We start from the raw sequence: 106,799 nt of genomic DNA, 5'->3' as shown, positions 1-106,799 counted from the left end.
CGCCCCGGCGGCGCGCGTCCCGGCGCCGGGCGTCCGACGCCCAATGCGCCGCCCGCCACGCCTGAGGTTCAGCGCGCCACCCGTCAGGCCCCGCGGCCCGGCGGCGGCGACACCATCGCCCGTCGTGACGATGAAGAGGATACGCGCCGCAAGGCCAATGCGGCCCCGACCAAGGCCATCTCCCGCGTCAAGGGCGCCCAGCAGCGCCGTGAAGGCCGCCTCACCATCCAGGCCGTGGCCGGGGATGACGAGAGCGCCGTCGAACGCATGCGGTCCCTGGCCTCGGTTCGCCGGGCCCGCGAGCGTGAACGCGAGAAGCGCAAGGGCGGCGGCCAGGAAGCGGCCCGCGCCGCGCGCGAAGTCATCATTCCCGATGTCATCACCGTGGCGGAACTCGCCAACCGGATGGCGACCCGCGGCGTGGAGATCATCAAGTTCCTGATGCGTCAGGGCGTGATGCTCAAGATCAACGACGTCATCGACAATGACACCGCCGAGCTGGTGGCCACCGAATTCGGCCACACCGTGCGGCGCGTGTCGGAAGCCGACGTCGAAGAAGGCTTCATCGGCGACGAGGATCTCGACGATCACCTGGTGTCCCGGCCCCCGGTCGTGGCGGTCATGGGTCACGTCGACCACGGCAAGACCTCCCTGCTCGACGCCCTGCGCTCGGCCGACGTGGCCAAGGGCGAGCACGGCGGCATCACGCAGCACATCGGCGCCTATCAGGTGCGTCTGGAAAGCGGCCAGGCCGTCACCTTCCTCGACACCCCCGGCCACGCCGCCTTCTCGGCGATGCGGGCCCGCGGCGCCGACGTCACCGACATCGTCATCCTGGTGGTGGCCGCCGACGACGGCGTCATGCCCCAGACCATTGAGGCCATCCATCACGCCCGGGCTTCCGGCGCGCCGATCATCGTGGCCATCAACAAGATCGATAAGCCCGGCGCCGATCCGCAACGGGTGATCAACGAGCTGCTGCAGCACGAGATCGTCGTGGAAAGCCTTGGTGGCGACACCCAGGCCATCCAGGTCTCGGCGACCCAGAAGCTCGGCCTCGACGACCTGATCGAGGGCATTCTGCTGCAGGCCGAGGTCATGGACCTGCGGGCCAATCCCGACCGCACCGCCGACGGCACGGTCATCGAGGCCAAGCTCGATCGGGGCCGCGGCGCGGTCTCCACCGTGCTGGTCAAGCGCGGCACCCTGAAGCGCGGCGACATTGTCGTGGCCGGTTCCAGCTTCGGCCGGGTCCGGGCGCTGTTCAACGAACGTGACGAGCAGCTCGACGCGGCGGGTCCTTCGGTGCCGGTGGAAATCCTCGGCCTCGATGGCACGCCCTCGCCGGGCGAGCCCTTCGCGGTGGTGGAGAGCGAGGCCCGCGCCCGCGAGCTGACCGCCTACCGCACCCGCGTGAAGCGTGAAAAGGCCGGTTCGCCGGTCGCCGGCGGCGTGACCATGGCCGACTTCATGGCCAAGCTGCAGGACAAGAAGATTTCCGAGCTGCCGGTCATCATCAAGGCTGACGTGCAGGGCTCGGCGGAGGCCATCGTGTCCTCGCTGGACAAGCTCGGCACCGACGAAGTCCGCGCGCGGATCATCCTGTCGGGCGCCGGCGCCATCAGCGAGAGCGACGTGATGCTGGCTAAGGGGGCGAACTCGCCGATCCTCGGCTTCAACGTCCGCGCCTCCAGCCAGGCCCGCCAGCTCGCCGAGCGTGAAGGCGTGGAAATCCGGTACTATTCGGTGATCTACGACCTGATCGACGACATCAAGGGCGTGCTCTCTGGCATGCTGGCGCCGGAACAGCGCGAAACCTTCCTCGGCAACGCCGAAGTCCTCCAGGTCTTCGACATCACCAAGGTTGGACGGGTCGCCGGTTGCCGCGTCACCGAAGGCACGGTCCGCAAGGGCGCCCGCGTCCGGATCATCCGGGCCGACATCGTGGTCCTCGAACTCGGCACCCTGCAGACGCTCAAGCGCTTCAAGGACGAGGTCAACGAGGTCAATGCCGGCCAGGAGTGCGGGATGTTCTTCCAGGGCTTCCAGGACATCAAGGAAGGCGACACCATCGAGTGCTTCAGCCTCGAAGAGGTCAAGCGCAGCCTCTAGCGGCGCCTTGGCCCTGGCCTGAGATTCATGAAGGCCTCCCTGGAAACGGGGAGGCCTTTTTGATGTCCGGTGGCGCGTTCGCGGCGTGGAAGTTGGCTCGGCCCGGCGAATAGCCCCTCGCCAAGGTCATCAAGACACCGCATTTTCCGGACACTCGGCCCTGGGCCAAAGTGGAGACGACGATGCGCATCTTTCTGGTGATCGCCTTGGCGATGGGACTTTCGGCCTGCGCCACGGCCCAGCGGCTGGACGCGGCCGGCGACGTCCACGCCCTGCTGGTCTCGATCCGCGACGAGGACCAGGCCGCCTTCGACGCCCATGTCGACCGCGCCGCCCTGAAGCAGGAAATCGCCGCCCGCCTCACCGCCGAAGCCCGCAAGCCGCAGGTGGAAAAGGGCTGGGGCGCCCTGGGCGCCATGCTCGCCCCGGCCCTGGCCGACATCGCCGGCGACGCGCTGGTTCAGCCCAAGGTCTTCCACAAGGTGGCGGAGTCCTATGGCTACGCGCCCGGCCAGCCGCTCCCCAACCGGGTGGCTATCGCCGGCTCCCTGAAGGCGATGGACGACGGCCGGGTCTGCGCCACCAAGTCAAAGGATGGGCCCTGCGTCCTGGTCTTCAGCCAGGAGAACGGCGTCTGGAAGCTCTCGGGCTTCGAGGGCGACATTTCCACCCTGCGCATCAAGCTCTAGCAGGCTAGGCTCCTCCCAAAGGTGGGGGGCACGCCATGGGCTACGAGGCCGCGCTGAGCGACTACGAGAAGTTCGAGTTCGACGACGGCCATCGCAAGCGCGACGTCTACAAGCGCGGCTCCGGCCCCGCCGTCATCATCATCCACGAGATGCCGGGCCTGCATCCCCTGGTGATCGCCTTCGCCGACCGGGTGGCCGCGGCAGGCATGACCGTCTACTGCCCCCACCTGTTCGGCCAGCCGGGCCGCCCGGCCAACCATCCGCTGGGCGTCCTGACCATGCTGGGTGGGATCTGCATCCGGCGCGAGTTCAATGTCTGGGCCACCGACAAGTCGAGTCCCATCGTCGACTGGCTGCGCGCGCTCGCCCGCCAGGCCCACGCCGACTGCGGCGGCAAGGGGGTGGGCGCCGTGGGCATGTGCTTCACCGGCAATTTCGCCCTGGCCATGATGACCGAGCCCGCCGTGGTGGCGCCGGTGCTGTCGCAGCCCTCCCTGCCGCTGGCCGGCAAGAACGCCAGGCGCGGCGCTGGGATCGGGGTGTCGGCCAAGGAGATCGCCTGCGCCAGGCGGCGGTTCGAGGATGAGGACCTGTCGATGATCGGCCTGCGCTTCACCAGCGACGCCTTCGTCCCCGACGCCCGGTTCGACACCTTCCGCCGCGAGTTCGGCGTCCGCTTCGAGGCCATCGAGCTGTCGGACGCTGACGCCGCCCCGGCCCAGATGGCCCCGCACTCGGTGCTGACCCTGCACCTGAAAGAGGACGGCCCCACCAAGGCCGCCGAGCAGCGGGTGATCGCCTTCTTCAAGGAACGGACCGGGGCATAGCGCTGGACTCGCCGGCCGGGGTTCACTAGAAGCCCCCGCTTCCCTGAGCCTCACGTCCGATCCGTGGGCCAGGCCTGCGAAGGTTAGAGCCATGAAACACCGTACCGCCGGAAAGCCCTCCGGCCCCAGCCAGCGCCAACTGCGCGCCGGCGAACTCACCCGCCACGCCCTTGTCGAGGTGATGCGCGACCACGAGATCCTCGATCCCGACCTGGCCGGGGTGCCCATCACGGTCACCCAGGTGCGGCTGAGCCCGGACCTGCGCCACGCCATCTGCTTCGTCGAGCCCCTGGGCGGCGAGAAGTTCTCGGTGGTGGTGGACGCGCTGAACCGTCACGCCAAGTTCCTGCGCGGGCGGCTGGGCCGCGCCATCGAAATGAAGTTCACGCCCGACCTGAAGTTCGTCCACGACGAGACCTTCAACGAGGCCAGCCGCATCAATGCGCTGTTCGACGACCCCAAGGTCGCCCAGGACCTCGCCGCCGACTCCTCCGACCAGGACTGATTTCCCCCCATGGCGCGACGCAAAAAGGGGGATCCGGTCTCGGGCTGGATCTGCCTCGACAAGCCCTATGACCTGACCTCCACCAGCGCGGTCGGCCGCGTGCGCAGGCTGTTCAACGCCCAGAAGGCGGGCCATGCCGGCACGCTGGATCCCCTGGCCACCGGCATCCTGCCGATCGCCCTGGGCGAGGCCACCAAGACCGTCCCCTTCCTGATGGACGCCGACAAGACCTATCGGTTCATCATCGAGTGGGGCCGCACCACCGCCAGCTTCGACCGCGAGGGCGCGACGACGGCCACCTCCGACGTGCGGCCGACGGTGGCGGAGGTTGAGGCCAAGCTTCCGGCCTTCGTCGGCCAGATCTCCCAGGTCCCGCCGATCTTCTCGGCTATCAAGGTGGACGGCGAGCGGGCCTATGACCTGGCCCGCGCCGGCCACGAGGTGGAGCTTGCGGCCCGCATCGTCACCATCCACTCCGCCCGGGTGGTGGACGCGCCCGATCCTGACCATGTCGAGATCGAGGTCAGCTGCGGCAAGGGCACCTATGTGCGCGCCATCGTCCGAGATCTGGCCGATATGCTGGGGGCCTGCGCCCACGTCAGCGCCCTGCGCCGCACCCGGGTCGGGGCCTTCTCCGAAGACCGGGCGATAACACTGGAATTGCTTGAGGATTTGGGGCATAAGCCCGGCCATCTGGAGGCATTGCTTCCGGTCGAGACCGCCCTGGACGACATCCCGGAGCTGGCCGTGACCGCCGAAGACGCCTTCAGACTTAAGCAGGGACGGCCCATCGTTCTCGTTCCCCGACAGGTTGAAGCCCTGAAAGCCCGGCTCACACTGGGTTCTCGAACCGTTTCAGTCCTCTCGGAGGGAATGATGGTGGCGCTCTGCGAGATGCGCGCAGGCAAGCTCGAGCCGTCGCGAGTCTTTCATCTGTCAAAGAGCGGAGACTAACCGATGTCGATTACGATTGAACGTAAAGCCGAGCTCATCAAGACCCACGGCCGCTCCGAGGCGGACACCGGTGGCGCCGAGGTGCAGGTCTCGATCCTCACCGAGCGGATCGCGAACCTGACCGAGCACTTCAAGATGCACAAGAAAGACAACCATTCGCGCCGGGGCCTTCTGAAGATGGTTTCCCAGCGCCGCCGCCTTCTCGACCACCTGAAGACCACCGATACCGGTCGTTATCAGGCCATCATCGAGAAGCTGGGTCTGCGCCGCTAGGACATCAAGTCCAGCCCCCGCGAGAGCGGGGGCTTTGCGTATCAGGCTCTATGAATTGCCCGCTTCCTCCGCGACAGGCCGGAGGATCAAGAGCGGTCCGGGCCGCCCCTTTCGGTGGGCGCCCAAACACGCCGAGGGTTCCAAAGTGATCCTCACCCCCGCCTGTTTGACTGGAGAGGATTTCGGGAACCCCCCGCCCTGTCCGCCCCCGCCGGGAATACGCCCGCGGGATGAGAAAGAAACAAAATGTTCGATATCAAACGCAAGACCATCGAGTGGGGCGGCAAGACGCTGACCCTGGAAACCGGCCGCATCGCGCGCCAAGCCGACGGCGCCGTGCTGGCCACCTACGGTGAGACCATGGTGCTCGCCACCGCCGTCTTCGCCAAGAGCGCCAAGCCCGGTCAGGACTTCTTCCCCCTGACCGTGAACTACCAGGAGAAGTTCTACGCCGCGGGCAAGATCCCGGGCTCCTTCCCCCGCCGCGAAGGCGCGCCGAGCCAAAAGGAAACCCTGACCAGCCGCCTGATCGACCGTCCGATCCGCCCGCTGTTCGTCAAGGGCTTCAAGCATGAAGTCCAGGTGGTCTGCACCGTCCTGGCCCACGATCTGGAAAACGATCCCGACATCGTCGCCCTGGTGGCCGCCTCGGCCGCCCTGGTGATCTCCGGCGCCCCCTTCATGGGCCCGATCGGCGCGGCCCGCGTCGGCTATATCAACGGCGAATACGTCCTCAACCCGACCCTCGACGAGATGAAGGAGTCGACCATGGATCTGGTCGTCGCCTCCACCAACGAGGCCGTCATGATGGTTGAGTCCGAGATCCAGGAGCTCAGCGAAGACGAGGTCCTGAAGGGCGTCATGTTCGCCCACGCCGGCATCCAGCCGGTGATCGACGCGATCATCGAACTGGCCGAGCACTCCGCCAAGGAACCCTTCGACTTCACCCCCGACGACACCGACGCCATCAAGGCCGAAGTGAAGAAGCTGATCGGCAAGGACCTGGCCGCCGCCTACAAGATCGTGGCCAAGGGCGAACGCCAGGACGCGGTCGGCAAGGCCAAGGCCAAGGCGACGGAAAAGTTCGGCAAGTCCGACACCAACCCCGCCGGCATCGGCCCCGACAAGCTCGGCGGCGTGTTCAAGGAACTGGAAGCCGACGTCGTGCGTCGCAACATCCTGGACACCGGCATCCGCATCGATGGCCGCACCGTCGACAAGGTCCGCCAGATCGTCTCGGAAGTGGGCGTCCTGCCCCGCGCCCACGGTTCGGCCCTGTTCACCCGCGGTGAAACCCAGGCCCTGGTCGTCGCCACCCTCGGGACCGGCGATGACGAGCAGCTGATCGACGCTCTCGAAGGCAAGTACTACGAGAAGTTCATGCTGCACTATAACTTCCCCCCCTTCTCGGTCGGGGAAACCGGCCGCATGGGGGCCCCTGGCCGTCGTGAAGTCGGCCACGGCAAGCTCGCCTGGCGCGCCATCCGTCCGATGCTGCCCAAGCAGGAAGACTTCCCCTACACCATCCGCCTGGTCTCCGAGATCACCGAGTCCAACGGCTCGTCCTCGATGGCCTCGGTCTGCGGCTCCTCGCTGGCCCTGATGGATGCGGGCGTGCCCCTGAAGAAGCCGGTCTCCGGCATCGCCATGGGCCTGATCCTGGAATCGGACGGCTTTGCGGTCCTGTCGGACATCCTGGGTGACGAAGACCACCTCGGCGACATGGACTTCAAGGTCGCCGGCACCGAGGACGGCATCACCTCCCTGCAGATGGACATCAAGATCGCCGGCATCACCGAGGCGATCATGAAGCAGGCGCTGGAACAGGCGAAGGGTGGCCGCAAGCACATCCTCGCCGAGATGGCCAAGGCCATGGAAGCCCCGCGTCAGGAACTCGGCGAGTTCGCCCCGAAGATCGAGACCATGAAGGTCCCGGTCGACAAGATCCGTGAAGTGATCGGGACGGGCGGCAAGGTCATCCGCGAGATCGTGGAAAAGACCGGCGCCAAGGTGGACATCGAGGACGACGGCACCATCAAGGTCTCGGCCTCCGACCAGACCAAGATCGACGCCGCCAAGGAGTGGATCAAGTCGATCGTCTCCGAGCCCGAGCTGAACGCCATCTACACCGGCAAGGTCGTGAAGATCGTCGACTTCGGCGCCTTCGTGAACTTCTTCGGCGCCAAGGACGGCCTGGTTCACGTCAGCCAGATCTCCAGCGACCGCGTGGCCAAGGTCTCCGACGTCCTCGTCGAAGGCCAGACCGTGAAGGTGAAGCTCCTCGGCTTCGATGATCGCGGCAAGACCCGCCTGTCCATGAAGGTCGTCGACCAGGAAACCGGCGAAGACCTCTCGGCCAAGCAGGGCGAAGACGCGTAAGCGCCTAAGTCACTGAGACATCGAAGGGGCGGCCGCAGCAATGCGGCCGCCCTTTTTGTTTGCGTCGTGTCGCTGCCCTTTCCTCCCCTGTGAAGCGGAGCGGAACGGGGGAGGGGGACCGCGCCGCAGGCGTGGTGGAGGGGCGAGCCGCAAGCTCAAAGCCCAGTCGCGCGCCCCTCCACCGCTTCGCGGTCCCCCTCCCCCATGAATGGGGGAGGAAAGGGCGCCCACCAAAAAGCGAAAGGCCCGCCGGGGGGTGGCGGGCCTTCGTTTCAACGCTCGGAGAGAGAGGCTGAAGCCTAGCTGCGCAGTTTGCGCAGCAGGGTGTCGAGATCGCGGGCCAGGACCGGATCGTCGGCCTTCAGGGCCTCGATGCGGCGCACGGCGTGCAGGACGGTGGTGTGGTCGCGGCCGCCGAAGCGTCGGCCGATGTCGGGCAGGGAGCGGGTGGTGATCTGCTTGGCGATCCACATGGCCGCCTGGCGGGGCCGGGCCACGGCGCGGGCCCGGCGTTCGGAGATCATGTCGGCCTGCTTCAGGCCATAGTGCTCGGCCACGGCCTTCTGGATCTGGTCCACCGTCACCCGCTTCTCGGTGCAGGAGAGGTTGGGGCGCAGGATCGCCTGGGCTTCGTCCAGGGACAGGCGGGCGACTTCACCCCCCACGCGGGCCACCAGGGTGTTCAGGGCCCCCTCCAGCTCGCGCACGCTGTCGGTGAAGCGGTCGGCGAGGAATTCCAGCACCTCGGCCTTGGCTGAGGGGACGAAGCGGCCCTGGCCGGCCAGGGTGGCCAGCTTCCGCTCCAGTATGCCCAGCCGCAGGGTGCGGTCGGCGGGCTCGATGCCGCAGACCAGGCCGGCCTGCAGGTGGCTGCGCAGCCTGGGCTCCATCTCCGACAGCTCGGCCGGCGAACGGTCGGCGGTCATCACCACGCGGCGGCCGTCTTCGATCAGGGCCATCAGGGTATGGAACAGCTCCTCCTGGGTGGAGGTCTTGCCGGCCACGAACTGCACGTCGTCGATCAGCAGCAGGTCGGCGTTGCGCAGCTCTTCCTTGAAGGCCGCGGTCTGGCGGTCCTGAACGGCCTTCACGAAGGTGGAGGTGAAGCGCTCGGCGGTCAGATAGACCACCCGCTTGCCCGGCGCCGTCCGCATGGCCTCCCAGGCCATGGCGTTCAGCAGGTGGGTCTTCCCGAAGCCGTATGGGCCGTGGAAGAGTACGGGGTTGAAGTGGCCGTCGGCCCAGGACGCCACCCGGCGGGCGACCGCGAAGGCGAACTCATTGGCCGGGCCGGCGACGAAGGTCTCGAAGGAGAAACGCTCCTGCAGGCCCTGCTGACGGGCGGCGCGGGGCGCCGTCACATCGACCTCGATTTCGATGACACCGGTTTCCACGCCCGCGACGGCGACAGCCGCCACAGGGGCCGGGGCCGAGACCATGGGCGCCGCCGGGGCGGCCTGGTCGAATTCCATGCGCGACTTCAGGTCCAGGGCGCGGCCCATCGGGTCATTCTGCGCCCACAGTTCGCCGATACGGCGCCAGGCATGGCGGCGTATCCAGTCGCGCGCCACGCCGGTGGCGGCCACCAGACACACGTCCTCACCCCGCTCGCGCAGAGCCGCCTGGCCCAGCCAAGATCCAAACGTCGCTTCGCCCAGCTCGCGCTTCAGCGCCACGCAGGTCTTCGTCCAGACCGCGCCGGCCGTCGTCTGCGCCAAGTTGCCCGCAATGCCCCCGGTCGTCATCGTCATCACCAACCATCACCTGCCCGCCCGGTCTGAGGCCCCGCGCCTTACCGGATCTTTGTTCAACAAACACAGTCTCTTAGCCGGCGAGAAGGTAGACTCCTCCCGCCGCTGTTTTTCATCCGAGATGGGATGGAAGAACGCGCTTAAGAGCTGAACACTAGTCAGGGCGACGGGGGGGTCAACGCAGATTCTTCGCAGCTCAAGTCGAAATTTCCGTTGACTCAAATCGACCCCTCGCGCGGCAAGGGAATCCGGATTTCGACCTTCCGTCAGCTGAGAAGATTCGTCGCAGGGGGGCGGCGGAAATGCTGCAACGCACGAAAACACCCGCCGGTCTTTCGACCAGCGGGTGTGTCAGAATATCGATGTAATTCAGATATTTAAAGCCAGGCTAGACGCCTGGCGCCGCAGTCTTAGGCAGCGGCCATCTTCTTGAGCTGAGCGGCCAGGCGGGACACTTTCCGCGAGCCGGTGTTCTTGTGAACGACGCCCTTGGTGACGGCCCGCATCAATTCCGACTGGGCCTCCACGAAGGCGGTCTTGGCGGCGGCGGCGTCGCCCGAGGTCAGGGCCTCTTCGAACTTGCGCAGATAGGTCCGGACGCGCGAGCGACGGGCCTTGTTGACTTCGGTGCGGCGTTCGATCTTGCGAACGGCCTTTTTGGCGCCAGGCGTGTTGGCCATGCTTCAGCTCTCAAAACGGATCGCGCCCGAACCTGCGCTCGGGCGGGTAAATTGGAGGCGCGGATATACGGGAAGGCGTCCTGCGGGTCAATCCGGCTCGGACGCTATTCCGCAAGCGCGGTGAAACGCCGCCAGGCCGGGTGGGCGGCGACCAGGTCGGCCATCTGCTGATAGCCCCCCGCGCCGGGGTGCGCCCCGTCCCAGGCGGTCGCCTCGGCCTGCCACAGGCCGCCGGCCTCCAGCGGCCGGAAGACATCAATGAAGGGGACCTGCAGCCGGGCGCAGAGCGCCAGGAGGGCGGCGTTCAGGGCCTCGGTGCGGGCGCAGACCCCGGGATCGGCCACCGGCGGCGGTCCGACCATCAGCACCGGCGCCAAGCCTTGCGCGCCGGTCAGCATGGCGCGCGCGTGCTTCAGGGTCTGCGCGACCGCCACCCGGGGCGCCCCGTCCACGAGGTGGCTGTCGTTGCATCCGAAGGAGAAGACCAGGCGCATGGGCTCATAGTCCACCAGACGCAGTCGGGCCTCGCCCTCCCAGCGCGCTGCCAGCATATCGGAGGTCTCGCGCCGGATGCCCAGGTTATAGAGGCTGATCTCGCGTCGCCCGGCGATGGCCCGCCCTACCCAGCCCAGGTGGTCCGGATCCCCGGCCCCGACAACAAAGCTTTCTCCGAACGCGATCAGTCGCATCTCAAACACCGCTCATCCCGGCGACCGAGCTTCGGCGGCGCGAAGCAGCCAAGGCCGGACCAGATCCATCTCAGGCCCAACAGGCAAAGCCCGTTCGTGTGGTTCGTGTGGTTCGTGGTTCCAAATCGTTGGACGGTGCGGCTGCGCGGACCCATCAAGAGGTCCACGAACCACACGAACAAGATTGGCCTATGACCCCTTGAAGTTGGGCTTCCGCTTCTCGACGAAGGCGGCCATGCCCTCCTTCTGGTCGTCGAAGGCGAACAGCGAGTGGAACAGGCGCCGTTCCAGGGCCACGCCGGTGGACAGCGTGGTCTCATAGGCGGCCTCCACCAGTTCCTTGTTCATCATCACCGCCAGGGGCGATTGGCCGGCGATCTTGGTCGCGGCGGCCATGGCCTCCTCGATCAGCTTGTCGGCGGCCACCACGCGGGAGACCAGGCCCGAGCGCTCGGCCTCGGCGGCGTCCATCATCCGGGCGGTGAGGATCATGTCCATCGCCTTGGACTTGCCGACGAAGCGGGTCAGGCGCTGGGTGCCGCCGATGCCGGGCGCGACGCCGAGATTGATCTCCGGCTGGCCGAACTTGGCGCTCTCGGCGGCGATGATGAAGTCGCACAGCATGGCCAGTTCGCAGCCGCCGCCGAGCGCGTAGCCGGAGACCGCGGCGATGATGGGCTTGCGGAACTGCTCCATCCGCCGGGCGAAGGCGCCGAAGAAGTCTTGGCTGAACATCTGGGCGTAGGTCTTGTCCGACATCTCCTTGATGTCGGCGCCGGCGGCGAAGGCGCGGTCTGAGCCGGTTAGCACCAGGCAGCGGACGCCGTCATCGGCCTCGGCTTGGTCCAACGCGGTGGTCAGCTCGGACAGGAGCTGGCTGTTCAGGGCGTTCAACGCCTCGGGCCGGTTCAGGCGGATCAGGGTGACCGCGTCCGTGGTCTCGACGATCAGGGTCTCATAGGCCATGGCCGGCTCCTTCAGAGAGAGTAGAGAGCCGGATTACGGCCCCTCGACGGAATAGCCAAGGGCGCGCAGCCGGGCGGGCGTCCCGTCGGCGGTCAGCAGGTGGCCGACCCCCACCACCACCACCGTGCGGCCCTTGCCCTTCAGGCGCTGGTCCAGGACCTGGGTCCAGGCCGCGTTCCGGTCGCTCACCAGCCGGGTATAGAGCTCGGGAGAGGCGGTCTTCAGCGGGGTCAGGGCGTCCTTCTCCAGGGCGGCGGTGTCGCCGGCCATCCAGGCGGCGATCAGCCGGTCATAGGCGTCGGGATCTGACTCCATCTGCGCCAGGCTGTCCTCCAGGGACGCCACCTGGGCGGCCACCGGCGCCTCGTCGAAGAGGGCGATCTGCTGGGCGGGGGTCTCGAAGGACCTTCGTTGGGCGGTGGCCGGCGCGGTGGCGTTGATGGACTTCTCGACGCCGGAGTCCGTATTGGCCCCCTGGGCGCGGAATTCCGCCCCGGCCAGGGCCACCTCGGCGAACCAGGGCTCCAGCCGGTCCAGGAAGCCCGGCGTTAGGCCATATTTCTGATTGGCCTTGGCCAGCGCCTCGCCGGCGGCCGGCGAGAGCAGGGCGCTGAGGGTCTGACTTGGGGACAGGACCCCCTTCGACGCCGCGAGGCCCGCGATCTCGGTCTCCGTGGCCTGGCCCATCGGCAGTTCGAACCACAGGTCCTCGGCCTCGCTCAAGGCCTGATCCAGCTTGGCGGGCCGCCAGTCCAGGCCGGGGGGCAGCACGTGAACCGACCCAAAGATCACCAGCTCGGAATCGGCGTCCCGCACGATCCAGACTGGCGGCTTGGCCAGGGCGGGCGAGGCCAACAGGAGCGCCGCGAGGGTGAGGAGACCAAGCTTGAACATCGGCGGAATCTAGGGGGCGCTGCGGCGAGGCGCCACCCACCACGTCAGCCCGGCCGTAGCGAAGCGGAGAGCCGGGATCCAGGGGTGGCGCGCATGGCCCCTGGATCCGGGATCGGCCTGTCGGCCGTCTGGGATGACGAAAGGTGCGCTATTTCTGGCAAACGGGGCAGAAGAAGGTCGAGCGCCCGGCCTGGACCTCGCGGGCGATGACGCCCCTGCAGCCGTCATTGAGGCAGGGCTGGCCCTCGCGGCCATAGGCGACGAACCGATGCTGGAAATAGCCCAACGCCCCGTCGGCGCTGGCATAGTCCCGCAGCGTCGAGCCCCCGGCCTCGATCGCCTCGGCCAGGACCTCCCGGATGATGGTGACGAGACCCGGCAGTTTCTTGGCCGGAATGGAGCCCGCGGGCTTGAAGGGCGAGATGCGCGCCCGGTTGAGCGCCTCGCACACATAGATGTTGCCCAGCCCCGCCACGACCCGCTGGTCCAGCAGCAGGGTCTTGGGACCCTGCCTGCGGCCGGCGAAGGCGTCCTTCAGGCGCTCGGCGTGGAAATCGGGCCCCAGGGGTTCGGGACCGAGCCCGGCAAACCAGGGGTGGTCTCCGAGCTTGGCGGTCTCGATCAGGGCCATGTAGCCGAAGCGGCGCGGGTCATAATAGGTGACCCGGCCCCCGGCCTCGGTGTCGAAGACCACATGGGCGTGCTTGGGATCGGGGTCGCTGGCATAGACGAACTCGCCGGGGCGGATCGTCCCCTCGGGCCGGGCGATCTCGAAGCGGCCGCTCATGCCGAGGTGCATCACCAGGGTCTCGCCCCGGTCCAGCACCCCCATCAGGTACTTGGCCCGGCGCTCCAGGCGCTGAATCGTCGCCCCGGTCAGGCGCTGGACGAAGCCCTCGGGAAACGGAAAGCGCAGGTCCGCGCGGCGGGCCTCCACGCGGGAGAGCCTCTGGCCCTCCAGCACCGGCGCCAGGCCACGGCGGACGGTCTCGACCTCGGGAAGTTCAGGCATGGGCCTGGAGTGGCACGGGTCGATGTGAGGCTCAAGCCGGAGGCTGGCGCGGGCGGGCCTTGCGGTCTAAGACCCAGAGCCATGACAGGACCTGCCGCCACCTTCGGTTTCCGCGACGTGGACCCCGCCGAGAAGCCGCGCCTGGTGCGCGGGGTCTTCGACAAGGTCGCCGGCCGCTACGACCTGATGAACGACCTGATGAGCGCCGGTGTCCACCGGCTCTGGAAGGACGCCACCGCCGCGCGCCTCAATCCGCAGCCGGGCGAGGTGATCGTCGACTGCGCCGGGGGCACCGGCGACATGGCCCGGCGCTTCGCCAAGATGGCGCGCGCGGCCCAGCTGCGCCGCGGCGGCGACGATGCGGCCATCCATATCATCGACTACAATGCCGAGATGATCGCGGCGGGCCGCGAGCGCGGCGGGGAGCCGGAGATCACCTGGACCGTCGGCGACGCCCAGCGCCTGCCCCTGCCCGACGCCAGCGCCGACGCCTATGTGATCTCCTTCGGCATCCGCAACGTCACCGACATCTCGCTGGCCCTGGCCGAGGCGCGCCGGGTGCTGAAGCCCGGCGGCCGGTTCCTGTGCCTGGAGTTCTCGCAGCCGGCCACCGAGGCCCTGCGAAAGGCGTACGACGCCTATTCCTTCAAGGTGATCCCGGCCATCGGCGAGATGGTGGCGGGGGACCGCGCCTCCTACCAGTACCTGGTGGAGAGCATCCGCCGCTTCCCCGACCAGAAGAGCTTTGTCGACCTGATCACCAAGGCGGGCTTCAGCCGGGCCGGCTACACCAACTTCACCGGCGGCGTCGCGGCCCTCCACCACGGCTGGGCTGTCTGATCGGTGGGGACCCTGACGGCCACTTGTCGGTTAATGTCGGCCGGCATGCTGCTCGCGCGCAACGACGCCCTGCTGCCCCGTGAGCTGGACGCCCTCTATCCGCCGGGCTTGAAATTCCTCGCCAATCTGTCGCGGATCGTCGCCGGCCCGGCCTCTCGTGTCGGCCGGCCGGGCGAACGGTTGGCCCGTTCGCTGGAGAAGCTCGGCCCCGTCGCCATAAAACTGGGTCAACTTCTCTCCACGCGGGCCGACATCTTCGGCGAGACCTTCGCCCTGGATCTCGCCCGGCTGAAGGACAAGCTTGATCCCTTCCCCACCGACCAGGCGCGGCGCGAGGTGGAGCTGACGCTCGGGCGGAGCATCGCCAGCCTCTATGCCGACTTCGGCCCCCCGGTCGCCGCCGCCTCCCTGGCCCAGGCCCACCCGGCGACCCTGCTGGATGGCCGCCGGGTGGCGGTGAAGGTCCTGCGGCCGGGCATCAGTCTGCGGGTCGCCCAGGACGCCGAGGTCATGGCCCTGGCTGGCGCCCTGGTGGAGCGCTGGAGCCTGCTGGCCCGAAGGTTGGAGCCGCGGGCCCTGGCCGCCACCGTGATCCGCGCCACCGAACTGGAGCTGGACCTGCGTCTTGAAGCCGCCGGCGCCGACGAGCTGGCCGGGGTCATGGCCCGCGACGGCTACATGTCGACCCCGAAGATCGTCTGGGAGGGGGTCGGCAAGCGGGTGCTGACCCAGGAATGGGCGCCGGGGACCCCCCTGTCCGACGACGCGGCCCTGACCCTGCCCGGCCTCGACCGCCAGGCCCTGGCCGACAACCTGATCCGCGCCTTCCTGGCCCAGGCCCTGGACCACGGCGTCTTCCACGCCGACCTACACGAGGGGAACCTGTTCGTCGCCGCGCCGGACAAGGTGGTCGCCGTCGATTTCGGGATCATCGGCCGCCTGGGGGCGCCGGAGCGGCGCTATCTGGCGGAGATCCTCTGGGGTTTCCTGGAAAAGGACTACGACCGGGTCGCCCAAGTCCACTTCGAGGCCGGCTATGTCCCAGTCGGCCACAGCCCGGCGGCCTTCGCCCAGGCCCTGCGGGCGGTGGGCGAGCAGGTGTTCGGCCGACCGGCCAATGAGATTTCCATGAGCCGGGTGCTGATCCAGCTCTTCGAGATCACCGCCCTGTTCGACATGAAGCTGCGGCCCGAACTGGTGCTGCTGCAGAAGACCATGATGACGGTGGAAGGCGTCGCCCGCCGCATCTGCCCCGAGCACGACATCTGGGCCGCCGCCGATCCGGTGGTGCGCCGCTGGATGCTGCGCGAGCTGTCCCCCGCCGCCAAGGCCAAGCGGTTCGCCGAGGAGGGGCTCAGCGTCCTGCGCAACCTCGCCCGCCTGCTGGAAAACCCGCCCCAGCCCGCCGTGGCGGTGGTGGAGGTCGAGGCGGCCCACCCCGCCCGCTGGTTCGCCTTTGGGGCGGCCGCGGCGGCGACGGTCTTTCTGCTGGTGGCCTGGCTCTTCTAGCTAGCCGTCGTCGCTGCTGCGACGGTCGGTCCCGGCGGTTTCGCGCCGAGCCTCGCGGGCCTTCTGCTCGTCCCAGTAGGCGGCGCCCTCGTCGGGCTTGAACATGGTGCGCGGGGCGCCGTCCCGGTTGGCGACGGCGAAGACATTGCCCTTGGGATCATAGAACAGGGTGTCGCCGTTTGATCGTTTGATCGTCTGGGTTCCCGACGGGGGATGATCGACGAAGGCGTGAGCCTTCTTCACGAAGGCGTCCAGGTCCTTGGCGCCGAAGTCCTCGCCGTTGCGCTCGAAGCTCTTGGCGGCGTTCTCCTGGGCTGTGCCCTTGCGGCTGGAGGACCACATGGGCTTGCCGTCCACCTGCGGCACGGCCTCGTCGCGGCGGTCGGCGCTGACGGTCGCCGACGCATCTCGCCCGCTGTCGGAGGCTGAAGGCGGCGAAGAACCGCTGGACTCCGATGGCCTGCTGGCCACCGCCGAGGGCCGCTCGCAGGCGGCCAGCAAAAGCAGCGCGGCGCCCGCGCTGAACCAAACCTTGAACCCAGCCATCGTGTTCTCTCCCTGCACGGCCAAGTGGAGTTGGAACAAATTAAGAACAGATCGGCGGGTTTGTCCAGCCGGTCTGTTTGGCCTATGACCGGGGACCTTCACAAAGGGGGCGCGAAGCCTTGTCGGAAAAGCGGATTCTCCTGATCGTGGGCGGCGGAATCGCCGCCTATAAGAGCCTCGAACTGGTGCGGCTGCTGCGCAAGGCGGGCGTCGCGGTGCGGCCGATCCTCACCGCAGCCGGCGCTCAGTTCGTCACCCCGCTGAGCCTCTCGGCCCTGTGCGAGGACCGCGTCTATTCCGAGCTCTTCTCGCTGGATGACGAGTCGGAGATGGGCCACATCCAGCTTTCGCGCTCCGCCGACCTGGTGGTGGTCGCCCCGGCCACCGCCGACCTGATGGCCAAGGCTGCCAACGGCCTGGCGGGCGACCTGGCCTCCACCACCCTGCTGGCCACCGACAAGCCGGTGCTGATGGCCCCGGCGATGAACGTGCGCATGTGGAACCATCCGGCCACCCAGCGGAACCTCAAGACCCTGGCCGGAGACGGGGTGGCCTTCGTGGGGCCTGACGAGGGGGCCATGGCCTGCGGCGAGTTCGGGCCCGGCCGCCTGTCCGAGCCGCCGGAGATCTTCGCCGCCATCATGAAGGCCCTGCAGGGGCCTGCGGCGAAGCCGCTCGCGGGACGCCGCGCCATCGTCACCGCCGGCCCCACCGCCGAGCCCATCGACCCGGTCCGCGTGCTCACCAACCGATCCAGCGGCAAGCAGGGCTTCGCCATCGCCGCCGCCCTGGCCGAATTGGGCTGCGAGGTCACCCTGGTGGCCGGGCCTGTCGCCGTGCCCACCCCGCTGGGGGTCAAGCGCGTGGATGTGGAGACGGCCCGCGAGATGCTGGCCGCCTGCGAGGCTGCCCTGCCGGCCGATATTGCGGTCTGCGTGGCGGCGGTGTCGGACTGGCGTCCCGAGGTCGAGGCCGGCTCGAAGATGAAGAAGGGCGCCGAGGGCCCGCCGGCCCTGAAGCTGGTGGAAAATCCGGACATCCTGGCGACGCTGGCCAACGGCTTCCCCCGGCCCAAGCTGGTGGTGGGCTTCGCCGCCGAAACCGACCATGTCGAGGCCTATGCCCAGGCCAAGCTGGCGAAGAAGGGCTGCGACTGGATCGTCGCCAATGACGTCAGCATCGCCGGCACCATGGGGGGCGACGACAACGCGGTTTCCATCGTCACGCCCCAGGGAATCGAGCGATGGGAGCGCACTGCGAAATCCGACGTCGCCCGCAAGCTGGCGGCGCGCATGGCCAAGGAGCTGTCGTGAACCTGCCCATCAAGCGCCTGGCGCATAATTCGGACCTGCCTCTGCCGGCCTATGAGACCGCCGACTCCGCCGGCATGGACCTGCGCGCCGCCGTGCCTGCGGACGAGCCGCTAATCATCCGCCCCGGCGATCGCCACGCCGTCCCGACCGGTCTCGCCATGGCGATCCCCCGCGGCTTCGAGGGCCAGGTGCGGCCGCGCTCGGGCCTGGCGCTGAAGTCGGGGATCACCTGCCTGAACACGCCGGGCACCGTGGACTCTGACTATCGCGGCGAGGTGAAGGTCATCCTGATCAACCTGGGCGCAGAAGATTTCACTGTTCGTAGGGGCGACCGCATCGCCCAGATGGTCATCGCCCCGGTGATCCAGGCGGCGGTGGCCGAGGTCGCCGACCTCGACGAGACCGCGCGCGGGGCGGGTGGGTTCGGCTCGACAGGCGCGGCGTAAGAGGTCAGCAACCGATGGTTCCTTCTCCCGCAAGGGGAGAAGGACCAGTAGAAGCCTGCGTTAGAAATCCATCGCCGGCGCGACAAACCCGCCGATGTTCTCGTCGATCGCCTGGGCCACGGCCAGGGTCCTGGCGTCGCCGCCCTGGGGGCCGATGATCTGGATGCCGACGGGGAGGCCCGAGGCGGTTTGGCCGGCCGGGACTGTGGTCACCGGCAGGTGGCAGGCGGTGGCCAGGGCGATCCAGTTCAGCATCGCGCCATAGGGGATGGTCTTGCCGTCCGTCATCGTCAGCTTGCGGCCGTTGAAGGGCTTGTGGTTGTGAGGGAAGGCCACGGTGGGGCTGACCGGGGCCAGGATCACATCGTACTTTGAGAACACGGTCTTGAGGCTGTCGCGCAGGCGGCAGCGCTCCTCGTTGGCCTCCAGCCATTCGGCATGGGTGGCGGTGTAGGCGCGCACCTGGGCCAGGGCCGAGCGCTCGTCGGCGCCCAGGCTGACGGCCAGCTTGGAGACGCCGCGCATGGCGGCCATCTGCTTGCGCTGCGCCTCGGGCATGTCGGCGCCGATGATGGAGCCCAGCAGCACCTGGTAGGCGGCCATCAACTGGTCGGTGGGGACCGGGCTGGAGATGATCTCGATCTCGGCGCCAGACTGCGCCAACTGGGTGACGAAGGCCTCCAGAACGGTACGAATTTCACCGTCCAGGGGGAAGCCGTCCTCCTCGATCCACACGCCGATCCTGGTCTTTGTGAGGTCGGCGGCGGGCGCGCGGGCCGCCACCGGGCCGTCGGCGATCAACGACAGCAGCAGGCGCAGGTCCCGGGCCGAACGGGCCATGGGGCCGATGACATTGAGGTCGCGCTCGGCGTGGGCGCCGGGCTGGGGCGGGACGTGGCCGATCTGGGAGACCAGGCCCCAGGTGGGCTTGTGGGAGAAGACCCCGCAGAAACTGGCCGGGACCCGCAGGGAGCCGCCGATATCCGAGCCGATCTCCAGGGGCGTGATGCCGACGGCCAGCGCCGCCGCCGCCCCGCCCGATGAGCCGCCGCTGGTGCGTTCGAGGTCCCACGGATTGCTGGTGGTCCCATAGAGGTCGTTATAGCTCTGCCAGTCGCCGGCCAGGACCGGGACATTGGTCTTGCCCCAGATCACCGCCCCGGCGCGCCGCGCGCCGTTCACCGCGTTGGCGTCCTCGCAGACCCGGTGGCGGAAGCTGTCGAGCCCCGCCGAGGCCGGCATGCCATGGACGTCCAGGGTGTCCTTGATGGTCATGGGCAGGCCGGCCAGCGGGCCCAGGGGGCCGTCCTTGACCCGGGTGTCGTCAATGGAGCGGGCGCGCTCCAGGGCATGGGTGAGGTCGGCCTTGATCACCGCGTTGAGGCGCTTATGCAGGCGCTCCTGGCGGCCCAGGGCCAGCTTCAGCAACTCCTCGGCGGAGATGCGTTTGCTCTGCAACGCGGCGAGCTGGCTCGTGGCGTCCTGGATGAGGATGTCTTCGGCCATGCGTCTCGCCTTCAAACAGTAAGAAATTTATCGCTTCAGCCCCGAAGGACGTCCTGCATGTCATAGGCGCCCTTGGGCTGGCTTCCCACCCAGAGCGCCGCCTGGACGGCGCCGCGAGCGAACAGGCCGCGGTCGCGGGCAGAGTGGCTGAGGGTGAGGATCTCATCCTCGGCCGCGAAGATCACCGAATGCTCACCGATGATGTCGCCGCCGCGCAGGACGGAGAAGCCGATATCGCCGGTCTTGCGGGGGCCGGTGATCCCGTCGCGACCGCGGTCGGCCACGTCGTTCAGGTTGACGCCCCGGCCCTCGGCGGCGGCTTCCCCCAGCATCAGGGCGGTGCCCGAGGGGCTGTCGACCTTGCGGCGGTGGTGGGCCTCGAACACCTCGATGTCGTAGTCGCTGGCGGCCAGGGCCCGGGCGGCCTGGGACACCAGGCTCATCAGCATGTTGACGCCCAGGGAGAAGTTGCGGGCCCGGACGATAGGGATCTGCGCCGCGCAGGCGTCGATGAGGGCGCCGTCCTCCTCGGAAATGCCGGTGGCCCCAATCACCAGGGCCGGACCGCCGCGCGCCGCGCAGTGCTGGGCCAGGGCCACGGAGGCGGCCGGCGTGGTGAAGTCGATCACCACGTCACAGGCGGCCAGGGCCTCGTCGCGGCTCACCAGTCCCGCAGCCGTGACATCGGGACGGTCGAAGCGGGCGACCAGGACCACGTCGTCGCGGGCCTCCACCACGGCGGCGATGGCCTGCCCCATGCGGCCCAGGGCCCCGGCGATGGCGATGCGGATGGGAGCGGTCAGCGGGGTCTCTCCGGGGTGTGCGTTGGGCGCACATGCTTGTCCCGCGAGCGTGAGGGGTGGGTCAAGAACCCTTGCCGTCATCCCGGACGGCCGTCAGGCCGATCCGGGACCCAGGGGCGGAGCGCGCGGCCCCTGGGTCCCGGCTCTACGCTTCGCTGCGGCCGGGATGACGTGGGTTGGGCGTGAAAGCTTTACGCCGCCTTGAACAGCCCCATCTCCTCCAGCAGGGCGCGGGCCACATGGGGTCTCGCGGTGACGCGGGTGTAGTAGGCGGCGACGTTGGGCCAGGTCTTCAGGTCGATCCCCACAAAGGGCGCCCAGTTCAGCACCGCGGTGAGATAGGCGTCGGCCACGCTGAAGCGGTCCAGCAGGTAGTCGCGCCCCGCCAGATGGTCGTCGAGATAGGCCAGCCGCTGGGGCGCGGCCTCGCGGGCATGGGCCTTGGCGCCGTCATTGGCCTTGGGGCTCAACAGCGGGGTGAACACGCTCTTGTGCAGCTCCGAGCCGATGAAGCTGAGCCACTGGGCCAGGCGCGAGCGCTCGATCCCCGAGGCCGGAGCCAGGTTCGCCGCCGGGAACTGGTCGGCGATGAAGGGCAGGATGGCGGCGTTCTCCGTGAGCACATCGCCGTCGGCGGTGCGCAGAGCGGGGACCATGCCCTTGGGATTGATGGCGCGGTAGTCGGCCCCGTCGGCGGTCTTCTGGGTCTTGGTGTCCACGCGCTGGAGGGTGACATCGGCCTCGGCGCCCGCCTCATAGACGGTGATGCGCGAGGCCAGCGAGCAGGCGAGGGGCGAGAAATACAGGTCCATGACGTCCTCCGGTCCGTTGAATTACATACCGTCGGATACAAAATAAAAGGCGTCAATCATTTCGTGCGAGATAGTACACAAACAACCTCGCGCGGCAGGTGATTTCCTCAACCCTTGGCGGACTCAAATACCTGCTGGCGCCAGGCATTAAAGTCCTTAACGGTAGTAAATTAATCGCCTCAAGGATTTGATTCGAAGTGGTACAGAACGTGACCCGTCCGCGCGGTCGTCCCCGCAGCTATGATCCCGCCGTCGCGCTGGATCAGGCGCGCACGGCCTTCTGGAACGGCGGCTATGCGGCCACTTCCCTGGATGACCTCTCGGCGGCGACGGGCCTGAACCGGCCCAGCCTCTACGGGGCGTTCGGCGACAAGAAGGCCATGTATATCCGGGCCTTGGAGAAATCCCGGGCCGAGATCAATTCAAGCCTCGCCCAGGCCTTCGCCCCCGAAGACCATCTGCGGACGGCTCTGACCCGGGTCTATGAGGCCACGGCCAGCCTCTATATGCGCGGCGACGCCGGACCGCGCGGCTGCTTCCTGATCGGCACGGCGGTGACCGAAGCGGTGGACGACGCCGACATCCGCGGCCTGCTGGCGGCCACCCTTTCCGAGATCGACGCGGCCTTCGAGGCACGGATTTTACGGGCGATGGAGGTGGGCAATCTGCCTGGCTCCAGCGACGCGCCCGGCATGGCGCGGGTGGCGACCGGGGTGCTGAACGGCATGGCTGTGCGGGCGAGGGCCGGCGGCGACCTGGCGACCCTGAGGGCCATGGGCGCCTCGGTGGTGGACCTGATCTGCGGCCGGGCGGGGCGGTAGCGAAGGCCGGTTCTTCCTGATGACGCTGAGCCCTAGCGCCCCTATGACTGCGCCCGACAGCGCGCCCGCTTCGAAGAGGCGCGCCCGACAGGAAACACCATGAAGCTCTATTCCGCCGAACTCTCGCCCTTCGCCGCGCGCCCACGGGTCGCGATCTACGCCAAGAACCTGCCGGTGGAGATCCTGGCGCACCCGACGGACCTGAAGAGCCCGGAGTACCTGGCGATCAATCCCATGGGCAAGCTGCCGGCCCTGGTGCTGGACGACGGCACGGTGATCCCGGAGAGCGACACCATCGTCGAATATCTGGCCGACGCCTTCCCGGCCACGAACCTGCGGCCCGCCAACCCCGCCGATATCGCCCGCGGCCGGCTGATCGCCCGGGTGGCCGAGCTCTATGTGATGGCCTCGGGCAGCGCCCTGTTTGGCCAGATGAACCCCGCCACCCGCGACGCCGCGGTGGTGGACGACGCCTTCGTCAAGCTGGAGAGCGGCCTGGAACACCTGAACGTCTTCATGACCGACGACACCTATGCGGTGGGCGACAGCATCACCACCGCCGACTGCGCGCTCGTCCCCATGCTGATGTTCGTGGGCGTGTTCGGCATGGTGTTTGTCAAGGGTGACCTGCTGGCCCGGCACACCAAGGTCGCCGCCTATTGGGGCCGCGTGCAGCAGGAGCCGGGTGCCGCCAAGGTGCTGGCCGAGATGCAGGCCGCCCTGGCGGCCCGCCGCGCGGGCTGATCGCCTGTCTGGCCAAGCTTTGGCCAGACAGGTTGTTTCAGGGCGCCGGCCTCTGTAGGTTGGCGCCCTTCGTTCCCAAGACCTCAGCGCCCAAGGACACGCCGCCCCTATGAGCGACGCCGAAAAACGCACCTTCACCGATGAGGAAGCCCTGAGCTTCCACCGGGACCCGACGCCCGGCAAGATCGCCATTGTGCCCACCAAGCCGATGGCGACCCAGCGCGACCTCAGCCTGGCCTATTCGCCGGGGGTGGCGGTGCCGGTCCTGGCCATCGCCGAGAACCCGGAGCTGGCCTACGACTACACGTCGAAGGGCAACCTGGTGGCGGTGATCTCCAACGGCACGGCGATCCTGGGCCTCGGCAATCTGGGGGCGCTGGCCGCAAAGCCGGTGATGGAGGGCAAGAGCGTGCTCTTCAAGCGCTTCGCCGATGTCGACTCCATCGACATCGAGGTCTCGGCCACCGATCCGGACGAGATCATAACGGTGGTCAAGAACATCGGCGTGACCTTCGGCGGCATCAATCTGGAGGACATCAAGAGTCCCGAGTGCTTCCGCATCGAGACCGAGCTGCAGGAACTGCTGGACATCCCGGTGTTCCACGACGACCAGCACGGCACGGCGATCATCTCGTGCGCGGGCCTGATCAACGCCTGCCACATCACCGGACGCGAGCTGAAGGACGTCAAGGTGGTGCTCTGCGGGGCCGGGGCGGCGGGGATCGCCAGCCTGGACCTGATGAAGGCCATGGGGGTGCGCCACGAAAACTGCATCGCCGTGGACAACACCGGGGTGATCTATCGTGGCCGCACCGCGGGCATGAACCAGTGGAAGTCGGCCCATGCGGTGGACACCGACGCCCGGACGCTCGCCGAGGCCCTGGTGGGCGCCGACGTCTTCCTGGGCCTGTCGGCCAAGGGCGTCCTGACCCAGGACATGATCATGAAGATGGCGCCCAACCCGCTGATCTTCGCCATGGCCAATCCCGATCCGGAGATCCTGCCCGAGGAGGTCCACGCCGTGCGGCCCGACGCCATCGTCGGCACCGGGCGCAGCGACTATCCCAACCAGGTCAACAACGTGCTGGGCTTCCCCTACATCTTCCGCGGCGCGCTGGACGTGCGCGCCCGCCGGGTGAACCTGGAGATGAAGATCGCCTGCGCCAACGCCCTGGCCCAGCTGGCCCGCGAGGATGTGCCCGACGAGGTGGCCGCGGCCTATCACGGCCAGCAACTGAAGTTCGGCCCGCAATACATCATCCCCTCGCCCTTCGACCCGCGGCTGATCTGGTACATCCCGCCCTTCGTCGCCCAGGCGGCGATGGACTCCGGCGTGGCCCGCAAGCCCATCGAGGACATGGACGCCTACCGGGCCTCGCTGGCCCAGCGCCTCGACCCCACCGCCGCCTTCCTGCAGAAGCTGCAGGGCACGGTGCAGGCGGCGCCGAAGAAGAAGATCGTCTTCGCCGAGGGCGAGGAGCCCAGCGTGATCCGCGCCGCCTACGCCTTCCAGAGCGCGGGCCTGGGCCAGGCGGTGCTGGTGGGTCGTGAGGACCTGGTGCTGGAGAACATGGTCGCCGCCGGCCTGGACCCCAAGGACAGCGGCCTGGAGATCATCAACGCCCGGCTGTCGCACCGGAATCCGGAATATGTCGACTATCTCTATGGCCGGCTGGCGCGCCAGGGCTTCCTGAAGCGCGACGTCCAGCGGCTGATCAACCAGGACCGCAACTCCTTCGCCGCCTCCATGGTGGCGCTGGGCCATGCCGACGGCATGGTCACCGGGGTGACCCGCTCCTACGACCAGGTGCTGGAGGAGGTGCTGCAGGTCATCGACCCGGCCCCCGACGGCCGGGTGATGGGCATGAGCGTGGTGCTGGCCAAGGGCCACACCCTGTTCATCGCCGACACCAATGTCACCGAGATGCCGGAGGCCGACGAACTGGTGGAGATCGCCCTGCAGGCGGCCCGCACCGTGAGCGTGCTGGGCTACACTCCGCGGGTGGCCTTCATGTCCTACTCAACCTTCGGCAACCCCATGGGCCAGCGCAGCGAAAAGGTGCGCGACGCCGTGGCCATGCTCGACGAGATGGACGTGGACTTCGAGTATGAGGGCGAGATGCCGCCGGAGCTGGCGCTCGATCCCGAGAAGCGGGTCAACTACCCGTTCATGCGCCTCACGGGTCCCGCCAATGTGCTGATCATGCCGGCCATCCACTCAGCCGCCATCTCCACCCAGCTGGTGCAGGCTGTCGGCGGGGCGACCGTCATCGGGCCCCTGCTGCTGGGCCTGTCGAAGTCCGTGCAGATCTGCCCGCTCTCGGCCTCGGTCAGCCGCATCCTGCAGATGGCCACCGTGGCCGCCTACGAGCAGGACCTCGTGGAGGCTCTGACCTGATGCTTCGGGCCGGCCTCACGAACTAAGCGGGTCGCGCACCGTTGCGGTGGGGCGGCGATCCGTCGTCCCCACCTTCCCAGAAACGGAGCGCGCCATGGCCGGTACGATCGGCATCGATTTCGGGACCACCAATACGGTGGTGGCCCTGGCCGGCGGGCAGGGGCCGGCGACCCTGGTGACCTTCCCCGCGCCGGAGGGCGAGCTGTTCGCCTTCCGCTCGGCGATCAGCTTCCATGCGCCGGCCGAGCGGCCCAACGACCGCACGGTGGAGGCCGGGCCCTGGGCCATCGACGCCTATGTCGAGGACCCGCTGGAGACCCGTTTCATCCAGTCCTTCAAGAGCTTCGCGGCCTCGGAGAGCTTCACCGAGACCCAGATCCTGGGGCGGCGCTACCAGTTCGAGGACCTGCTCTCGGCCTTCCTGCTGAAGCTGCGCGACCATGCCGGCGCCGACCTGGCGGCCCTGCCCGACCGGGTGATCGTCGGGCGGCCGGTGACCTTCGCCGGCGGCGCGCCCAATCCGGAGCTGGCCCTGCGCCGCTATGAGACGGCCTTCGCCCGGCTGGGCTTCAAGGAAATCCTCTATGCCTACGAGCCGGTGGGGGCGGCGTTCTTCTTCGCCCGCGAGTTGAAGGCGGACGCCACGGTGCTGGTGGGGGACTTCGGCGGCGGCACCAGCGACTTCTCGATCATCCGGTTTTCAAGGCAGGACGGCGAGATCGCCTCGACGCCGCTGGGGCGGTCGGGGGTGGGGGTGGCCGGGGACGCCTTCGACTACCGGATCATCGACCATCTGGTGTCCCCGGAACTGGGCAAGGGGACCAGCTACACCTCCTTCGGCAAGACCCTGCCGATCCCCAACCGCTACTATTCCACCTTCGCCCGCTGGGACCAGCTGGCCCTGATGCGGGCCAGCCGCGACATGCGCGAGATCCGCAAACTGGTGCGCGAGGCCGTGGAGCCCGACAAGATCGCCCGGCTGGTGGAGACCCTGGACGAGAACTACGGCTACCTGCTGTACCGCTCGGTGAGCCGGCTGAAGGAGGCGCTGTCGCGGGACACGAGCGCCCAGTTCCGCTTCGCGGCGGGCAGTATCGAGATCGTGCGCGACGTGGCGCGGACGGAGTTCGAGAGCTGGATCTCGCCGGAACTGGGCCTGATCGAGACCGCCGTCGACGAGGCCCTGGCCGACGCGGGCCTCAAGCCCGACCAGATCGACCGCATCTTCCTGACCGGCGGCTCGTCCCTGGTGCCGGCGGTTCGCGCCATCTTCCACCGCAGGTTCGCGTCCGACCGCATCGAGAGCGGCAGCGAACTGGAGTCCATCGCCTCGGGCCTGGCCCTGATGGGCCGGGAGCGCGACCTCGCCCGCTGGTGCCAGAGGGCGGAGCTGTCCGCCTAGCGCTTCTTCTCCATCGTCGCGCTGGCGGCCAGTTCGCGTAGGGCGGCGTTGGCGATGGTGAGCTTGGCGAAGGTCCAGCGTCCGCCGGCCGCCTCGATCTCCTCGATGGACTTGGCCGCGGCCTCGGCGGCGTCGTGGCGCAGGGCGGTCCAGGAGGCCACAGCCTTCTGAGCGGAGGCTTGGGCCTCTCCGGCCTGGGCGCTGGCGGCGAAGGCCATGATCGAGCGGGTGAGCGTCGCCTGTTCGGCCAGCAGATCCTCCAGCAGGCGACGGACCGCGGTCCGCTCGAAGGCGTCCCCGGCCGTGAAGCCCCCGGCGGCCGCGCGCAGCCGGTCGAAGGCGAAGACCGCGCCGGTCTGGTGATAGAGCCGGGCCACATTGGGCAGGGCCCAGGAGGAGGCCTCGGCCAGGTCCACCAGGTCCACCGCGGTGGTCAGGGGCTGAAGATTGGCCACCTGGGCGGCCAGCGCCTCGGGGGCGCCAGCCTCGATCAGCTTGTCGATCTGGGCCGTGGTGCGGGTCTGTTCGACCTCCGACAGCACCCCGGGGCCGAGCTTGCGCAGGATCGCGGTGCCCGGGCCGTAGCGCTTGATCAGCTCGGCCACCCCGGCGCCGGAGCGGCCCGCCCGGCGGGCGAGCCAGAAGGTCTCGCCGCGCAGGGTGTAGGCCAGGCGGCGGAACAGGGCCATCTGGCCGGAGGCCGGAGCCTGGCCGGGAATGGCGGGGTCGAGGCCGGCGACCGCGTTCCACAGCTCGGGCAGGCCCAGCACCGCCTTGGCCGCCTCATAACCGGTGACGAAGGCGTGGGTGTCGCAGGAGGCCGCGGCCATCAGGCGCGAGGGGAAGCTTGGCCCGCAGCGGTTGACCACGTCGTTGGCCACCACGGTGGCGATGATCTCGCGGCGCAGCCGGTGTTTGCGCAGGGCGTCGTCGTACCTGCGCAGGCCCTTGGGGAAATAGCCCTCCAGCACCGCCTCGAAATGCGGATCGTCGGGGGCGCGGGAGGCGACGATGTCGTGGGACAGCTCCAGCTTGCCATAGGCCAGCAGGACAGCTTCCTCGGGCCGGGTCATGCCCAGGCCCCCGTCGGCGCGGGCGGCGATGACAGCGGCGTCCGGCAGGCCTTCCACCGCGCGGTCCAGCCGCCCAGCCTGCTCCAGCCGGGTCATGAACTGGGCGTGGGGCTCGAGCTCGCCGCCGGAGTCCAGGTCCATCAGGGACAGGGCCAGGGTCTGGCCGTAGTTGTGGGCCAGGACGTGGGCGGCCACGTCGTCGGTCATGGACTTCAGCAGCTTGTCGCGTTTCGGCCGCGTCAGAATTCCGGTTCGTTCAAGAATCCCCGTGGCGATCTTGATGTTGACCTCGTGGTCGGAGCTATCGACCCCGGCGGAGTTGTCGATGGCGTCGGTGTTGATCTTGCCGCCCGAGAGCGCGAACTCGATGCGGCCGGCCTGGGTGAGGCCGAGATTGGCGCCCTCGCCCACCACCTTGACACGCAGGTCCGAGCCGTTGACGCGCAGGGAGTCGTTGGTCTTGTCGCCGACCTCCAGGTGGCCCTCGGTGCGGGCCTTCACATAGGTGCCGATGCCGCCGAGATAGAGCAGCTCGACCGGCGCCTTGAGGATGGCCGAGAGCAGTTCGGCCGGCGTCGCGGTCTCGGCGGTGATCTCCAGCATCGCGCGCACTTCGCGCGAGAGCGGAATGGACTTCAGGGTGCGCGGGAAGACCCCGCCGCCCTTGGAGATCAGCTTGCGGTCATAGTCGTCCCACGACGAGCGCGGCAGCTCGAACATGCGGGCCCGCTCGGCATAGCTGCTGGCGGTGTCCGGATCGGGGTCGAGGAAGATGTGGCGATGGTCGAAGGCCGCCTGCAGCCGGATCACCGGCGACAGCAGCATGCCGTTGCCGAACACGTCGCCGGACATGTCGCCGACGCCGACCACGGTGAAGGGCTCGCTCTGGATGTCCTTGCCCAGTTCGCGGAAGTGGCGCTTCACCGCCTCCCAGGCGCCGCGCGCCGTGATGCCCATGACCTTGTGGTCGTAGCCCGCCGATCCGCCCGAGGCGAAGGCGTCCCCCAGCCAGAAGCCGTAGGACTCGGCGATGCCGTTGGCGATGTCGGAGAAGGTGGCGGTGCCCTTGTCGGCGGCGACCACCAGATAGGGATCGTCGGCGTCGTGAACCACGACGTTCTCAGGATGGATGACCTTGCCGTCCGGGGTCAGGTTGTCGGTGATGTCCAGCAGGCCCTGCAGGAAGGTGGTGTAGGCGCGGATGCCCTCGGCGCGGACGGCTTCCGCCGCGCCGCCCTTCGGCAGCTGCTTGGGATAAAAGCCGCCCTTGGAGCCGACGGGGACGATGACCGCGTTCTTGGTGTTCTGCGCCTTGGCTAGCGCCAGGACCTCGGTGCGGAAGTCGTCGCGCCGGTCGCTCCAGCGCAGGCCGCCGCGCGCCACGGGCCCGAAGCGCAGGTGAACGCCCTCGACATGGGTCGCCCAGACGAAGATCTCGCGGAACGGCTTGGGCAGGGGCAGGTCGGCCAGCTCGCCTGAGGCCACCTTGAAGCTGATATAGGGCTTGGACGAGCCGTCGGGATTGGGCTGGTAATAGTTGGTGCGCTTGATCGCGCCCACCAGCAGGGCCAGCCGGCGCAGCACCCGGTCGTCGTCCAGGCTCTCCACCAGCTGCAGGGCCTCGACAATCTCGTCCATCACGGCGGCGGCCTGGGTGTGGCGGGCCGCCAGGCTGGCGTTGATGGCCGGATGGAACTTGGTCCGGAAGAGATCCAGGATCAGGCGGGCGACGCCGGGATGGTTGGACAGCGCCTCTTCCTGCACCCGCTGGCTGGGGTCGAGGCCCGACTGCTGGCGGTGCCGGGCCAGGGCCCGGATCAGGGCCGCGTCGCGCCAGGTGATGGACAGCTCCAGCACCAGGCGGTTGAAGCCGTCGTTCTCGGTCCTGCCGCTCCAGACGGCGACGAAGGCGTATTCGAACGCGGCCTTCACCTCGTCGAAGACCAGGTGCTCGCCGCGCTCGTCGTCCAGCTCGAAGTCGTGGACCCAGACCGGCGCCGCGCCGGCCCGGGTGATCGGGAAGCCGGTCTCCACCATGGCCTTCAGGCCCATGTTCTCCAGGATCGGCAGGACATCGGCCAGCGGGGCCGGCGCGCCGGGGCGATAGAGCTTGAAGCGGAACTGGGTCTTGCCGTCGCCGGCCCGGCGATAGGCGCGGACCCGAACCGACTCGCCAACCTCCAGGCTGTCGATCACCGCCAGATCGGCCAGGGCCTCGGCGGCGTCGTAGCGGTCACGGTAACCGGCGGGATAGGCCTGGGCGTAGCGGGCCAGGATGTCGGAAACCTCGGCGGTCGGGCGGCCGCTGGCCCGGGTGGCGGCGTCGAAGCGGTCCTCCCAGGTGCGGCTGGCCAAGGCGATCTGAGCTTCCACCGCCTTCAGGTCGGGGTCGAGGTGGTCGCCGGGGGTGAAGCCGATGATGAAGTGGACCCGGGCCAGGGGGGCGTCGGAGAAGTGGGGATAGTAGGCCGAGACCCGGCCGCCATAGGCCTTGGCCAGCAGCGCGCCGGCGGTGGTGCGCAGGTCGGAGTCGTAGCGTTCGCGCGGCACGTAGAGCAGGACCGAGGCGAAGCGGTCATAGGGGTCGCGGCGCTCGAACACCCGCACCCGAGGCCGGTCATAGAGGTGCAGGACGGCCAGCGAGGTGGCCAGAAGCTCAGCTTCGCTGGCCTGGAAAAGCTCGTCGCGCGGGTGGTTCTCGACGATGTTGCGCAGGCGCTTTTCGTTGTGGCTTCCCGGCGTCGCCCCCGCCTTGGCCAGCAGATTGGCCACCTTGGCGCGCAGCAGCGGCACGTCGTGGGCCGGCTCGTCATAGGCCTCGGAGGTGAAGAGGCCTACAAAGCGGACCTCGCCGCAGGGCTTGCCGTCGGCGCCGTACCGCTTGACCCCCACATAATCCATGTAGCCACGCCGATGGACGCGGGAGCGGACATTGGACTTGGCCACCGTCACCGGCGGATCGGCCAGGCGCGAGCGGATCTGGGCGGTCAGGACGGCGGGCTCCGACGAGCGGCGCAGCACGGTGCGCTCGGGGTCCCGCAGCACGCCGAGGCCGTCCTGCGGCTGGTAGAGCGGTTCCTCCGGCGCATAGGCGCCGTCCGCGAGGCGCGGGTACTCGTAGACCCGGGCGCCCAGATAGACGAAGTGCTCATTGTGGAGCCAGGAGAGGAAGGCGATGTCCTCGTCGCGGACCTCGCTCTTGGGCGCGGCCTCCAACTCGGAAATGGCGCGAGCCATCAGGTCCAGCATGGCGGGGAAGTCGTCCACGGCGGCGCGCACATCGGCCAGCGTGGTCTTCAGCCCGGTCAGCAGGGCGGCTTCGCGGTCTTTGCCCACGGTCTCCAGAACCACCTGGATCATGGACTCCCGACGCGGGCTTCCGGTCTCGGCGCGCGCGCCCTTCCGGTCGCGGGTGACCGTCACGATGGGGTGGAACATGGCCCGGACCGACAGGCCCTGGTCGGCGATCTCCCCCATGATGCTGTCCACCAGGAAGGGGGCGTCGTCCTGCACGACCTCCAGGCGGTCGAGTCCGGCCTGCCCGTGGACGAGGCGGATCACCGGAGCCTTGCCCCTGCGGATCGCCGCCGAGGTCCAGAAGTCGGCCAGGGACGCGGCCAGGCCCTCGGGCGGCAGTTCGGGAAGCTCGTCAGGGGCGGCGTCGGCGGCGGCCTGGTCGATGAAGGCGCGACTGGCGTCGGTCTCCGGGACCAGGGCCCGGAAGGCCTTGATCAGGGCGTTGGCGGCTTGCGGGCGGCGGGTCATCGACGGGCTCGCGACACGAGAACGCCGCCGGAGGAGAGTGTCCGGCGGCGCCTGGTTCCGCCAAGGGGGTGTGGCGGAACACTCGGTCCTCGCGTCGCCCGGGGGCTGAGAAAGCGGGCGTCGAGGTGTCGGGTCTTGCCCGAGCCACCCTCAGATAGGCATTGAACGGCCAAGTTTAAGACCCCGGTCTTGCGGCCCGCCTCACGCTTGCGTGACGCCGCGGCGGCGTTTCGGTTTCGGCTTCTCGTGCGGGGCGATCCCGGCCTTGCGGTCTCGCAGTTTTTCGGGCGCCCCGTCGGCGGACAACAGCACCGCGACCCAGCGGGTTCCGTCGAACTGGGCGAGGATCACCATGGCCATCACCGTCAGCGGGGTGGAGAGGAACATGCCGGCCACGCCCCAGATGGCGCCCCAGAAGGCCAGGCTGAGCAGGACCACCACAGGGTCGATGTTCAGGCTGTCGCCCTGCATGCGCGGCAGGACCACGTTTCCCACCACGAACTGGATCAGTTGCAGCACGCCCAAGAGGACGATGGCGGGCCAGAAGGGCTCGAACTGGATCAGGGCGAAGATCGGCGGCGCCAGGATGCCCACCGCGCCGCCGATGATCGGGATGTAGGAGGCGATGAAGATCAGGAAGGCCCAGAACACCGCATTGTCGAGGCCGATCACCGCCATGACGATCCAGGAGGCCACGGCGATCATCAGGCCGGTGACGGTCTGGACCCAGAGATACTGTTCCACCCCGTCGCGGATGCGTTGGAAGGCCTCGATGGCCTCGTGGCGGGCGGCCCGGTTGTCCGACAGCCCCACCAGCTTGCGCTCGAAGGCGTGCCGCGAGGCGATGATGAAGCCCAGATAGATCAGGATGAAGAGGGCGTTGGAGGCGAAGCTCTGAAAGCCGCGCGCCACGTCGCCGATATATTTGCTGGGGTCGAGTCGCATGAAAAGCTGGTCGATGGTGGGGGCCACATCCACGCCGGCCGCCCCGGTCAGCTGGGCGATCAGCTGGTTGAGCTTGGGGATATAGGTGACGAGCTGTGTGGCGAAGCTGGCGCCGTTGTCGGCGATGACGAACAGGGCCGTACCAAACAGCAGGATGGAGACCAGGAGCGCCACCGGCATGGCGGCGCGGCCGGGGAGCCAGGGAAACTTCCGCTTCAGCACCCGGGCGAAGCCGTCAATGACAATGGCCAGGAACATGGCCATGGCCGGCGGGGTCAGGATGTCGGCCAGCCAGTAGATGGTGGCGCCTGACGCGATCACCGCCAGGATGACCAGGCAGATGCGGGAGACGTTGGTGGTCTGTTCGGCGGCGGGCATGGAGCCGACTGTCCTCGGGGTCGCGGGTGGCGTCAATTGGGCTGTCTACCCTGATTTTCGGGAGATGATGCTGCGTTGTTCGGCGGTTCTGGCTTGGCGCCGGCAAGGCTGAGCCAGAACGCGCGAGTTTGGCGAAATGATCTCCCCCGCGACAATTGTTTACGCTTGGCCGTGGCGACGCAGGCCGGCTGGCGATAGCGTGGCGCCCGCAGTTCCAAGGAGCATTCCATGGCCGACGACGGCGTCCTGATCGGGTTTTCCGACCACCTCGAGAGCCTGCGGCTCGACCGAGCCAACCGCCACGGCCTGGTGGCCGGCGCCACGGGGACCGGCAAGACCGTGACCCTGCAGGCCCTGGCCCAGGGGTTGTCGGACGCCGGCGTGCCGGTCTTCGCCGCCGACGTGAAGGGCGACCTCTGCGGGATCGCCGCAGCGGGGGCGCCCAATGAGAAGATGCTGGCCCGGGCCAAGATCATGAACCTGGAGCTTCGCCCGGCGGCCGCCCCGGTGGTCTTCTGGGACCTGTTCGGCGAGCAGGGCCATCCGATCCGCGCCACGGTCTCGGAGATGGGCCCGTTGCTGATCTCCCGCATGCTGGAGCTCAACGACGTGCAGGAAGGCGTGCTCAGCGTCGTCTTCCGCGCCGCCGACGAGGAGGGCCTGCTACTGCTGGACCTGAAGGACCTGCAGGCGGCGCTCACCTATACCTCGGAGAACGCCAAGGCGCTGGGGGCGAAGTACGGCAATGTCTCGACCGCCACGGTGGCCACCATCCAGCGCAAGCTGCTGACGCTGGAGGACCAGGGCGGCGCCAACCTGTTCGGCGAGCCGGCCCTGCGGCTCTCGGACCTGATGCGCACCGACGGTTCGGGGCGCGGCTATGTGAACATCCTGGCGGCCGACAAGCTGATCGCCAGCCCCAGGCTTTACGCCACATTCCTGCTGTGGCTGATGAGCGAGTTGTTCGAGGAGCTGCCGGAGATCGGCGATCCCGACAAACCCCGCCTGGCCTTCTTCTTCGACGAGGCCCACCTGCTGTTCCGCGACGCCCCCAAGCCGCTGCTGGAAAAGGTGGAGCAGGTGGTGCGGCTGATCCGCTCCAAGGGGGTCGGGGTCTATTTCGTCACCCAGAACCCGGCCGACATCCCCGAGACGGTGCTGGGCCAGCTCGGCAATCGGGTGCAGCATGCCCTGCGGGCCTACAGCCCCCTGGACCAGCGAGGCCTGAAGGCCGCGGCCGACAGTTTCCGCACCAATCCGGCCTTCGACACCGCCGACGCCATTCAGGCCCTGGGGGTCGGGGAGGCCCTGGTCTCCGTGTTGGACGAGAAGGGGGCGCCCACCATGGTGCAGAAGACCCTGATCCGGCCGCCTGCCTCGCGGCTCGGACCCCTGACCCCTGCTGAACGGGCCGCGGTGATGGCGGCCAGCCCGGTGCGCGGCCTCTATGACGAGGCCCAGGACCGGGAGTCGGCCTTCGAGAAGCTGGCGGCGCGGGCGACCGCCGCCGCCGAGGCCGCCGAGGCGCCGCCCGTGCAGCAGCGCCGAGCCGAACCCACGCAGCCCTGGGGGGATGAGCCGGCGCCCACTCGCCGCCCGGCTGCGCGGGCCTCGACCCGCCAGTCCATGGGCGAGACCTTCGCCAAGCAGCTGCTGCGCACCGTCGCCAGCACCGCGGGCCGCGAGATCATGCGCGGCCTGATGGGCGGCCTGAAGCGTAGCCGCCGATGAGCAGCGAACGCAGCCTGGAGGCCATCACCGCCGAACTCGGCGCCCTGGCCGACCGCCCCTCCACCGTGCTCTCCCTGGCCCTGATCGGCCAGCCGGGCTCGCGCTGGCAGATCCCGACGCCGGCCGGGGTCATTGACCTCGACGCCTTCGACCGCAACGTGGCGCGGATGGCGGCCCGGGCCAAGGCCGCGGGCCTGGCCCTGCGGCCCCACGCCAAGTCCCACAAGTGCGCCGCCCTGGCCCGGCGGCAGATCGCTGCGGGCGCCGTGGGCGTCTGCTGCGCCAAGCTTGGCGAGGCCGAGGCCCTGTCGGCCGCGGGCATCCGCGGCATCCTGATCACCTCGTCGCTGGCGGGTCAGCCTTCAGCGGCGCGGGCGGCCAGGCTGGCCGGGATCGACCCGGACTTCGCTATCACCGTCGACCATGCGGACGGGGCCACGGAGATCGGCCAGGCGGCGCAGGCGGCCGGCGTCATGGTGCGGGTGGTGATCGACGTGGACCTGGGCATGGGACGGACCGGGGTCTCCAGCGTCGAGCAGGCCGTGGCGGTGGGGACGGCGATCGCCGCCCAGCCGTCCCTGAGGCTGATCGGGGTGCAGGGCTACGGCGGCCATTGGCAGCACATGAGCGGCGCCAATGAGCGCACCGCCGCCGTGGCCGATGGGATCGGCAAGCTGTCGGACGCGGTCTCGGCGCTGCGAGCGCAGGGCCACGATATCAAGCTGGTCACCGGCGGCGGCACGGGCACTTTCTCGGCCGATGCGGCCCAGGGCGTCCTCAACGAGATCCAGGCCGGGTCCTACGCCTTCATGGACCGCGAGTATCGGGAAGCCCTCGGCTCCGATGACGACGGGGCCTTCGAGACCAGCCTGACGGTCCAGGGCCGGGTGATCAGCGCCAACGCCGAGCGCTGGGTGACGGTGGACGCCGGCCTGAAGGCCTTCGCCACCGACGGCCCCGAGCCCGAGCCCCTGGGTGAGGCCTGGGCCGGCTCCAGGTACCGCTTTTTCGGCGACGAGCACGGCATGGTGACGCGACCCCGGCACAGGGCCGTGGCGCGGGGCGAGCGGGTGGAGTTCACCGCCCCGCACTGCGATCCCACCATCGACCGCTATGATCTGCTGCATCTGGTGCGAGGCGACGTGCTGGTGGACCTTGTCCGGGTCGAGGGACGCGGCGCCTCGCAGTAGGGCTTTATTTCGGCTTGTCGGCCGGGGCGTCCTTGAAGGCTTCCTTCACCTCGTCCTCGGTGATGCGGGCCTTGGGGTTACCGGGCTGGCCGAGGTTCTGTTCCTCGGTGCCGTCGCCCAGCACGCCGGGCTGGGAGCCGTCGTTCTTCTGTTCCTGAGTCATGTGCGCAGCCTTTTGGTTGGAGGGTGTCGCAGGCGCAACGCCACTCCCCCGCCGTTGTTCCGGCCCTAGAGCGGGATGCGAAAAAGTGGGAACCGGTTTTTCGCGTCAATCCCGCTCTAAACATAAGGAAGCGATCACATCGTGATCTAGGGCGTGACGCCGGTCAGGGCGTCGCGCACCGCCGCGCTGAGCTGTTCGGCGCGGAAGGGCTTGCGGACCACGGGCCAGGTGATCTCCGCCGAGCCGCCGGCGAACTGGTCGCCCGCATAGCCGGTGGTCAGCACGATAGGCAGGCTGGGACGCTGGGTGTGGGTCCAGCGGGCCAGCTCTACCCCGTTCATGCCGCCGGGCATGACGATATCGGAGATCAGCAGGTCGAAGGCCTGGCCGGTCTTCAGGCGGGCCATGGCCGAGGGGCCGTCGACGTCGGTGGTGACCTCGCAGCCCATCTCCTGCAGCAGGCTCTCGGTAACGGCGCGGACGGCGGCGTCGTCCTCCACCAGCAGGATCGCGGCGCCCGCCGCCCAGCTGTCGTCGGTGGGCTCGCGGACGGCCTCCACCGTGGGAACTGCGTCGATGGCGGGGACATAGAGCGTCACGGTGGCGCCCTCGCCCGGGGCCGAGTCGATGGTGACGGTCCCGCCGCACTGGCTCATGAAGCCGTAGACCTGGGCGAGGCCCAGGCCCGTGCCCTTGCCCACCTCCTTGGTGGTGAAGAAGGGCTCGAAGGCGCGCTGCATCACCTCAGCCGCCATGCCCGGGCCGGTGTCGGCGACGCTGACGGCCACATAGTCGCCGGCCGCCACGCCAGAGACCTCGCCGTCCGCCAGGACCACGCGGCGGGTGAGGATGTGGATCGCGCCGCCGCCCTCCACCGCGTCGGTGGCGTTGACCACCAGGTTCAGCAGGGCCGCCTCGAACTGGGCCGGGTCGAGGCGGGACGCGCCGATCCCGGGCTGGCAGTCGACGGTGAGGTCGATGGCCTCGCCCACCGCCCGGCGGACCAGGGGCTCGACCTGCTCGATCAGGGCCCCGACATCCATCACCTCCAGCTTCAGCTCCTGACGGCGCGAGAAGGCCAGCAGCTGACGGGTGAGGCGTTCGCCGCGGCGGCCGGCGGCCAGGGCGGCCTCCGACAGGCGTTTGACCCGGGCGGTGTCGGCCGGGTTCTTCAGGATCATGTCCAGGCCGCCGATGACGACGGTCAGCAGGTTGTTGAAGTCGTGGGCGACTCCGCCCGTGAGGCGCCCCACGGTCTCCAGGCGATGGGCCTGGGCCAGCGCCGCCTCGGCGCGGGCGCGTTCCTCCAGGCTGGCCTCCAGTTCGCGGGTGCGCTCGGCGACGCGCTCCTCCAGGTCGCGGCGGGCCTCGACGATCTCGGTGACGTCGGAGGAGGAGCCGAACCAACGGCGGATCGCGCCGTCCTCTTCGCGGATGGCCGAGGCGCGGGCGTTGAACCAGCGCCACACCCCGTCATGACGGCGCAGCCGGTGTTCCAGGTCGAAGGGCAGGCCGCCCTGGAGGGCCTGCGACCAAGCCGCCTGCAGGTCGTCGCGGTCATCGGGATGGACAGCCTTCAGCCAGCCGTCGCCCAAATGCTCAGCGGCGGGAACGCCCGTAAAGTCGATCCACTGCGGGCTGAAATAGTCGAAGTCGCCGTCCGGCCGGGCCGACCACAGAAGCTGGGGCAGGGAGTCCACCAGGGCGCGGACCCGGGCCTCGCCGCCCCGCAGCTGGGCCTCGGCGGTCTTGCGGTCGGTGATGTCGGAGCAGGAGCCGATGTAGCCCAGGAACTTGCCGTCGCCGTCGAAGCGCGGCGCGGCGGCCTCGTCGATCCAGCGATAGGCCCCGTCGTGGCGCAGGATGCGATATTCCAGCCGCGCCCGGCTGCGGGCCGTGAAATGTGCGTCATAGGTCGCCAGCACTCGCTCGCGGTCCTCCGGGTGCACTTCCTCGAGCCAGCCGCGGGCCAGTTCCTCCTGCATCGGCCGGCCGGTGAAGGCCAGCCAGGAGGCGTTGAACCAGACGGCGCCCAGGCTGGGTCCGCTCATCCAGATCATCACCGGGGCGGCGTTGGCGATGTGCTCGAATTCGTCGCGGCTGCGGCGGGCCTCTTCCTCTGCCGTGCGCACCGCCTGGTCGGCGAGTCGTTGGTCGGTGATGTCGTGGAAACTGACCGCCAGGCCATCCCCCAGCTTCAGGGCGCTGGACCTCATCCAGTGCTCCTCGCCCTCAATAACCCGGCGGACTTCCCGCTCGTCAGGGCCGCCGGAGTCGAGAGCCAGGCGCAGGCGCTCGATTGCCTCGGCGGCGTTGTCGCGGGGGAAGACCTCGGTGACCCGTCGCCCCACGAGCCCCTGAAGATGTGGGGCCATTCGGTCGGCGGCGGGATTGGCGTAGGCCCATGTGAAGTCTGCGACCTGGCCGTTCTCCCACACCGGCTCCAGGATCACGAAGCCGTCCAGGGCCTGTTCCTGGAAGATTCGGAACCGCTCTTCGACGGCCGCGCCGCGCTGGATGGCCAGGCGCAGGCTCTTGGCGATGACCACGGTCAGGGCGCCGGTGGCGAGGAAGAGGATGAGCTGAAGCTCCCCCTCGCGCCAGGACTCCGCCGATGAGCCCTTGGGCAGCCAGAGGGCCCAGACGATGGCCCCGCTCAGCAGGGTCGCGCCGAGCCCGCCGCGCAGGCCCGCCACCAGGGCGCCGAACAGAATCGCCGGGAAGAAGGCCATGAAGTTTGGCGGGTCGACCAGGACCAGGCCGGCTAGGCCGCGGACCGCGGCGGCGATTCCGACCGCACCGAGCGCCGCCAGATAGCCGACAAGGGGACGCTCGATCGCGACTGCGAAACGCTGCGCCCACCGACCAATCATCACACGACAATGCCCCACACAGGGCCCCACCGAACCCCTAATCGGAGGGAACGTAAAGCGTGGCCTTACGGTTCCCTCCGTCGCTTGGGCTCAAATCAGCGCGGCGCCATCCGGATCGCGCCGTCCAGACGGACGTCTTCACCGTTGAAATAGCCGTTGGTGATCATGGTCAGCGCCAGCTGGGCGTAGTCGTCGGCCTGGCCGAGGCGCTTGGGGAAGGGCACCGAATTGGCCAGGGCCTGCTTCACCGCTTCCGGCGCGCCGCGCATCAGCGGGGTGTCGAAGATGCCGGGCAGGATGGTGTTGACGCGAATGCCTTCGCTGGCCAGGTCGCGGGCGATGGGCAGGGTCATGCCCACGACGCCGCCCTTGGAGGCCGAATAGGCCGCCTGGCCCATCTGGCCGTCCTCGGCCGCCACCGAGGCGGTGTTGACGATGGCGCCGCGCTCGCCGTCTTCCAGGGGCTCCAGGTCCAGCATGCCCTTGGCCGACTTGGCGATGCAGCGGAAGGTGCCCACCAGGTTGATCTGGATGATCAGGTTGAAGGCGTCGAGGGGGAAGTGCTTGGTCTCGCCGGTGGCCTTGTCGCGGCCGGCGGTCTTGATGGCGTTGCCGGTGCCGGCGCAGTTGACCAGGATGCGTTCCTGGCCGTGAGCGGCGCGGGCCTTGGCGAAGGCCGCGTCGACTTCCTCTTCCGAGGTGACGTTGCACTTGCAGAAGACGCCGCCGACTTCTTTTGCGACTTCTTCGCCCTTGGCTTCGTTCATGTCGAAGATGGCGCACTTCACGCCCTGGGCCGCAAGCTGGCGGACCGTGGCTTCGCCGAGGCCAGAGGCGCCGCCGGTGACAACCGCGGCGATAGAGGAATTGAGTTTCATGGACGCGTCGCTCCCGGTTCTGATTAGACTAGGTCTGGTTTCCCCCGAGGCTTTAGACCGATGAGCGGCAAGTCAAAAGCGTCACGCCACGTCAATGGCGATGGTTTCGACGCCCGCGCGGCGATCGACCCCAAGCACGCCCTGGTTCCGGCCGTGCAGAAGGTCAACGAACGGCGGGTGGCGGAGGGCTTCTGGCCCAAGTTCCGCAAGGTGGCGGCCAGGATTCCCTTCGCCGACGACCTGCTGTCGGTCTGGTACTGCGCCCGCGACCCGGCGACGCCGAAGGCCGCCAAGGGGCTGATGATGGCGGCCCTGGCCTATTTCGTCCTGCCCACCGACGCGCTCCCCGACATTCTGGGCGTGATCGGATTCACGGATGACGCTGCGGTGTTCGCCGCCATGATGGCGGTGGTGGGCAAGAACCTGAAACCCCGCCATCGCGAGGCGGCCCAGGGGTTCCTGAAGCGGATGACGGGCGACTAGAGCGGGATGCGAAAAAGTGGGAACCGGTTTTTCGCGTGTCAATCCCGCTCTAAACATTAGGAATCGATCACGTTGATGATTTTGGATCGTTTCGATCCAAGATCATCATGATCTAGGCGCCGTGTGGCGCGGCCACGTGTGATCCGGTAGCCTTTCATGATGAGCAAATCGGTCGCCGCCCGCGCGAAAATCCAGCCGAAACCGGCGAACGTCGGAGACCTGCTGCGCCTGGACCTGCAGCTCTGCTTCGCCCTCTATTCGTCGGGCAACCTGATGAGCCGGCTCTACCGGCCGCTGCTGGCGCCGCTGGGCCTGACCTATCCGCAGTACCTGGCGATGATGGCGCTTTGGGAAACCTCGCCCCAGACGGTGGGGGCCCTGGGCCGGCGGCTGAGCCTGGATTCCGGCACCCTCACCCCGCTGTTCAAGCGGCTGGAGAGCGCGGGCCTGGTGGCGCGGGCGCGCGATCCGCAGGACCAGCGCCGGGTGCTGGTCACCCTCACCGAGGCCGGCGCCGCCCTGAAGGCCCGAGCCGCCGACATCCCCTGGACGGTGTTGTGCCAGCTTCCGCTGCCGCCCGAGGAGGCCGTGGCGTTGAAGGCGACCCTGACGCGGCTGGCGGCGGGGCTTGGCGAGCTGGTGGCCGACGAGGACTAGATCCCGGCGTACCACTGGTAGCCGCGGTCTTCCCAATAGCCGCCCCGCCCGCGGCCCAGGGTCTCGAAACTGTCGATGGCCTCGATGCGCATGACGTACTTGGCCATCTTGTAGCCCAGCTGCCGCTCCAGCCGCAGCCGGATCGGCGCGCCGTGGGCCACGGGCAGGGGCGCGTCGTTCATCTCGTAGGCCAGGATGGTCTGGGGGTGGAAGGCGTCGGCGATGGCGATGGTCTCGTAATAGTCGCCACTGCCGTCCAGGGTCAGTTCCAGGGTGTCGGCGCAGAAGAAGGCGATGTAGCGCGCCTGCGGCTTCAGGCCGGCCCGCGTCAGCAGGGGGCCGAGCCGCGCGCCGCGCCATTGGGCGATGCTGCTCCAGCCCTCGACGCAGTCGTGGCGGGTGATCTGGCTGCGGGCGGGCGCGGCCTGCAGGTCGGCCAGCGACAGGCTGAGGGGCCGCTCCACCAGCCCCCCGATCTGTAGCCGCCAATCTGCGAAGCCGCCCGCCGCCAGGGCCTGGTATTCCTCGCTGTCGGGATTGGTGGTCCCGTTGGCCCGGAAGTCCGGCGAGATGGCGCTCCGGTCATACTCACGCGCCAGGGCCGAGCGGCCGACGAACAGGCCGTGCAGGCGCCGGTTCAGGCTCTCGGCGCCGTCCAGGGTGGCGTTCACCTGGGGCGATTGGGTGAGCTTGTCGCAGGAGGCGACGGCCAGACCTGCGGCGGTGGTCAGGCCGCCGCGCAGCCAGGCTCTGCGGGTCGTCGGCGCGGTCATGGCGTGTCCTCCTCGGCGGGCTTGATGACGAACCAGCCGGTGATCATCGAGCGCAGCTCGTTCACGGGTCCGGCCAGGACCACCATCCCGACATGGACCACCACGAAGGCGACAAGGCCGCTGGCGCAGAGGAAATGCAGGGTCCGCGCCGTCTGCCGGCCCCCCAGGACCATCGCCAGATGGAGGCGGGCGTCGACCGCCGGGGACATGGCCAGGCCGGTCAGCACCATCAGCGGCAGCAGGCCGAACACCACCGGCAGGTAGGTCAGCTTCTGCAGCACGTTGTAGCGCCGCGCCTCCTCGCCGCGGGCGAACCGTAGCCGCAGGTGATCGCGGAGCGCGTGGCCGATGTGGCTCAGCTGATCCCGCGTCGGAACCAGCTCCCGCTGCAGCCGGCGGCTGAGCAGGCCGGTGGCCAGGTAGAGCGCGCCGTTCAGAACAAATAGCCAGGCGAAGAAGAAGTGCCAGCGCCGCCCGGCGCCCAGGTCGAGTTCGCCCGGCAGGGTGAGCCAATGAGGGATAGCGCGCGAGGTCATCAGGCCGTCGGCGTTCTTCGACGCGCCCAGCAGGCCGGTGGTGTCGATATTGAGGCCCGGCGCGATCAGCCGGCTCCGCGGTTCGCCGTCGTTGCCCATCTCGCTGACGATGGCGGCGAAGGGCTCGGCGAACCGCGCCGTCTCGCCCCAGTAGAAGGCCGGGTGGCTGCACAGGATCTGCAGCCCGCTAAGCAGCAGCACCACCAGGCTGGCCAGGTTCACCCAATGGGTGATCCGCACCACGGCGGGGTGGCGGAAGACCAGCAGGCGTCCGCCTTCCAGCGGTTTGTCGAGGGGCATGAGCGTGAGGATCCTTTGCCCTACATCGGCGGCGCCTTGCCGTTCTCGCCGACCGCGACGCTGTTGGTGATCAGGCCGCCGGGGGTCTGGATCGCGGCCATGAAGACCTTGGCGCCGGGGGTGATCAGGGTCCGGGCGCCCGGCACGATCTGCACGATCGGGGTCTTGGCCGGCACGACGATGCGGCGCACGCCGGTGGAGTAGCTGACGTCGAAGGCGCTGCCGGACTTGTTGGCCACCACCTTGCCCACGGTGCCGTTGGTCATCATCGAGCCCTTCTTCAGGTCCCAGCCGTAGTGGCCCTCCCCCAGTTTCACGCCGGGCGGGAAGACGTGGACCTCGAGCGAGCGGCCGGTGCCGTCCTTCTGGGGCATCTCGGCGGTGCCGATGAAGCTGCCGGGCACGATCTGGGCGACGGTCACCGGCTTGGTGATCTGCACGGTCCAGTCCTTGGTCAGGCCGAGGGTGAGCTTCTTGCCCTCCCGCGAGGTGACGTTCAGCGAGGTCGGGGTGACGGCGGTCACCGTGCCGCGCACGAACTGAGGCGCCGGCGGCGCGGCGGGCGCCGACAGGGCGGGGGCGGCGACGAGCAGGGCGGCGCCGATGGAAAGAGCTAGGACGTGCTTCATGACAGCCTCTGGCGGGAACTCGGCCATCTCGACCGATGGCCCTTTCATCCGCCGCCAAACGTGTCAGGTCAAATTGAATTTTACGCAATTGAATTGGCCGGTGCGGCCTGCCGGGCGCGTGTCGCGCCGAAGATCCAAGGCCCGCCGTCGCGACCTCGGGCCCGCTCGCGCATTAGTGCATCTCCCGCCCAACCCTCCGGATCGCGATGCCCGACCCCTATATCCTCATCCTGTTCGTGATCGGAGCCCTGGTGGCCCTGGTCGCCTGGCTGCCCCTCGCCATCCGACGGGCTCCGCTGTCCTTGCCGATCGTCTGCATCGTCCTCGGGGCCGGTCTTTTCAGCCTGCCGCAGGTCGGGCTCAACCCCATGCCCCAGGCCTATCCGGAGGTGACGGAGAGGCTGACGGAGTTTGTGGTGATCATCGCCCTGATGGGGGCGGGATTGAAGATCGACCGCATCTTCAATCTGAAGCGATGGCAGGTCACCTGGCGCCTGCTGGGCGTGACCATGTTGCTGTCGATCGCCGCGATCGCCTGGCTGGGGGTCACTCTCCTGGGTCTTGGGCTGGCCGGCGCGATCCTGCTGGCGGGCAGCCTCGCGCCCACCGACCCCGTGCTGGCGGCCGACGTCCAGGTCGGCGCGCCGCAGGAGGGGCGAGAGGACGAGGTCCGCTTCGGGCTGACGTCGGAGGCCGGCTTGAACGACGGTCTGGCGTTTCCCTTCGTGAACCTGGCCATAGCCCTGGCCCTCGCGGCGTCGGGCCCGACAACCGGCTGGCTCACCCAATGGCTCACCGTCAGTGTTCTGTGGAAGGTCCTGGCGGGGCTCGGAGCCGGCTGGGTGCTCGGCTGGGTGTTTGGCCGGCTGACCTTTGCGCTGCCGGTCAGTTCGCGCCTGGCCGGGACCCGCGACGGGTTCATCGTTCTGGCGGCGACCTTCCTCTCCTACGCGGTCGCCGAGATGCTGCACAGCTACGGCTTTCTGGCGGTGTTCATCGCCGCGCTGGCCTTCCGTCACGCCGATCCCGACCACAGCTTCCACGTCGAGATGCACGACTTCATCGAGCAGATCGAACGCATGGGGATGATGGTGGTGCTGGTGTTGTTCGGGGGCGCCTTGGTCTCGGGGCTTCTCGCGCCGCTGCGACCCATCGATGTCGCCGCCGCGCTCCTCATCGTCTTGGTGGTTCGTCCCCTGACGGGGATGTTGGGCCTGGTCGGATGGCGCAGGCCTCTGCGCGAGAAGCTGATCCTGGCCTTCTTCGGGATCCGCGGGGTCGGCTCGTTCTACTACCTGGCCTTTGGCCTCAACGCCGCGCCCTTCGAGGGGGGCGACCGCCTTTGGGCCATCGTGGGCCTCATCTGCCTGCTGTCCATTCTGCTGCACGGCGTCACGGTCACGCCGGTGATGCGATGGTTCGATCGCAGCCAGGGTCGCGATCCCGACGCCGAGCAAGACGGCGAGGCCGCAAATCGCGGGTCGGCGCCGTCGCGCCCGGGCGGCTAGACCGGTTCGACGAGCGCCGCGGCGGCCACCTTCGCCCGGCTGGCCAGGTGTTCGCGCCAGGTGATGAATAGGGTGGAGACCACCACCACGCCGGCGCCCACCACGGTCCAGATCCCCGGGACTTCTTGGAAGAGGGCGAAGCCGACGATCACCGTGAAGACCAGGCGGATATAGTCGATGGGGGCCATGGCGCCGGCGTCGCCGATGGACATGCCCTTGATGTAGCAGCCCTGGGTGATGGTGCCGAGCACGCCCATGGCGGCCAGCAGCAGCAGGTCGAAGGGCTCGGGCCAGCGCCAGGCCAGGAAGGCGCCGGGCAGGGCCAGCACCAGGCCAAGGCTTGCTGACCAGACCAGCAGCACCATGGGGGCGTGGTCCCGTGTCATCACCTTCATGCCGGTGATGGTGAGCGCGAACAGGAAGGAGGAGGCCAGCATGGCCATGGCGGGCAGGCCGATGGCGAAGTCGTGCCCCGCGCCAGGCCGCAGCATGATCAGCACGCCCAGGAAGCCCACCACGGCGGCGCCGATGCGCAAGGGGCCGACTGGCTCGCGGACCACGAAGAAGGCCAGGGGCACCAGCCACAGGGTGCGGGTGAAGGAGAGCGCATTGGCGTCGGCCAACGGCATCTTCTGGAAGGCGTAGAAGGAGAGGATCATCCCCACCGTGCCTGCCGCCGAGCGGAAGATCAGGATGCCGGGCCTTGTGGTGGCGAAGGCCGCGCCGCGATGGCGCAGGATGACCGGCAGCATGATCAGGAAGCCAAAGAACTGCCGGTAGAAGGTCTGCAGCGAGGCGGCGTAGTCGTCTCCCAGATACTTGATCAGGGTGGTCATGGCCGTGAAGCCGACCGCCGAGGCCACCATCCACAGGGCGCCGTGCAGGTTGGGCGACAGGCCGGGCTTGCCCGCGGCGTCAGCGCTCACGGATCCACCCGGTGATGGAGAACCGCTGCGCGCCCGCGAAGCTCGCCACCTGGGTGACGGCGTGCTGCTGCGGCACGCGGAAGATGTTCAGCGCGTTGAAGGTGGGGGTATAGGCCTCGCTGACATGGCCGTCGGCGTCGTGGAAGGCCAGCAGGCCGCCCCAGTCCGGCCGCCAGGCCGGGGTGAAGTTCAGCACATAGGCGTAGAGGCGGTGCTTGCCGGCCACGTCGTCGTCATGGGCGGTGAGGAAGTCGCCCGGGCCATAGCGGGTGGCCTGGGCGTCGGCGTGGGCCGGTCGCGAGTCGCCGGTGAGGGTGCGGACGAAGCCGAGAAACGCCTCGCTGTTGATCAGGTCGTAGACGCCCTCCAGGGGCGCCAGCGCCCCGCCCGTCCTCTGGCCGGCCTCCATCAGGTCCGACAGCCGCCAGGCGTCGAACTGATACTGGAAGCCGGTCCTGCCGCCCTCCAGGATCGCCGCCTCCAGCTCCGCCCGGCGTTCGGGCGGCATGGCGGCCAGGGTGTCCAGGGCGATGTCGTAGCTCTTGCCCGAGGCCGTCAGCGAGCGGTGGTAGGGGGCGGCCACCAGGCCGGCGTGGATCGCCTGGGCGTCCTTGGCCGCGAAGATCCCGGGCAGGTGCAGGCGGCCAAAGCGCTCGAAGGCCGGGCGCAGCTTGGCGGGGTCCAGGCCCCGCGCCAGGTCGAGCGCCCGGATCATCGTCCCTAGGCCGTCGCGCCGGGCAGGGCGTCGCCGAACAGGGCCGCGAAGGGCGAGCCCGCGGTGGCGTCCCAGGCGTGCCGGCCGCCGACCGTGATGCCGCCGTCCACCACGATATGGGTCCCCGACACGAAGGCCGAGTCCTCCGAGGCCAAATAGAGGGCGGCCTTGGCGATGTCGTCGGGCATGCCGGCCTTGGGCACCGGCTGCACCTTGGCGGCGTTGTCGGCCACCCGGGCGGCCATCTGGTCGGCCACCTCGCGGGGCAGGCCGAGCGAGGCGCCGAAGATCGAGGTGGCGATCAGGCCCGGGCAGATGGCGTTGACCCGGATCTTCTGCGGCGAGAGCTGGGCCGCGGCGGCCCGGCTCATATGGATGACGCTGGCCTTGGCGCTGGAATAGGCGATGGGGCCCCAGCCGGCCTGCAGGCCGGCGATGGAGGCGGTGTTGATGATCGAGCCGCCGCCCCGCTCCAGCATCAGGGGCACGGCGTGCTTCATGCCCAGAGCCGGGCCGCGCACCAGGACATCGAAGATCCAGCTCCAGCCGTCGGCGGTGATCTCGGCGATGGAGGTCATCCGGTCGGAGATGCCGGCGTTGTTGAACAGGATGTCGAGGCCGCCGAACTCGGTCTTGGCCCGCTGCATGGCGGCTTCGATCTCGGCTTCCTGGGTGACGTCGCAGTGGGCGTAGACGACCTTGCCGGGGAACCGCTTCTCCAGCATGGCGCCCTTTTCGTCCTGGATGTCGGCGGCGATGACGCAGGCCCCCTCGGCGACGAATAGCTCCACCGTGCCCAGGCCGATGCCCGACGCGGCCCCGGTGATCACCGCGACCTTATCCTGCAGACGTCCCGCCATTTCGCTTCCCCGTTTCTTGTAACTGATCGGCGATCACTAAAGCCGGATGGGCTCGCCAACAAGTGTCATCCCGGAAAGCCACGCCAGCGGCTTGTCCGGGACCCAGATGCGCGGGGCATGCCGGAGAGATCGTTGCTTCTGGCTCCCGCACTTCCGCGCTTCGCGCTCCATGCGGGATGACACCTCAGGTTAGTCGACCGTCACCACGACCTTGCCCATGGCCTTGCGGCTGCCCAGGTGGGCGATGGCGTCGGCGCCCTTGGAGAGCGGGAAGCGCTCGGAGACGTGCGGCTTGACCTTGCCCTGGGCGTAGAGCTCCAGCAGCTCGTCGATGGACTGGGCGAACAGCTCGGGGTTCTTGGTGGTCCAGGTGCCCCAGAACACGCCAACGATGTCGCAGCCCTTCAGCAGGGCGAGGTTCAGCGGGATCTTCGGGATGTCGCCGGCCGCAAAGCCGATCACCAGATAGCGGCCTTCCCAGGCGATGGAGCGCAGGGCCGGCTCGGCATAGCCGCCGCCGACCGCGTCATAGATCACGTTGAAGCCCTCGGCCCCGCCGGCGTCCTTGAAGAGTTGGCCCAGGGCCTTCTGGCCGTCGCGGTCGAAGGGGCCGCGGCCATAGACGATGCCCTCGTCGGCGCCGTGGGCGATGGCCAGGTCGCACTTTTCCTGGCTGGAGCAGGCGGCCACCACGCGGGCCCCCATGGCCTTGCCCAGTTCGACCGCCGAGAGGCCGACGCCGCCGGCCGCGCCCAGGACCAGCATGGTGTCGCCGGCCTTCAGATGACCGCGGTCCTTCAGAGCGTGATAGCTGGTGCCGTAGGTGAGGATGAAGGCCGCCGCCACATCGTGGGGCATGCTGTCGGGGATGTGCCACAGGCGGTTGGCCGGCAGCAGGACCTCTTCCGCCAGGCCGCCCCAGCCGGTGTTGGCCAGGATGCGGTCGCCGACCTTCACATTGGTGACACCCTCGCCGATCGCCTTGACCACGCCCGACAGCTCGCCGCCCGGGGAGAAGGGGCGCGGCGGCTTCATCTGGTACTTGTCCTCGATCATCAGCACGTCGGGGAAGTTGATGCCCACGGCCTTGGTGCTGATCACGGCGAAGCCGGGACGGACCTCGGGAGAGGCCACGTCTTCATAAACCAGGGTCTCAGGACCCCCGGTGGTCTTGCTCAGCAGCGCCTTCATCGTCGTCTCCCGGACATCGTTTTTCGAAAGTTGGCGGACGCTAACCCACGCCTTCCCTGGGCGGAAGTCCGGCGTCGAACATTTGTTTGGATCGGTGCGGCGTCGGGGCGATTTGGCGTGGGACGCCGCAGGCCCTATATTGGCGGGCTTCCAGCCAGCGAGTTCCTCACCTTGGGCGTCACCCTCGATCTTTCGCGCGCCACCAAGCCGGCCGCGCCCGTGAAGCCGAACCTCTGCGGCCTGACCCGCAAGGGGCTGGTGGAGACACTGATCGCCGCCGACGTGGTGCCGGCGCCCAAGGCCCGGATGCGTGCGGGCCAGATGTGGCGCTGGATCCACCACTACGGGGTCACCGACTTCGAGGCGATGACCGACATCGCCAAGGAGACCCGGGCGGTTCTCGCCGAGGCCTTCAGCCTGGCGCGGCCCGAGATCGTCGAGCGCCAGGTGTCCAAGGACGGCACCCGCAAGTGGCTGATCCGCATGGCGCCGGGCATCGAGGTGGAGACGGTCTACATTCCCGATGTCGGGCGGGCCGGCGCTCTGTGCGTTTCAAGCCAGGTGGGCTGCACGCTGAACTGCACCTTCTGCCACACCGGCACCCAGGCCCTGGTCCGCAACCTGACCGCCGCCGAGATCGTCGCCCAGGTGCAGGTGGCCCGGGACGACCTGGAGGAATGGCCCAGCCCCAAGGAGGACCGCCGGCTCTCCAACATCGTCTTCATGGGCATGGGCGAGCCGCTCTACAATCTCGACAACGTCGCCGACGCCATCGACATCATTTCGGACGGCGAGGGCATCGCCATCTCGCGCCGGCGGATCACGGTGTCCACCTCGGGCGTCGTGCCGGAACTGGAAGCCCTGGGAACCCGCACCCAGGCGATGCTGGCGATCTCCCTGCACGCCACCAATGACCCGCTGCGCGACGTGCTGGTGCCGCTCAACAAGAAGTACCCGATCGCCCAGCTGATCGAGGGCATCCGCGCCTATCCGGGCCTGTCCAACGCCCGCCGCGTGACCTTCGAATATGTGATGCTCAAGGGCGTCAACGATAGTCCCGCCGAGGCCCTGGCCCTGGTGAAGCTGCTGAAGGGCCTTCCGGCCAAGATCAACCTGATCCCCTTCAATCCCTGGCCGGGGACCGACTATGTCTGTTCCGACTGGGGCGCGATCGAGAAATTCGCCGCCATCCTCAACCGCGCCGGCTACGCCTCGCCGATCCGCACGCCGCGCGGGCGCGACATCCTGGCGGCCTGCGGCCAGTTGAAGAGCGAGAGCGAGAAGGTTCGCGCCAGCGCCCGGCGCAAGGCCATGACCCCGCCCGAGGTCCTGGACTCGCCCGCCGCCTGAAGGACTTTCGCGTCGGCGAAAGGTCCGTGCTAACGATGGCGACCGACAGTTCCTTGCCCAAGGGTCCCGATGCCGCCCGAACTCCAGTCTCCTGAAATCCAGGCTTTCGCCACCGGCTTCCCGATCACCCTGCTCCATGCGGGGCTCACCGTCCTGATCCTGTTCCTCGGCAGCGCCCTCTATGTCCTGCTGACCCCGCACCGCGAGATCGCCCTGATCCGCGAGGGGAATTCCGCCGCAGCCCTGTCGCTGGCCGGGGTGATGATCGGGCTGGCCATTCCGCTGGCGGTGTCGCTGACGGCGTCGACGTCGTTGATCGAGATCGGCATCTGGGGCGCCTCGACGGTGGTCGTGCAGCTGCTGATCTTCCGCATCGTCGACATGATCCTGCGCGGCCTGCCGCAGCGAATCCAGGAGGGCGAGATTTCCGCAGCCGCCCTGCTGGTGGGCGCCAAGCTGGCCACCGCGCTCATTCTCGCAGCCGCCGTGGCGGGCTGAGCGGACCGATGCATTTCCCCAAGCTGCCGGACTGGCTGGTCTATGCGGCTGTGGTCCTGGCGCTGCTGATCGCGGCCGTGGGCCGGCAGGAGCGCGCCGACGCCCCGCCGCCGCCGCCGCCGGTGCCGGGGGAAGAGGGCGTGCCGCTGGGGCCCGCCTCGCCCTTTGATCCCTCCATTGTCGTCGACGTGCCGGCCAAGGCCGAGCCCGGCCTGGGCACCGCCTTCTCGGTGGCCGAGCGCGGGGTCTGGGTCACCGCCCGTCATGTGGTGGACGGCTGCACCCAGGCCGCCATCGTGGTGGCCGAGGGCCGGGGCGTGGCCGCCAAGGTCAGCATCGACCAGCGCGGCGAGGCCGCCATCCTCACCACCGAGGGCGGGGCGCCGCCCCTACCGCTGGGCCTGGACCAGAAGCTGCGCCGGGGCGACCGCGCCTACCACCCGGGCTTCCCCCAGGGGCAGTCCGGCGAGGCCACCTCGCGGCTGCTGGGCCGTGAGAACCTGGTGGTGCGAGGCCGCGGCGCGCGCACCGAGCCGGTGCTGGTCTGGGCCGAGACCGGCCGCACCGATGGCCTGAAGGGCACGCTGGCGGGCCTGTCGGGCGCGCCGGCCCTGGACAGCGCCGGCCGGGTGATCGGGGTGACCGTGGCCGAGGCGCCGCGCCGGGGCCGCATCTACACCACCGCGCCGGAAACCCTGGGCGCCGCCATGTCCGAGGCCCACGAACGCCCCGCCAGCTTTGCGGTGGGCGAGAGCGTCACCACCGACAACTACGGCCGTGTCGCCGACGCCCTGCGCCGCGACCTGCGGGTCGCCCAGGTGATCTGCCTGTCGACGACCTAGGCGGGGTCGGCCTCAGCCACCGGCTCCGCGCCGCCCGCCGGCATGTCGGCGGTCCGCGCCGCGACGATGAAGACCAGGATGATCCCCAGCACCCCCAGCAGGGCCGAATAGACGAAGAACACCACATAGCCGGAGCCCAGCGCCGCGGGGGTCACGCCGGACTTCTCCATGGCGCTGGAGAAGGTCTCGGGCGGCAGGCCGGTGAACAGGCCCTTCAGACCGGCGAACAGGCCGCCCTGGTCGGCGGCCTTGGCCGAGCCCTCCACCACCTTGCCCGACTGCGACGCCACCAGCTTTCCCAGCAGGGCGTAGAAGGACGAGAACATGGCGTACTGGGTGGCGGTGAAGCCCGCCCCGGTGAGGCTCGACATGTAGGCGATCAGGCAGGTGCCGGCGAAGCCCGAGGCGATGTTGTCCACCCCGATGGCGACGCTGAGCGCCCAGAGATCAGGGCCCTGGAAGGCCAGCCAGGCGAAGACCAGGTTGGAAATGGGCCCGGCGAAGGCGCCGATCACCATGGAGCGCATCAGGCCCAGCCGCGCGACGCAGAAGCCGCCCAGGCCCACCCCGATCACCGACATGACCACGCCCAGCACCTTGCGGACCTCGGCGATCTGCAGCTTGTTGAAGCCGAGGTCGATGTAGAACGGGTTCATGATGTTGAGCACGAAGTCGCTCAGCCGGTAGACGCAGATCAGGGCCAGGATCAGCCCGGCCACGTCGCCATAGCGGCGGAAGAAGTCGATGAAGGGCGCCCCGAGCGCGGTCGACAGGTAGCGGCCGGGCCTTGTCGGCGCGCCGGGGATCGGCAGGGCGGCCACCACGATCAGGGCCACGCCGGTCAGGATGCCGCCGACCTGGGCGAACACCCCGAAGGGCTTGGCTTCCCAGGCGGCCTTGATGGCGTCGCCCACCTGGGGCTGGCCGAGGTGGGCGGTGACCGACTGCAGGACGGTGGCGTTCCCCGCCAGGCCCGAGCCGAAGATCAGGGCCCCCAGCAGGACGATGGCCAGGCGAATGACCCACTCGACCCCATCGCGGTAGGGAACCCCGGCGACGCCCTGGAAGTCGATATCGCGCAGGATGTGCTTGGCCTCGCGCGGCGCCCCCAGCACGCCTGCGACGCCCACCACCATCAGACCGGCCATCAGGGCGTAGGACAGGCTCCAGCCCACCACGTCGGACATGGCCAGCGGTATGACGCCGGCCACGATCATGGCGATGCGGTAGCCCCACTGGTAGGCCGCCGCCATGGCGCCCTGCTTCTCGGTGTCGGCCGCCTCGATGCGCCAGGCGTCGATGACGATGTCCTGGGTGGCCGAGGTGAAGCCCACGAAGACCGCGAAGGCGGCCATCAGGCCGAGGCTGGTCTTGGGGTCGACCCCGGAGATTAGCCATAGCCCCAGCATGATCAGGGCCTGGCAGACCAGCATCCAGGAGCGCCGATGCCCCAGCCATTGGGTGAGGCCCGGAATGGCGGCGCGATCGATCATCGGCGCCCAGAGCAGCTTCAGGGAATAGGCCAGGGTCGCCAGGCTGAAGAAGGCGATCACTTCCAGACTCAGTCCCGCGTCGCGGAGCCAGGCCGAGAGGGTGTCGAAGATGAGCAGGTTGGGCAGGCCCGACGCGAACCCCAGGGCCAGCATGACCAGGGCGCGGCGCTCGCCATAGACCTTGATGGCGCTCCAGGCGCTGCGTTTCGGCGCGGCTTCGATGGTCATGGCGGCCTCCCCCGAGATCGGCGCCGGGGGCGGCCCGGCCTCAGCCGACCTTGGCGCGGTCCGTCGTTTCCGTCCAGCCGCCGCGGGTCAGCCTGGCCAGGATCCCGCGCAGAGCGTCCGGCGCTAAGGGCTTGACCAGGAAATCGTTCATGCCGGCCGCCAGGCAGGCGTGGCGGTCGTCCTCGAAGGCGTTGGCGGTCAACGCGACCACCGGGGTGTCCAGGCCGGCGGCGCGCAGGGCCCGCGTGGCGTCCAGCCCCGACATGCCGGGCATCCGCATGTCCATCAGGATCAGGTCGTAGCGCCCGACCTTCAGGGCCGCCATGGCGTCCTCTCCGCCGCCGGCGTGGTCGACCTTGCAGCCCTCGCGGGCCAGCAGGGTGCGGGCCAGCAGGGCGTTGATGGCGTTGTCCTCCACCAGCAGCACCCGGGCGCCCGGCGCGATGGCCGGCGCGATGCGTTCGTCCTCGGCGCTCTCGGCGCGGTGGGCGCCCTCGCCCAGCACCGCCAGCACCCGCTCGGCCAGGGAGGCGCGGCGCAGGGGCTTGATCAGGTAGCCGGCGAAGCCCTGGGCCCGGTAGGTCTCGATGCGGGCCCGCTCGCCGGGCGGCAGCAGGATGATGGCGGGGCGGGAGTCGGGGGGGCAGGAGGGGGCGAGCGCATGGTCCACCAGCAGGACCTGGGCGCTCTTGTCCTCGCCCGTCACGGCCGTGCCGCCGGCGGCCTCGACCTGGCGTCGCGCGGCCTCGCAGACCACGGGATTGGGAGACAGCACGCCCACGGTGCGGCCCGCCAGAGGCGCCTCGCCCAGGGCGGTGAGGCGCGGGAAAGCCGCTTCAAACCAGAACAGCGCGCCGCCGCCAGGGGCGTCCTCGACGCCCACCTCGCCGTCCATGGCGGTCGCCAGCTTGCGGGCGATGGCCAGGCCCAGGCCCGCGCCGCCCAGCTGGGCGCCGTCATAGGAGGGGTCGGCCTGGGCGAAGGCCTCGAAGATCTTCTCCCGCGCCGCCTGGGTGACGCCGGGACCGGTGTCGGCGACGCTGAAGCGCAGGCGCGAGCCGTCGCGCTCGGCGACGGTCAGCAGGATGCCGCCGGTTTCGGTGAATTTCACGGCGTTGCCGGCGAAGTTGAGCAGGATCTGGCGCAGGCGTCCCTCGTCGGCCAGGGCCTGGCCGATGCCGGTGGGGGCGGCCCAGGCGATCTCCAGCCCCTTTTCCTGGGCGCGCGGCGATAGCAGTTCGCTCACCGACCGCAGCAGGCCCTCGACGTCCATGGTGGCGGGATGCAGCTCGATCTTGTCGGCGCCCAGCTTGGCGAAATCGAGCACGTCGTTGACCAGGCTCAGCAGGTGCTCGCCGGACTCCCGCAGGGCCGACACATAGGCTTTCTGTTCGGCGGTGAGGCCGGTGCCCTCCAGCAGGCGCGCCATCCCCAGCACGCCATTGAGGGGCGTGCGGAATTCGTGGCTGAGCGAGGCGAGCTGCTCGGCGCTAACGCGGGCGTCGGGAAGGTTGGGGGTCGTGTGCTTGCGGGCCATGGAGCAAGCTTAGGCGCCGGCGGCTTAACGGGCGGTCAAGCGGCGGACAACGCCCGTCTTCCGGCGAAGCTGCAACTTTCTGGCGTGGGAGAACGGCGGTCTTTGGGTCCGGCCCTGGCGCCGCAAATGCCTGATGCATAAGCGGAACGTCGCCGGCGAGGAGGTTACGCCTGGACGAAACTCCGCGGGGGCTTTTAACTACCCACCTTATGGGCGAGCACAGGAAATGACCGAAGATCCCGTCGAGCTTCTGACCCCGCGCGAGCGGGAATGTCTGCGGCTGGTGGACCGGCACCTGAGCTCCAAGCAGATCGCCCGCGAGCTGGGCATGTCCAAGACCTCCGTCGACACCTATTGCGACCGCGCGCGCCGCAAGCTGGGGGTCGACGACCGCTACGAAGCCGCGCGGCGCCTTGCCGACCACGACCGCGGTGTCCTGATCGCGTCAGGACACGATCCGATCAGGACAGACAGCCGTCCTCCCGCGGTCCCTCCTTGGGGCGACACGGGAGGACAGGCCGATGGCCGATTGGATGAAAGCATTGCTCGAGGTGGACCCGTCCCAACCGGACTGGGAAGGCCAGGAGCAGAGGGCGGCGGTGAACCGGGTGATGCGGCTGGGCCAGGAGGTGGACGCCTTCCAGGCCCGCTGGCCGGAGATGCGGGCCGAGGGGCTTCAGGCCCCGGGCTTCACCTGGAGCCAGCTGGAGCGCCAGCTGGCCGATCTGGCGGGGTGTCCGGCCAAGGCGGCGATGGCCCGGGACCTGGTCTCGGCCACGGCCAAGATGTCGCACTTCAAGCCGCCGGAAATGGTCCTGCGCGAAATCCTCTGCATGACCTGGGCGCTGTTGGACGAGGGCTTCCAGCCCCCTCAGGAGGGATCGGCCGAAATGCCCTAGGTCCCGCCGCCCGACTGGGGCTGATCGGTCTGATCGCCATCATCACCGCCCTGGCTTTCGGGGGGATGCTGGCCGGCCTGCACGCCCTGCAAGACCTCGCCTAGCTAACCCCCACATCCCCTTCGTTTTTCAGCAGCACCGCGCCGGGTCGCCCGGCGTGCAGGAGATCGCTCATGCTCAAGCAACGCCGCCTGGTCGCAGACCAAGTCGCCGCCAGCCTCTTCGAAGCCGAGGCCGCCATCGACCTGGCCCTGGCCAAGGCCGCCGCCCTGGCCGGCATCATGCCGGGCCTGCGCACCGAGGCCGGCATCTCGGCGCTCATCGGCCAGGGCGCCGTGGAACGGGCCGGCGAGGCCTTCGCCGCGCTCGCCACCGCCCGGCGCGCCATCTGCGAGACCCATATGGAGCTCAGCATCGCCCAGAAGCAGATGGGCCTGGGCGCGGTGATGTACGGCGACTCCCTGCCCAAGCCGCAGATGATCGCCGACGGCGCGCGCGACCTGCGCGCCGTGGCCCGGGCTGCGCGCGCCGCCTAAGCTCGCCGCTACAAACCCAGGCCGGTTTCTGACAAGATCGGGCCCTCAGCCGCTGGGGGCCCGACGCCTTTGGTCTTCGCCACCCTCGCCCAACAGACCTGGATCGTCCTGATGGTCCTGGTCTCCGGCCTTGCTCTGTGGCGGGGCGCGGGGCCGGAGCGGAGCATCGCCATGGCCAACCTCGCGGCCTGGATCCTCACCCCGCTCGCCTACCGAAACGCCCTGATGGATCCCCAGTGGGGGGTCTTTATCGTGGACGCGATGTTCATGCTGCTGCTGGTCTGGTTCGCGGCCACCACCGACCGAACCTGGCTGCTGTTCGCCGCCGCCTTCCAGCTGCTGGCGGTGATCACCCACATCGCCATCGCCGTCGATCCCGGGGTTCGCACCCTGGCCTATTTCCGCGGCCTGGCGATCTGGAGCTATCTGGTGCTGGGCGCCCTCGCGGTCGGCGCCTGGAACATGCACCGCGAGCGACGGGCCGGCCTAGCCCACCGGACTTAGGCCGCCTGCGCCCACCCGCCGATAGATCAGCGCCTCGGCGACGTGGACCCGCCTGATAGCGCCCCCGCCCTCCAGGTCGGCGATGGTGCGGGCCAGGCGCAGGGTGCGCGTCCAGCCCCGGGCGGTCAGGCGATTGGCCTCGGCGGCCTTGGCCAGCAGGGCCTTGGCCGGCGCATCCAGGTCGGCGATGGTTTCCAGCCAGTCGCCTTCCGCCCGCGCGTTGATCGGCTCGGCGCGCTCATGGCCAGAGGCCGCGGCGCGTTCGGCGGCCAGGTCGCGGGCCTGGGCCACCCGGGCGGCGGCCTCCGCCGTGCCCTCCAATGGGGCGGGCAGGGCCAGGTCGGCGGCGCTGACCGCCGGCACGTCGATCTGCAGGTCGATGCGGTCCAGGAAGGGGCCGGAGACCTTCATCTGATAGTCGGTCTGGCAGCGCGGGGCGCGGCCGCAGGCCCCGCGTCCGGGGCCGCCGTGGCCGCACTTGCAGGGGTTCTGGGCGGCCACCAGCTGGAAGCGGGCCGGATAGCGGACGTGGGCGTTGGCGCGGGCCACCACCACCTCGCCGGTCTCCAGGGGTTGGCGCAACGAATCCAGGGCCTGGGCCGAGAACTCCGGCAGCTCGTCCAGGAACAGCACCCCGTTGTGGGCCAGGGACACCTCGCCGGGCTTGATGCGGACCCCGCCGCCGGTCAGGGCCGCCATGGTGGCCGAATGGTGCGGAGTGCGGAACGGCCGAGCCCGCGTCAGCTCGCCCTTGGCGATGAGGCCGGCCACCGAATGGATCATCGAGGTTTCCAGCAGCTCGGCGGGCGACAGCGGCGGCAGCAAGCCCGGCAGGCGGGCGGCCATCATCGACTTGCCCGAGCCCGGCGGTCCGGTGAAGGCCAGGTTGTGGCCGCCGGCGGCGGCGATCTCCAGGGCGCGCTTGGCGTTCTCCTGGCCCTTCACCTCCCGCAGGTCGGGGACCCGCTCGCCGTCGAGGATCGCGCCGGGCTTGGGCGGTGACAGCATCTGGGTCCCGCGGAAGTGGTTCACCAGGGAGATCAGCGAGGGCGCCGCCAGGATCTGGGTGTCGCCAGCCCAGGCCGCCTCCGCCCCACAGGCCTCGGGGCAGATGAGGCCCAGGCCCAGGGCGCCGGCCGCCACGGAAGCCGGCAGGGCGCCGGCCACCTGGACGATGCGGCCGTCGAGGGAAAGCTCCCCCATGGCCGCCCATTCCGTCAGCCGGTCGGGGGGAATAATGCCCATGGCGGCCATGACGGCCAGCGCGATGGGCAGGTCGTAGTGGCTGCCCTCCTTGGGCAGGTCGGCGGGCGCCAGGTTGACGATGATCCGCTTGCCCGGCAGCGACAGGCCGAGACCGGAGAAGGCCGCCCGCACCCGCTCGCGGCTCTCGCCCACCGCCTTGTCGCCGAGACCGACCAGGATGAAGGCGAACTCGCCGCCGGTGAGCTGCACCTCGACATCGACCCGCCGGGCCTCAACCCCTTGAAACGCCAGCGTGACGACCCGCGCAGCCATGGCTCATGTCCCCGGTTTGAGCATGTTTTATCCACAACCCCAGCACGCCGCGCGGGTCGGATCAAGAACAAAAAAGGAACCTATAGAGAAGATGAGGGGTTTCCGTGGCCTAGACCACATTTCTCATCTCACAAGCTAGACCGTGGCGCGAATCGCTTCAACGCGTTCCCAAAGCAGAACTGTCGCATCGACGCCGGTGAACTTTTTCAAGGCGACGGCGCCGGTGGGTGACGTCACATTGATCTCGGTGAGGTAGTCGCCGATCACGTCGATGCCGACGAACATCAGGCCCCGGCGCTTCAATTCGGGCCCGATGATCCCGCACAGTTCCAGGTCCCGCGCCGTCAGCTCGACGGCCTCGGCCCGGCCACCCACCGCCAGGTTGGAGCGGATCTGGCCGGCGCTGGGCACCCGGTTGATGGCGCCGACCGGCTCGCCGTCCACCAGCAGGATGCGCTTGTCGCCCTTCACCACGGCGGGCACGTACTTCTGGGCGATCACCGGCTCGCGGCTGATCATCCGGTGCAGGTCGAGCATGGCGTCGAGATTGGGGTCGTCGGCCAACAGGCGGGCGACACCCGAACCGCCGGCGCCGTTCAGCGGCTTGAGCACGATGTCGCCCTGTCGGGCGCGGAACTCGTAGATGGCCTCGAGGTCGGAGGTGATCAGGGTCGGGGGCTGCACGCCGGGGAAGGTGGTGACGAACAGCTTTTCCGGCGCGTTGCGCACCTCGGTGGGGTTGTTCACCACCAGGGTCCCCGGGTGGATGGCGTCCAGGAAGTGGGTGGAGGTGATGTAGGCCATGTCGAAGGGCGGATCCTGGCGCAGCAGGACGACGTCGAACTCCGACAGGTCGCGGGTCTCCCAGGGCCCGAAGGTCGCGTGGTTTCCCTTCACCGGCTGGACGGTGACCGCACGGCCCTTGGCGGTGAGCTTGCCGTTCTCCAGGGCCATGCGCTCAGGCGTGTAGACCCACAGGCTGTGGCCCCGTTCCTGGGCCGACTGCATCATCAGGAAGGTCGTATCGCCTTCGATATTGATCCCCTCCAGGGGGTCCATCTGGACGGCGACCTTCAGGGACATGGGCAGGCTTCCTTGCAAGCTGAGGCGTTCAGATAGGTCGCGGCGGGCGCGAGCGCCAGCGCTGCTTAGTTGAGTTGCAGCCGGACGCGCTCGCGATGGGCGCGGGCGGCCAGCGTCGCGCCGCCGTCCAGGGTCGAGGCCCGGGCCAGGGCCTGTAGGGCGCCGGCCAGGGCGCCCTGGCCTTCGCGGGCCGCGGCGACGTCCAGCCAGGGGCGGTGGTCGCTGGGGTCCAGCAGGGCCCGGCGCAGGGCGGCGCGCTCGGCGCGGCCAAAGTCCCGGGCCGCCACGGCGCGGGCGAAGATATTGTTCTGCAGCCGCATCAGTACGGCGCGGTCGGGGGCCGGCGCCATCAGCCGGTCCAGGCGGTCGGCGACGTTGGGGGTCAGGCCCGCGTGCAGCGCCCGCCGGGTCAGCTCCGACGGCAGCACCACCCGGCCCTCGGCATAGGGGTCCAGGGCGAGCGGCCCCTCCCGGGTCTCGATGCGCAGCAGGAAGTGGCCGGGGAAATCGACGCCCTGGACCGTCAGGCCGCACTTTCGCGCGACATGCAGGTAGTAGACCCCCAGCGCCACCGGCAGGCCCTTGCGGCGCTCGGCCACCGACAGGATGTCGGCGTTGTCGGGATGTTCGTAGGTGAAGAGGTCGCCGCCGAGCCTCAGGTCGCCGGCCATGGCCTCGGCCAGGGCCTCCTCGGGACTTTCGTTGGCCAGGCGCTGGGTCAGGTGCGCGACGCCCGCCTCTCCCAGGTCTCGGGCCTGCTGGGCGTCGCGGCTGGGATCCTCGTGCAGGGCGCAGGCGATGGCGGCTTCCAGCAGGGGGAAGTCGCCGTCCACGCACTGCCCCGCTTGGGTCAGATAGGTCTCAGCGTCCTCGCGACTCATCTAAGCCTCACGCGCCTCTCCAGGCGTCGGGACTATGTCTTGGAAGTTTGCCGGGCGCGAGGGCGATCAGGTCCAGGCGCACCGCAGCGTTGTGCAGCGCGGGCCGCCGGGCCGCCAGCGTGGCCCCGGCCCGGCGCAGGCGAGCCCGTTGGTCGGCGCTCACCGCTTCCATCGCCGCCAGCATCGTCGCGCGCGACTTGACCTCCACCACCGCCAGCACCCCGCCGCGGTGGGCCAGCAGGTCGATCTCGGCCTGCGGGGTCTTCAGTCGGAAGCCGAGGATGCGGTAGCCCTTCAGCATCAGCCAGATCGCCGCCCAGACCTCGGCCCGCCGGCCAGAGAGCCTCGCGGCCGCCCCGCGTGCCTGGCGGAGGGGGTTCACGGCTTGGTGTCCCTGAGCGCCATGGCCCGCCTGTAGAGGTCGCGCCGCGGCAGACCCAGCGCCTTGGCCACCTCGCTGGCGGCGTCGGCGGTGCCCAGCCGCTCCAGGGCTTGGGTGAGCGCCGTGTCGACATCGGCCTCGGTGGCGGCCTCTTCGCGGCCGGGGGCCACGACGATGACGAACTCGCCCTTGGGCGCTGCGAACCGCTTGTCGGCGGCCAGCTGGTCCAGGGGCGCGCGGGTGACGGTCTCATAGAGCTTGGTCAGTTCGCGGCAGACGGCGGCCTCGCGCGGGCCGAACACGGCGGCCATGTCGGTCAGGCTGGCGGCCACCCGGCTGCCCCCCTCGAAGAACACCAGGGTGGCGCGCAGGCCGGCCAGTTCCTGGAAGAAGGTCTGGCGCGCCGCGCTCTTGGGCGGCGGGAAGCCGGCGAACAGGAAGCGGTCGGTGGGCAGGCCCGCCACCGTCAGCCCGGCCAGCAGGGCCGAAGCGCCGGGGATCGGATAGACCGGCAGGCCGTCGGCCATGGCTTCCCGCGCCAGCCGGTAGCCTGGGTCGGACACCAGGGGCGTGCCGGCGTCCGACACCAGGGCGACCCGGCCGCCCTCGCTCAGGATCTGCAGGGCCTTGGGGCCGGCCCGGTCGGCGGAGTGCTCATCGTAGCGCTCCAGCTTCTTCGACAGGCCGTAGGCGGAGAGCAGCTTGCCGGCCACGCGGGTGTCCTCGGCCAGCACCAGGTCGGCGGCGGCCAGCACGTCTAGGGCGCGCAGGGTGATGTCCCGCAGGTTCCCGATCGGTGTCGCCACTAGGTAGAGGCCCGGCGCCAGGGGCGCTTGCGACAGTTCGGGCGGCGGCGGGCGGGGGGACATGGACGAGGAATCGCCGGTTCGGGCGCCCATGGCAAGCTTGGGCTCAGGCGAGCGCCAGCCGGCTGGTGACCCAGTTCAGCACCAGGCGGCCCGCCGGGGTGGCCCTCAGCCGGTCAGGATCGGGGGCGAGCAGGCCGGCGCCGATCAGGTCCAGCACCTCGGGATGGACTGGCGTGAGGGCTAGCGCCGCGATCTCGGCGAAGGAAACACCCTCCTCGATGCGCAGGCCGGCCAGCAGGCGCTCCTCGGCGGCCTGCTGGCCGGTGAGGGCCTCGCGGGTGGCCCAGCCCAGGCCGGTCCCGGCGACCTTGGCGATGTAGTCGGCGGGTCTGGCGGCGGCGAAGGTGGCGGTGCGGGCCCCCTCCAGCGTCAGGCGGCCGTGGGCGCCGGGGCCTACGCCCACATAGTCCTGACCGCGCCAGTAGACGAGGTTGTGGCGCGAGCGGGCGGCCTGGCCCCTGGCGTGGTTGGAGACCTCGTAGGCGGTAAAGCCGTGATCGGTCAGCACCTGCTGGGTCACGTCGAACAGTTCGGCGGCCAGGTCTTCAGCCACCGGGACCAGGGTTCCGCGCTTCACCGCCCGGTCGAAGGCGGTGCCCGCCTCGATGGTCAGCTGGTAGGGCGACAGGTGCTCGGCGCCGAGCGCGATGGTCTCGGCCAGTTCGGCGCGCCAGGCCTGCGCGGTCTGGTCGGGGCGGGCGTAGATCAGGTCCAGCGACAGGCGCGGGAAGGTCTTCGCCCCCAGGGCGGCGGCGCGGCGGGCCTCGTCGGCGCCATGGTTGCGGCCGAGCAGGGCCAGGCTGGCGTCATCCAGGGCCTGGACGCCGAGGGACAGCCGCTGCACCCCGGCGTCGGCGAAGCCTGAGAACCGGCCGGACTCGGCGTCGGTGGGATTGGCCTCCAGGGTGATCTCCAGGTCCGCCGCCGGCGTCCAGAGCGACTTGCAGAGGGCGATCATCTCGCCGGCCCAGTCGGGGTCCATCAGCGACGGCGTGCCGCCGCCCAGGAAGATGGAGGTCAGCTCGCGGGGCCCGGTCAGCGCCCGGTGGCGGCGCAGGTCGGCGAGGATGGCGTCCTTCAGGGCGCGTTGCTCAACTTCCCGGCCCCGGTCGCGCAGGACGTTGAAGTCGCAATAGGGGCAGATGCGCGCGCAGTAGGGCCAGTGAATATAGACCCCCAGCAAATTCAAAGGACGGCGGCCTTGAGCTTGGCGAAGGCGACCGCCCGGTGGCTCATGGCGTCCTTGGCGGCGGGGTCCATCTCCCCGAAGGTCTGTTGGTGGCCCAGGGGCGTGAAGATGGGGTCGTAGCCGAAGCCGCGTGTTCCGCGCATCGGGAAGGTCAGGGTCCCGTCGAGCCGGCCTTCCACCACCACGGCGGGGCCGCCCGGCCAGGCGACGGCGAGCGCGCAGGTGAACCAGCAGGACAGGTCCTCCGAGCCGGTCTCTTCGATCCGCGCCTCCACCTTGCCCATGGCCATGGCGAAGTCCTTCTCCGGTCCCGCCCAACGGGCCGAGAAGATGCCGGGCGCGCCGCCCAGGGCCGCCACCGACAGGCCGGAGTCGTCGGCCAGCGCCATCAGGCCGCTGGCGTCGGCGGCGGCGCGGGCCTTGAGCAGGGCGTTGCCGACGAAGGTGGTCTCGGTCTCGTCGGGCTCGGGCAGTCCCAGTTCGCCGGCGGTCACCAGGGAAAAGCGGTTCTCCAGAATGGCGGCGATCTCGACGGCCTTGCCGGGATTGTGCGTCGCCACCACCAGCCGCGCGCCGGGTTCGAGCTTCAGCGCCATGGGAAAACCTCCGGTTCGAATGCGAAGGCGGACCATAGTCGCCGCGCGCGCGCCCTTCAATTGCAAGGGATTGCGCGCGGGGAAGCTGAACATTACCAATGTTTCATATCGTTTTTCGATAATTGTCTTGATCGAAAAGCGATGCGCCCATATTGACTATCGACATCGGGCGGCGACGGGCCGCCCACCACACTCAGCGTCGCCAAGCCGGCGCAAACCTGGAGATGAAGTCATGTTTTCGCCTGTTGTGACCTGGATGGACCGCGCCCTGATGCAAGTCGTGATCGTTCTCGCCGCCCTCCCCGTGGTGGCCTTGGTGGCGGGCTCGCTGGTCAGCTAGACTGAGGTGGTCAAGTCAGATGCTTCCCGCCGCCAGCCGCCACGTTGGCGGCGGAGCCACGCCAGCGGGGAGATACAGTTGATGCGCGCCTTGGGGCCCGGCTCGGTTTCGAGCTTCCTGAAGATCATCCTCGACGTGGTCTATGTGGCCCTGTGGATCGGCATCGGCGTCGTCGGCGTCCTGATGCTGGCCGCCCTGCTGCTGAGCTTCAATCCCGACCTGATCGGCAGCCTGGCGCTGAGCGCCGAGGGCGCCAGCGTGGTCAGCCGAGGTCCTGTCCTGGCCGGCGGTCTGTTGGCTGCGGCCCTCTACATGGCCGGCCTGCTGGTGATCGTGGCGCGGCTGCGCCAGATCTTCGCCACCCTGACGGCCGGAGACCCCTTCCACCCCGACAATGTGCTGCGCCTGCGGGTGATCGGCCTGGCGCTCGGCAGTCTGGAGCTGGTGCGCTACGCCGTCCGCTTCGCCGGCGACTGGCTCGACCTGGCCCAGACCAAGAGCAGCCAGGGTTTCAGCCTGACGGCCTGGTTCTCCGTCCTGGTGGTGTTTGTCCTCGCCGAGGTGTTCCGCGAAGGCGCGCGCCTGCGCCGCGAAGCGGAGCTGACGATCTGATCATGCCTATTCGTGTCCTGCTCGACCGCGTGCTGCTGGAACGCCGCATGTCGCTTACCGAACTCGCCGACCGCGTCGGCGTCACCATCGCCAACCTGTCGATCCTCAAGACCGGCAAGGCCCGCGCCGTGCGGTTCTCCACCCTGGCGGCCCTGTGCCGCGAGCTGGACTGCCAGCCCGGCGACCTGTTGCACTACGAGGCCGGGCCCTCCGACGATCTGCCCGACGACGAGGGTGATGGCTGAACACGGCGGCGTGATGACGCAGCGCAACGAAAAACTGTGCGCGCGTGTGCAAAAAAGTCCGACTGAGCGGTGTTTAGATGTTGCGGGGTAAGGAATTCGATCCTATATGCGCTGCAACATTCTGCTGCATCGCACAAAGGAGCTCCCCATGGCTCGCGCCATTGAAAGCCTGATCGACCGCCTGATGGCCCCCTTCGCCGAAGAGCTGGCCCGCCTGCCCGCCTCGGCCTTCCGTCAGCTGCTGAACGGTCTCTAAGAGAGTCAGTACCCCACGGCCCACCCCCCGGGTCCGTGGTTTAGCGTTCGAAACGGGCGGTCCCTCGCGGGGCCGCCCGTTTTGCTGTGCGCTACTTGCCGCTGGCGGCGATCTGCATCTCGCAGAGTTCGCCGATCCCCTTGCGGGCCAGGCTGAACAGGGCCTCGAACTCGCCCTGGCTGAAGCCGCGCTTTTCGCCGGTGGCCTGGATCTCGACGATGTCGCCGGAGCCGGTCAGCACGAAGTTGGCGTCGGCCTCGGCGTTGGAGTCCTCTTCGTACTCCAGGTCCAGCACCGGGACGCCGTTATAGATGCCACACGAGATGGCCGCGACCTGGTCGGTGATCGGGTCGGTGGTCACCAGGCCCTCTTCCATCAGGTAGTTCACCGCCAGCCGCAGGGCGACCCAGGCGCCGGTGATCGAGGCCGTCCGGGTGCCGCCGTCGGCCTGGATGACGTCGCAGTCGATGGAGATCTGCCGTTCGCCCAGCGCCGCCGGATTGATCACCGCCCGCAGCGAGCGGCCGATCAGCCGCTGGATTTCCTGGGTGCGGCCCGACTGCTTGCCCTCTGAGGCCTCGCGGCGGCCCCGGGTGTGGGTGGCGCGCGGCAGCATGCCGTACTCGGCGGTCACCCAGCCCTGGCCGCGGCCGCGCATGAAGCCCGGCACCCGGTCCTCGACGCTGGCGGTGCACAGCACCTTGGTGTGGCCAAAGGTGATCAGGCAGGAGCCCTCCGCATAGCGGTTGACCCCGGTTTCGAAGGTCACGGCGCGAAGCAGTTCGGGCGTACGGTCAGAAGGGCGCATGGAAAGGCTCGGATATGAGCGCGACGTCTTGCGCCGCAGAGGGTCGCGCTTATCCTAGAATACAGAGGTTCCGTCCATGGTTCTGACCCGCTCTTGAACAATCCCCTGCTCACCGGCGGCCCGTCTCTGGCCGCGCTGGACGAACGCGCTCGCGACATCTTCCGCCGCGTGGTGGAAAGCTATCTGGAAACCGGCGATCCCGTCGGGTCGCGCACCCTGTCGAAGGGCGGGGTCCACCTGTCGCCGGCCTCGATCCGCAACACCATGCAGGACCTGACCCAGCTCGGCCTACTGGGGGCGCCCCATGTCAGCGCCGGGCGGCTGCCGACCCATGCCGGCCTGCGGCTGTTCGTCGACGGCCTGATGGAGGTCGGCGATGTGGGCGAGGAGGAGCGGCGGTCCATCGAGCACCGGCTCACCGGCCGCGGCCAGACCTTCGACGACGCCCTCAACGAGGCCAGCGCCATTCTGTCCGGCTTGGCGGGGGGCGCCGGCGTGGTGGTGACCCCGGTGCGCGACGCCGGCGTCAAGCACGTGGAGTTCGTCTCGCTGTCGGCCGACCAGGCGCTGGCGGTCATGGTGTTCGACGACGGGGCGGTGGAGAACCGGTTGATGGCGCTCACCGCCGGGGTGACGCCGAGCGCCCTGCAGGAGGCGTCGAACTTCCTCAACACCCGGCTGCGCGGCAAGACCCTGGCCGAGGCCGGCCGCGAGATGCGCACCGAACTGGACGTGGCCCGCCGGCAGCTCAACGAGACCGCCGCCCGGCTGGTGGAGGATGGCCTGGCCGCCTGGGGCGGGGGCGAGGTGGCCGAACGCGCCCTGATCGTGCGTGGCCGCGGCAATCTCCTCGCCGACCCGGAGACCCTGGACGACCTCGAGCGCGTTAGAATGCTGTTTGATGATCTGGAGCAAAAGGAACAGCTCATTGGTCTGCTAGACGGGGTCAACGAGGCCCAGGGCGTGCGCATCTTCATCGGGGCCGAAACGCGGCTGTTTTCGCTTTCGGGTTCCGCCGTGATCGCCGCGCCCTATATGACGGGCAAACAGAAGGTGTTGGGCGCGATCGGCGTGATCGGTCCCGCCCGGCTAAACTATGCCCGGGTCATCCCGCTGGTGGACTATACCGCCCGCGTGCTGTCCCAGGTCCGAGAACGCGTGAAGGATTGAACATGTCCGACGATCAAACGCCGGCCGACGCCGTCAACGACATCGCCGATGCGGCGATCGACCATATCGAGGCCCTGACCACAGAGAACAAGGCGCTGAAGGAACAGGTGCTGCGCTACGCCGCCGAGGCGGAGAACACCCGCCGGCGCGCCGAGCGCGAGGCCAATGACGCGCGGGCCTACGCCATCCAGAAGTTCGGCAAGGACCTTCTGGCCGCCGCCGACAACCTGTCGCGCGCCCTGGCCGCCGCGCCGGCCGACAGCGCCGACTCGGTGGTGAAGACCTTCGTCGTCGGCGTCGAAATGACCGCCAAGTCGCTGCAGACCGCCTTTGAGACCAATGGCCTGAAGAAGATCGAGCCCGAGAAGGGCGTGAAGTTCGACCCGCACCAGCACCAGGCCATGATGGAGCAGCCCTCCACCGAGGTCGGCGCCGGCGGGGTTATTCAGGTGCTGCAACCGGGTTACGAGTTGCTGGGCCGGTTGATCCGCCCGGCCATGGTGGTGGTGGCCGCCAAGGGCTCGACGGGTCCGAGCGCCGCGGCCGGTGAGCCCGCGGGCGGTCCGGCCAACCCCTACGCCGCCAACGACGTCTCGCACGACACCTCCCACGACGGCGAGGCGGTGGATACGAAGGCCTAGGCAAGAGCGCGTCCTTCTCCCCTTGCGGGAGAAGGTTGGATCAGGCCTTCTCTTCCGGCTTCTTCATCCGAATGAGACCTTCCTGGGTGACCGAGGCGACCAGCTCGCCCTTCTGGTCATAGATCGAGCCGCGCACGAAGCCGCGCCCACCCGAGGCCGAGGGGCTGTCCTGGTGGTACAGGTGCCATTCGTTGAAGTTCGACGGCTTGTGGAACCACATGGCGTGGTCGAGGCTGGCCGACTGCAGGCCAGGCGTCTGCCACTCGACCCGGTGCGGCCGCATCGCCGTCGACAGCATGTTCATGTCCGACGCATAGGCCATGATCACCTGGTGCATGTGCGGATCGGTCCCGATCGGGGCGGTGGCGCGGAACCAGACGCTGTTCTCGGCAGGCTTGGGGCCCTTTGTCCAGGACGACGGGCCGACCGAGCGCATCTCGATGGGCCGCGGGCGCGACATCATCTTGCGCATCGCCTCGGGCGCCTTCTCCATCATCTTGCGCTGCTTGACGGAGTCGTCCTCCAGGTCCTCGGGGCCGGGGACCTCGGGCATCGGGATCTGGTGTTCAAAGCCGTCCTCCACCACCTGGAAGGAGGCGGCGAGGTTGAAGATCTGCTTGCCGTTCTGGATGGCCACCACGCGGCGCGTGGTGAAGGTGCCGCCATCGCGCGACCGGTCCACGTCGAAGACGATGGGCACGCGGGGATCGCCCGGCCGGATGAAGTAGCAATGCAGCGAGTGGCAGACCCGGTCCTCGACCGTCTCGTAGGCTGCCAGCAGGGATTGGGCGATCACCTGGCCACCGAAGATGCGGCCCGGTCCCATGGACGGGCTGACGCCCCGGAACAGGTTCAGCTCCAGGCGTTCCAGCGACAGGGTCTCGGGCAGGCTCTCGGGGGTGTCCATTATGCGTCTCGAAATATGCTGCAAGTGCGAAAGGCGACGGATTAGGCCCATAGCGGCGCTCGGGCAAGGCGGTAGAATTACGCGGCCCGATAGTCCAAAAGCCGCAGATGTCCTTCGACGCCACCGTCCTGACCATGTTTCCCGAGGCCTTTCCGGGCCCGCTCGGCGTTTCGCTGATCGGCACGGCCTGGCGCGAGCAGGGGCTCTGGTCCTTGGAAACAGTGGACATTCGGGGATTTTCCAAGGATAAGCGCGGCTTCCTGGACGACACCCCTGCGGGTGGCGGCCCGGGACAGGTGATGCGAGCGGACGTCATCGCCTCTGCGCTGGACAGCGTGGAGCGGCGAGGACGGCCGCTTTTGTACATGAGCGCCCGGGGTCAGCCCCTGACCCAGGCGAGGGTAAAAAAGTGGGCTGACGGGCCTGGACTGATCGTCCTGGCCGGCCGGTTCGAGGGGGTGGACCAGCGGGTGCTTGACGCGCGCGGGTTCGAGGAGGTCGCCGTCGGCGACGCGGTGCTCGCCGGTGGCGAGGCGGCGGCTCTGGTGACGATCGAGGCGTGCGTGCGGCTGGTCCCTGGTGTGTTGGGGCAGGCCGAGAGCTTGAGTGAAGAAAGCTTCGAGGACGGGCTCCTCGAAGGTCCGCAATATACGCGACCGCGGACGTTCGAAGGCCTGGATATCCCCGAGGTGCTGCTGAGCGGCCATCACGCCCTGGTGCGGAAATGGCGGGCTGAGCAGCGCGAAGAGACGACGCGGAAGCAGCGGCCGGACTTGTGGGCGCGGCGAACCGCCAATCAACAGCCAAAGGGCGATTAAGCCCGAAGACCTAGAGGACGACTTAGATGAACATCATCCAGCAGCTGGAAGACGAAGAGCGCAACCGCCTTCTCGCCACCCGCAAGATTCCCGAATTCCAAGCCGGCGACACCCTTCGCGTCAACGTGAAGATCAAGGAAGGCGAGCGCGAGCGCGTCCAGGCCTATGAAGGTGTCTGCATCGCCCGTCAGGGCGGCGGCATCAACGAGAGCTTCACCGTCCGCAAGATCTCCTTCGGCGAAGGCGTGGAACGCGTGTTCCCGACCCACTCGCCGATGATCGAGTCCATCGAGGTGAAGCGTCGCGGCGTCGTGCGTCGCGCCAAGCTCTATTATCTGCGCGACCGTCGCGGGAAGTCGGCCCGGATCGCCGAACGCTCCTACACCGGCGGCGCGGCCAAGCCGGAAACCGTCACCCCGGCGGAAACCGTCGAAGACTAAGTCTTCGGACTTTACGAGTTTCAAGCGGCGGCCCTGGCGACAGGGCCGCCGTTTTCGTTTCAGCCCTCCACCCACGCCTTCCACGCCTGCATCACCGGGACGAAGTCGGTGGGCTGGGTCTCATACTGCAGGACGTCCCCGTCGAAGGTCACCCAGGGCTGGGCGCTGGAGACCCAGAAGGCCGAGACCGGGTGCAGCCAGCTGGTGTCGTCCAGGGTTCCCGGCCGGATCGTCAGGGAATGCGGCCCGCCGGGCGGCTCGGTGAACACCCGCACGCCACAGTCGGGGCAGAAGCGCTGAGGGATCACCGTCCCGGACGCCGCCTGGCGCGGCCAGTTGGCCGGCTTGCCCTTGGTGATCTCGAAGTCCTTGCGCAGCACCGGCATGGCCATGGAAAAGGCGCTGCCGGTCAGCGACTGGCAGTCGGCGCAGTGGCAGGTATAGACCGCGATCGGCGGCGCGTTCAGCCGGTAGCGGAGGGCCCCGCAGGCGCAGCCGCCCTCGATGGGGAAGGTCGGCAGACGGCTCATGCGGGGGGCCTCTCCAGATATTGCGGCAAGCCGTCGTCCAGTTTCAGCCAAGCCAATTTGGTGCTCGTGAAGATGTGCATCTCGGGGGCCAGAGCGTTCGGGTCGTCGAGGGTCGGCAGGCTGATGGCGATGCGGGCTGGCGAGTCCTTGGGCTGGGCGAAGACCAGGGTCCCGCAGCTGGCGCAGGAGCGGCGCATGACGCGGTCCGACGTCGGGTAGTCCAGGGTCTCGCCGGTCAGGGTGATGTCGCCGGCGGCGAACATGGCGCGGGCGAAGAACGGCGCGCTATTGGCCTTCCGGCAAAGGGTGCAGTGGTAGCACCGAACGTTCAGCGCCCGACCCCGCGCCTCATAGCGGACCTGGCCGCAGAGGCAGCCGCCCGACAGGCTCACCGGCCCGGGCTCAGATACTCGCCGAACCCGGCCACAAGGTGGTCGAACATCAGCCGCATGCGCCGGCTGCCCTTCAGGTTCTCGTGCATGGCGATCCAGCATTCCAGCTGGAAGGAGAAGGCGTTGGAGAGCACCGGGACCAGACCGTCGCGGCGGGCGATCTGATGCTGGACGCCGCCGATCCCCATGCCGGCCCGGATCGCCGAGATCTGGGCGGCGTCGTCGTCGGTGCGGAAATTGAAGATCTCGCGGGTGATGGGGCGGGGAAATTCGATGTTGGTCAGCGCCTCCAGGGGCGGGCGTTCCCGATCAAAGCCGATGATGATGTGGTTCTCCAGGTCCTCGAGGCTCTCTGGCGTCCCACGTCGGTCCAGATAACCCCGAGTGGCGTAGAAGCCGACCCCGAGCATGCCGACCTTGCGGGCCACCAGAGCGCCCTGGGTCGGGCGGGCCATGCGCACGGCGATGTCGGCGTCGCGGCGCGACAGATCCTCGATCTTGTTGGACAGCACCAGTTCGATGGCGATGTCCGGATGCTGCTCCATGAAGCCGGCCAGGATCTGCGGCAGGACCTCGACGCCGACAATCAGGCTGGCGGCGATGCGGACGGAGCCCTTCTCGCTGTCGGCCGACCCCGAGGCGTCGCGCGCGGCGGCGGCGGCGGCGGCGTGCATCTCCTCAAGGTGGGCCTTGAGGCTGACGGCCAGGTCGGTGGGGGTCAGGCCGCGGGGGCTGCGCAGGAACAGCGGCGCGCCCAGCTGCTGCTCCAGGGTCTCGATGTGACGGCCGATGGTGGGCTGGGTCAGGCCACGGGAACGCGACGCCGCCGACAGGCTGCCCGCCTGCAGGACGGCGTGGAGGCTCTGGTACAGGTCCCAGGTCGGATCGCTCATGCGCTTATGAATAGCTGAGTCACAGATATCCGCAATTTCGTCTGAGCTCCCCGGGGTCGATCTTGGCGTCGCTTCCAAGGAGATGGCGACATGGCGACTTCAGACAAGACCGCACTGGTGATTGGGGCGACGGGATCGGTGGGTGGCGAGGTCGCCGCCGCCCTGCTGGCCCATGGCTGGCATGTGCGCGGCCTGCATCGCGACCCGGCCCGGGCCGCCCGCGAGGCGGTGGATCTTGAGGCCGTCGAGTGGGTGAAGGGCGACGCCATGTCGGGCGCGGATGTCACGGCGGCGGCGCGCGGCGCGCGCGTCATCGTCCATGGCGCCAATCCGCCCGGCTACAAGAATTGGGCAGGCCTGGCCGTCCCGATGCTGGAGGCCACCATCGCGGCGGCCCAGGCGACGGGCGCGCGGATCATCTTCCCGGGCAATGTCTACAACTACGGCCCCGACGTCTTCCCGATGATGGCGGAGGACGCGCCGCAGAATCCCAGGACCCGCAAGGGCGCGATCCGGGTGGCGATGGAAAGGCGTCTGGCGACCGCCGGGGTGCGGACGATCATCGTCCGGGCCGGCGACTTCTTCGGCCCGGTCAGCGCCAGCTCCTTCCTGACCGAGGGCCTGGTGGCCAAGGACAAGCCGCTGAAGAGCGTCAGCTATCCCGGCCCCCGCGAGATCCGTCACGCCTGGGCCTATCTGCCCGACCTCGCCGAGACCATGGCCCGGCTGGCGGAGATCGAGGCGACCCTGCCGGACGTCGCGGCCTACCAGTTCGGCGGGCATCAGCTCACCGGCGACGAGATGATCGCGGGCCTGGAGCGGGTGGCGGGGCGCAGGCTTGTCGTGAAGCGCTTCCCGTGGCTGGCCCTGCGCGCCCTGGCGCCCTTCGTGGAGATGCTGCGCGAGCTCGTCGAGATGCGCTACCTCTGGGACAACACTGTCCTGCTGGACAACGCCAAGCTGGTGAAAACCCTCGGCGCGGAGCCCCACACCCCCCTCGAAACGGCGCTTAGGGTCGCGCTTCAGGGTCAAGGTTGCCTCCCAAGCGACCAAAAAGCCGCAGCCTGAGGCAAATCCTTGCGCGGCCTCGCGGGAATTCGTCGCGGGACGCTGGACTTACGCCCCCCTGCGACCCTACATGCCGCCCATGTCCGGCAAGACCCTTTATGACAAGATCTGGGACGCTCACGTCGTTGCGGAGCAAGACGGCGAGGCGATCCTCTATATCGACCTGCACCTGATCCACGAGGTGACGACGCCCCAGGCCTTCGCCGGCCTTCGCGCGGCGGGCCGCCCCGTGCGCCGTCCCGACCGCACGCTGGCGGTGGCCGACCACAATGTGCCGACCGAGGGCCAGGCGCTCGGCGTCGGCGCGGTGGCCGACGAGGAGGCGCGGCTGCAGCTCCAGACCCTGGAGCGCAACGTCAAGGACGCAGGCATCGAGTTCTTCCCGATGGGCGATATCCGCAACGGCATCGTCCACGTGGTGGGGCCTGAGCAGGGCCGCACCCAGCCGGGCATGACCATCGTCTGCGGCGACAGCCACACCTCGACCCACGGCGCCTTCGGGGCGCTCGCCCAGGGCATCGGCACCTCGGAGGTCGAGCACGTCCTGGCCACCCAGACCCTGCGCCAGAAGAAGTCGAAGAACCTGCGGGTCACCGTCAACGGGACGCCGGGTCCCGGCGTCGGCGCCAAGGACTTCGCGCTGGCCATCGTCGGCGTCATCGGCACGGCCGGCGGCACCGGCTCGGTGATCGAATATGCCGGCGAGGCGATCCGTGGCCTGTCCATGGAAGGCCGCATGACGCTGTGCAACCTGGCCATCGAGGCCGGGGCGCGGGCCGGTCTCGTGGCCCCCGACCAGACCACCTTCGACTACATGGTGGGCCGTCCGGCCACGCCGAAGGGCGCGGCCTGGGAGATGGCGCTGGCCCACTGGAAGACCTTCTTCACCGACGACAACGCGGTGTTCGACCGCGAGGTGGTGCTGGACGCCGCCGATATCGCCCCCACCGTCACCTGGGGCACCAGCCCTGAGGATGTGGTGGCGGTGACCGGAAACGTGCCGGCGCCCGAAAGCTTCGCCACCCCCGACAAGCGGATCTCCGCCGAGCGGGCCCTGGACTATATGGGCCTCACCGCTGGCCAGCCGATCACCGAGGCCAAGGTCGACGTGGTCTTCATCGGCTCCTGCACCAACAGCCGCATCGAGGACCTGAGGTCCGCCGCTGCTGTGGCCCAGCACGCCTTCCTAAACGGCCGCCTGGTGGCGCCCCACGTGCGGGCCATGGTGGTGCCGGGCTCGGGCCTGGTGAAGGAACAGGCGGAAGAAGAAGGCCTGGACGCCATCTTCAAGGCCGCGGGCTTCGACTGGCGCGAGCCGGGCTGTTCGATGTGCTTAGGGATGAACCCCGACCGCCTGGCGCCGGGGGAACGCTGCGCCTCGACCTCCAACCGCAACTTCGAGGGCCGCCAGGGCCGGGGCGGACGCACCCACCTGATGAGCCCGGCCATGGCCGCGGCCGCCGCCATCGCCGGCCACATCGTCGATGTCCGCGAGATGATGAAATGATCACCGGCCTGGATCACATCGCGCTCGCGGTGAACGATCTGGAGGCCACGGTGGCCGGCTATCGCGCCCTGTTGGGCCGCGAGCCCAACTGGATCGGCGGCGACGGCGGGGCGCGCCACGCCTGGTTCCAGCTGCCCAACATGGCGCTGGACGTCATCACCCCGCACGGTGAGGGCGCCTTCGGCGACACCATCCGCCAGCACCTGGCCGAGCACGGCGAGGGCATCTGGGCCATCGCCTTCACGGTGGAGAACGCCGAAGCCGCTCAGAAACTGGCCGAGCGCCGGGGCCTGCGCGGCTCCGTCCCCGGACCCACCCGCTCGACCCACGACGACGGCCGCAAGCGCTACTGGACCACCTCGGCCCTGAACGCTGCGGACACCGGCGGCCTCAACATCCTGCTGGTGGATCCGCCCCGCAGCGGCGAGCCCTGGCCGCTGTCGGCGCCTGTCGAAAGCGGGGCCTCGGCTGTCAGCGAGCTGGACCACGTGGTGATCAACACCGCCAATCCCGACCGGGCGCTCGCCATCTACGGCGCCAAGCTGAACCTCGACCTGCGCCTCGACCGTTCCAACGATCAGTGGGGCGTGCGCCAGCTGTTCTTCCGCTGTGGCACAGCCGTGGTGGAGATGGGCGCCAGCCTCAAGACCCCGGTGTCCGACGCCCCCGACCGCTTCGGCGGACTGGCCTGGCGGGTTACCGACGCCGACGCCGCCCGCGCCCGGATCGCCGCGGCCGGCTTCGACGTCTCCGAGGTGCGCACGGGCCGAAAGCCCGGCACCAAGGTCTTCACCCTGCGGTCCGGCGTGCCCTCGGCCCCGGCCCTGATCATCCAGCAAGGCGCGCCGCCGTGAGGTTTACGGCCTTGGCGCTCGCCGCACTTGGGTGCTCAGGTTCAGCTCTGGCGCAGGACCTGCCGGTTCACTTGGTTGACGGCGCGACTTGGACCATCACATCGCGCCGCGACACCCAGGCGACTGGTCCCGGTGGACTTGAGGTCGGGATCACTGTCGCGACAACCAAGAGCCTCATCTGGCATGCGCCTGATCGGCTGGTGGTCACGACCATATCAGCCGACGTTCAGCGCAAAGGTCCGCCGGAACTCCTTCCCGTTCAATCCCTCAGTGTTCCTGTGGACTTGGAGGTCGACGAATTTCTGACGCCCGTCAGCGTCCGCAACATGGGCGAGGTTGTGGCCGCGACGCGCTCTGAACTCCTAAAATCCGGGATGTCCGTTGAAACCTTGAACGACATCGTTGCGGAGAGCCCCGACTTTCTCAAGAGCGTGGCGATGGGGTTTATCACCCGTGATGTCGTCCTAATTTCTCGTGGGCAGGACGTGTTCTTCGAGGAGGGGCGCTCGACCTATTCGGAAGATCAGGCCCGAGCCACGGAGAACGGGCAACCAGTCACGTGGCACATCACCAATACACTGGACCTCTACGATCCAGCCGCTGGACGCGCTGTGTGGACTTGGAGCGAAGCGCCCGATCCCGCATCTCTACGAGACAGCTTGATTGAACGTGCGCGGAGAAAATCCCCGGAAAGCGTAGCTTCTGCTGAAGAGGCAGCAGCTCAGATGCACCCGAATTCTTTGCGGACCTGCCGAAGTGAGATCGACATTCGAAGCGGCTTCGCCGTGAAGATCGATTGCACCCAGTCCTCAGCCATGTCGTTTGACGACAAGACCATTCAGATGGTCGATCGCCACACAATCACCCAAACCCTGCCTGAGACGACCCGATGAAAGCCTTCACCAAGCTCGATGCGCGCATGGCCCCGCTGACCATGGCCAATATCGACACCGACCAGATCATCCCCAAGCAGTTCCTCAAGACCGTCGAACGCGAGGGCCTGGGCCGCGGGCTGTTCTACGACTTCCGCTTCGATGAGCAGGGGGTGGAGAAGACCGACTTCGTCCTGAACCGCCCGGAGTACAAGGGCGTCGGCGTCCTGGTGGCCGGCGACAATTTCGGCTGCGGCTCCAGCCGCGAGCATGCGCCCTGGGCCCTGCTGGACTTCGGGATCAGCTGCGTGATCTCCACCTCCTTCGCCGACATCTTCTACAACAACTGCTTCCAGAACGGCCTGCTGCCGGTGGTGCTGAAACCCGAAGAGGTCCAGGCCCTGATGGAGGAGGCCAAGGGTGGCAACCACGTGGTCACCGTCGACCTGGCGGCCCAGACCGTGGTCTCGCCCTCGGGCGCGGCCTTCAGCTTCCAGATCGACCCGCAGCGCAAGGCCAAGATGCTCCAGGGCCTGGACGCCATCGGCGAGACCCTGACCGCCGCCCTGGACATCGACGTCTATGAGAGCAAGCGGGCGCTGTCCGAGCCCTGGCTGGAACGGGCGTGAGCGTCATCATCGCCGGGACCGTCCGCGTCCCGCCGGAGAACCTCGAAGCCTTCCGGCCGCACATGCTGGCCATGCTGGCGGCCAGCCGCGCCGAGGACGGCTGCCTTGAATACTCCTACGCCCAGGACGTCGCCGACCCCGGCCTGATCCGGGTCTATGAGGCCTGGCGCGACCAGGCCGCCATCGAAGCCCACTTCCAGCAGCCGCACATGGCGACGTGGCGGGCGTCCTGGCCCCAGTTCGGTGTTGGCGACCGCAGGCTCTTCGCCTACGAGACCGCTTCCGAGCGCGCGCTTTAAGTTCTCTCCAAGGCTTCCGACATGACCGACCTCCTCCTCCTGCCGGGCGACGGCATCGGACCCGAAGTGACCGCCCAGGTGCGCCGCGTGGTGGTGGCCCTCGCCCCCGACCTGAAGGTCGAGGAGCGGCTGTTCGGGGGTTCGAGCTATGACGCCCACGGAACCCCGCTGACCGACGAGGCGCTGGCCACCGCCAAGGCGTCGCGCGCCGTGCTGATGGGCGCGGTCGGCGGCCCGCAGTGGGCCGGGGTTCCCCGCGACAAGCGGCCCGAGGCCGGCCTGCTGGCCCTGCGCGCCGGCATGGAGGTGTTCGCCAACCTGCGCCCGGCCCTGTGCTTCCAGCCGCTCGCCGATGCGTCGAGCCTCAAGCGCGAGGTGGTGGAGGGCCTGGACTTCATGATCGTCCGGGAGCTGACCGGCGGCATCTATTTCGGCAGCCCGCGCTTCATCGAGGACCTGCCCGGTGGCGGCAAACGGGCCGTCGACACCCAGGTCTACACCACCGCCGAGATCGAGCGGGTGGCCCGCGTCGCCTTTGAACTGGCCCGCGGCCGCCGCAACAAGGTGACCTCGGCTGAGAAGTCCAACGTGATGGATTCAGGCCTGCTCTGGCGCCAGGTGGTCACCGACCTGCACGCCCGCGACTACGCCGATGTCGAGTTGGAGCACATCCTGGCCGACAACGCCGCCATGCAGATCGTCAAGAACCCCAAGCAGTTCGACGTCATGGTCACCGACAACCTGTTCGGCGACATTCTGTCGGACATCTCGGCCCAACTGACCGGCTCGCTCGGCATGCTGCCTTCGGCCGCCCTTGGCGTGTCTGGCAAACCGGGCCTCTATGAGCCGATCCACGGCTCGGCGCCGGATATCGCCGGCCAGGGCCTGGCCAACCCGCTGGCCGCCATCCTGTCCTTCGAGATGGCCCTGCGCTGGTCGTTGGACCGCACCGACCTGGCCGACCAGCTCTACGCCGCCGTCAACAAGGCGCTGGAAAACGGCGCCCGCACCCGCGACCTGGGCGGCGCGCTCACCACCGTCCAGATGGGCGACGCGGTGCTGGCGGCGCTCTAAAGGCGCCGGTACTCGATCCGCGAGCCGTCCTCGAGCTTGCCCTTCAGGGCGGTCCACACCCCGGCCTCGTCATAGAAGTCGTCGATCTCGGCCTCGCCGCGCACGGTCCAGTGGCTGGCGCTGACCTTGCGGGCGGTGACCTTCAGCAGCTTGCCCTCCTGGGGGTTGAACAGGGGGCCTGAAAAGACCTCCGGGTTCCAGTGGGTGAAGGGGCGCACGCCGGCCGGGCCCGTGATCCTGCCCTTGGCGGTCTCGATGATCACGCCGGTCTCGGTGCGCCGCGCGGAGACCCGCTCGGCCTTGCCGCCCGAATCGGTGGTGGTTTCCAGGCTGGCGAAGCGGCCGCCGCTCCAGCGCTCCACGGCGTGATGGCGATAGCGGAACACCGGCACCGGGCCGAGCTTCACGGTCATTCGGACATCGGTGGTCACCGTGGGGGAGGCGGGGTCGCCCGTGAAGCTCATCACATGCTCGCCGATCTTCGTCCCGTTGCGCAGCACGCTGAAGGTCAGCCGGCGGGCGACGGGTGTGGCGGCGAGGGCCAGGGCCGGGAGGGCGGCCAGGCCGCCGGCGAGCAGGAGGCGTCGATCGATCATGCCTGACCTACGCTGAAAACAGGCGCCTGGATGCGCCTTGCCAAGCGCCACCGCGGACGGCGATATCTTGGCGAAGATCCGAGGGAATGCGCCGATGGCCCACTGGCTGATGAAGTCCGAGCCCAACAAGTTCAGCTATGACGACCTGGTCCGCGACGGGAAGACCGTCTGGGACGGGGTGCGCAACAACCAGGCGGCCCTCTATCTCAAGGCCATGCAGGTCGGCGACGAGGCCTTTTTCTACCACTCGCAGATCGGCCTGGAGGTAGTGGCGATCGCCAGGGTGGTGCGCGAGGCCTTCCTCGATCCCAGCGACCCGGCGGGCCGCTTCGTGGCCGTGGAGGTGGCGCCGGTGCGCAAGCTCAAGCAGCCGGTGAGCCTGGCCCAGATGAAGGCCAATCCGGCCCTGGCCGAGATGAAGATGTTCGAGCAGTTCCGGCTCTCGGTCTGTCCCGTCGAGCCGGCCGAATGGACGGCGATCCTGGCGATGGCCGGCGAGGCGTAGGATGGGCCGGCTCTGGGCGGTGCTCGGTCTGTGCCTGGCGCTCGCCGGGGCCGCTCGGGCCCAGCCGGTCGAGCCGCCGCCGGTCGTCTCGCCCGCCCCGCCGCTCGCCTGGGCGCAAGCCGCCTCGCTGATGACCCGGCTGCTGGAGACCGCCGCCCCCTCCAGCCTAGCGGTCTACACCAGCGTGGCCGGAGACAGGGACCGGCAGGGCCTGTCGGTCGGCGCCCTGCAATGGAACTTCGGCCAGGGGACCGTCGCCGACCTGATCGAGGGCGTCCCCGACGCCGACGCCCTGGCCGCGGCCGCCATGCCCTTCCACGGCGCGGACTTCATCCGCTACGCGCGGCTATCGCGCGATCCGCTCACCCGGCCCGAGGCTCTGGCCTGGGCGCGGTCGGTGCAGACCGATGGCGTGATCGATCGGGCCTTCGCCCTCGAGCTGGAGGGCTTCCTGGCGGAACCTGCGGTGATCGCCGCCCAGGATGCGGGCGAAGAGGTGTTTCGCGCCTCGGCCTGGAACCTGGCGGCCAAATGGTCGGCCAATCTGCAGGGCCGGTCCCAGCCACGCTTTGCGGAATACGCCTTCTTCCACGACATGCGGGTTCAGGCCGGCGCCCGCTACCTGGCGGAGATCGAGGCGGTGATGGCCAAGCTCGCCACCTCAAAGGCCGGCGAGACGCGGGATGTGGACTTCATCTCGCGGGCCCGGACCGGGGCGGCCTTCGTGTCGATGAAGAACGACGTGCCTTGCCAGGTCCCGAGCGCCAAGCGTCCCAGGCTGGCGGCGGGCCACGTCTGGGATGGCCAGGCCAACTGCGCCCTCTGGCGCACGATGATCATGGACGGCGAAACCCAGGGCGCCGACCGCGAACTGCTCGTCCTGGCCTTCCTGCGGGCCTATGTCGGCTCCGACGAGTTCGCGGTGAACCTCTTCAACCGCAAGGGCCTGTTCGCCACCGGGCGGGGTTTGGCCAATGGCCGGTCCTGCGACTTCCGGCTCCTTTTCGCGGCGTTGGACGCCGGGGAGTCCGTGACCGCCGATCAGGTGTCGGGCGCCTGCCGCGCGCCGAAGCCCGGCAAGAGCTAGGCGGGGGGCTTTTCCGCCAGGGCCACGGTCATCTGGGTCTGGATGACGATGGCCACCAGCTTGCCGTCCTCGCCGGTGATCCGGGTCTGCCAGACGCTGGAGGACCGGCCGACGTGCAGGGCGGTCGCCTCGCCGGTCACCGTGGTCCCCTCCTTGGCCGAGCCCACGAAGTTGGTCTTGCTCTCGATGGTCGTGGTCCGCGATCCCGCCGGCAGGTTCAGGAAGCCCCCCACCGCCCCCAGCGCGTCGGCGAAGGCCATGATCGCCCCGCCGTGCAGGATGTGGCCGGAGGTGCAGAGATCGGGCCGCACCTGCAGCTTTCCGATCACCTTCTCCTTGGAGGGGTCGGTGATCTGCACCCCCATCAGGTTGGCGAAGGGCATGCCGGTGTCTTGGGCCATGGGGTTTCCTCAGGTCGCGTGCGTTTCTTGGCGTGACCTTAGCCTGCTTCGCGCGCGGCAAAAGCGCCGTCCAGCTTGCGATTTCGGGCCTGCGAGCGTAACGGAACGCTCCGCTTGAAGATCAGGAGAGACCCCGATGGGCTATCGCGTAGCCGTCGTCGGCGCCACGGGTAATGTGGGCCGCGAAATGTTGAACATCCTTGAGGAAGTTCAATTCCCCATCGACAAGATTCACGCCATCGCCAGCCGCAAGTCGATCGGCGTCGAGGTCTCGTTCGGCGAGAAGATCATCAAGTGCCAGGACGTCGAGCAGTTCGACTTCTCCACCGTCGATGTCGTGCTGATGAGCGTGTCCGGGACCTTCTCCAAGGAGTGGTCGCCGAAGATCGGCGCCGCCGGCCCCATCGTCATCGACAATTCCTCGGCCTTCCGGATGGACCCCGACGTCCCCCTGGTGGTGCCGGAGGTGAACCCCGACGACGTGACCTGGGCGCACAGGAAGAACATCATCGCCAATCCCAACTGCTCCACCGCCCAGCTGGTGGTGGCGCTCAAGCCGCTGCATGACCGGGCGAAGATCAAGCGAGTGGTGGTCTCGACCTACCAGTCGGTCTCCGGGGCCGGCAAGGAGGGCATGGACGAGCTGTTCGACCAGACCAAGAACGTCTTCGTGCTGGGCGCCACCCCGCCCAAGAAGTTCCCCAAGCAGATCGCCTTCAACGTCATCCCCTTCATCGGCGCCTTCCAGGATGACGGCTACACCGACGAAGAGCAGAAGATGTGGAACGAGACCCACAAGATGATCGACCCGGCCATCAAGCTGACGGTCACCTGCGTGCGGGTGCCGGTCATGGTCGGCCACTCCGAGGCGGTGAACATCGAGTTCCACGAACACCTCGACGAGGACGAGGCCCGCGACCTGCTGCGCGAAAGCCCCGGCGTGATCGTCATCGATAGCCGCAACGACCAGGGCTACATGACCCCCAAGGAAGCCCAGGGCGAGTTCCCGGTCTTCGTCAGCCGCATCCGCAACGACACCACCGTCGAGCACGGCCTGAACCTCTGGGTCGTGGCCGACAACCTCCGCAAGGGCGCCGCCCTCAACGCCGTGCAGATCGCCCAGCTGCTGCACGAGCGCGGCCTGATCAAGACCAAGGCCATCGCCAGCGCCTAAGGCGAACTCGGCTTCGGCCCAGGATTCCTGGGCCGAAGTCGCCAGCTGTCGCGCGATTGGGCCTTGTCCGAAGCCCCGCCCGTCCTAGGTGGGGAACCCGCAACAAGCTGACGCTTCGAAAGTCCGTCGCCGTGACCCAGCCCGCCTCGATCGACCGCACGGCGCTGGGGGCGGGGGTCCTCTGCTACTTCATCTGGGGGTTCGTGCCCCTGGCGTTCCAGGCCATCGGCCAGCTCGGCGTCGGTCCCTGGGAGACCCTGGCCCACCGCACCATCTGGGGCGCGCCCACGGCGCTGATCTTCGTGCTGCTCGCCAGCCAGTGGACCCAGGTGGTGGGCGTGTTCCGCCAGCCCAGGGTGCTGGCCTGGCTGGCCCTGTCGGCGGGCCTGATCGCGGTCAACTGGATGGTCTTCATCTGGGCGGTGAATTCCGGCCGGGTGCTGGAATCCAGCCTCGGCTACTACATCACCCCGCTGATCAACATGGCGGCCGGGACCCTGCTGTTCCGCGAGCGCATGGACCGCATCGGCGTCGCCGCCATCGTGCTCGCGGTGGTGGGCGTCGTGATCCAGGCGGTCGCGCTGGGCCACCTGCCCCTGGTCTCCCTGGCGCTCGCCCTCTCGTTCGGCGGCTACGGCGTGGTGCGCAAGCAGGTGGCGGCCGACGCCCAGACGGGGCTGTTCATCGAGTGCCTGCTGCTGGCCGTGCCCAGCTTCTTCTTCGTGCTGTGGCTGGAGGGCCAGGGCGGCGGCCACTTCCTGGCCTCGCCGGCCACCATCGTCTGGCTGATCGCCTCGGGGCCGATCACCGCGGTGCCCCTGGTGCTGTTCGCCTGGGCCGCGCGGCGCATACCGCTCTCCTTCATGGGCTTTCTGCAGTTCATCGGCCCCACCATCGCCTTCGTGATCGGCGTGACCCAGGGCGAGGCCTTCACCCCGCTGCGGGCGATCTCCTTCATCTTCATCTGGGGCGGGGCGGCGGTCTTCACCTACGGCGCCTGGCGCCACAGCCGCGCCCTGCCGAGCCCGGTGGTGGCCTAAAGACTTTCCTGCCCCGTTTACGGGGCAGGAAAAGATCAGAGCGACCCGTAGGCCGCCTCGATCAGCGCCCTGGGCCGGTGGTCGCCGATCAGGTCGGTGGACTGGCGGTTCATCACATAGGCGCCGGCCAGACCCGTCTGCGGGTCGGCGAATACGCAGGAGCCGCCCCAGCCGGAGTGGCCGAAGGTCTGTTCGCCGGGTCCCCAGACCTTCACCGGGGCGTTGCGCATGAAGCCCGCGCCCCAGCTCATCTCGAAGGGCAGGACCAGGTCCTGGCCACCTATGCGTTCGCGGGCCGCCTCGGCGATCAGGGCCGGCGACAGGATCACCTCGCCGTCCAGCCAGCCGTCATTGGCCAGGGCCCCGAACAGGCGAGCCAGCGCCAGGGCCGTGGCATGGCCGTTGGCCGAGGGGATCTCGGTGCGCCGCCACTCGGCCTGGCCGCGGCCGCCGGCCGAGGACCAAGGGGTGAGGAAGGCCGCCCGGGTGGCCTCGTTGATCTCGCCGAACTTCGCCGGGCCATTGGGGCGCTGCATGTCGGCGGCGCGGCCATGCTCGGCGTCCGGCAAACCGATCCACAGGTCGAGCTCGAAGGGGACGGCCAGGTCCTGGCGAAGGGCCGTTCCCATGGTCCTGCCATCCACCCGGCGGAAGATCTCGCCCGCCAGATAGCCGAAGGTCACCGGATGATAGCCGCTGGCGGTTCCCGGCGGCCATAGGGGCGCCATGGCGGCCAGCCTGGCGCAGATGGCGTCCCAGTCGAACCACAGGGACGGCTCCATGGGCTCGGGGAAGCCTGAGAGGCCCGCCTGGTGGCTCATGGCCTGCTCGACGGTGATGGCGGCCTTGCCGGCCTGGGCGAACTCCGGCCAGACGCTGGCGACGGTCTGGCCGTAGTCCAGCTTTCCGGCGTCCACCAGCCGGGCGATCAGCAGGGCGGCGATGGCCTTGGTGCTGGAGAAGATGGCGGTCAGGGTCTTGTCGTCGAAGGCCCGGGTGCGCTGGCGGTCGGCGTAACCCGCCCAGAGATCGACGATCGTCTCGCCGCCGTGCACCAGGGAGAACCGCGCGCCCAGTTCCTCGCCCTTGGCGAAGTTGGCCTCGAAGGCTTCCCGGACCGCGAAGAAGGCCGGGGCGCAGGTTCCGAAGATCTCGGTCAGATCAGCCGCTCCATGCGCACGGTGGGCGAGGCGGCCTTCAGCCGCTGGGCCATGGCCACGATGGGCAGTTCGGCGGCGTTCCAGATCTGGGCGGCGCTGATGGTCTCGGCCACCCCGCCCACGGCGCGGGCCAGGGCGTAGGAGGTGGTCAGGCCGTCGATCAGGGCCGCGCCGAACAGGGCCGACAGCAGGTCGCCGGTGCCCTTGGGCGCGGAGTCGGCGCGGGGATGGGCGGCCAGCCAGGCTTCCTTCTTGTCGGCATAGATCACCCCGATCTCACCGCCGCGCTGCACCGAGGAGACCATGACCGGGCGGCCCAGAAGGCGGGCGGCGTGCAGGGCCTGGGTGGGGTCGCGGGTCTCGGCCCCGGTCATCCGCTGCAGCTCCCAGGCGTTGGGGGCGACGATGTCGGCGCGGGGAACCAGGTCGCCGATCACCGCCTCTGCCACGTCGGCGGCCACATAGAGGCCCTTGCCGGCGTCACCGATGGTGGGATCGACGATGATGATCGGCTTGCGCACGCCAACTTCCCGCGGGGCGGCGCGCACGGCGTCGATGGCGCGGGCCGCGGCGCGGACCTGGGCGGCGGTGGCGAAGTAGCCGGTCAGCACCAGGTCGGTCTGGGCGAACAGGCCATTGGCCTCGATCCCGTCCAGTATCCCCTCGATGGCTTCCACCGGCACGGAGGCCCCGCCGGGGGCGCCCCAGCCCGGATGGCGGCCATAGAGGACCGTGGGCACGACCATGGTGTCGATGCGGAAGGGCGCCAGGGCCTGGGCCTGGGCGGTCCCGCCGACACGGCTGGCGGCGACATGACTGGAGATGACGAGCGCGAGCGGCATGGCCGGTTTGTTAGCCGAGCCCTCAAGGCGGCGCTAGCACAGAACGAAAACGTCATCCCCGGCGCTTGGGGGGCTCGGCGGACTGGAGAAACGCCGGCGCCGGGGATGACGAAGGGGAAGCCTAGTAGCGGTAGTGGTCCGGCTTGAACGGACCGGTCTCGGGCACGCCGATATAGTCGGCCTGGTCCTTGGAGAGCGTGGTCAGCTTGGCGCCGAGCTTGCCCAGGTGGAGCATGGCCACCTTCTCATCGAGGTGCTTGGGCAGGGTATAGACCTTGGTTTCGTACTTGGCGCCATTGGTCCACAGCTCAAGTTGGGCGAGCGTCTGGTTGGTGAAGGAGGCGCTCATCACGAAGCTGGGGTGGCCCGTGGCGTTGCCCAGGTTCACCAGGCGGCCTTCCGACAGCAGGATGATCTTCTTGCCGTCGGGGAACTCGACGTGGTGGACCTGATCCTTGATCTTGTCCCACTTGAAGTTCTTCAGGCCCGCGACTTGGATCTCGCTGTCGAAGTGGCCGATGTTGCAGACGATGGCGTTGTTCTTCATCTGCCGCATGTGGTCGACGGTCAGAACGTCCTTGTTGCCCGTCGCGGTGACGAAGATGTCGGCCTTGTCGGCGACGTCTTCCATGGTCTGGACCTCATAGCCCTCCATGGCGGCCTGCAGGGCGCAGATCGGGTCGATCTCGGTGACGATGACCCGGGCGCCGCCGTTGCGCAGCGAGGCGGCCGAGCCCTTGCCCACGTCGCCATAGCCCAGGACCACGGCGACCTTGCCCGAGAGCATGACGTCGGTGCCGCGGCGGATGGCGTCCACCAGGCTCTCACGGCAGCCGTAGAGGTTGTCGAACTTGGACTTGGTGACGCTGTCGTTGACGTTGATGGCCGGGAACGGCAGCTCGCCGCGTTCCGACATCTGGTACAGGCGGTGCACGCCCGTGGTGGTCTCTTCCGACACGCCCTTGCAGGCGTCGCGGATGCCCGAATAGAAGCCGGGCTTCTCCTTGATGTAGCGCTTCATCACCGCGAACAGGGCTTCTTCTTCCTCGTTCTGCGGGTTGGCCAGGACGCTGATGTCCTTCTCGGCCTTGGGGCCCAGCACGCAGAGCAGGGTGGCGTCGCCGCCGTCGTCGAGGATCAGGTTCGGGTAGCCGCCGTCATGCCATTCGAAGATGCGGTGGGCGTATTCCCAATATTCCACCAGGTTCTCGCCCTTGATGGCGAAGACCGGGGTGCCGGCGGCGGCGATGGCCGCGGCGGCGTGGTCCTGGGTGGAGAAGATGTTGCACGAGGCCCAGCGGACTTCGGCGCCCAGGGCTTCCAGGGTCTGGATGAGCACGGCGGTCTGGATGGTCATGTGCAGGGACCCGGCGATGCGGGCGCCCTTCAGCGGCTGGGCCTTGCCGAACTCGGCGCGCACGGCCATCAGGCCCGGCATTTCGGTCTCGGCGATCTCGATTTCCTTGCGACCGAAGTCGGCGAGGGTGATGTCTTTCACGACATAGTCGGTCATCAGGGCTTCCTGTCGGCGCAAATGCAATTGCGGGCTCTATAGCCGCGCCCGCACAAGCCTGCAACAAACATATAAAGATGTCTTTATATGACGTGGTTTACCGCCAGAAAGGCTTGGCCTGGGCCAGGGTCTTCATCTGCCTGGCGGCCTGCTTCAGGGCCCGGGGCCGTTTGGCCTCCCGCGCCGACAACAGTTCGCGGGCGGCCGGAGAGTCGGTGGGCGCCAGCCTGGCCACCAGGGTCTGGGCCACGGCGGCGTCGTTCAGCGCGCCCAGGGTGTCCTGCAGGGCCTTCATCTTCTTGAGGAACCGGCGGCCGGGCTCGGCGGCGAACAGGGGGGCGAAGGCCTCGGCGGCGTAGCGGAGCTTCTTGGCGGCGATCCGCACCCTGTGGCGCCCGGCGTCGTCCAGGCCCTTCACGTCGTGGCCCAGCTTCAACAGGGTCTTCCAGCGCCGGTCGAGGGCCTTGGCGGCGAAGTCGCGGGCCGACCTGTGGCCGGGCGCGGTCTGGCGCCAGGCGCCGGTCTCCACCCAGGCCGTAGTCTCCAGCACCAGGTCGCGGAACCGCTTGGACGACACGGCGGCGCAGGCCTTGGCGTGAGCCTCTGCCCGGGCGGCCGCGACCTTGGGCGCCAGGGGCGCCTTTTCGCCGGCGATCTGCAGGTTGTCGTTACTGAACACGTCCAGGTCTCGGGCGTCGTCGCAGGCCCTCGACAGCCACTTCAGTTCGGCCTTCAGGCCCCGTGTCCCCGCGTCCTGCGCCACCGTCTTGAAGGTGCTCATGGCGCTGCGCAGGCGGCGGACGGCGACGCGCAGCTGGTGCAGGGCGTCCTCGCTGTCGGTCTCCCGCAGCACAACCCCGTTGGCGGCGATCTGGACAAGGGCGTTGCGGGCGATGGTCTGGAAGGCCTCGCCGGTGGTCCCCCCGCGCCGCAGCGGCGCCTTGTCGTGGCGGCGCGGCTCGTGCCGGGTTCCCGTCATCAGGGCTTGCCCCTGGGACGCCTTGCCGTCGAAGGACAGGTAGAGCGGCGCGGTCACCGAAAGTTGACGGGCCAGCGCGAACAGCGCCGCCGGATCGCCGGACTTCAGCTCCAGCTCCAGTTCGCAGAGGCGGCGCTGCTGGTCGCCGGCGGTGATCTCTCCCTGGTCCAGGGCCAGCTCGATCTCGGCGCCCTCATAGGTGAAGGTCCGCTGCTGGCGCGTCACGCGCACGGTGAAGACCGGCGCCAAGGCCTTGCGCTGGGCGGGTTTCAGAGCCGCCTTCACCGCCGGCATGGTCAGGTCCAGCGCCTCGCCGGCGATCCTGGCCTCGTGCTCCTCGCGGGCGAAACCGTCGCCCCGCTTCAGAGTCTGCACCCGCTTGCCGCTGCTTTCCCGCAGCCGCAGCGAGATGTGGGCGGCCTTCAGGCGCCCGTCGGGGGTGTCAAAATAGATGGCGGTGAGCTGCTTGGTTTCCGCAGCGCCCACCGGGGCCGCGGCCAGCAGGGCGGCGACATCCTGCGGCTCGCACAGGAACTTCAACTCGATCTCGTCGGCGCCCATGCGCTACATGCTCCTCGTCGCCCGACTCAAAGCGGGGCGCCCAGACCCGAGGAGTGCACCATGAACGCCCCCTTCAACGCCGTCCTTGATGAAACGCAACCGCGGCACGATTGGTCGCTCACCGAGGTCGAGGCGCTGTTCGAGCTGCCCTTCATGGACCTGGTGTTCCGCGCCGCGCAAGTCCACCGGATGTGGTTCGATCCCACCGAGGTGCAGCTCTCCCAGCTGCTCTCGGTGAAGACCGGCGGCTGCCCCGAGAACTGCGGCTATTGCAGCCAGTCCCAGCACTTCAAGACCGCCACCACCGCGTCGAAGCTCCTGGACGCCGGCGCCGTCATCGCCGCCGCCACCGAGGCCAAGGCCGGCGGGGCGCAGCGCTTCTGCATGGGCGCCGCCTGGCGCGACCTGAAGGACCGCGACGTGCCCAAGGTGGCCGAGATGATCGCCGGGGTGAAGGCGCTCGGTCTCGAGACCTGCGCGACGCTGGGCATGCTGACCCGCGATCAGGCCCAGTCCCTGAAGGACGCCGGCCTCGACTACTACAACCACAACCTCGACACCGGACCCGACTATTACGACAAGGTGGTCACCACGCGGACCTACCAGGACCGCCTCGACACCCTGGAGGCCGTGCGTTCGGTGGGGATGAGCACCTGCTGCGGCGGCATCGTCGGCATGGGCGAGACCCGCCGTGACCGCGCCGGCCTGTTGCACACCCTGGCCACCCTGCCGGCCCATCCCGACAGCCTGCCCATCAACGACCTGATGCCGATCCCCGGCACGCCGCTGGGGGATTCCACCCCGGTGGACGGCATCGAGTTCGTCCGCATGATCGCCGTGGCCCGCATCCTCTGCCCCAAGACCGTGGTGCGGCTCTCGGCCGGCCGCGAGCATATGAGCCGTGAACTGCAGGCCCTGTGCTTCCTGGCCGGCGCCAATTCGATGTTCATCGGCGGCAAGCTGCTGACCACCGCCAACCCGGACAAGGACACCGACGCCGCCCTGATGGCCGACCTCGGCCTGCGGCCCATGACCATGGGCGTCTCGGCCTAGGACTTTGCAGCGGGCATGGCGGTGCTAGATTTGCCGCCATGCCCACGCCGCGCCAACAGGCCGAAGCCGAACTGACCGCCTACGCCCTGAGCCTGCCGGAGACCGATCTCGCGCCGGGCTGGAGCGACACCCGCTACCTGCGGGTGCGGGGCAAGGGGTTCGCGGTGTTCGGCGACAAGGGCGAGGCCCTGACGATCACCCTCAAGCTGCCGATCTCCTACGAGATGGTCCAGCACCTGCCCTTCGTGCGGCAGGGCTCGCCCTGGTATCACCAGCACAGATGGGCCATCGCCCACTTCGGGCCCGAGGACGACATCCTGGCCGAGCGCGATACTTTGAAGGCCTGGCTGCGTCAGAGCTATGTCGCCATGGCGCCCAGGGCGCTCGGGCGGCTGCTGACAGAATCCGGCGCCTGACCGATTAAACCTTGGCCGATGTCGGCCCGGACGAGCCTTATTCGTCCTGCGGACTCGCTTGACCATCCGCCCGCGCCTATCTGCGGAAACCCCAACGCCCCCGGAGCCCGCGTGCAGCCGATCATATCCGTGAAGGGTCTCTCCAAGACCTATGCCGGGGGCTTCCAGGCCCTGAAGACCATCGACCTGGAGATCCGCAAGGGCGAGATCTTCGCCCTGCTGGGGCCCAATGGCGCCGGCAAGACGACGCTGATCAGCATCATCTGCGGCATCGTCAATCCGAGCTCGGGCCAGGTCCTGGCCGATGGCCACGACATCGTCGCCGACTATCGCGCCGCCCGGGGCAAGATCGGCCTGGTGCCGCAGGAGCTTTCCACCGACGCCTTCGAGAGCGTCTGGGACACGGTGAAGTTCAGCCGCGGCCTGTTCGGCAAGGCGCCCAACCCGGCCTATATCGAGAAGATCCTTCGCGACCTCTCCCTTTGGGACAAGAAGGCCGAGAAGATCATGGCCCTGTCCGGCGGCATGAAGCGCCGGGTGATGATCGCCAAGGCGCTCTCCCACGAACCGCAGATCCTGTTCCTCGACGAACCCACCGCGGGCGTCGATGTCGAGCTGCGCCGGGACATGTGGGAGATGGTCCGGGGCCTGCGCGAGAGCGGCGTCACCATCATCCTGACCACCCACTATATCGAGGAGGCCGAGGAGATGGCCGACCGCATCGGGGTGATCAGTGGCGGCCAGCTGATCCTGGTGGAGGACAAGGACGTCCTCATGCGCAAGCTGGGCAAGAAGCAGCTGACCCTGCACCTGCAGGAGCCCCTCAAGGCCCTGCCCAAGGAGCTGGCCGGCGAACCGCTGGAGCTGTCGGCCGACGGCGCCGAGCTGGTCTACACCTTCGACACCCAGAGCCAGGAGACCGGCATCGCCGACCTGCTGCGCCGGCTGGCGAAGCACGGCATCGACTTCAAGGACCTCCAGACCAGCCAGAGTTCGCTGGAGGAAATCTTCGTCAGCCTGGTGAGGACCCCGCGATGAACCTGCATGCGATCCGCGCCATCTACCACTTCGAGCTGGCTCGCACCTGGCGCACGGTGCTGCAGTCCATCGCCTCGCCGGTGATCTCGACGTCCCTGTATTTCATCGTCTTCGGCTCGGCGATCGGCTCGCGGATGACGCAGATCGACGGCATCAGCTACGGCGCCTTCATCGTGCCTGGCCTGATCATGCTGTCGATCCTGACCGAGAGCATCTCCAACGCCTCCTTCGGCATCTACATGCCCAAGTGGTCGGGCACGATCTACGAGGTGCTGTCGGCGCCCATCTCCCCCATCGAGATCGTCATCGGCTATGTGGGGGCCGCGGCCACCAAGTCGGTGATCCTGGGGCTGATCATCCTGGCCACGGCCAGGCTCTTCGTGCCCTTCACCATCGCCCACCCCTTCGTGATGATCGCCTTCCTGGCCCTGACGGCGGTGACCTTCTGCCTGTTCGGCTTCGTCATCGGCATCTGGGCCGACGGCTGGGAGAAGATGCAGATCGTGCCGATGATGATCGTCACGCCGCTGACCTTCCTGGGCGGCAGCTTCTATTCCATCAGCATGCTGCCGCCGATCTGGCAGAAGATCACGCTGTTCAACCCGGTGGTCTATCTGGTCTCCGGCTTCCGCTGGGCGTTCTACGACAAGTCCGACGTCAGCGTCGGCGTCAGCCTCGCCGCCACCTTCGGCTTCATGCTGCTCTGCCTGGCGGCCATCACCTGGATCTTCAAGACCGGCTACAAGCTGAAGACGTAGTCTCAAGGTGGCGCTAGCTTGGCCGCGCCGGTGAGCTGAGCGCGAAGAAGAATGGTCCACGAACCACACGAACCACAGGAACGGGCGCTCTATCCGGATGAGGTGTTTGCGATCCAAGGCGCATCTTCGAGGTCAATCGCGAGCTTGGCGCCGGCTTCTTGGAGGCCGTGTACCAAGAAGCCCTGAGCATCGAGTTTGAGGCGCGGGGATACCGTTCGCCGCTTCTCGGCCTTTGAGCCTGACCTACAAGGGGCAGCCGCTGAAGCAGACCTATGTTCCGGACTTCGTCTGCTTTGGGACGGTCATCGTCGAGATCAAAGCTCTCCGGGAGTTCGCGCCCGAGCATCGGGCGCAGGTCCTGAACTACCTGAAGGCTTCCGGCATGCGCCTAGAGCGCGTCAGGGTTAAGTGGAACCCGGTTAACCCGCCCGACGCGCTCTATCTCTTTGAATTAGAGCCATTTTGAACGGGTCAGATGATTCCATCTGACCCTAAAAGGCTCTAGGTCTGCTCGTGAACTTCGGCGCGATGCCAAAGGCCCGCATCGAGCGCTTCGTCCTCTGAACCCGTTCGTGTGGTTCGTGTGGTTCGTGGTCGATCTTCTTGCGGCCGTTATCGCGACCGCAGCCTGGCAAACGACCCTACTCGCCCTCGTCGAACCGGTTGGCCACCAGTTGGGCCAGGGCGTCGAGGGCGGGTTCGGCTTCGGAGCCTTGGGCCTGGATCTCGATGCAGCAGCCGGGGCCGGCGGCCAGCATCATCAGGCCCATGATCGAGCGCGCGTCGACGGTCGAGCCGTCCTTGGAGACCGTCACCTCGGCGTCGAAGGTCGAGGCCATCTTCACGAACTTGGCCGAGGCCCGCGCATGCAGGCCCCGCTTGTTGATGATTTCGACCGAGCGGCTCGCCGTCATTTCTCGCCGGCCAGCACGTAGGAGGCGACGGAGATGTACTTGCGGCCGGCCTCCTGGGCGTGGGCCACGCAGTCCTGCAGCGGCAGCTTGGTGCGCACGCTGGCCAGCTTGATCAGCATCGGCAGGTTCAGGCCCGCGATCACCTCGGCCTTGGTCTGCTCCATGACGGAGATGGCCAGGTTCGACGGCGTGCCGCCGAACATGTCGGTGAGCAGGATGACCCCGTCGCCGATGTCCACGCGTCCGCAGGCCGCCAGGATGTCCTGACGACGCTTTTCCATGTCGTCCTCGGGCCCGATGCAGATGGCGGCCACCGCGGTCTGCGGGCCGACCACATGCTCCATGGCGAAGACGAATTCCTCGGCCAAGCGCCCGTGTGTGACGATCACGAGGCCGATCATGCCAACTCTCTCAACGGGAATCCCCACCCGGCTGCGGCGAAACGCCGGCCGCGAGGCCGCCTAGATACGCTCCTTATTGTCCGCCTCCAAGATGTCGTAACGCGCGACTCAGTTTCGCAGGCGCCGAGGACTCAAGCAGCGCGAGAGTGAGAACCGGTATCCTCAACCCGAAGTCATCGGTGAAGGCCGGTTCCGGGATGCGGTCAGGGGTTCCGGCGCGGACGCAGAGGCTGATGCGGCTCCAGGCCAGGGCGGACGCTGGCAGGACATCAACGCCACGCACCTCGATCCTGCCGGCCAGGGTTTCCGGCGCCCGCCCATAGAGGCGGCCGCCGCTGATCCACAGCTCCACCCGATCGTCGGCCACCAGGGCGAAGCCCTGGTCCAGGCAGCGCAGGGCCAGGTCGCTCTTGCCCGCGCCCGAGGGCCCCTCGATCAGGACGCCGCGCCAGCCGCCGCCCATGAAGGCGGCGATCAATCCGGCGTGATGGATCACCGCCGCGCCTCGGGCAGCACCACGGTGAAGCGGGCGCCCGCCGCCTGACCGTCCGGCCCCATCCGGTTCTCCGCCTGGATGGTCCCGCCCTGGGCCGCGACGATCTGCCGGGCGATGGAGAGGCCGAGGCCGGAATTGCCGCCGAAGGCCGCGCCCTTGGGCCGCGAGGTGTAGAACCGCTCGAACACGGTCTCCAGGTTGTCAGGCGGAATGCCGGGCCCGTCGTCCTCCACGGCGATGGTCGCCTCGCCCTTGTTGCGCTCCAGGCTGACCCGCACCTCGCCGCCGGGCGGGCTGAAGGAGCGGGCGTTGTCCACCAGGTTGCGGAACACCTGGCCCAGCGGCCCCTCTCGGCCCGACACCAGGATCGGCTCCAGCACGTCGGGCGGGGCATAGGCCACGGTGGCTTCGCCGGGCTTGGCGGTGTCCTGGTAGAGCTGCGCGACCTCGCCGATCAGGTGGCCCAGGTCGAAGGCCTTGGGGTCCTCCCGCGACAGCTCGGCGTCCAGCCGCGAGGCGTTGGAAATGTCGGTGACCAGCCGGTCCAGGCGGGTGACGTCCTGCTGCAGGATGTTCAGCAGCCGCGCCTGGGCGACGGGGTCCTTCACCAGTTCCAGGGTCTCCACCGCCGAGCGCAGGGAGGTGAGCGGGTTCTTGATCTCGTGGGCCACATCGGCGGCGAACCGCTCGATGGCGTCCATCCGCTCGGAGAGCACATGGGTCATGTCCTGCAGCGACCGGGTCAGGTCCCCCAGCTCGTCGTCGCGCTTGGCGATGTCGGGCAGGGAGATGGAGCGCGCCCGGCTCAGCCGCACCCGGTCGGCGGCGCGCGCCAGGCGGCGGACCGGCTGGGCGATCAGGTTGTTGAGCAGCAGGGAGGAGGCGAGCGTCACGCCGATGGCGATCAGGATGAAGGGGATCAGGGCCACCCGCTCGCGGGCGATGATCTCGTCGACGTCGCTGGCTTCCAGGGTCAGCACGCCGAGCACCGCCTGGACGTGCTGGATGGGGATGGAGACCGAGACCACCCGCTCGCCGTCGTCCCCGGCCCGCAGGCCCGACCAGTGCTTGCCGTCCAGGGCCTGGGCCACCTCGAAGGCGAGCGCCTTCTGCACGCCGGGCTGCGGGGCCGGCGGCTTGCGGGGCGGGTTGAGCTGCAGGGAGAAGCCCGGGGCGTCGTCGCGGGCCCGGGCCGGCGGCAGCACCTTCCACTCCACCCGGTCGGCCACCCAATAGCTGTCGGCGATCAGCCGGCCCTTGCTATCAAACAGCCGCGCCCGCTGGGTGCGCGGGTTGGAGAGCAGCTGCAGGATCTGGCTGGCATAGGCGGCGTCCATGGCCGGCAGGGGTTCGCCCACCGTGGCGGCCTGGTCGATGATGGTCGCCATCAGCTCGCCCTGGGTGGTCAGGCTGTCGATGCGGGCGTTCACCAGCCCGCGTCGCAGCTCGTTCAGCACCAGGGCCCCGGAGATCAGGATCGTCAGGCCCAGCAGGTTGAGCACGATGATGAGCCGCCCCAGGCGCGAGCCTGGCAGCCAGCTGAACCACGAGGACAGCCGTCCCGGGTCAGGTCTCGCGGTATCGGTATCCGACGCCATAGAGGGTCTCGATGCCGTCGAACTCAGGGTCGACCTCGCGGAACTTCTTCCGCATGCGCTTGATGTGGCTGTCGATGGTCCGGTCATCGACATAGACCTGATCGTCGTAGGCGGCGTCCATCAGGTTGTCGCGGCTCTTCACGAAGCCGGGCCGCTGGGCGAGGCTCTGCAGCAGCAGGAACTCGGTCACCGTCAGCTTCACCGGGCGGCCTTCCCACAGGCAGTCGTGGCGGGCGGGGTCGAGGGTCAGCTTGCCGCGCTTCAAGGCGCGCGCGCTGGCGTCGCCGGGGGTGGCCAGCGCCTCCTCGGCGTCGGCCCCGGCGCGGCGCAGCACCGCCTTCACCCGCTCGATCAGCAGGCGCTGGCTGAACGGCTTGTGCATGTAGTCGTCGGCGCCCAGGTTGAAGCCGAGGATCTCGTCGATCTCCTCGTCCTTCGAGGTCAGGATGATCACCGGCAGGTCCGAGGTCCGGCGCAGGCGGCGCAGCACCTCCATGCCGTCCATGCGGGGCATCTTCACGTCGAGGATGGCGAGGTCCGGCGGATCGTTCTCCAGCGCCGCCAGGCCCGCGGCGCCGTCAAAATACGCCTTCACGGTATGGCCGTGGCTTTCGAGGGCGAGGCTGACCGACGTGACGATGTTTTCGTCGTCGTCCACCAGGGTGATCTTGGCCATGATCGGGAATGAAATCCTTGCGTAAGCGTCGGTGAAGCTAGTCGGCCTTCAGCGTGGCCTCAATGGGGCGGGCGTGTGGTGACGCTCCGGCGCGGATAACGCGTCAGAGCGCCACAGGCGCCCAATCGTCGCAGTAAACTGTTTTTAGGGATGTTGCGTCACAGTGTTCTCTCTTGGGGGGACGATGGCCGGCGCACAGGTTCACTACGAGGTCTTCAGCAAACGGACGCCTAGCAGCGGCTGGACTCTCGGGCTTGCCACGGAGGACCGCGCCAACGCGCTGTCGACCGCCAATGACATGATGAAAGAGGGCAAGGTGGCCGCGGTCCGCGTCACCAAGGAAACCCTCGACGCCGAGACCCGTGAATTCCAGTCGGTCGGCATCCTCAACCTCGGCAACGCCGAGCCGCCGAAGAAGTCCCCGGTCAAGGAAAACAACGACCCGCTCTGCGTCAGTCCGCAGGACCTCTACACCATCCACGCCCGCGACCGGATCGGCCGCCTGCTGGAGGGCTTCCTGGAGCGTAAGGGCGCCACGCCCTTCGAACTGCTGCACCGGGCCGACCTTGTGGAGGAGCTGGAGGCGTCCGGCACCGACCTGCAGCATGCCATCCAGAAGCTGGCCATTCCCGAGGCCCAGGCCCGGGGCCTGTCGGTCCACGAACTGATCCGCGTCTTCCAGGGCCTGGTGGAGCGCGCCATCGAACGGCTGCTGAAGGACACCCGCAAGGGTGACATGCCCGATGTCGACAAGGAAGGCTTCGCCCGCGCCGCCGAGCGCGTGGCCCAGCATCCCGAGCGCGCCTACCTTCTGGGCGCCGGGGTGGCGGTCTCCATCGCGCCGGCCCGCAGCTGGACCGAGAAGGTCACCCGCCTGCTGGACCTGGCCGATTCCGCGCCCCTGGCCGGGCCGCCGCGCGCCCTGGCCCTGGCGGTCATCGAGCAGCCCCTGGCCGAGATCCTGGGCTCCAAGTCCGGCCTGGACGACATCATCGGCAAGGAGTTGGACCTGGGCGCGCGCCTGGCGGCCATGACCCGGCTGGTGGCCTGCGATCCCGTCGACGCCCTGATGCGCATCGAGCCGTCGGTGCAGCGGATGATGCCGCCCCTCTCGGAGACCGGCCAGCGTCTGGCCCGGTGGCTCTCCACCGAGGACTTCGGGGCCGTGCGCCTGGCCATCGCCAAGCGGGTGGTCCGCGACCTCACCGGCCCGCGACGCCTGCGCCCCGGCGACGCCGAGGGCGAGATCGCCGTCATGCGGGCCCTGGCCATGGCGCTGACCTGCGCGGCCGGGACCATGATCTCCCTGGACGACGTGCAGGAGGCCTTCGTCACCCGCTCGCGGATGCTGGTCACCGGCGACTTCGTCGAGGCCTATCTCGGAACCAATCGCACCTCCCGCGCCGAGGTCGAGGCCCTGCTGTGGCTGGTGGAAAACGTCATCGGCGCCGCCAATAAGCGCCAGGCCGGACGCTACCTGTCGGCCAATGTCAGCGGCATGCGCTTCGAGAAGGAGTTCCGGCTCGGCTCCGACAGCCCAGCCGTGAAGCTGGAGGTCCTGGCCAAGCTGCAGAAACAGGCCGCCCGCGCCGGCCTCGCGCCCGAGGACTATGGTCCCATCCAGGCCAAGATCGGCGATGTCGGCGGCCTGGTGGAGGCCGACTCCAAGATCGTCGCCGCCGTGGCCAAGTCGTCCCAGGGGCCGGTCCAGCGGCTGATGACCCTGTTGCGCATGGCCATCGGCGACACCGCCCCCATCGGCCCCACCGCCGACCGCGCCCGCGCCGAGGCCCTGAAACTGGTCCGCCGCGACGACACCCGCGCGGAATTGGCGAGAGCGCCGGAACGCATGGGCCAGGTCCGCGAACTGCTGCAGGCCATGACCGCCGTCGCCGCGGCGGCGTAATTTCGATATATCGAAATCAGGGGCGGGTGAACCACTTCATCCGGCGCCCAAACCTGCCCTCAGAGCCCCAGAACCCCTGACAGGGCCAGGATCACCCGGTCGACGTCCTCATCGGCCATGCCCGGGTAGAGGGGCAGCGACAGGCAAGTCCGGTACCATTCCTCGGCCCCCGGCAGGTCCATCGGCCCGTAGCGGTCGCGGTAGTAGGGCTGGGTGTGGACCGGGATGTAGTGGACCTGGCTCCCCACCCCGCGCGCCCTCAGCTCGTCCACCACCTGGCGGCGGGTCTTGCCGGCGGCGGCGAAGTCGATCAGGGCCACCATCAGGTGCAGGACCGGGTCGCTCCAGTCGGGGCGCGCGGCGGGGCGCACGATGGGCGCGAGGGGCTTCAGGGCCTCGGCGTAACGCGCGGCGAGCGCCCGGCGCCGCGCGGCGAAGCGGTCGAGCTTGGCCAGCTGCGACAGGCCCAGCGCACAGAGGATGTCGGGCAGCCGGTAGTTGAAGCCCGGCGCGGGCATCTCGTAGATCCACGGATCCGCGCCCTGGGGCTTGACCATGCCGTGGCTCCGCAAGGTGCGGAGGCGCTGGGCCAGCCGGTCGTCATTGGTGGTGACCATGCCGCCCTCGCCGGTGGCGATGGTCTTGACCGGATGGAAGGAGAAGGTGGCCATGGCGGAGTGGCGCGTGTCTCCCACCCGCTCGGCCGTGTCGCCGAAGCTCATGCTGGAGCCGAGCGCATGGGGCGCGTCCTCCACCAGCACCGCCCCAGCCTCCGCCGCCAGGGCCGCCAGGGCCGGCAGTTCGGCGGTGTCGCCCCGCAGATGGACCGGCAGCACCGCGCGCAGCCTGCGGTCGCCGACCCGACCGATCGCCTCGGCCAGGGTGTCGGGCGTCATCAGGCCGGTCGAGGGATCGACGTCGGCGAACACCACCTCGGCGCCGACATAGCGGGCGCAGTTGGCCGTCGCCAGGAAGGTGATGGAGGGGACGATGCAGACCTCGCCGGGCTGCACCTCCAGGGCCAGCATGGCCAGGTGCAGGGCCGCCGTGCCGTTGGAACAGGCCACCGCGTGGCGCGCCCCGACCTGGCTGGCGAAGGCCGCCTCGAAGGCGTCCACCAGGGGACCGGTGGTCAGGAAGTCGCCGCGCAGCGCCTGCGCGACGGCGGCGATATCGTCATCCTCGATGGTCTGGCGGCCATAGGGGAGCAGCGGGCCGGCCACTAGTCGGTCAGCCGGCGCAGGGGCGGGGCGACCGGCGCAGGATCGTTGATCAGGTCCATCAAGCCCTCGCCGCTCAGCCACTCGTCATTGGTGTCGCTGGCGTAGCTGAAGCCGTCCGGCGCCATCGGATGGGTCTTGGCGTAGCTCTCGCGGGTGTATTCCACGAAGGCCGGCTCGATGGCGTAGCGGTCGCCCAGGTCGACGGTGGTGCGCGCGTCGTCCACCGAGATCATCATCTCGTGCAGCTTCTCGCCCGGCCGGATGCCGATCACCTTGATGGGCAAGCCGGGCGCCATGGCCTCGGCGAGCGCCGTCATCTTCATCGAGGGGATCTTGGGCACGAAGATCTCGCCGCCGCGCATCAGCGACAGGGAGGAGAGCACGAAGTCGACCCCCTGGTTCAGCGTGATCCAGAACCGCGTCATGCGCGGATCGGTGATCGGCAGTTCCGTGGCGCCCCGCGCCAGCAGGCGCTGGAAGACCGGCGCCACCGAGCCCCGCGACCCCACCACATTGCCGTAGCGGACCACGGAGAACTTGGCGCCGATGTCGCCGGACAGGTTGTTGGCCGCCACGAAGGTCTTGTCCGAGGCCAGCTTGGTGGCGCCATACAGATTGGCCGGGTTGCAGGCCTTGTCGGTGGACAGCGCGATCACCTGCTTCACCCGGTTGCTCAGGCAGGCCCAGACCACGTTCTCCGCGCCCATGATGTTGGTGTGGATGCACTCCGACGGATTGTACTCCGCCGCTGGCACCTGCTTGAGGGCCGCGGCGTGGATGACGATATCGACACCGCGCAGGGCCAGGGTCAGCCGCTCGCGGTCGCGGACGTCTCCCAGGAAGAACCGCATGCAGCTCAGCTGCTCGGCCGGGAACTTCTCGGCCAGATCGGTCTGCATCTCGCTCTGCTTCAGTTCATCGCGGGAATAGACGATCAGCTTCCGCGGCTTGGCGCGCAGCAGGACCGTCTCGATGAAGCGCTTGCCGAAGGACCCCGTGCCGCCGGTGACCAGGATCACCTTGCCGTCGAGGTCGAGAGAGGTTGGCGCGAAACGGCCCAAGAGGCGGCCTCCCATAGTTAGCCTGCGAATCTTCGCCGCACTGTCGGACGCCGCGCGTAAAGAGACCGCTAACCATAATGCGGCACACCGTCACGTCATGGATCGTCGCCGCCTGATGAGTCTCGCCGCCCTCGCCGCCGCCCTGCCGGTGGCCGCCCATGCGTCGGGGGGCGGGGAGAAGGCCGAAAAGAAAAAGGGCGGGGGGCTTTCCTACCTGCAGCTTCCGACCCTGACGGCCACCATCATGCGGGTGGATGGCCGGCGCGGCGTGCTCACCGTCGAAACCGGCATCGACATTCCCGACACCGATCTGCGCGCCAGGGCCGACCTGCTGGTCCCCCGGTTCCGGGCGGGCTTTGTTCAGACCCTGCAGATCTACGCCTCGGGCCTCGACCCGGCCAACCCGCCCAATGCTGACTTCATCGCCCGCGAACTGCAACGGGAAACCGACCGCGTGCTGGGGCGGCCCGGCGGCAAGCTGCTGCTGGGCACAATCCTGGTGAACTAGTTCTTCAGGCCCGCATGGTGGGCGGCCTCGTCCATGAAGCTGGCGAGCGTCACGTCCAGGTCGGTGACTCCGTCGGCGTCGTGGGTCGCCAGGGTCACCTCGACCCGGTTGTAGACATTGAACCATTCCGGATGGTGATCCAGCTTCTCGGCCATCAGCGAGACGCGGGCCATGAAGCCGAAGGCGGTGTTGAAGTCCGGGAACAGGTAGGTCCGGGTGATGGCGTCGCGGTCGCCCCCGAGCGCGTTCCAGCCGGGCAGCTTGGCCAGGGCGGTGGCCGCGCCGATCTTGCCCGGCCGGCTCACGCGGCGGCCTCGTCGAAGGTCAGGCCCGTGGCGGCGGCGAGTTGCGCCAGGGTCTGGTCGACATCCACCACCTTGATGGCCGTCATACCGAGCGCCGCGGCCGGTTTGCAGTTGATGCCCAGGTCGTCGAGATAGACGCACGCCCCCGGCTCAACCGACAGGGCCTCGCACATCATCAGGTAGATCTTCGGGTCGGGCTTGCGCACGCCGGCCTTGGAGCTTTCGATGATGTGGTCGAACAGCGGCATGATCTGCCCCATGGCGCCGGCCGCCCGCTGCGGCGCGTCGGCGCCCGGCGAATGCATGCTGACCATGTTGTTGGTGATGCAGCCGACCTTGAACTGCGCCTTGCAGGCCTTCAGCGCCGCCACCATCCGCGGACGAACGCTGCCGGAGAGCAGGGGCAGGACGTGGCTGCCGGGGATCGGGTGGCCCAGCGCCGTCGACTCCTCCAGGAAGAGTTTGTCGAACCCCTGGGTGTCGATTTCATTCCGCTCAAAGAGCGCCCAGGCATTGGTGTCGGGATTGGTGGAATTGACCCGGCGGATCAAGTCCTTGGGAGCCCCGTTATCGGCCTCATACCGGGCGAACGCCTCGAAGGGCGAGGAGGTGAACACCCCGCCGAAATCCCAGATCACCGCCTCGATCGCCATTGTCCGCTCCACCTTGAAATGCGGCGCGACGCTAGAGAGGCGCGGACAGACGTGCAAGTTAGGGCGCATGCTTCTCGACCGCATTCCGCGCCCATTCCGCCTTGCTCTCTACGGCCTGGCGACGCTCATCCTGCTGGCCATGTGCCTTGTCCCCCAACAGGACCTGCCCTCGGCGCAGATGGGCGACAAGATCGAGCACACCATCGCCTGGTTCATCCTGACTGGGACGGGCCTGCTGCTTTCTCACCAGCGACCCCTGGCGATCGGCGCCTACGCCCTTGGCCTGGGTGTGCTGGTGGAGGCGTTGCAGGCCACCATGGGCTTTGGCCGGCATGGCGACTGGCGCGACCTCGTGGCCGACAGCCTGGGCGTCGCGGCGGCCTTGGCGGTCTACGCCCTGGTCCAGAGGTTGCGGCGCCAATGAGCCATCGGCCTTGGGAGGACGGCGCCGATTTCGCCATCGGCCTGGCGCCCATCGACGAGGCGCGCTGGCTGGAGGGCGGCGAGGCCGACCCCGCTCTGCGCAAGGACCCCCTCCAGGCCGAGCACGGTGATCTTGTGTGGGGCGAGACGGAGACCTCCAGGCGCGGCCAGCGGGAGGCGGCCGCCCTGCTGGGGGTGACGTCCTTCGGCGACCTGCCTCCGCTGTATGCCGCCGCGCGCACCGTGGCCGATGACCTGGTGCTGGTGGAGAAGACGGCCGGTCACTGGCGGGTCAGCGCCATCAGCCTGTCGGCGCCGACCTTCTTCACCGCCCGCGAGGTGCTGGGAAAGAGCCTGGCCGATATCCACGGCCCGGTGAACGGCTTCAACGACCGTTTCCTGGCGCGGCTGGTGCGCATCTTCGATGGCCTGCGTCCGGGCCTGATCCTGCAGCGCCGCAACTGGTCGGTGGTCAACTCCGATCAGCCCTTCACCCCCTTCTCGGCCCCTGTCCGCGCCCGCATCGGCGAGATCGCGCCGGGCGATGCGGGCCGGGCGTTGTTCACCCGGGTGGAGCGCCAGACGGTGCGCCGGCTTCCCGAGACCGGCGGGGTGCTGTTCACCATCCGCGTCTGGCTGACACCCTTCCAGGCGCTCACCGAGAGCCCCGGACAGTTGGCGGCCTTCGCCCAGGCCTGGCGCTCGGCGGCCCCGAGTTTCGTGGCCTATAAGGGATTTCACCTCTACGCCGAGTTGGTGGAGGCGTTTCTTCGCGCCCACGGTGAAAGTCACAGCGTTAACGGCGCCTGATCTCCAACGATCTTTCCGACCCTCGTTTTCGAGCCGCCGGAAGATCCCAAATGCGCCTGCGCTCCCTCGTTCCCGCCCTGGCCTTTCTCGCACTCGCCGCCTGCGATTCCACCGGCGCGCTGAAGATCGCCCAGGCTCCGGCGGCCCAGCCCACCGACTGCTGCTGCAAGCCGGTCACGACGGCGGCCACCTGCCCGCCGGCCGGCGCGCCCACGCCGATCGCCGCCCAGCCGACGGCCATGACGCCCGAACCCGAGCGGGTGGCTCATCGTCCCGCCGTCCATCACCAGGCCGCCCGCCCGGCTGTGCGCCGCGTCGCCCATGTGCAGCGCGCCCCGGTCGAGCGCGAGTCCGGCGAGGTGCGTGAATACGCCTATGCCCAGCAACGGTCCTACGTGGTCCCCTCGGCGCCCGCCTATGACGACTATGTCGAGGTTCCCGACCGCCGCATCCACGGTCGCGTCATGAGCGTCGAGGCGCGGGAAACCTCCAGCGAACGCTATTCCGAGCAGTCGGAAACCTACAGCTCGGGCAGTCGCCGCTATGCCGGCGGCTACGAAGAGCGCGGCGGCTATGGCAGCCGAGGCGACGGACGCGGCTGCAACACCTGCGGCCCGCGCGAGGCCGCCGGCCGCGACCGCAACGGCTTCCTTACCTGGCCCGGCAAGGTCCCGGCCCGCCCCTGAGGCTGGCCTGCCGCTTGCCCTGACAAACCCTCGGTGTCCCGTCCTGGGACGACTGGGAGACCAAGATGCGATCACCGAACGGCCCCCTCTTCAAAGGCTACGAAATCCTCGCGGTGATCCTGTTTCTCACCGCCGCCGCCGCGCTCGCGAGCTTCAAGCTGGTCTACTAACTCCGGCGCTTGCGCTTCTCGCCCGCGCACCGGAAGCTGACGCCTTCACCAGAGCGTCATATCGACTGGACCAAGGTTCTCCAGGCGGCCCTCGACGAGAGGCGCGACCTCATTGCCGCTTCGGTGGGCTATGCCGTCCGCTTCATCCCCACACCCAACAACAGCGTCGAGGTCGAGGCTTCGGCCCGGTGGCCTTTCTCGCGACGGGCTTCATGCTGATCAAGCCTGCGGTGGTGGAACGGGTCACCGAGGCCCATCCGGAACTGAAGGCGCGGCTCGGGGATACCTCCGGCGGCGGGACCAGGCAGGCCGCGATGATCTTCGACGCCTTCTTTGAGGCCGAGACGGGCGAGCACCTCTCCGAGGACTACGCCTTCTGCCGCCGCTGGCGCGACCTGGGAGGCCAGGTGTTCGCCGATTTCCAGGCTCGCCTGACCGACGTGGGCCACGCCGCCTATGCTGGCAGCCTGATGGACGCGCAGGCGCGTTAATCGCCAGGTGGCGCCGGCGATGTTGCGTCGCCCACGCTGACCAAGTCTTGGGCGGCTGCATGCCTTTCTGTGCAAGGCAGGAGTGTTGTCATTGCATTGCAGCAAATGAAGCTCATAACCCTGGATCTTGCAGGGTCGGTCCAAGACCTTGTGAGCTTGAGCCATAGTGAGGCGATTTCGATGATCATGACTTCGATGCGTGTGTTCCCCAGCCTGTTCATCGGTCGTCGTGACCTGGTGGAAGCGGTCGCGATCGACCTCGACAACACCCCCGACGTCGGCGCAGCCTTCACCTGCGGCGCCTGCGACGAGGTGATCCTCACCGGCCAGGACGCCACCTCGGCGCGCGAAGTGGTCGTGAAGTGCCGCTGCGGCGAGTACAACCAGCTCTAGGTCAAACGCCCGCGGGCTGACGGACCGTCACACTTGCCGTCTAACCTCATGGGCCTCATGGAGAGGCTCATGACCGATCCCCGTATCCTGCCCCTCGAAGGCGTCGAGAACTTCCGCGACTACGGCGGCTATGCCGTGCGTGGGGGGCGGATCGCTTCGGGCCAGCTGTTCCGCGCGGCCCATCAGGCTCGCGCCACCCCGGCCGATCTTGAGGCCATGGCGGCCCTGAAGCTCGCCACCCTGGTGGACCTGCGACGGCCCCGCGAGCGGGACAATGATCCCAGCCTTCGCCACGAGGGATTCACGGCCCAGGTGATCCAGTGCGACCTGGGCGACCAGGCCGAGGCGCCCCATGTGGCCTTCCTGCGCGAAACCGACCTGACGCCGCAGAGCGCCCGGGCCTTCTTCCTCGACTACTACGACAAGGCGCCCTTCGAGCTGCGGCACCTGGAGCTGTTCGGTCGTTATTTCGCGGCCCTGGCGCGGGGCGACGGCCCCGTGCTGATCCACTGCACGGCCGGCAAGGATCGCACCGGCCTGCTGGCGGCGCTCACCCACCACGTTCTCGGCGTCCACCCCGACGACGCGCGCGAGGACTACCTGCTGACCAATGTAGCGGCCCGGGTGGAGCAGAGGCTGCCGATGATCACGCAGGCGCTGGAGGCTTCTCTGGGAAAGCGGCCCTCCGAAACCGCGGTCCGGGCTTTCCTGGGGGTCGATGCGATCTACCTCGACGCCGCCCTTGACTCGATCGCCGCCCACAGCGGCTCGGTGGACGCCTATCTGGACGCGATCGGCGCGGACGCGGCGGCCCGTGAGGCCATCCGCGCCCGCTTGGTCGTCTAGGTCACTTCAGCGATCATCCCGTCAGGCTCGGCGCCCGGCTGACCGGCCGGCGCGGCCTTGGCGGCCCGTTCGCGGCGCAGCAACTGAAGCTGGGCCTGGGTCGCGTCGTAGCTCTTCCGGTTGATCTTGTAGCGGGCGTAGAAGAACACCGCGATCAGGCCGGGAATGGCCGCGAAGGGGGCGTCCACCAGGGCCAGGTCCATCAGGGTCTGGCGATCGACCATGCCGGGCTGGGCTTTTTCGGGGAAGGCCACGATGTCCAGGGCGACCCCGGCGAAGAAGTGCCCGATGGCCGCGTCGATCTTGGAGAACAGCGCCCGGGTCGAATAGAGCACGCCTTCCTGCCGGTAGCCGTAGCGGACCTCGTTCTCATCGGCGATGTCGGCCAGGGCCGACATGACGCTGATGCTCATGATGCTGGCCACGCAGGAGCCCAGCCCCGTGAAGAGGATGATCAGCGGCAGCAGCATCGGCTGACCGGGTTCCGGGAACAGGCCGAGGATCCGCAAGGAGGGGGCGATGGCCGGGATCGTCGAGAGCAGCACGCAGGTGACGATAATGGCGATCTTCTTGTCGAACCGCCCGTGCAGCCGGGCCGCGGTGGCGAAGCCCAGGAAGTAGCCGCTGATGGTGCCGATAACGAACCAGCGGATCTGCTCCGACGTGAACTCCCAGAAGAAGGTGTTCATGTAGAGCCCCAGCCCCTGGCGGATGCCCAGCATCAGGGACAGGAAGAAGTAGGCGATCAGAAGATAGACATAGTTCCGGTTCGAAAACGCGCTGCCCATGTCCTTCAGGAACTCGAAGGGGCTGAAGGCCGGCAGGTCGTCGGGGGTCTTGGGCAGCAGCGGGATGCGGTCGCGGGTGAACCAGGCCGAGGCGAACAGCAGCAACATGCCCGAGCCCGCCACCGCCATGGCGAAGGGCGTATAGGCGTGGGGGTTGAGCAGGCCGCGCGGATACTCGGCGGTCTTGTGGAAGAAGAAGGTCAGGGCGACGAAACTGGCGCCGGCCGCCCCCATCATGCCCAGCAGGTTGTTCCAGCTCATCACCCGGCTGCGCTCGGTATAGTCGCTGGATAGCTCGCCCCCCAGCGCCAGGTGCGGCACGTGATAGATGGCCATGAAGACGCGCAGGGTGACGATGAAGCCGGAGAACCAGACGAACAGCCACAGGTGGGAGAAGGCCGCCGGCGGGTTGAACAGGGCCAGGATGCACAGGGCCACGGGCACGGGGGCCAGATACATATAGGGGTGGCGGCGGCCGAGCTTGCCCCGGGTGCGGTCCGACAGCGAGCCGACGATGGGATCTGCAAACCCGTCCAGCACCAGGCTGACGGTGATGGCCAGACCCGCCAGCGTGGCCGGCAGGCCCAGGACCTGATTGTAGTAGAACATCGCATAACCGCCGACCGCGGCGAGGGTGATGCTTTCGGCGGCGGCGCCGAGGCCGAAGAAGAATTTGGTGCGAAGAGGTACGCGCGCGCCGGAAGTCTGCGCCGAGCTGGCCATTATGGTTTCCTGCAAAATGAACGCCGGTCGTAACGCCGGATGAATCCGGGCATCAGGGGCCTCGGCGCGCGGGGTGTCAATCGGCCCCGACGTCAAGCGCCGTGAGGCGCGGCCTCGGCGTTGGCCGAAGGCGCATGACGCGGCTGAAATTTGAGGAAAACCGTTGGCGCACCCGACACGATTCGAACGTGTGACCTTTGCCTTCGGAGGGCAACGCTCTATCCAGCTGAGCTACGGGTGCGTGACGGTCCATTTAGCCGATTGGCGGGGCAGGGGCAACGGTCCTGGCGGGGGCTTTTGGGGAGGAAAGCGGCTCCTCCCGGACCAAAGTTGGCTTCCTGCCCGGTCGATTAGTGCTAGCCTTCGCGGGCTCGACTTCATGAGAATCGACGGGGACGCCTCATGTACAAGAAAGTTCTTCTGGCCTATGACGGCTCGATCGAAGGACGGCGCGCGTTGCGGGAGGGTGCCAAGCTCGCGCAAATTTGTGGCGCGGAAGTCTTCCTGCTGGCGGTCGTGGAAAACGCCCCGGCGCTGGCGACCCTGGAGGGGGGCGTCGGGATCTCGATGGACGAACAGATATCGGCTTACAAGGCGGTCCTGGCCGAAGGCGTCGAGCGGCTCAAGGCCGTGGGATTCTCGCCGACGGCACGGCTGGGCATGGGCGCCCCCGCACAGCAGATCGCCGCGGTCGCGGAAGAGATCGGTGCGAATCTGGTCGTGGTCGGTCATCGCCCCACCGGGCCGCTGGCGCGATGGTGGTTCGGGTCGGTCGGCACCTATCTCACCGATCAGCTTCGCTGCAGTGTTCTGATCGCCCAAACCGAAATCGGCGACGATCAATTTGCCCAGCTGCTGACGACACCGGCGGCATAACCTCGCACGCGTGCCCCGGACGCGGTGCGCCACGCCGCGTGCCGGCGTTCGCTGGCGCAGCAAAGCCTAAATCGCTCGCCGTAGCCGCGGGCCGGCGATACATTGGCCGCCAACCAGAACCGGGTAGGGCCAATGGACGGGCTGAACTCGACATTTGCGTGGGGAAACGCATCCGAGGATTTGGCGCTGTTCCGAACGCTCAGTTCCGAACAGCGGCGGAAGGCTGTTCGCGCGATGGTCCGCCGGGATCTGGTGCGCGGCCAGATGCTGGTGGCGCAGGGCGAGCCTTCGGATGCCCTGTTCATCGTGCTGCATGGCGCGCTCGCGGTCCGCAAATCGGGCGATACCGCTGTCATCGCCGAGCTTCGCGCCGGCGAGCTGGTGGGTGAAATCGGCTTCTTCGCCAATGTGCCGCGCACCGCCGATGTGATTGCGATCCGCGACACCAGCGTGCTGGTGCTGACGCGCGCCGCCTATCACGAGCTGGCCGAACACACCCCAGAAATCGTCGAGGCGGTGCTCGC

At 68.7% G+C, this 106,799-nt stretch carries 109 protein-coding genes, 1 tRNA gene and 2 pseudogenes; 59 read left to right on the top strand and 53 right to left on the bottom strand.

What is annotated here, in order from left to right; all coding sequences use genetic code 11:
• The 7 genes from infB to pnp form a co-directional block, all read left to right on the top strand.
• Positions 1-2,112 (top strand): translation initiation factor IF-2 (infB, locus tag Q7J39_RS01005; protein WP_304819485.1); only part of this gene is annotated, 2,112 nt, incomplete at its 5' end.
• A gap of 182 nt (positions 2,113-2,294) precedes the next feature.
• Positions 2,295-2,801: a DUF2939 domain-containing protein gene (locus Q7J39_RS01000; protein WP_304819484.1), complete on the top strand. Its 507-nt coding sequence runs from the start codon at positions 2,295-2,297 to the stop codon at positions 2,799-2,801.
• Positions 2,802-2,836: 35 nt separating this feature from the next.
• On the top strand, positions 2,837-3,628 hold the full coding sequence (locus Q7J39_RS00995) for a dienelactone hydrolase family protein (RefSeq protein ID WP_304819483.1): 792 nt from the start codon (positions 2,837-2,839) through the stop codon (positions 3,626-3,628).
• Between the two features lie 91 nt (positions 3,629-3,719).
• Complete coding sequence (rbfA, locus tag Q7J39_RS00990) at positions 3,720-4,133, top strand: 30S ribosome-binding factor RbfA (protein WP_304819482.1); 414 nt, start codon at positions 3,720-3,722, stop codon at positions 4,131-4,133.
• Between the two features lie 9 nt (positions 4,134-4,142).
• Positions 4,143-5,087, top strand: coding sequence for a tRNA pseudouridine(55) synthase TruB (truB, locus tag Q7J39_RS00985; RefSeq protein ID WP_304819481.1), 945 nt, complete (start codon positions 4,143-4,145; stop codon positions 5,085-5,087).
• 3 nt (positions 5,088-5,090) lie between these two features.
• Positions 5,091-5,360, top strand: coding sequence for a 30S ribosomal protein S15 (rpsO, locus tag Q7J39_RS00980; protein WP_304819480.1), 270 nt, complete (start codon positions 5,091-5,093; stop codon positions 5,358-5,360).
• A 246-nt stretch (positions 5,361-5,606) separates the two neighbouring features.
• On the top strand, positions 5,607-7,739 hold the full coding sequence (gene pnp / locus Q7J39_RS00975) for a polyribonucleotide nucleotidyltransferase (RefSeq protein ID WP_304819479.1): 2,133 nt from the start codon (positions 5,607-5,609) through the stop codon (positions 7,737-7,739).
• A gap of 299 nt (positions 7,740-8,038) precedes the next feature.
• Here pnp and dnaA read toward each other — a convergent pair whose 3' ends face one another.
• The 6 genes from dnaA to mutM form a co-directional block, all read right to left on the bottom strand.
• Positions 8,039-9,490: a chromosomal replication initiator protein DnaA gene (dnaA, locus tag Q7J39_RS00970; protein ID WP_304819478.1), complete on the bottom strand. Its 1,452-nt coding sequence runs from the start codon at positions 9,488-9,490 to the stop codon at positions 8,039-8,041.
• Positions 9,491-9,900: 410 nt separating this feature from the next.
• A complete protein-coding gene (rpsT, locus tag Q7J39_RS00965) occupies positions 9,901-10,170 on the bottom strand; it encodes a 30S ribosomal protein S20 (protein WP_215337696.1) in 270 nt (89 codons plus the stop codon).
• A 104-nt stretch (positions 10,171-10,274) separates the two neighbouring features.
• The gene (locus tag Q7J39_RS00960; RefSeq protein WP_304819477.1) at positions 10,275-10,859 is read right to left on the bottom strand and encodes a GDSL-type esterase/lipase family protein; all 585 of its coding nucleotides are present in this window, start codon (positions 10,857-10,859) and stop codon (positions 10,275-10,277) included.
• A 189-nt stretch (positions 10,860-11,048) separates the two neighbouring features.
• Positions 11,049-11,825, bottom strand: a complete 777-nt coding sequence (locus tag Q7J39_RS00955; protein ID WP_304819476.1) for an enoyl-CoA hydratase — start codon at positions 11,823-11,825, stop codon at positions 11,049-11,051.
• A 33-nt stretch (positions 11,826-11,858) separates the two neighbouring features.
• On the bottom strand, positions 11,859-12,719 hold the full coding sequence (locus Q7J39_RS00950; protein WP_304819475.1) for a TraB/GumN family protein: 861 nt from the start codon (positions 12,717-12,719) through the stop codon (positions 11,859-11,861).
• Between the two features lie 148 nt (positions 12,720-12,867).
• A complete protein-coding gene (gene mutM / locus Q7J39_RS00945) occupies positions 12,868-13,731 on the bottom strand; it encodes a bifunctional DNA-formamidopyrimidine glycosylase/DNA-(apurinic or apyrimidinic site) lyase (protein ID WP_304819474.1) in 864 nt (287 codons plus the stop codon).
• Positions 13,732-13,812: 81 nt separating this feature from the next.
• On the opposite strand from mutM, the gene Q7J39_RS00940 reads away from it, so the two are divergent.
• Together Q7J39_RS00940 and ubiB are read left to right on the top strand one after the other, a co-directional pair.
• On the top strand, positions 13,813-14,571 hold the full coding sequence (locus Q7J39_RS00940) for a class I SAM-dependent methyltransferase (protein ID WP_304819473.1): 759 nt from the start codon (positions 13,813-13,815) through the stop codon (positions 14,569-14,571).
• Positions 14,572-14,604: 33 nt separating this feature from the next.
• Positions 14,605-16,080: a 2-polyprenylphenol 6-hydroxylase gene (ubiB, locus tag Q7J39_RS00935; protein ID WP_370689970.1), complete on the top strand. Its 1,476-nt coding sequence runs from the start codon at positions 14,605-14,607 to the stop codon at positions 16,078-16,080.
• On the opposite strand, the gene Q7J39_RS00930 is transcribed toward ubiB, so the two are convergent.
• On the bottom strand, positions 16,081-16,626 hold the full coding sequence (locus tag Q7J39_RS00930) for a hypothetical protein (protein ID WP_304819471.1): 546 nt from the start codon (positions 16,624-16,626) through the stop codon (positions 16,081-16,083).
• 119 nt (positions 16,627-16,745) lie between these two features.
• Between Q7J39_RS00930 and coaBC the strand changes: the two genes are divergently transcribed.
• Entirely contained in the window at positions 16,746-17,939 is a 1,194-nt protein-coding gene (coaBC, locus tag Q7J39_RS00925; protein WP_304819470.1) for a bifunctional phosphopantothenoylcysteine decarboxylase/phosphopantothenate--cysteine ligase CoaBC, read from the top strand.
• On the top strand, positions 17,936-18,385 hold the full coding sequence (gene dut / locus Q7J39_RS00920; protein ID WP_304819469.1) for a dUTP diphosphatase: 450 nt from the start codon (positions 17,936-17,938) through the stop codon (positions 18,383-18,385). The genes coaBC and dut overlap by 4 nt, the downstream gene beginning before the upstream one ends.
• 60 nt (positions 18,386-18,445) lie before the next feature.
• On the opposite strand, the gene Q7J39_RS00915 is transcribed toward dut, so the two are convergent.
• From Q7J39_RS00915 to Q7J39_RS00905, 3 genes are all read right to left on the bottom strand, one after another.
• The gene (locus Q7J39_RS00915) at positions 18,446-19,891 is read right to left on the bottom strand and encodes an amidase family protein (protein ID WP_304819468.1); all 1,446 of its coding nucleotides are present in this window, start codon (positions 19,889-19,891) and stop codon (positions 18,446-18,448) included.
• A gap of 35 nt (positions 19,892-19,926) precedes the next feature.
• Positions 19,927-20,694: a 4-hydroxy-tetrahydrodipicolinate reductase gene (gene dapB / locus Q7J39_RS00910; protein ID WP_304819490.1), complete on the bottom strand. Its 768-nt coding sequence runs from the start codon at positions 20,692-20,694 to the stop codon at positions 19,927-19,929.
• A gap of 191 nt (positions 20,695-20,885) precedes the next feature.
• Positions 20,886-21,506, bottom strand: a complete 621-nt coding sequence (locus Q7J39_RS00905) for a glutathione binding-like protein (RefSeq protein WP_304819467.1) — start codon at positions 21,504-21,506, stop codon at positions 20,886-20,888.
• A gap of 209 nt (positions 21,507-21,715) precedes the next feature.
• Between Q7J39_RS00905 and Q7J39_RS00900 the strand changes: the two genes are divergently transcribed.
• The 4 genes from Q7J39_RS00900 to Q7J39_RS00885 all read left to right on the top strand — a co-directional run bounded on the left by Q7J39_RS00900 (position 21,716) and on the right by Q7J39_RS00885 (position 26,871).
• A complete protein-coding gene (locus tag Q7J39_RS00900; protein ID WP_304819466.1) occupies positions 21,716-22,327 on the top strand; it encodes a TetR/AcrR family transcriptional regulator in 612 nt (203 codons plus the stop codon).
• A gap of 99 nt (positions 22,328-22,426) precedes the next feature.
• A complete protein-coding gene (locus Q7J39_RS00895; protein WP_304819465.1) occupies positions 22,427-23,071 on the top strand; it encodes a glutathione S-transferase family protein in 645 nt (214 codons plus the stop codon).
• Between the two features lie 109 nt (positions 23,072-23,180).
• A complete protein-coding gene (locus tag Q7J39_RS00890) occupies positions 23,181-25,469 on the top strand; it encodes an NADP-dependent malic enzyme (protein ID WP_304819464.1) in 2,289 nt (762 codons plus the stop codon).
• A 94-nt stretch (positions 25,470-25,563) separates the two neighbouring features.
• Positions 25,564-26,871 (top strand): Hsp70 family protein, encoded by a 1,308-nt coding sequence (locus tag Q7J39_RS00885; protein ID WP_304819463.1) that lies wholly within the window; start codon positions 25,564-25,566, stop codon positions 26,869-26,871.
• On the opposite strand, the gene Q7J39_RS00880 is transcribed toward Q7J39_RS00885, so the two are convergent.
• Entirely contained in the window at positions 26,868-31,709 is a 4,842-nt protein-coding gene (locus Q7J39_RS00880) for an NAD-glutamate dehydrogenase (protein ID WP_304819462.1), read from the bottom strand. The genes Q7J39_RS00885 and Q7J39_RS00880 overlap by 4 nt on opposite strands.
• 201 nt (positions 31,710-31,910) lie before the next feature.
• Positions 31,911-33,032, bottom strand: a complete 1,122-nt coding sequence (locus Q7J39_RS00875; RefSeq protein WP_304819461.1) for an AI-2E family transporter — start codon at positions 33,030-33,032, stop codon at positions 31,911-31,913.
• A gap of 228 nt (positions 33,033-33,260) precedes the next feature.
• On the opposite strand from Q7J39_RS00875, the gene Q7J39_RS00870 reads away from it, so the two are divergent.
• Positions 33,261-34,763, top strand: coding sequence for a helicase HerA-like domain-containing protein (locus Q7J39_RS00870; RefSeq protein WP_304819460.1), 1,503 nt, complete (start codon positions 33,261-33,263; stop codon positions 34,761-34,763).
• Positions 34,760-35,953 (top strand): DSD1 family PLP-dependent enzyme, encoded by a 1,194-nt coding sequence (locus Q7J39_RS00865; protein WP_304819459.1) that lies wholly within the window; start codon positions 34,760-34,762, stop codon positions 35,951-35,953. The genes Q7J39_RS00870 and Q7J39_RS00865 overlap by 4 nt, the downstream gene beginning before the upstream one ends.
• A 4-nt stretch (positions 35,954-35,957) precedes the next feature.
• Here the strand turns inward: Q7J39_RS00865 and Q7J39_RS00860 are convergent, their stop codons facing one another.
• The 3 genes from Q7J39_RS00860 to Q7J39_RS00850 form a co-directional block, all read right to left on the bottom strand.
• Positions 35,958-36,116 (bottom strand): hypothetical protein, encoded by a 159-nt coding sequence (locus Q7J39_RS00860; RefSeq protein WP_304819458.1) that lies wholly within the window; start codon positions 36,114-36,116, stop codon positions 35,958-35,960.
• Positions 36,117-36,262: 146 nt separating this feature from the next.
• Positions 36,263-38,989 carry a PAS domain S-box protein gene (locus Q7J39_RS00855; protein ID WP_304819457.1) on the bottom strand — a complete coding sequence of 909 codons (2,727 nt, stop codon included), beginning with the start codon at positions 38,987-38,989 and terminating at the stop codon, positions 36,263-36,265.
• Between the two features lie 95 nt (positions 38,990-39,084).
• Positions 39,085-39,867, bottom strand: a complete 783-nt coding sequence (locus Q7J39_RS00850; protein WP_304819456.1) for an SDR family NAD(P)-dependent oxidoreductase — start codon at positions 39,865-39,867, stop codon at positions 39,085-39,087.
• 60 nt (positions 39,868-39,927) lie between these two features.
• Between Q7J39_RS00850 and Q7J39_RS00845 the strand changes: the two genes are divergently transcribed.
• Both Q7J39_RS00845 and Q7J39_RS00840 read left to right on the top strand, forming a co-directional pair.
• The gene (locus Q7J39_RS00845; protein ID WP_304819455.1) at positions 39,928-40,350 is read left to right on the top strand and encodes a YkvA family protein; all 423 of its coding nucleotides are present in this window, start codon (positions 39,928-39,930) and stop codon (positions 40,348-40,350) included.
• A 159-nt stretch (positions 40,351-40,509) separates the two neighbouring features.
• Complete coding sequence (locus Q7J39_RS00840; RefSeq protein WP_370689972.1) at positions 40,510-41,007, top strand: MarR family winged helix-turn-helix transcriptional regulator; 498 nt, start codon at positions 40,510-40,512, stop codon at positions 41,005-41,007.
• On the opposite strand, the gene Q7J39_RS00835 is transcribed toward Q7J39_RS00840, so the two are convergent.
• The 3 genes from Q7J39_RS00835 to Q7J39_RS00825 are packed head-to-tail and all read right to left on the bottom strand — an operon-like array spanning position 41,004 to position 43,245.
• Positions 41,004-41,780: a molybdopterin-binding protein gene (locus Q7J39_RS00835; protein ID WP_304819453.1), complete on the bottom strand. Its 777-nt coding sequence runs from the start codon at positions 41,778-41,780 to the stop codon at positions 41,004-41,006. The genes Q7J39_RS00840 and Q7J39_RS00835 overlap by 4 nt on opposite strands.
• Entirely contained in the window at positions 41,777-42,616 is an 840-nt protein-coding gene (locus Q7J39_RS00830) for a cytochrome b/b6 domain-containing protein (RefSeq protein WP_304819452.1), read from the bottom strand. The genes Q7J39_RS00835 and Q7J39_RS00830 overlap by 4 nt, the downstream gene beginning before the upstream one ends.
• A 20-nt stretch (positions 42,617-42,636) precedes the next feature.
• A complete protein-coding gene (locus Q7J39_RS00825) occupies positions 42,637-43,245 on the bottom strand; it encodes a hypothetical protein (protein ID WP_304819451.1) in 609 nt (202 codons plus the stop codon).
• 206 nt (positions 43,246-43,451) lie between these two features.
• Here Q7J39_RS00825 and Q7J39_RS00820 point away from each other — a divergent pair, with 206 nt between their 5' ends.
• Entirely contained in the window at positions 43,452-44,753 is a 1,302-nt protein-coding gene (locus Q7J39_RS00820; RefSeq protein WP_304819450.1) for a sodium:proton antiporter, read from the top strand.
• Here the strand turns inward: Q7J39_RS00820 and Q7J39_RS00815 are convergent.
• The 4 genes from Q7J39_RS00815 to Q7J39_RS00800 all read right to left on the bottom strand — a co-directional run bounded on the left by Q7J39_RS00815 (position 44,750) and on the right by Q7J39_RS00800 (position 48,445).
• Entirely contained in the window at positions 44,750-45,619 is an 870-nt protein-coding gene (locus tag Q7J39_RS00815) for a DMT family transporter (RefSeq protein ID WP_304819489.1), read from the bottom strand. The two genes, Q7J39_RS00820 and Q7J39_RS00815, sit on opposite strands and share 4 nt — an antisense overlap.
• Before the next feature lie 49 nt (positions 45,620-45,668).
• On the bottom strand, positions 45,669-46,394 hold the full coding sequence (locus tag Q7J39_RS00810) for a 2OG-Fe(II) oxygenase family protein (RefSeq protein WP_304819449.1): 726 nt from the start codon (positions 46,392-46,394) through the stop codon (positions 45,669-45,671).
• 5 nt (positions 46,395-46,399) lie between these two features.
• Complete coding sequence (locus tag Q7J39_RS00805) at positions 46,400-47,254, bottom strand: SDR family NAD(P)-dependent oxidoreductase (protein WP_304819448.1); 855 nt, start codon at positions 47,252-47,254, stop codon at positions 46,400-46,402.
• A 189-nt stretch (positions 47,255-47,443) separates the two neighbouring features.
• Positions 47,444-48,445, bottom strand: a complete 1,002-nt coding sequence (locus Q7J39_RS00800) for an NADPH:quinone oxidoreductase family protein (protein ID WP_304819447.1) — start codon at positions 48,443-48,445, stop codon at positions 47,444-47,446.
• 171 nt (positions 48,446-48,616) lie between these two features.
• Here Q7J39_RS00800 and rlmN point away from each other — a divergent pair, with 171 nt between their 5' ends.
• The 3 genes from rlmN (at position 48,617) to Q7J39_RS00785 (ending at position 51,135) form a co-directional block, all read left to right on the top strand.
• Entirely contained in the window at positions 48,617-49,795 is a 1,179-nt protein-coding gene (gene rlmN / locus Q7J39_RS00795; RefSeq protein WP_304819488.1) for a 23S rRNA (adenine(2503)-C(2))-methyltransferase RlmN, read from the top strand.
• Between the two features lie 69 nt (positions 49,796-49,864).
• Positions 49,865-50,293: a DUF350 domain-containing protein gene (locus tag Q7J39_RS00790; protein ID WP_304819446.1), complete on the top strand. Its 429-nt coding sequence runs from the start codon at positions 49,865-49,867 to the stop codon at positions 50,291-50,293.
• A gap of 8 nt (positions 50,294-50,301) precedes the next feature.
• Positions 50,302-51,135: a serine protease gene (locus Q7J39_RS00785; protein ID WP_304819445.1), complete on the top strand. Its 834-nt coding sequence runs from the start codon at positions 50,302-50,304 to the stop codon at positions 51,133-51,135.
• Here Q7J39_RS00785 and Q7J39_RS00780 read toward each other — a convergent pair.
• Both Q7J39_RS00780 and Q7J39_RS00775 read right to left on the bottom strand, forming a co-directional pair.
• Entirely contained in the window at positions 51,132-52,856 is a 1,725-nt protein-coding gene (locus Q7J39_RS00780; protein WP_304819444.1) for an MFS transporter, read from the bottom strand. The genes Q7J39_RS00785 and Q7J39_RS00780 overlap by 4 nt on opposite strands.
• A 40-nt stretch (positions 52,857-52,896) precedes the next feature.
• Positions 52,897-54,393: a response regulator gene (locus Q7J39_RS00775; RefSeq protein ID WP_304819443.1), complete on the bottom strand. Its 1,497-nt coding sequence runs from the start codon at positions 54,391-54,393 to the stop codon at positions 52,897-52,899.
• A 133-nt stretch (positions 54,394-54,526) separates the two neighbouring features.
• Between Q7J39_RS00775 and Q7J39_RS20840 the strand changes: the two are divergent.
• From Q7J39_RS20840 to Q7J39_RS00760, 4 genes and pseudogenes are all read left to right on the top strand, one after another.
• A pseudogene (locus tag Q7J39_RS20840) lies at positions 54,527-54,790 on the top strand (response regulator transcription factor); the annotation flags it as partial.
• 124 nt (positions 54,791-54,914) lie between these two features.
• Positions 54,915-55,292 (top strand): hypothetical protein, encoded by a 378-nt coding sequence (locus Q7J39_RS00770; protein WP_304819442.1) that lies wholly within the window; start codon positions 54,915-54,917, stop codon positions 55,290-55,292.
• 173 nt (positions 55,293-55,465) lie between these two features.
• Complete coding sequence (locus Q7J39_RS00765; protein WP_304819441.1) at positions 55,466-55,828, top strand: hypothetical protein; 363 nt, start codon at positions 55,466-55,468, stop codon at positions 55,826-55,828.
• 69 nt (positions 55,829-55,897) lie between these two features.
• Complete coding sequence (locus Q7J39_RS00760) at positions 55,898-56,332, top strand: hypothetical protein (RefSeq protein ID WP_304819440.1); 435 nt, start codon at positions 55,898-55,900, stop codon at positions 56,330-56,332.
• Here the strand turns inward: Q7J39_RS00760 and Q7J39_RS00755 are convergent.
• The 7 genes from Q7J39_RS00755 to Q7J39_RS00725 form a co-directional block, all read right to left on the bottom strand.
• Positions 56,315-57,850 (bottom strand): YifB family Mg chelatase-like AAA ATPase, encoded by a 1,536-nt coding sequence (locus Q7J39_RS00755; RefSeq protein WP_304819439.1) that lies wholly within the window; start codon positions 57,848-57,850, stop codon positions 56,315-56,317. The genes Q7J39_RS00760 and Q7J39_RS00755 overlap by 18 nt on opposite strands.
• A gap of 135 nt (positions 57,851-57,985) precedes the next feature.
• Positions 57,986-58,933 carry a glutathione synthase gene (gshB, locus tag Q7J39_RS00750; RefSeq protein ID WP_304819438.1) on the bottom strand — a complete coding sequence of 316 codons (948 nt, stop codon included), beginning with the start codon at positions 58,931-58,933 and terminating at the stop codon, positions 57,986-57,988.
• A gap of 65 nt (positions 58,934-58,998) precedes the next feature.
• Positions 58,999-59,814 (bottom strand): transglutaminase family protein, encoded by an 816-nt coding sequence (locus Q7J39_RS00745; protein ID WP_304819437.1) that lies wholly within the window; start codon positions 59,812-59,814, stop codon positions 58,999-59,001.
• Between the two features lie 7 nt (positions 59,815-59,821).
• On the bottom strand, positions 59,822-60,196 hold the full coding sequence (locus Q7J39_RS00740; RefSeq protein WP_304819436.1) for a YraN family protein: 375 nt from the start codon (positions 60,194-60,196) through the stop codon (positions 59,822-59,824).
• Positions 60,193-61,065 carry a 16S rRNA (cytidine(1402)-2'-O)-methyltransferase gene (gene rsmI, locus Q7J39_RS00735; protein ID WP_304819435.1) on the bottom strand — a complete coding sequence of 291 codons (873 nt, stop codon included), beginning with the start codon at positions 61,063-61,065 and terminating at the stop codon, positions 60,193-60,195. Before rsmI ends, Q7J39_RS00740 begins: the two co-directional genes overlap by 4 nt.
• Before the next feature lie 43 nt (positions 61,066-61,108).
• Entirely contained in the window at positions 61,109-62,254 is a 1,146-nt protein-coding gene (gene hemW, locus Q7J39_RS00730) for a radical SAM family heme chaperone HemW (RefSeq protein WP_304819434.1), read from the bottom strand.
• Entirely contained in the window at positions 62,251-62,850 is a 600-nt protein-coding gene (locus Q7J39_RS00725; protein ID WP_304819433.1) for a non-canonical purine NTP pyrophosphatase, read from the bottom strand. Before Q7J39_RS00725 ends, hemW begins: the two co-directional genes overlap by 4 nt.
• 421 nt (positions 62,851-63,271) lie before the next feature.
• Here Q7J39_RS00725 and Q7J39_RS00720 point away from each other — a divergent pair, with 421 nt between their 5' ends.
• Together Q7J39_RS00720 and Q7J39_RS00715 are read left to right on the top strand one after the other, a co-directional pair.
• Positions 63,272-63,802: a DUF2975 domain-containing protein gene (locus tag Q7J39_RS00720; protein WP_304819432.1), complete on the top strand. Its 531-nt coding sequence runs from the start codon at positions 63,272-63,274 to the stop codon at positions 63,800-63,802.
• 2 nt (positions 63,803-63,804) lie between these two features.
• A complete protein-coding gene (locus Q7J39_RS00715; RefSeq protein ID WP_304819431.1) occupies positions 63,805-64,047 on the top strand; it encodes a helix-turn-helix transcriptional regulator in 243 nt (80 codons plus the stop codon).
• A 347-nt stretch (positions 64,048-64,394) separates the two neighbouring features.
• Here Q7J39_RS00715 and rph read toward each other — a convergent pair whose 3' ends face one another.
• A complete protein-coding gene (gene rph, locus Q7J39_RS00710) occupies positions 64,395-65,111 on the bottom strand; it encodes a ribonuclease PH (protein ID WP_304819430.1) in 717 nt (238 codons plus the stop codon).
• Positions 65,112-65,204: 93 nt separating this feature from the next.
• On the opposite strand from rph, the gene hrcA reads away from it, so the two are divergent.
• On the top strand, positions 65,205-66,281 hold the full coding sequence (gene hrcA / locus Q7J39_RS00705; RefSeq protein WP_304819429.1) for a heat-inducible transcriptional repressor HrcA: 1,077 nt from the start codon (positions 65,205-65,207) through the stop codon (positions 66,279-66,281).
• Between the two features lie 2 nt (positions 66,282-66,283).
• Positions 66,284-66,922 (top strand): nucleotide exchange factor GrpE, encoded by a 639-nt coding sequence (gene grpE, locus Q7J39_RS00700; protein ID WP_304819428.1) that lies wholly within the window; start codon positions 66,284-66,286, stop codon positions 66,920-66,922.
• Positions 66,923-66,962: 40 nt separating this feature from the next.
• Here the strand turns inward: grpE and tesB are convergent, their stop codons facing one another.
• Positions 66,963-67,829, bottom strand: a complete 867-nt coding sequence (gene tesB / locus Q7J39_RS00695; RefSeq protein WP_304819427.1) for an acyl-CoA thioesterase II — start codon at positions 67,827-67,829, stop codon at positions 66,963-66,965.
• A 107-nt stretch (positions 67,830-67,936) separates the two neighbouring features.
• Between tesB and trmD the strand changes: the two genes are divergently transcribed.
• Entirely contained in the window at positions 67,937-68,647 is a 711-nt protein-coding gene (gene trmD / locus Q7J39_RS00690) for a tRNA (guanosine(37)-N1)-methyltransferase TrmD (protein ID WP_304819426.1), read from the top strand.
• 26 nt (positions 68,648-68,673) lie between these two features.
• Positions 68,674-69,087 carry a 50S ribosomal protein L19 gene (rplS, locus tag Q7J39_RS00685; RefSeq protein ID WP_304819425.1) on the top strand — a complete coding sequence of 138 codons (414 nt, stop codon included), beginning with the start codon at positions 68,674-68,676 and terminating at the stop codon, positions 69,085-69,087.
• Positions 69,088-69,146: 59 nt separating this feature from the next.
• Here the strand turns inward: rplS and Q7J39_RS00680 are convergent, their stop codons facing one another.
• From Q7J39_RS00680 to Q7J39_RS00670, 3 genes are read right to left on the bottom strand one after another with little or no spacing between them, the layout of a single operon-like run.
• Entirely contained in the window at positions 69,147-69,617 is a 471-nt protein-coding gene (locus tag Q7J39_RS00680; RefSeq protein WP_304819424.1) for a GFA family protein, read from the bottom strand.
• Positions 69,614-70,009 (bottom strand): GFA family protein, encoded by a 396-nt coding sequence (locus tag Q7J39_RS00675; RefSeq protein WP_304819423.1) that lies wholly within the window; start codon positions 70,007-70,009, stop codon positions 69,614-69,616. The genes Q7J39_RS00680 and Q7J39_RS00675 overlap by 4 nt, the downstream gene beginning before the upstream one ends.
• Positions 70,006-70,902: a LysR family transcriptional regulator gene (locus Q7J39_RS00670; RefSeq protein WP_304819422.1), complete on the bottom strand. Its 897-nt coding sequence runs from the start codon at positions 70,900-70,902 to the stop codon at positions 70,006-70,008. The genes Q7J39_RS00675 and Q7J39_RS00670 overlap by 4 nt, the downstream gene beginning before the upstream one ends.
• 90 nt (positions 70,903-70,992) lie before the next feature.
• Between Q7J39_RS00670 and Q7J39_RS00665 the strand changes: the two genes are divergently transcribed.
• From Q7J39_RS00665 to leuB, 7 genes are all read left to right on the top strand, one after another.
• The gene (locus Q7J39_RS00665; protein ID WP_304819421.1) at positions 70,993-71,970 is read left to right on the top strand and encodes an NAD(P)H-binding protein; all 978 of its coding nucleotides are present in this window, start codon (positions 70,993-70,995) and stop codon (positions 71,968-71,970) included.
• Between the two features lie 79 nt (positions 71,971-72,049).
• The gene (gene leuC / locus Q7J39_RS00660; RefSeq protein WP_304819420.1) at positions 72,050-73,477 is read left to right on the top strand and encodes a 3-isopropylmalate dehydratase large subunit; all 1,428 of its coding nucleotides are present in this window, start codon (positions 72,050-72,052) and stop codon (positions 73,475-73,477) included.
• Entirely contained in the window at positions 73,474-74,331 is an 858-nt protein-coding gene (locus tag Q7J39_RS00655; protein WP_304819419.1) for a VOC family protein, read from the top strand. The genes leuC and Q7J39_RS00655 overlap by 4 nt, the downstream gene beginning before the upstream one ends.
• 11 nt (positions 74,332-74,342) lie before the next feature.
• On the top strand, positions 74,343-75,224 hold the full coding sequence (locus tag Q7J39_RS00650; protein ID WP_304819417.1) for a hypothetical protein: 882 nt from the start codon (positions 74,343-74,345) through the stop codon (positions 75,222-75,224).
• Positions 75,221-75,832, top strand: a complete 612-nt coding sequence (gene leuD / locus Q7J39_RS00645; RefSeq protein WP_304819415.1) for a 3-isopropylmalate dehydratase small subunit — start codon at positions 75,221-75,223, stop codon at positions 75,830-75,832. Before Q7J39_RS00650 ends, leuD begins: the two co-directional genes overlap by 4 nt.
• Positions 75,829-76,131, top strand: coding sequence for a putative quinol monooxygenase (locus Q7J39_RS00640; protein WP_304819413.1), 303 nt, complete (start codon positions 75,829-75,831; stop codon positions 76,129-76,131). Before leuD ends, Q7J39_RS00640 begins: the two co-directional genes overlap by 4 nt.
• Before the next feature lie 21 nt (positions 76,132-76,152).
• Complete coding sequence (gene leuB / locus Q7J39_RS00635) at positions 76,153-77,205, top strand: 3-isopropylmalate dehydrogenase (RefSeq protein WP_304819411.1); 1,053 nt, start codon at positions 76,153-76,155, stop codon at positions 77,203-77,205.
• Here leuB and Q7J39_RS00630 read toward each other — a convergent pair.
• Positions 77,202-77,801: a DUF6134 family protein gene (locus Q7J39_RS00630; protein WP_304819409.1), complete on the bottom strand. Its 600-nt coding sequence runs from the start codon at positions 77,799-77,801 to the stop codon at positions 77,202-77,204. The genes leuB and Q7J39_RS00630 overlap by 4 nt on opposite strands.
• Positions 77,802-77,895: 94 nt before the next feature.
• On the opposite strand from Q7J39_RS00630, the gene Q7J39_RS00625 reads away from it, so the two are divergent.
• Both Q7J39_RS00625 and Q7J39_RS00620 read left to right on the top strand, forming a co-directional pair.
• The gene (locus Q7J39_RS00625; RefSeq protein ID WP_304819408.1) at positions 77,896-78,306 is read left to right on the top strand and encodes an EVE domain-containing protein; all 411 of its coding nucleotides are present in this window, start codon (positions 77,896-77,898) and stop codon (positions 78,304-78,306) included.
• Position 78,307: 1 nt separating this feature from the next.
• Positions 78,308-79,393 carry a hypothetical protein gene (locus tag Q7J39_RS00620; protein WP_304819406.1) on the top strand — a complete coding sequence of 362 codons (1,086 nt, stop codon included), beginning with the start codon at positions 78,308-78,310 and terminating at the stop codon, positions 79,391-79,393.
• Here Q7J39_RS00620 and Q7J39_RS00615 read toward each other — a convergent pair.
• Positions 79,390-79,794, bottom strand: coding sequence for a PaaI family thioesterase (locus tag Q7J39_RS00615; protein WP_304819405.1), 405 nt, complete (start codon positions 79,792-79,794; stop codon positions 79,390-79,392). The genes Q7J39_RS00620 and Q7J39_RS00615 overlap by 4 nt on opposite strands.
• A 136-nt stretch (positions 79,795-79,930) precedes the next feature.
• On the opposite strand from Q7J39_RS00615, the gene Q7J39_RS00610 reads away from it, so the two are divergent.
• Both Q7J39_RS00610 and rarD read left to right on the top strand, forming a co-directional pair.
• Positions 79,931-80,968, top strand: a complete 1,038-nt coding sequence (locus tag Q7J39_RS00610; RefSeq protein WP_304819404.1) for an aspartate-semialdehyde dehydrogenase — start codon at positions 79,931-79,933, stop codon at positions 80,966-80,968.
• A gap of 131 nt (positions 80,969-81,099) precedes the next feature.
• Positions 81,100-82,008, top strand: a complete 909-nt coding sequence (rarD, locus tag Q7J39_RS00605; RefSeq protein ID WP_304819401.1) for an EamA family transporter RarD — start codon at positions 81,100-81,102, stop codon at positions 82,006-82,008.
• Positions 82,009-82,043: 35 nt separating this feature from the next.
• On the opposite strand, the gene Q7J39_RS00600 is transcribed toward rarD, so the two are convergent.
• From Q7J39_RS00600 to Q7J39_RS00585, 4 genes are all read right to left on the bottom strand, one after another.
• Complete coding sequence (locus Q7J39_RS00600; protein ID WP_304819487.1) at positions 82,044-83,168, bottom strand: serine hydrolase domain-containing protein; 1,125 nt, start codon at positions 83,166-83,168, stop codon at positions 82,044-82,046.
• On the bottom strand, positions 83,165-84,010 hold the full coding sequence (locus Q7J39_RS00595) for a bifunctional hydroxymethylpyrimidine kinase/phosphomethylpyrimidine kinase (RefSeq protein ID WP_304819399.1): 846 nt from the start codon (positions 84,008-84,010) through the stop codon (positions 83,165-83,167). Before Q7J39_RS00595 ends, Q7J39_RS00600 begins: the two co-directional genes overlap by 4 nt.
• Before the next feature lie 121 nt (positions 84,011-84,131).
• A complete protein-coding gene (ahcY, locus tag Q7J39_RS00590) occupies positions 84,132-85,523 on the bottom strand; it encodes an adenosylhomocysteinase (protein ID WP_304819397.1) in 1,392 nt (463 codons plus the stop codon).
• A gap of 97 nt (positions 85,524-85,620) precedes the next feature.
• Positions 85,621-87,063: a CHAD domain-containing protein gene (locus Q7J39_RS00585; protein ID WP_304819395.1), complete on the bottom strand. Its 1,443-nt coding sequence runs from the start codon at positions 87,061-87,063 to the stop codon at positions 85,621-85,623.
• A gap of 60 nt (positions 87,064-87,123) precedes the next feature.
• Here Q7J39_RS00585 and bioB point away from each other — a divergent pair, with 60 nt between their 5' ends.
• The 5 genes and pseudogenes from bioB (at position 87,124) to Q7J39_RS00555 (ending at position 90,794) form a co-directional block, all read left to right on the top strand.
• Positions 87,124-88,116: a biotin synthase BioB gene (bioB, locus tag Q7J39_RS00580; RefSeq protein ID WP_304819393.1), complete on the top strand. Its 993-nt coding sequence runs from the start codon at positions 87,124-87,126 to the stop codon at positions 88,114-88,116.
• Between the two features lie 38 nt (positions 88,117-88,154).
• Positions 88,155-88,532 carry an MmcQ/YjbR family DNA-binding protein gene (locus Q7J39_RS00575; RefSeq protein WP_304819391.1) on the top strand — a complete coding sequence of 126 codons (378 nt, stop codon included), beginning with the start codon at positions 88,155-88,157 and terminating at the stop codon, positions 88,530-88,532.
• Between the two features lie 78 nt (positions 88,533-88,610).
• A complete protein-coding gene (locus Q7J39_RS00570; protein ID WP_370689971.1) occupies positions 88,611-89,570 on the top strand; it encodes an ABC transporter ATP-binding protein in 960 nt (319 codons plus the stop codon).
• On the top strand, positions 89,567-90,328 hold the full coding sequence (locus tag Q7J39_RS00565; protein WP_304819387.1) for an ABC transporter permease: 762 nt from the start codon (positions 89,567-89,569) through the stop codon (positions 90,326-90,328). The genes Q7J39_RS00570 and Q7J39_RS00565 overlap by 4 nt, the downstream gene beginning before the upstream one ends.
• Positions 90,329-90,495: 167 nt before the next feature.
• Positions 90,496-90,794 (top strand): annotated as a pseudogene (locus Q7J39_RS00555) (GxxExxY protein).
• Between the two features lie 175 nt (positions 90,795-90,969).
• Here the strand turns inward: Q7J39_RS00555 and Q7J39_RS00550 are convergent.
• The 5 genes from Q7J39_RS00550 to Q7J39_RS00530 form a co-directional block, all read right to left on the bottom strand.
• Complete coding sequence (locus Q7J39_RS00550) at positions 90,970-91,242, bottom strand: HPr family phosphocarrier protein (protein ID WP_304819382.1); 273 nt, start codon at positions 91,240-91,242, stop codon at positions 90,970-90,972.
• Positions 91,239-91,643, bottom strand: a complete 405-nt coding sequence (locus tag Q7J39_RS00545; protein WP_304819380.1) for a PTS sugar transporter subunit IIA — start codon at positions 91,641-91,643, stop codon at positions 91,239-91,241. Before Q7J39_RS00545 ends, Q7J39_RS00550 begins: the two co-directional genes overlap by 4 nt.
• 73 nt (positions 91,644-91,716) lie before the next feature.
• The gene (locus Q7J39_RS00540; protein WP_304819378.1) at positions 91,717-92,139 is read right to left on the bottom strand and encodes an HPr kinase/phosphorylase; all 423 of its coding nucleotides are present in this window, start codon (positions 92,137-92,139) and stop codon (positions 91,717-91,719) included.
• Positions 92,136-93,737 carry a stimulus-sensing domain-containing protein gene (locus tag Q7J39_RS00535; protein WP_304819376.1) on the bottom strand — a complete coding sequence of 534 codons (1,602 nt, stop codon included), beginning with the start codon at positions 93,735-93,737 and terminating at the stop codon, positions 92,136-92,138. Before Q7J39_RS00535 ends, Q7J39_RS00540 begins: the two co-directional genes overlap by 4 nt.
• Positions 93,706-94,413 carry a response regulator transcription factor gene (locus Q7J39_RS00530; RefSeq protein WP_304819374.1) on the bottom strand — a complete coding sequence of 236 codons (708 nt, stop codon included), beginning with the start codon at positions 94,411-94,413 and terminating at the stop codon, positions 93,706-93,708. The genes Q7J39_RS00535 and Q7J39_RS00530 overlap by 32 nt, the downstream gene beginning before the upstream one ends.
• Before the next feature lie 184 nt (positions 94,414-94,597).
• Here Q7J39_RS00530 and Q7J39_RS00525 point away from each other — a divergent pair, with 184 nt between their 5' ends.
• Positions 94,598-96,319, top strand: coding sequence for a hypothetical protein (locus Q7J39_RS00525; protein ID WP_304819372.1), 1,722 nt, complete (start codon positions 94,598-94,600; stop codon positions 96,317-96,319).
• Between the two features lie 59 nt (positions 96,320-96,378).
• Here the strand turns inward: Q7J39_RS00525 and pseC are convergent, their stop codons facing one another.
• Positions 96,379-97,542: a UDP-4-amino-4,6-dideoxy-N-acetyl-beta-L-altrosamine transaminase gene (gene pseC, locus Q7J39_RS00520; protein ID WP_304819370.1), complete on the bottom strand. Its 1,164-nt coding sequence runs from the start codon at positions 97,540-97,542 to the stop codon at positions 96,379-96,381.
• Complete coding sequence (gene pseB, locus Q7J39_RS00515; RefSeq protein ID WP_304819368.1) at positions 97,542-98,603, bottom strand: UDP-N-acetylglucosamine 4,6-dehydratase (inverting); 1,062 nt, start codon at positions 98,601-98,603, stop codon at positions 97,542-97,544. Before pseB ends, pseC begins: the two co-directional genes overlap by 1 nt.
• A gap of 115 nt (positions 98,604-98,718) precedes the next feature.
• Here pseB and Q7J39_RS00510 point away from each other — a divergent pair, with 115 nt between their 5' ends.
• The gene (locus Q7J39_RS00510) at positions 98,719-99,111 is read left to right on the top strand and encodes a Tat pathway signal protein (RefSeq protein WP_304819366.1); all 393 of its coding nucleotides are present in this window, start codon (positions 98,719-98,721) and stop codon (positions 99,109-99,111) included.
• Here the strand turns inward: Q7J39_RS00510 and Q7J39_RS00505 are convergent.
• Together Q7J39_RS00505 and Q7J39_RS00500 are read right to left on the bottom strand one after the other, a co-directional pair.
• A complete protein-coding gene (locus Q7J39_RS00505; protein ID WP_304819363.1) occupies positions 99,108-99,416 on the bottom strand; it encodes a 4a-hydroxytetrahydrobiopterin dehydratase in 309 nt (102 codons plus the stop codon). The two genes, Q7J39_RS00510 and Q7J39_RS00505, sit on opposite strands and share 4 nt — an antisense overlap.
• Complete coding sequence (locus Q7J39_RS00500; RefSeq protein ID WP_304819361.1) at positions 99,413-100,069, bottom strand: HAD-IA family hydrolase; 657 nt, start codon at positions 100,067-100,069, stop codon at positions 99,413-99,415. Before Q7J39_RS00500 ends, Q7J39_RS00505 begins: the two co-directional genes overlap by 4 nt.
• A 67-nt stretch (positions 100,070-100,136) precedes the next feature.
• On the opposite strand from Q7J39_RS00500, the gene Q7J39_RS00495 reads away from it, so the two are divergent.
• The 6 genes from Q7J39_RS00495 (at position 100,137) to Q7J39_RS00465 (ending at position 103,888) form a co-directional block, all read left to right on the top strand.
• On the top strand, positions 100,137-100,493 hold the full coding sequence (locus Q7J39_RS00495; protein ID WP_304819359.1) for a hypothetical protein: 357 nt from the start codon (positions 100,137-100,139) through the stop codon (positions 100,491-100,493).
• A complete protein-coding gene (locus tag Q7J39_RS00490; protein WP_304819358.1) occupies positions 100,490-101,302 on the top strand; it encodes a heme-dependent oxidative N-demethylase subunit alpha family protein in 813 nt (270 codons plus the stop codon). Before Q7J39_RS00495 ends, Q7J39_RS00490 begins: the two co-directional genes overlap by 4 nt.
• Before the next feature lie 50 nt (positions 101,303-101,352).
• A complete protein-coding gene (locus tag Q7J39_RS00485; protein ID WP_304819356.1) occupies positions 101,353-101,988 on the top strand; it encodes a hypothetical protein in 636 nt (211 codons plus the stop codon).
• Positions 101,989-102,346: 358 nt separating this feature from the next.
• Positions 102,347-102,649 (top strand): hypothetical protein, encoded by a 303-nt coding sequence (locus Q7J39_RS00475; protein WP_304819353.1) that lies wholly within the window; start codon positions 102,347-102,349, stop codon positions 102,647-102,649.
• 180 nt (positions 102,650-102,829) lie between these two features.
• Positions 102,830-103,042 carry a hypothetical protein gene (locus tag Q7J39_RS00470; RefSeq protein WP_304819352.1) on the top strand — a complete coding sequence of 71 codons (213 nt, stop codon included), beginning with the start codon at positions 102,830-102,832 and terminating at the stop codon, positions 103,040-103,042.
• A 69-nt stretch (positions 103,043-103,111) separates the two neighbouring features.
• Positions 103,112-103,888 carry a tyrosine-protein phosphatase gene (locus Q7J39_RS00465; RefSeq protein WP_304819351.1) on the top strand — a complete coding sequence of 259 codons (777 nt, stop codon included), beginning with the start codon at positions 103,112-103,114 and terminating at the stop codon, positions 103,886-103,888.
• Here the strand turns inward: Q7J39_RS00465 and Q7J39_RS00460 are convergent.
• Both Q7J39_RS00460 and Q7J39_RS00455 read right to left on the bottom strand, forming a co-directional pair.
• The gene (locus Q7J39_RS00460) at positions 103,885-105,399 is read right to left on the bottom strand and encodes an MFS transporter (protein ID WP_304819349.1); all 1,515 of its coding nucleotides are present in this window, start codon (positions 105,397-105,399) and stop codon (positions 103,885-103,887) included. The two genes, Q7J39_RS00465 and Q7J39_RS00460, sit on opposite strands and share 4 nt — an antisense overlap.
• A 164-nt stretch (positions 105,400-105,563) precedes the next feature.
• Positions 105,564-105,640 (bottom strand) — tRNA-Arg (locus Q7J39_RS00455).
• Between the two features lie 161 nt (positions 105,641-105,801).
• Between Q7J39_RS00455 and Q7J39_RS00450 the strand changes: the two genes are divergently transcribed.
• The gene (locus Q7J39_RS00450; RefSeq protein WP_304819347.1) at positions 105,802-106,275 is read left to right on the top strand and encodes a universal stress protein; all 474 of its coding nucleotides are present in this window, start codon (positions 105,802-105,804) and stop codon (positions 106,273-106,275) included.
• A gap of 132 nt (positions 106,276-106,407) precedes the next feature.
• The coding region (locus Q7J39_RS00445; RefSeq protein ID WP_304819345.1) for a cyclic nucleotide-binding domain-containing protein at positions 106,408-106,799 on the top strand (392 nt) is incomplete at its 3' end.

This window comes from Phenylobacterium sp. (assembly GCF_030651185.1).
GTDB lineage: Bacteria > Pseudomonadota > Alphaproteobacteria > Caulobacterales > Caulobacteraceae > Phenylobacterium.
The sequence above is the reverse complement of the archived record's forward strand: the minus strand, read 5'-3'. Positions and strand labels throughout refer to the sequence as shown.

Bases quoted from the DNA above. Each gene is read 5' to 3' on its own strand.
- Q7J39_RS01000 (WP_304819484.1), top strand. From the start codon at position 2,295: ATGCGCATCTTTCTGGTGATCGCCTTGGCGATGGGACTTTCGGCCTGC.
- Q7J39_RS00995 (WP_304819483.1), top strand. From the start codon at position 2,837: ATGGGCTACGAGGCCGCGCTGAGCGACTACGAGAAGTTCGAGTTCGAC.
- rbfA (WP_304819482.1), top strand. From the start codon at position 3,720: ATGAAACACCGTACCGCCGGAAAGCCCTCCGGCCCCAGCCAGCGCCAA.
- truB (WP_304819481.1), top strand. From the start codon at position 4,143: ATGGCGCGACGCAAAAAGGGGGATCCGGTCTCGGGCTGGATCTGCCTC.
- rpsO (WP_304819480.1), top strand. From the start codon at position 5,091: ATGTCGATTACGATTGAACGTAAAGCCGAGCTCATCAAGACCCACGGC.
- pnp (WP_304819479.1), top strand. From the start codon at position 5,607: ATGTTCGATATCAAACGCAAGACCATCGAGTGGGGCGGCAAGACGCTG.
- dnaA (WP_304819478.1), bottom strand. From the start codon at position 9,490: ATGACGATGACGACCGGGGGCATTGCGGGCAACTTGGCGCAGACGACG.
- rpsT (WP_215337696.1), bottom strand. From the start codon at position 10,170: ATGGCCAACACGCCTGGCGCCAAAAAGGCCGTTCGCAAGATCGAACGC.
- Q7J39_RS00960 (WP_304819477.1), bottom strand. From the start codon at position 10,859: ATGCGACTGATCGCGTTCGGAGAAAGCTTTGTTGTCGGGGCCGGGGAT.
- Q7J39_RS00955 (WP_304819476.1), bottom strand. From the start codon at position 11,825: ATGGCCTATGAGACCCTGATCGTCGAGACCACGGACGCGGTCACCCTG.
- Q7J39_RS00950 (WP_304819475.1), bottom strand. From the start codon at position 12,719: ATGTTCAAGCTTGGTCTCCTCACCCTCGCGGCGCTCCTGTTGGCCTCG.
- mutM (WP_304819474.1), bottom strand. From the start codon at position 13,731: ATGCCTGAACTTCCCGAGGTCGAGACCGTCCGCCGTGGCCTGGCGCCG.
- Q7J39_RS00940 (WP_304819473.1), top strand. From the start codon at position 13,813: ATGACAGGACCTGCCGCCACCTTCGGTTTCCGCGACGTGGACCCCGCC.
- ubiB (WP_370689970.1), top strand. From the start codon at position 14,605: ATGTCGGCCGGCATGCTGCTCGCGCGCAACGACGCCCTGCTGCCCCGT.
- Q7J39_RS00930 (WP_304819471.1), bottom strand. From the start codon at position 16,626: ATGGCTGGGTTCAAGGTTTGGTTCAGCGCGGGCGCCGCGCTGCTTTTG.
- Q7J39_RS00915 (WP_304819468.1), bottom strand. From the start codon at position 19,891: ATGGCCGAAGACATCCTCATCCAGGACGCCACGAGCCAGCTCGCCGCG.
- Q7J39_RS00905 (WP_304819467.1), bottom strand. From the start codon at position 21,506: ATGGACCTGTATTTCTCGCCCCTCGCCTGCTCGCTGGCCTCGCGCATC.
- Q7J39_RS00895 (WP_304819465.1), top strand. From the start codon at position 22,427: ATGAAGCTCTATTCCGCCGAACTCTCGCCCTTCGCCGCGCGCCCACGG.
- Q7J39_RS00890 (WP_304819464.1), top strand. From the start codon at position 23,181: ATGAGCGACGCCGAAAAACGCACCTTCACCGATGAGGAAGCCCTGAGC.
- Q7J39_RS00885 (WP_304819463.1), top strand. From the start codon at position 25,564: ATGGCCGGTACGATCGGCATCGATTTCGGGACCACCAATACGGTGGTG.
- Q7J39_RS00880 (WP_304819462.1), bottom strand. From the start codon at position 31,709: ATGACCCGCCGCCCGCAAGCCGCCAACGCCCTGATCAAGGCCTTCCGG.
- Q7J39_RS00875 (WP_304819461.1), bottom strand. From the start codon at position 33,032: ATGCCCGCCGCCGAACAGACCACCAACGTCTCCCGCATCTGCCTGGTC.
- Q7J39_RS00870 (WP_304819460.1), top strand. From the start codon at position 33,261: ATGGCCGACGACGGCGTCCTGATCGGGTTTTCCGACCACCTCGAGAGC.
- Q7J39_RS00865 (WP_304819459.1), top strand. From the start codon at position 34,760: ATGAGCAGCGAACGCAGCCTGGAGGCCATCACCGCCGAACTCGGCGCC.
- Q7J39_RS00860 (WP_304819458.1), bottom strand. From the start codon at position 36,116: ATGACTCAGGAACAGAAGAACGACGGCTCCCAGCCCGGCGTGCTGGGC.
- Q7J39_RS00855 (WP_304819457.1), bottom strand. From the start codon at position 38,989: ATGATTGGTCGGTGGGCGCAGCGTTTCGCAGTCGCGATCGAGCGTCCC.
- Q7J39_RS00850 (WP_304819456.1), bottom strand. From the start codon at position 39,867: ATGAAACTCAATTCCTCTATCGCCGCGGTTGTCACCGGCGGCGCCTCT.
- Q7J39_RS00845 (WP_304819455.1), top strand. From the start codon at position 39,928: ATGAGCGGCAAGTCAAAAGCGTCACGCCACGTCAATGGCGATGGTTTC.
- Q7J39_RS00840 (WP_370689972.1), top strand. From the start codon at position 40,510: ATGAGCAAATCGGTCGCCGCCCGCGCGAAAATCCAGCCGAAACCGGCG.
- Q7J39_RS00835 (WP_304819453.1), bottom strand. From the start codon at position 41,780: ATGACCGCGCCGACGACCCGCAGAGCCTGGCTGCGCGGCGGCCTGACC.
- Q7J39_RS00830 (WP_304819452.1), bottom strand. From the start codon at position 42,616: ATGCCCCTCGACAAACCGCTGGAAGGCGGACGCCTGCTGGTCTTCCGC.
- Q7J39_RS00825 (WP_304819451.1), bottom strand. From the start codon at position 43,245: ATGAAGCACGTCCTAGCTCTTTCCATCGGCGCCGCCCTGCTCGTCGCC.
- Q7J39_RS00820 (WP_304819450.1), top strand. From the start codon at position 43,452: ATGCCCGACCCCTATATCCTCATCCTGTTCGTGATCGGAGCCCTGGTG.
- Q7J39_RS00815 (WP_304819489.1), bottom strand. From the start codon at position 45,619: ATGGTGGCCTCGGCGGTCGGCTTCACGGCCATGACCACCCTGATCAAG.
- Q7J39_RS00810 (WP_304819449.1), bottom strand. From the start codon at position 46,394: ATGATCCGGGCGCTCGACCTGGCGCGGGGCCTGGACCCCGCCAAGCTG.
- Q7J39_RS00805 (WP_304819448.1), bottom strand. From the start codon at position 47,254: ATGGCGGGACGTCTGCAGGATAAGGTCGCGGTGATCACCGGGGCCGCG.
- Q7J39_RS00800 (WP_304819447.1), bottom strand. From the start codon at position 48,445: ATGAAGGCGCTGCTGAGCAAGACCACCGGGGGTCCTGAGACCCTGGTT.
- Q7J39_RS00790 (WP_304819446.1), top strand. From the start codon at position 49,865: ATGCCGCCCGAACTCCAGTCTCCTGAAATCCAGGCTTTCGCCACCGGC.
- Q7J39_RS00785 (WP_304819445.1), top strand. From the start codon at position 50,302: ATGCATTTCCCCAAGCTGCCGGACTGGCTGGTCTATGCGGCTGTGGTC.
- Q7J39_RS00780 (WP_304819444.1), bottom strand. From the start codon at position 52,856: ATGACCATCGAAGCCGCGCCGAAACGCAGCGCCTGGAGCGCCATCAAG.
- Q7J39_RS00775 (WP_304819443.1), bottom strand. From the start codon at position 54,393: ATGGCCCGCAAGCACACGACCCCCAACCTTCCCGACGCCCGCGTTAGC.
- Q7J39_RS00770 (WP_304819442.1), top strand. From the start codon at position 54,915: ATGGCCGATTGGATGAAAGCATTGCTCGAGGTGGACCCGTCCCAACCG.
- Q7J39_RS00765 (WP_304819441.1), top strand. From the start codon at position 55,466: ATGCTCAAGCAACGCCGCCTGGTCGCAGACCAAGTCGCCGCCAGCCTC.
- Q7J39_RS00755 (WP_304819439.1), bottom strand. From the start codon at position 57,850: ATGGCTGCGCGGGTCGTCACGCTGGCGTTTCAAGGGGTTGAGGCCCGG.
- gshB (WP_304819438.1), bottom strand. From the start codon at position 58,933: ATGTCCCTGAAGGTCGCCGTCCAGATGGACCCCCTGGAGGGGATCAAT.
- Q7J39_RS00745 (WP_304819437.1), bottom strand. From the start codon at position 59,814: ATGAGTCGCGAGGACGCTGAGACCTATCTGACCCAAGCGGGGCAGTGC.
- rsmI (WP_304819435.1), bottom strand. From the start codon at position 61,065: ATGTCCCCCCGCCCGCCGCCGCCCGAACTGTCGCAAGCGCCCCTGGCG.
- Q7J39_RS00725 (WP_304819433.1), bottom strand. From the start codon at position 62,850: ATGGCGCTGAAGCTCGAACCCGGCGCGCGGCTGGTGGTGGCGACGCAC.
- Q7J39_RS00720 (WP_304819432.1), top strand. From the start codon at position 63,272: ATGCGCGCCTTGGGGCCCGGCTCGGTTTCGAGCTTCCTGAAGATCATC.
- Q7J39_RS00715 (WP_304819431.1), top strand. From the start codon at position 63,805: ATGCCTATTCGTGTCCTGCTCGACCGCGTGCTGCTGGAACGCCGCATG.
- rph (WP_304819430.1), bottom strand. From the start codon at position 65,111: ATGCGCCCTTCTGACCGTACGCCCGAACTGCTTCGCGCCGTGACCTTC.
- grpE (WP_304819428.1), top strand. From the start codon at position 66,284: ATGTCCGACGATCAAACGCCGGCCGACGCCGTCAACGACATCGCCGAT.
- tesB (WP_304819427.1), bottom strand. From the start codon at position 67,829: ATGGACACCCCCGAGAGCCTGCCCGAGACCCTGTCGCTGGAACGCCTG.
- trmD (WP_304819426.1), top strand. From the start codon at position 67,937: ATGTCCTTCGACGCCACCGTCCTGACCATGTTTCCCGAGGCCTTTCCG.
- rplS (WP_304819425.1), top strand. From the start codon at position 68,674: ATGAACATCATCCAGCAGCTGGAAGACGAAGAGCGCAACCGCCTTCTC.
- Q7J39_RS00680 (WP_304819424.1), bottom strand. From the start codon at position 69,617: ATGAGCCGTCTGCCGACCTTCCCCATCGAGGGCGGCTGCGCCTGCGGG.
- Q7J39_RS00670 (WP_304819422.1), bottom strand. From the start codon at position 70,902: ATGAGCGATCCGACCTGGGACCTGTACCAGAGCCTCCACGCCGTCCTG.
- Q7J39_RS00665 (WP_304819421.1), top strand. From the start codon at position 70,993: ATGGCGACTTCAGACAAGACCGCACTGGTGATTGGGGCGACGGGATCG.
- leuC (WP_304819420.1), top strand. From the start codon at position 72,050: ATGTCCGGCAAGACCCTTTATGACAAGATCTGGGACGCTCACGTCGTT.
- Q7J39_RS00655 (WP_304819419.1), top strand. From the start codon at position 73,474: ATGATCACCGGCCTGGATCACATCGCGCTCGCGGTGAACGATCTGGAG.
- leuD (WP_304819415.1), top strand. From the start codon at position 75,221: ATGAAAGCCTTCACCAAGCTCGATGCGCGCATGGCCCCGCTGACCATG.
- leuB (WP_304819411.1), top strand. From the start codon at position 76,153: ATGACCGACCTCCTCCTCCTGCCGGGCGACGGCATCGGACCCGAAGTG.
- Q7J39_RS00630 (WP_304819409.1), bottom strand. From the start codon at position 77,801: ATGATCGATCGACGCCTCCTGCTCGCCGGCGGCCTGGCCGCCCTCCCG.
- Q7J39_RS00625 (WP_304819408.1), top strand. From the start codon at position 77,896: ATGGCCCACTGGCTGATGAAGTCCGAGCCCAACAAGTTCAGCTATGAC.
- Q7J39_RS00620 (WP_304819406.1), top strand. From the start codon at position 78,308: ATGGGCCGGCTCTGGGCGGTGCTCGGTCTGTGCCTGGCGCTCGCCGGG.
- Q7J39_RS00615 (WP_304819405.1), bottom strand. From the start codon at position 79,794: ATGGCCCAAGACACCGGCATGCCCTTCGCCAACCTGATGGGGGTGCAG.
- Q7J39_RS00610 (WP_304819404.1), top strand. From the start codon at position 79,931: ATGGGCTATCGCGTAGCCGTCGTCGGCGCCACGGGTAATGTGGGCCGC.
- Q7J39_RS00595 (WP_304819399.1), bottom strand. From the start codon at position 84,010: ATGCCGCTCGCGCTCGTCATCTCCAGTCATGTCGCCGCCAGCCGTGTC.
- ahcY (WP_304819397.1), bottom strand. From the start codon at position 85,523: ATGACCGACTATGTCGTGAAAGACATCACCCTCGCCGACTTCGGTCGC.
- Q7J39_RS00585 (WP_304819395.1), bottom strand. From the start codon at position 87,063: ATGGGCGCCGACGAGATCGAGTTGAAGTTCCTGTGCGAGCCGCAGGAT.
- bioB (WP_304819393.1), top strand. From the start codon at position 87,124: ATGAACGCCCCCTTCAACGCCGTCCTTGATGAAACGCAACCGCGGCAC.
- Q7J39_RS00575 (WP_304819391.1), top strand. From the start codon at position 88,155: ATGCCCACGCCGCGCCAACAGGCCGAAGCCGAACTGACCGCCTACGCC.
- Q7J39_RS00565 (WP_304819387.1), top strand. From the start codon at position 89,567: ATGAACCTGCATGCGATCCGCGCCATCTACCACTTCGAGCTGGCTCGC.
- Q7J39_RS00550 (WP_304819382.1), bottom strand. From the start codon at position 91,242: ATGACGGCGAGCCGCTCGGTCGAAATCATCAACAAGCGGGGCCTGCAT.
- Q7J39_RS00545 (WP_304819380.1), bottom strand. From the start codon at position 91,643: ATGATCGGCCTCGTGATCGTCACACACGGGCGCTTGGCCGAGGAATTC.
- Q7J39_RS00535 (WP_304819376.1), bottom strand. From the start codon at position 93,737: ATGGCGTCGGATACCGATACCGCGAGACCTGACCCGGGACGGCTGTCC.
- Q7J39_RS00530 (WP_304819374.1), bottom strand. From the start codon at position 94,413: ATGGCCAAGATCACCCTGGTGGACGACGACGAAAACATCGTCACGTCG.
- Q7J39_RS00525 (WP_304819372.1), top strand. From the start codon at position 94,598: ATGGCCGGCGCACAGGTTCACTACGAGGTCTTCAGCAAACGGACGCCT.
- Q7J39_RS00510 (WP_304819366.1), top strand. From the start codon at position 98,719: ATGAGTCTCGCCGCCCTCGCCGCCGCCCTGCCGGTGGCCGCCCATGCG.
- Q7J39_RS00500 (WP_304819361.1), bottom strand. From the start codon at position 100,069: ATGGCGATCGAGGCGGTGATCTGGGATTTCGGCGGGGTGTTCACCTCC.
- Q7J39_RS00495 (WP_304819359.1), top strand. From the start codon at position 100,137: ATGCTTCTCGACCGCATTCCGCGCCCATTCCGCCTTGCTCTCTACGGC.
- Q7J39_RS00490 (WP_304819358.1), top strand. From the start codon at position 100,490: ATGAGCCATCGGCCTTGGGAGGACGGCGCCGATTTCGCCATCGGCCTG.
- Q7J39_RS00485 (WP_304819356.1), top strand. From the start codon at position 101,353: ATGCGCCTGCGCTCCCTCGTTCCCGCCCTGGCCTTTCTCGCACTCGCC.
- Q7J39_RS00470 (WP_304819352.1), top strand. From the start codon at position 102,830: ATGATCATGACTTCGATGCGTGTGTTCCCCAGCCTGTTCATCGGTCGT.
- Q7J39_RS00465 (WP_304819351.1), top strand. From the start codon at position 103,112: ATGACCGATCCCCGTATCCTGCCCCTCGAAGGCGTCGAGAACTTCCGC.
- Q7J39_RS00460 (WP_304819349.1), bottom strand. From the start codon at position 105,399: ATGGCCAGCTCGGCGCAGACTTCCGGCGCGCGCGTACCTCTTCGCACC.
- Q7J39_RS00450 (WP_304819347.1), top strand. From the start codon at position 105,802: ATGTACAAGAAAGTTCTTCTGGCCTATGACGGCTCGATCGAAGGACGG.